Raw genomic sequence first — 115,343 nt, forward strand, 5'->3', positions numbered from 1 at the left:
AAAAGAAACTAGAAGAGCAAAAGAAACAAGAAGAAAAGAAACAAAATGAACAAAATAATGGAGGGGGCCAAGGAGATACGACACCTCCAGCAAATAACGGAGGAGGCCAAGGGAATACGACACCTCCAGCAAATAACGGTGGAGGCCAAGGGAATACGACACCTCCAGCAAATAATGGAGGAGGCCAAGGAGATACGACACCTCCAGCAAATAACGGTGGAGGTCAAGGGAATACGACACCTCCAGCAAATAATGGAGGAGGCCAAGGAAATACAACTCCACCAGCGACCACACAACCAGAAACTGGCGGTAATGCAGGAGAGGCCCCTGCTAATAATGGACAATAAGAAAATTTTATAAAAAATATTAAAAAGCACTTAAGATTTGTAAAAATTATAATCTTAAGTGCTTTTTTCTTTTGAATGCAGTAGCTATGAGACAATGTATTTTAAATATTAAAAGTACCATAGAAGTTTTGAAAATAAATTGAAGGAAAATGATAAAAAATTTGAGATTGAGGTAACGGAGGATAAGCGTGGCTTTGAAAGGGGGTACTACTTGGATGTGCACCATGATGCCAAAATGAGGGGGTAATTTGACCGGGAATTTGATAGTGTTGCCAAGTTGCGGGAAGTTCAATACCGACATCAGAACTAGCTGTATGAACGGCGGGAACGTGTATCCCAGGAGCCGAAGGAACTACGGCAGTTACTCTTGATGATACCCACATAAAAATATTCACTCCTAAGTTGCGATAATAAAGTAGTATATTCTTTTCACACATATAAAGGTACAGTTAGATAGGACTTTAGGCTAAAACATACGTATAAAGTTGTAAGACCAATTTAAATTGAAGGTAGACTATTTATTATAAAAAGATACGTCTATTTACGGAGGGAAAAGGAACAAGGAAACAGTAAAATAGAGGTGTTAATTGTAAGATTTTACGTTTTTATGGAGGAATATTTATGGAACGATTATGGACGAAATCATTTATTCAAATGACTTTCGCAATGTTATTCTTATTTACAGCATTTTATTTACTTGTTCCAACGCTCCCACTTTTTATTAAAGAGATAGGTGGCAATGAATCACAAGTCGGACTTATGATGGGAATGTTTACAATAGCGGCAGTTGTAATACGACCGATTATTGGAGGGATGTTGGATCAATATGGTAGAAGATCCTTTATTATTTTGGGACTCATCTTTTTTGGGTTAACGATGTACTCTTATCATTTAGCGACGACTATTGTCCTTTTAGCTGTTTTACGTGTTATTCACGGAGTAACATGGGCTGTTTCTACAACAGCTGTTGGAACAGCGATAACTGATATTATTCCAGATTCACGCCGTGGTGAAGGTATGGGTTGGTATGGAATGGCTATGACGATTGCAATGGCAATCGGCCCAATGATTGGATTATCGGTTGTACAAAATTATTCATTTCACGGCCTTTTCTTATTAGCAACTCTTTTATCCTTTATGGCAGTCTTACTATCGTTAATGACGAAAATGCCATTCACACCACAAAAAGAAAAAGGGAAAATACAACTGTTTGAAAAATCGGTTCTATCCATTACGATAGTTGTATTCTTTTTATCATTTGCATATGGAGGCATTACGACGTTTTTACCGCTATTTGCATCGTCAATTGATGTGAATCCTGGGACATTCTTTCTTGTATATGCAATTGCTTTAACGATTGTAAGGCCAATTTCAGGAAAACTATTAGATAAGTATGGAGAAGTATTTATCATACTTCCGGCACTATGCATTACTGTTATTGCAATAGTTGTATTAACGATTTCAAATGATTTAATAGGTGTAGTTATCGCAGCTACATTATATGGTGTTGGATTCGGTTCAGCACAGCCAGCATTGCAAGCGGCAATGCTTACAATTGTCGATCCGAGTAAAAGAGGAGTTGCGAACGCTTCATTTTTTACAGCGTTTGATTTAGGAATCGGGTTAGGTGCTATTTTACTTGGAGTTGTTTCACAAATGTTTGGTTATCGTATTTTATTTTCAGGGAGTGCAATTTCAGCATTAATAGCCTTAATTATTTTCGTCTTCTTTGTAAAACAACGATTAGGAAAAAAAGAGTTTGCATAAACTGGGGGGAATAAAGATGAGAATTTCAATTGATCGTAAAGCTCTACAATGGTTCCAGGAAGAATTACGTATAAAGCACGGTGAATCTGTACGTTTTACTGTAAGGTACGGAGGGAATAGTTCAATTCAGCCTGGATATTCTTTAGGGATTGTTGCAGAGAAACCAGATGGGGAAATCGTGTCAGTTGAGAAGGAAGGTATTATATTTTTTGTAGATGTTGATGATCTTTGGTATTTTCAAAACTATGATTTATTTGTAAGTTATCATGAGGAAATGGAAGAAATTCAATTTAATTATGCAAAATAATAACTTTATTAAAAATGAATAAGTTTTATATAAAAATTATATTTAAGACATAGTGAAATAAATATCATATAGTAACGAGCTGTATTTATGTACAGCTCGTTTTTTCTATTTCGTAAATAAAATTAGAATAATTGTATATTTGGCGGTGTTATATGGAAAATCTTTATATCTTGTTTTTAAAAATATGCAAAGAAGTCTATTCTTTCTTTATAAAATATAAGAATTATTTTCAAAAAATTGTATTGTTACAGTAAGAAAAGTATAGGAAACTTATCATTATAAAATAAATTGAAATCTTCTAAAAACTCTGATACATTGAAATAGAAATGTAGTTTCACAATATTGTAAAGGCTTACAGTTATGTGCACGAAGATCTATTAGGATTGGAGGAAATAATGATGAAAGCTGAAGAAAAATTTTCCCCGGGATTAGATGGTGTAGTGGCAGCGGAGACGAAGATTTCGTTTCTTGACACAGTGAAAGGTGAAATTGTAATTCAAGGGTATGATTTAATCGAACTCTCAAAAACAAAAGAGTACTTAGACATTGTGCACCTTTTATTGGAAGAACATCTACCGAATGCAGATGAAAAAGCAACACTTGAAAAGAAATTAAAAGAAGAATACGCGGTACCAGAAGGTGTATTCAACGTACTGAAGGCATTACCGAAAGAAACGCACCCTATGGATGGATTGCGTACAGGTGTGTCCGCATTAGCTGGTTACGATAATGATATTGAAAACCGCTCGTTAGAAGTAAACAAAAGCCGCGGATACAAATTATTGAGTAAAGTACCAAACATTGTAGCGAATAGCTATCATATTTTAAATAATGAAGAGCCAATCGAACCACTTAAGGAATTATCATATAGCGCGAATTTCTTCTATATGTTAACAGGTAAAAAACCAACTGAACTTGAGGAGAAGATCTTTGATCGTTCCCTTGTTTTATATAGTGAACATGAAATGCCAAACTCTACATTTACAGCGCGCGTTATTGCATCTACGCAATCCGACTTATATGGTGCTTTAACAGGTGCGGTTGCATCTTTAAAAGGTAGCTTACATGGCGGTGCAAACGAAGCGGTTATGTACATGCTTTTAGAAGCTGGTAATGTTGAAAAGTTTGAAGAGTTATTACAGAAGAAACTATATAACAAAGAAAAAATTATGGGCTTTGGACACCGTGTATATATGAAGAAGATGGATCCAAGAGCTTTAATGATGAAGGAAGCTTTAAAGCAGTTATGTGATGTGAAAGGTGATTATACACTATATGAAATGTGTGAAGCTGGAGAAAAGATTATGGAGAAGGAAAAAGGAATTTATCCGAACCTTGATTATTACGCAGCTCCAGTATATTGGATGCTTGGTATTCCAATTCAACTGTACACACCAATCTTCTTTAGCTCTAGAACAGTAGGACTATGTGCGCACGTTATTGAGCAACATGCCAACAATCGTTTGTTCCGTCCACGTGTAAATTATATTGGCGAGCGACATGTGCTTAGTAAATAAGAACAACTGGGGAGTTGTTAGCACCGCCCGCCAGATGGGTGTTTGACCGACACCCATCATTAATAATAACGAATTTTCGACAGAAAGGGAAGGATAGCATGATTAAAACAAATGAAATTAAACAAAAAGATGCATTATTAGAAGAGATTACGGATTATGTATTAAATAAAGAGGTAACAAGTGCAGAAGCATTCAGTACTGCTCGTTACGTATTACTTGATACACTTGGATGCGGAATTTTAGCATTACAATATCCAGAATGTACGAAATTATTAGGACCAGTTGTACCAGGAACAATCGTGCCAAATGGTACACGTGTACCAGGTACGTCATATGTACTTGATCCAGTGAAAGGTGCATTTAATATCGGATGTATGATCCGTTGGTTAGACTATAACGATACTTGGCTTGCAGCAGAGTGGGGACATCCATCTGATAACTTAGGCGGAATTTTAGCTGTGGCAGATTATATTAGCCGTGTTCGTATTTCAGAAGGAAAAGAACCGTTAAAAGTACGTGAAGTATTAGAAATGATGATTAAAGCACATGAAATTCAAGGTGTACTTGCTTTAGAAAACAGCTTAAACAGAGTTGGTCTTGACCACGTATTATATGTAAAAGTAGCAACAACTGCTGTAGTTGCGAAAATGCTTGGTGGAACACGTGAAGAAATCTTTAATGCATTATCACATGCGTGGATTGATAATTCTAGTCTTCGTACATATCGTCATGCTCCAAATACTGGATCACGTAAATCATGGGCAGCAGGTGACGCGACGAGCCGCGGTGTTCATCTTGCAATGACTGCTCTAAAAGGTGAAATGGGTTACCCTACAGCATTATCTGCACCAGGATGGGGATTCCAAGATGTATTATTCAATAAACAAGAATTAAAATTAGCAAGACCATTAGATTCTTATGTAATGGAAAATGTATTATTTAAAGTTTCATATCCAGCAGAATTCCATGCACAAACAGCTGCAGAATGTGCTGTGAAATTACATCCAGAAATTAAAGGGAAATTAGATGAGATTGACCGTATTACAATTACAACGCACGAATCAGCAATTCGTATTATTGATAAAGAAGGTCCATTAAATAACCCAGCGGATCGTGATCATTGCTTACAATACATTACGGCAATTGGTTTATTAAAAGGGGATATCGTTGCGGATGATTATGAGGATGCAGTAGCAAATGATCCACGTGTAGATGAATTACGTAATAAGATGGTTGTTGTTGAAAACAAACAGTACAGTTTAGATTACCTTGACCCGAACAAGCGCTCAATCGCCAACGCTGTTCAAGTTCATTTCAAAGATGGAACTGTAACAGAAAATGTGGAATGTGAATATCCACTTGGTCACCGTTTCCGTAGAGACGAAGCGATTCCAAAAGTTGTTCAAAAATTCACTGCGAATATGGCAGGTCATTATTCTAATAAGCAACAAGAACAAATTCATGAAGCTTGTTTAAATGAAGAGAAACTAGAAAATATGAATGTAAACGAATTTGTAGATCTATTCTTAATTTAATAATAGGGGGAATCTAGAATGGCTTGGGTTGTGGATAAACAGTCAACACAAGAAGAGCTTGCGAATCGCTTCCGAGCTTTAGTAGAAGCAAATGAAATTTTACAAATTCCAGGTGCTCATGATGCAATGGCAGCTCTTGTTGCGAAAAATACAGGTTTTTCAGCTCTTTATTTATCGGGAGCTGCTTATACTGCAAGTAAAGGGCTACCGGATTTAGGAATCGTAACGTCTACTGAAGTAGCAGAGAGAGCAAGAGATTTAGTAAGAGCTACAGATTTACCTGTTCTTGTTGACATTGATACAGGGTTTGGTGGTGTATTAAATGTAGCGAGAACTGCTGTAGAAATGGTGGAAGCGAAAGTAGCAGCTGTCCAAATTGAAGATCAGCAATTACCAAAGAAATGTGGCCATTTAAATGGTAAGAAACTTGTTACGACAGAAGAATTAGTTCAAAAAATTAAAGCGATTAAAGAAGTTGCACCGAGCTTATATATTGTAGCGCGCACAGATGCTCGTGGTGTAGAAGGATTAGATGAAGCAATTGAAAGAGCGAATGCATATGTAAAAGCAGGTGCAGACGCAATTTTCCCAGAAGCGCTACAATCAGAAGAGGAATTCCGTCTATTTAATAGCAAGGTAAATGCACCTTTATTAGCGAATATGACTGAATTCGGAAAAACACCGTATTATAGTGCAGAGGAATTTGCGAATATGGGCTTCCAAATGGTTATTTATCCTGTAACTTCACTTCGCGTAGCAGCGAAAGCGTATGAGAATGTGTTTACTTTAATTAAGGAAACTGGTTCTCAAAAAGATGCACTTTCTAATATGCAAACGAGAAGTGAGTTATATGAAACAATTTCATATCATGACTTTGAAGAACTAGATACTGGAATTGCAAAAACAGTATTATCAGAGGATCAATAGATAAAACAACTAAGGCGATGAGAATACATCTTTAGCAAGACAAACTGCTTGATGTGAAAATTCATCGCCTTCTGTTTTCAAAAATAAGATATTCCACTCATCGTAGACGAGCATATGTAGTAGCAAGTAAGGCCGAAATGATAGGGGGATTCAGATGGAGAAAACGAAGTTACCGTGGGATGAATTTTTTTCACTTAATAAAGATGTGAATCATGCTTTCTTTACGCCAGAAGATTTTTCAGGAGACGAAGATTTAATCGCAAAAACGACTGAACAATTCGTTAAACAAGAAATTGTTCCACAAATGGAGAATATTGAACAACATAACTATAAAGTTTCTCGTCAATTGTTTGAGAAAGCTGGAGAACTTGGATTATTAAGTATCGAGGTTCCAGAAGAATATGGCGGATTTGAATTAGGAAAGGCAGTTTCAGGGCTTGTAGCAGAAAAAATGGGATACGCTGGTGCATTTAGCGTTTCATTTAATATACACGCAGGTGTAGGTACATTGCCTTACATATATTACGGAACGAAAGAACAAAAAGAAAAATATTTGCCGAAAATTGCATCAGGAGAATGGATTGGGGCTTATGCTTTAACTGAACCAAATGCTGGTTCTGATGCTTTAAGTGCAAAAACGAGTGCAGTATTAAATGAAGATGGTACTGCTTGGAAGTTAAATGGTGAGAAGCAATGGATTACAAATGCTCATATGGCAGATGTATACGTTGTTTTTGCGAAGACAAATAAAGGAATGACAGCGTTTATTGTCGAAAGAACATGTGAAGGGGTATCTATTGGGCTAGAAGAAAAGAAAATGGGGATTAAAGGTTCTTCAACGGCTACCCTTATTTTAGAAGATGTTGTCATACCTGCTGAAAATGTTTTAGGGGAAGTTGGGAAAGGGCATCACGTAGCTCTTAATATTCTTAACTTTGCTAGATTAAAACTTGCCTTTGGAAATATTGGAACAGCAAAGCAAGCAATTGGATTGTCCGTTCAATACGGAAAAGAACGTAAACAGTTTCAAACGGAATTAGTAGACTTTACGATGATTCAAGAGAAAATTGCAAATATGATCATTGCTACATATGGAGCAGAAAGTGCAGCGTATCGTACAGCAGGTGTAATTGATGAAGTGATTCATGAGAGTGATGAGGACCTTATGAAGCAAATGTCGCAATTTGCTATTGAATGTGCACTTAATAAAGTAAATGCTTCTGAAACACTTGGTCATATCGTAGATGAAGCTGTACAAATTCATGGTGGTTACGGTTATATGCAAGAGTATGAAGTAGAACGATTATACCGTGATGCTAGAATTAGTCGTATTTTTGAAGGGACGAACGAAATTAATAGATTAACAGTTGCCAAAATGTTAATGAAGCAAATGGAACAAATTGAAGATACTGAAATAGAGATTGATGTAGAAAATGTCGAAAGAAACCATCGTTACATTTTATTAGCGAAAAAATTGTTGAAACAATCTTTGAAAACGCTCTCTAAAACTCCAGGTTTAAAAATTGATCAAGAGCAAGAATATTCACGTGTATTATCAAATATGTTAACGGACGTGTACGTCATGGAATCAGCATTTTTACGTACGAGTAAAGCAATTAGTAAAAATAGTGCAGAAAAAGAGCGTACGAAACAAATGATAACTGACGTTATTTGTGAAGAAGGTTATCGCAAAGTAGAAGAATCAGCGATTTCTATACTTTCCGCGGCTATTACAGAAGAACAAGATAGACACGTGATTTTAACTGAAATTCGTCAATTATTAGTGCCTTTATACACGAACGTATTTACAAAAAAGAGAGAAATTGCGAAAGCTATTATAAATCGCGGAAAGTATATTGTGTAAATAGGAGGAAAGCGATATGAAAAAGATTGGTTTTATCGGTTTAGGTAACATGGGTCTTCCAATGTCTAAAAATTTAGTTAAATCAAGTTACACAGTATATGGTGTGGATTTAAATAAAAATGCTGAAGCTTCCTTTGAAAAAGAAGGAGGAATTATTGGCTTATCAATCTCAAAATTAGCAGAAACATGCGATGTGATTTTTACAAGTTTACCTTCACCTCGTGCTGTTGAAGCGGTATATTTTGGCGAAGAAGGATTATTTGAAAATAGTCATTCGAATGTAGTTTTAATTGATACAAGTACTGTATCTCCACAGTTAAACAAACAGTTAGAGGAAGCGGCAAAAGAAAAGAAAGTAGACTTTTTAGCAGCCCCTGTAAGTGGTGGGGTAATTGGAGCCGAAAACCGTACATTAACATTTATGGTCGGTGGATCAAAAGAGGTATATGAAAAAACGGAATCTATCATGGGTGTATTAGGTGCAAACATCTTCCATGTTAGTGAGCAAATTGATAGTGGTACAACTGTTAAATTAATTAATAACCTATTAATAGGTTTTTATACAGCTGGTGTAAGTGAAGCATTAACATTAGCGAAAAAGAACAATATGGATTTGGATAAAATGTTTGATATTTTAAATGTAAGTTACGGCCAAAGTAGAATTTATGAGCGCAATTATAAAAGTTTTATTGCATCAGAAAACTACGAGCCAGGTTTTACTGTAAATTTATTAAAGAAAGATTTGGGGTTTGCAGTAGATTTAGCGAAAGAAAGTGAACTTCACTTACCAGTAAGCGAAATGCTATTAAATGTATATGAAGAAGCAAGTGAAGCTGGGTATGGTGAAAACGATATGGCTGCTTTATATAAGAAAGTTAGTGAACAATTAATTTCTAATTAAAAATAATAGATTTATAAACATCATAAAAAAGGAGAGAATATAATGATTACAACTGAAATTAAACGAGTAAAAAATCATATTAATGGTGAGTGGGTAGAATCTACTGGTACAGAAGTAGAAGCAGTTCCAAATCCGGCGACTGGAAAAATTATCGCTTACGTTCCGCTATCTCCGAAAGAAGATGTTGAAAAAGCTGTTGAAGCGGCAAAAGCAGCATACGAAACATGGTCTAAAGTACCAGTTCCGAATCGTTCAAGACAATTGTATAAATATTTACAGCTTTTACAAGAAAACAAGGAAGAACTTGCAAAAATCATTACGCTAGAAAATGGTAAAACATTAACGGATGCAACTGGTGAAGTACAACGTGGTATTGAAGCAGTAGAACTTGCAACATCTACTCCAAATTTAATGATGGGACAAGCACTTCCGAATATTGCAAGCGGCATTGATGGATCAATTTGGCGCTACCCAATTGGAGTTGTTGCTGGAATTACGCCGTTTAACTTCCCGATGATGATTCCATTATGGATGTTCCCGCTTGCAATTGCTTGTGGTAATACATTCGTATTAAAAACATCTGAAAGAACACCACTTTTAGCAGAGCGACTTGTAGAGTTATTCTATGAAGCTGGTTTTCCAAAAGGCGTATTAAATTTAGTACAAGGCGGAAAAGATGTTGTAAATAGCATTTTAGAAAATAAAGATATTCAAGCTGTTTCGTTCGTTGGTTCTGAGCCGGTAGCTCGTTACGTATATGAAACAGGTACGAAACATGGGAAACGTGTACAAGCGTTAGCTGGTGCGAAAAACCATGCGATTGTTATGCCAGATTGCAATCTTGAGAAAACGGTACAAGGTGTAATTGGATCTGCATTTGCAAGTAGTGGAGAGCGCTGCATGGCATGTTCAGTAGTAGCAGTAGTTGATGAAATTGCAGATGAGTTCATCGACGTACTAGTAGCAGAGACGAAGAAGTTAAAAGTAGGTGACGGTTTCCACGAAGATAATTATGTTGGACCATTAATTCGTGAGTCTCATAAAGAACGCGTATTGGGCTATATTAACAGCGGTGTAGCAGATGGAGCTACTTTATTAGTAGATGGCCGTAAAATTAAGGAAGAAGTTGGAGAAGGTTACTTTGTAGGTGCGACAATCTTTGACGGTGTAAATCAAGAAATGAAAATTTGGCAAGATGAGATTTTTGCTCCAGTATTAAGCATTGTACGTGTTAAAGATTTAGAAGAAGGTATTAAACTAACAAATCAATCTAAATTTGCAAATGGAGCGGTTATTTATACATCAAGCGGTAAACATGCACAAACATTCCGTGATAACATCGATGCGGGCATGATCGGTGTAAACGTAAACGTTCCAGCACCAATGGCATTCTTCGCATTCGCAGGAAATAAAGCTTCATTCTTTGGTGATTTAGGTACAAATGGTACAGATGGCGTTCAATTCTATACACGTAAAAAAGTTGTAACTGAGCGCTGGTTTTAATATAAAGTAGACAGCCAAATCAGTTGTTAAAAGAAAACCACCACTATGAATAGTGGTGGTTTTCTTCTTGTTAATTGCTTTTTTCAAAAGCGAGTTTAATACCAAAACCAATTAAGACAATTCCTGTTAACCCTTGAATATAACGTTGTGTCTTCGGTTTTTTCATAAAAGCACTAATTTTATCAATTAAAAATATATAAAAAGCGAACCAAATAACTGTTAAAACTAGGTAAGTAAGGCCCATTATAAGAAGTTGGATAAACGTATTATGATTTGGATTTAAAAATTGCGGTAAAAATGTTAAAAAGAAGACTGCGATTTTAGGGTTTAATAAATTTGTAAGAAACCCTTGGCGAAAGCAAGAAGTATTCTCGTTTGCGTTATTCAAAGATATATCGTTCGTATTGACGCCTTCTTTATTTCTTACTGCTAAAAGAGCTTTAATACCAATATAAATTAAATATAGAGCTCCAACGTACTTGAAAATAGAAAATAAAAGAGCTGACTTTACAATAAGTGCGGAAAGTCCGATTACTGCTGCTAAAGTATGAATCAATAGTGCAACACATGTACCGAACACTGTTTTCACCCCGCCTACCTTACCAGCAACTAATGTGTTTTTCGTAGCCATTGCAGTATCAGGACCAGGTAAAATAATAAGACAAATAGACATAATGATGAAAAGAAAATAATTTTCAATCATAGTCGCTCCTCCTTCTTTTATTTTTAGAATATTTAATTAAAAATAGTGTAGCACATAATTCGATTTAATAAAATTAAATTTTATTAAAATTTATTAAATAGGAAAAAGGCTATATAGGCGTGTAATTATACGACTATATAGCCTCAATTTAATCCCGTATGAAAGGGCGATTGCTTCTACTAATAATAAGAGGGAGATAAACCCTACTTATTAAATTCTCACTTTACGCATTAAGTAAGTTAAAGAACCGGTTTACATCTTCTTCTGAAACATCACTTAACTGCTTATATTTATAATTTGGATTTTGGTCTTTATCAACGACAACAGATCGTACTCCTTCAAAGAAATCTTCATGTCTCATGAAGTTTTTAGCAAGTACAAGGTCAGTAGCGAAACATTCTTCAACGGACTTATTTTGTCCATCAATAAACTGTTTTAATGTTACTTTTAGTGAAATAGGAGATTTTGATAATAACGTTTCTTTCGCTTTTAAAGAAAAGGAACTTTGATCTTTCTCTAATGAATGAATAATTTCTTCAATTGTATCGAATGCAAAATGTGAATTAATTTCTTCTAATGAAGGAGCAAGCTCGCTTTCTAATGTTGGAGCAGTTGCAAATGTACGAATGACTTCTTTTAAATGAGTATGTACATCATCTTCTTTAGACCAATTTACACTTTCCAGTTCAGTAAGGAAATTTGGTAATGAATCAGATGCAATAAAATAATCAGCAGCGTTTATAAATAATACGTCAGAAGCTTTTAAAATAGATGCTGTTAAAGCGACATAGCGGCCGGCATACCCTGGAGCTTTATTTAAGAAATAAGCAGCACCGACGTCTGGGAAGAAGCCAATATTCATCTCTGGCATTGCCCATTTCGTACGCTCAGTTACAATTCTGTATTTCGCACCATTTGTAAGACCGACACCACCACCCATTACAATTCCATCTAAACAAGCGATAATCGGTTTTTTATATTGATAAATATATGTATCAATTTCATACTCTTCTTCAAAGAAACGTTCCGCATGCTGCAATGCAGCTTCATTTGAACGTGCTTCATAAAGAGTTTTAATGTCGCCACCTGCACAAAAACCTTTTGTGCCAGCTCCTTTTAATACGATAAGCGCAATTCGCTCATCATGTTCCCACTCTTTCAGTTTTTGCCCAATTGGTTGCAACATGTCATAAGATAAAGAATTAAGTGCTTTTGGGCGGTTTAAAGTAATTGATGCAACGCCGTTTTCGCTAACAGAAAATAAAACGTGTTCAGTCATAATTCATCCTCCCTTACATATCTTCTTATTCTTAATTCTTTATACGTACTGAAATGTCCTTTATAAATTTTGTCTAAAGTTGGCGGTATATGTTAATTTATCCACTGCATATTTTGACGAGTTATATTTGCAGGATTTTGGAGGTTGAAAATGAATATTACAACATTACTGTAATTGTAATTATTTGAAGTTACCATGATAAACACGCTATTATATATGTGTAAATTGTACATAATCACTTCGAAAAGAGTATTTGAAGTGATTAAAATGAAAGAAAAATTGCTTTTCATTAGAAATAGAGAAAGGAGAAATCGGAATGCCAGTACCTTTACTATTGTCGGTGATTATTTTGTCTTCTTTAATGATAGGGATAACGCAATATTTTCATCATACAGATACGACAGAGGAAGTGAAGGATAAAGTACGACTTGTATTTCCGATTTTTATCATATCTATTTCTTTTTGCATTTTATTAAATAAAGATGGGTACATTGTTGCAGTATTTTCATTTTTTGTAGCGATTGTTTTCATTACAGTTTTATATTATGTAATGAAAGAATTTATCCAAAAATAAAGATGTCATATGAGACATTTTTATTTTTGGAAAGAATAAAATTTCACATACCGTATTATATGTGAAATTAAAAAAACATATCGCAATAGAAAAGTATGTACTTTACCGTGTATTTACTTGTCAATCTTGCATAGCCAATATACTATTAATAGTGTAGAGATTAGAAAAAGGGGTTGTATCTATTATGAAATTTGAGATGCACACAAAAATTATTTCAAATGAAAAAGAAGTAAGATTACATATAGAAGAAAACATATTTCAATTAAAATTGGATGGTTATCACTTATTTACAGTTCAAGAAATATTACCTTTATATAAATCAAATGAAGAAAGAATCGGTAGTGCAATGATACAAAAGTTAGAATGGGAGAACGGAAAAACTACAATAAACTATCAACTTGTATCACTAAATTCAGTAAATTAAAAGGAGCAGGAAACCATGAAGTTATTTCATACAGCCGATTGGCATTTAGGAAAGCTTGTTCATGGCGTGTATATGACTGAAGATCAAAAGATTGTATTAGATCAGTTTGTACAAGCTGTTGAAGAAGAAAAACCAGATGCCGTAATTATTGCAGGGGATTTATATGACCGAGCAATTCCACCTACGGAAGCAGTAGACTTATTAAATGATGTGCTGCAAAAAATAGTGATTGATTTACAAACACCAGTTATTGCAGTCGCAGGAAACCATGATAGTCCAGATCGTATTCATTTTGGAAGTAGTTTAATGAAGAAACAAGGATTATTTATTGTGGGGCAATTTCAATTTCCATATGAGCCAATTATATTAAATGATGAATATGGGGAGGTTCACTTCCATCTCATTCCTTATGCGGATCCAAGTATAGTGAGACATGTATTGAAAAACGAAGACGTACGTTCTCATGATGATGCGATGCGTATTTTTATGAATGAGCTTTCTGAAACGATGGATAAAGAAGCTAGACATGTATTTGTTGGTCATGCATTTGTAACTTCTGCGGGCGAAGCGGAAGAGAATACAAGTGATGCTGAACGACCGCTTTCAATTGGTGGTGCTGAATACGTGAATAGTCATTATTTTGATAAGTTTCATTACACAGCGCTTGGACATTTACATCAAGCGCATTTCGTACGTAATGAGACAATTCGATATTCAGGTTCTCCACTTGCATATTCTATTTCTGAAGAAAAACATAAAAAAGGATATTATATTGTGGAATTGGACGAGCAAGGTGAAGTAACAATTGAAAAAAGGTTACTTACACCACGCCGTAAAATGCGAACAGTAGAAGCGAAAATAGATGAATTGTTACAACATCCAGTAAGTGAAGATTACGTGTTTGTAAAATTATTAGATGAAAATCCTGTCTTGCAGCCAATGGAAAAAATACGCTCTGTTTATCCAAATGCAATGCATGTTGAAAGAGCCATTCAAAGACGAGAGTTCACTGAGTCAAATGAAGTAACTGTTTCAAGACATAAAATGGATGATTTATCATTATTAAAGGCTTTTTATAAAGAAATGAAAGGCTTAGATTTATCAGAAGAGAAAGAACGTCTATTTGTAGAAGTATTACAAACAGTGCAAGAACGGGAAGGTGAACGAGGATGAGACCGATTCAGCTTATTATGACGGCATTTGGCCCATATAAACAGAAAGAAGTAATTGATTTTGACGATTTGGGAGAGCATCGTATTTTCGCCATTTCTGGAAACACGGGCGCCGGAAAGACAACGATTTTTGATGCGATTTGTTATGTTTTATATGGTGAGGCAAGCGGAGAAGAACGAAGTGATACGAGCATGCTCCGCAGTCAATTTGCTGATGATAATGTGTATACAAGCGTAGAATTAACCTTTCAGTTAAAAGGGAAACGTTATGAAATAAAACGACAACTGGGACATAAAAAACAAGGGAACAAGACGATTACGGGACATGCAGTAGAATTATATGAAGTAATTGATGAAGAGAAGATTCCGGCTGTTGATCGTTTCCATGTAACGGATGTAAATAAAAAAGTAGAAGATTTAATTGGTTTAAGTAAACATCAATTTAGCCAAATTGTTATGTTACCGCAAGGGGAATTCCGAAAACTATTAACATCTGAGACAGAAAACAAAGAAGAGATTTTGCGTCGTATTTTTAAAACAGATCGTTATAAGTTAATGCGTGAGTTACTTGACCAAAAACGAAAACAATGGAAAGACGTCTTACAAGAAAAACAGAAAGAGCGAGAGTTATATTTCCGTAATGTTTTTAAATTACCAATTCGTGATGGAGCATTATTAGAGACATTAGTGGAACAAGACCATGTAAATACGCATCAAGTAGTAGAGGCATTAGAACAAGAGACAGCTGCGTATAAGGCAGAGGTGGAGCAATTACAAGTAGAACAAGATATTCAAACGAAGCAATTAAAGGATGCTGAAACACGTTTTCATGCAGCGAAGTCTGTAAATGAGAAATTTATAGATTTACAACAAAAGAATGAGAAATATAATACTTTACAAGAAAAACGTTCAGTAATTGAAATGAAAGAAATATCTTTTAAGCGTGCGGAACAAGCGAAGCGCTTATTACCATTTGAACAGTGGTACGAAGAAGCAATGCAAAATGAGCAGAAAGCTGAAAGTTTGTTAAAACAAATTATCGCTAAAAAAGAAAATATAATGAATAATTTTGAACTTGCTCAGGAGAAATATGAAGCAGTAAAGAATAAAGAACCTGAGAGAGAAAATGCAAAAAAACTTGTTCAAAGATTAGAAGAGTTACAACCGATTATTGCATCATTAGCTGAGAAACAGTTGAATTTACAAAATGCAGAAATTCAACTAGGAAAATTAAAAGAAAGTATGCAAAACTTAGATCGACAATTAGAAGAGCATACAAATCAAAAACAGCTAATGTCTGGTGAATTACAGCAATTAGAGCGAGCGCTTGAACGATATGTAGATAAAGTAGAAGAACTAACGAATATGCGAGAAGATGCAAAAGTTTTAAAGCAAGCATATGACGTATGGCAAGAAAAACAAAAATTCGAGCAAGAAAAAGAAACTGCATTTATTAAGATGCAAGAGAAAGTTCGTGCATATGAGAATATGGAACGTCGCTGGTTAAGTGAACAAGCTGGTATATTAGCTCTTCATCTACATGATGGTGAATCTTGTCCAGTATGTGGCAGCACGAACCATCCGAAAAAAGCTTCAGAGCAAAGTGATGCCATCAATGAAAAAGAGTTAAATGATTTAAGAGACAAGAAGAACATTGCTGAAAAATTACATGTGCAAGTAGAGGAGAAATGGAATTTCTATCATCTTCAATATGAACAAGTAATAGAAGAGGTTAAGAAGCGAGGTTATCGCTCAGAAGAATTAGCTGAAACATATAGTGCGCTTGTTCAAAAAGGAAAACAATTAGCAACTGAAGTGAATACGTTAAAAGCAAGTGAAGAAACGCGTAAGCAAACAGCTGTGAAAATAAAAAGCATAGAAGAAAAAGTAGATGCACTTCAGAAACAAAAACATGAGGTAGAAACAGAACAGCACCGTATAGAAATGGATTGTATGCAGCTTCGTACGTCATATGAACATGATAAGAAAAACATTCCTGAAAACTTACAAACAGTCCAAGCTTGGAAAGTCCAGTTTGACCAAGCTATGCATGAGCTCAAATTAATGGAGGACGAATGGAAGAAAGTGCAGGAGGCGTATCAACATTGGCAAAATGAAAATATACGTATTCAAGCAGAACAGGAAGGTGCTTCTAATCAATTTGAAAGTGCAAAATCGAAGAAAGAAGAGACTTTCACGCGCTTTATGAAAGAGCTTGAACAGAGTGGATTTACAGATCAAATTACGTATAAAGAAGCGAAATTAAGTGATGCCGAGATGGATATGTTACAAAAAGAAATTCAAAGCTATTATTCATCTCTTGAAGTACTTGCAAAACAAATTGAAGAGTTACAGGGTGAATTAAAAGATAAAGAGTATATGGATATTACAGCGTTAGGTGAACATATAAAAGATCTAGAAATTAACCTTGATATCATTAAAGAAAAACGTCAACGTGCGCAAAATGCGGTAACATATATTTCTGATTTACATGAAAATATTAGGCGTATTGATGAGCAAATTCATGAGGAAGAAAAAGCTTTCCAAGAACTTGTTGACTTATATGAAGTAATGAAAGGTGATAACGAAAGCCGTATATCATTTGAACGTTACATCTTAATTGAGTATTTAGAACAAATTGTTCAAATTGCAAACGAACGATTACGTAAATTATCAAATGGACAATTTTATTTAAAACGAAGTGAACGAGTTGAAAAGAGAAATCGTCAAAGTGGATTAGGTCTAGATGTATACGACGCATATACTGGCCAAACACGCGATGTAAAAACATTATCTGGCGGCGAGAAATTCAATGCCTCACTTTGCTTAGCGCTCGGCATGGCAGACGTCATTCAAGCGTATGAAGGCGGTATTTCAATCGAAACGATGTTTATCGACGAAGGATTCGGTTCATTAGATGAGGAGTCATTAACGAAAGCAGTAGATGCATTAATTGACTTACAAAAATCAGGCCGATTTATCGGTGTCATTTCACATGTTCAAGAGCTGAAAAACGCAATGCCAGCTGTATTAGAAGTAACGAAGCAGAAGGATGGGTGTAGTCAGACACGGTTTGTGGTGAAGTAAGTTCAATTGTAATTCATATTATTTGCGATTCTTTAGTATAGAACTTTTGATAAAATAAAGGGGCTGTCTCATAAGTCTCTTTCGAAGTAAGATCACATGAAATCGAAAAGGCAGAAATGTTATAAAATCAACATTTCTGCCTTTCACTTTTTATACGATTTTGGCTAAAAAGCATCTTTTGGGACAGCCTCTTTATTTGTTATTCAAAATTAGATAATTCACCTATGAGTTATCTGTAGAAGACGGCGTATTTTCCAAACGATTATAAGCTTTAAAAGCCGAAATTGCCGAGATAACACCGCCTACTAAAAATAAAGCCGATCCACCGACCAAAATGATACGACTGACATATGTTTCGCGCGCTTCTTCAACTTCTTCTTGTAACATTGTAGGCATTTGAATTCCCCCTAAATAACATTTATTTTGTAGATAGTATATACAAACGCCTAAAATATGTTAAAATCACTGGATAGTGTTAGGAGGAAATATGTAGTTAGATGTGAATTATTTGAAAAATCTTCATTACAAATTTATGCGAACTTCACATAGAGCACATATTAACATTGTATTATGTATATGTACCAAATAAATAAAGTGAATGTAAGTTCTGTTTTCAAAAATTTAAAATCCTTTTATTTCTATATGAAAGTTTTAATCGAGGGTTTTAAAAATTTTGGAAATAGATCTTATAAAAATGGAATTCATATAAAAGGGGAATGTCTTATGACAACATATACGAGTGAAATGAAAAAAACTTTAGTTTCAGAAGAAGATGTAGATATTTTAAAAATTATGGCGCATCCAATACGACTGCAAATTGTAAATGAATTAAGTACAAGAAAAACTTGTAATGTAACACAATTAACAGAGTTACTGAACATCCCGCAATCTACTGTTTCACAACATTTATCAAAAATGAAGGGTAAAGTGTTACGAGCAGAGAGAAGAGGTTTAGAAATTTATTATCATATTAACAATTTAAAAGCGAGTAAGATTGTTAATGTTTTAGGGTATATAAACTAGTGAAATATTTTTATATAAAATAGCCCCTGCTGTTTAGCAGGAGCTATTTTGTGTTGTTTTATGTATTTGCATTTAAAACTTTATAGTTTTTATGATTTACAATTGTTCGATCAAATTCAAAAGTACCACCGCTTACATTTGTAATTTCAACTAAGACCGATTCAGTATAAAGTTTTAATACAGATCCTGTAATCTTTAAATTGTTTCGTTGAAAAAGTATAGTATCCCCTACGTTTGCTTTCATAGTACCTCCTCATTAAAGACAGAAATATTTTTTATTATATATATTAAACCACGTATAAGTATATTAGTGAATATTTAGTTTTATTTATCAAAAAAATATTTGTAGTCTAATAGAAGAGTATAAAGTACTCCTATGCTAAAAGTTATATTTTATTATAAGCAAAGTAAATTGTTTTCAGCATCAGTGAAACAATATTTCTATGTAATATATACTGCAGCTAAACAAATTATTTAAAAGACAAATACTATGTAGCCCAAAACGTAAAGTAAATAAGTAAGGGTTTTTTAGGAGTACAAAAAAATATATGTTTAGGAATAAGATCCCTTTTGGTAAAATTCCAATTAAAAACATAGAAAAACTTTAATATAAAAAAAGGTAATCAATTACAAATGGAGAAGTAATATATACGAAAGGAGAGATTTATATGAATAAAGGGAAAAAACAAGTTAGTCAACTTAGTTTTCTGGTGAATTTTTTGAACGACAAGGGGAGTTGTGTAAAGATTTAATAGTATCCCCTTGTGAAAAAATGGTTGGGGGAATATATAAATGATAACAGAAATGAATATTAAAGTAGTTTGTGAAGAAGCATTTTCAAAAAGAGAAATAAAAATTTTAGAGACATTTCTTTCAACTTTAGCGGGGCATTCTAACGCTCTCGTTACAAAAGAGGGGATGTTTTTAAATCCTTTAAGTAAAGAGAAGAGTGTGATGTATTATCACAACTTTGTATTTGTAAAATCACTTACAGAAGAAATGTGTGCAGAATTAAAAGAAGTTTTGACAAGACGTATTAAAAATGCTTTCATTATGATGGAATTTGTAGAGCCAATTATTACATTTGAAGAAACAATTATAAATGTATAAAGAAAGTCAGGCTTATGAATTAATTTAATAAAACCGTCTCTTTAATGTTTATTAAAGAGACGGTTTTATTGTTTTACTATTGAAAAAAGGATTCAAAAACATATGTAAATTTAACTTATACAAAACAATATGAACAACTATTACGTATTTAAAAAACATTTTTTTGTATTTCATCCTTCGTTTTCTGTAACTGATTCCATGTTTTTGACGCCTTGTCTTGTAAGTGCTTACATAACTGAAAACATCTTATACAATGAAGGTGTTAAATCAAAAGAGATGACCAAAATGAACATAAAAAAACAAGACTTAGCGAAAAGCATTGAAATAGAAAGAGGAGGCGGAAAGGTATGAAAAAATCAAAGGTTAATCCATGGCTTGTTGTCCTTGGTACAGTAATAGTTCAAATGGGACTTGGAACGATATATACATGGAGTTTATTCAATCAGCCTTTAGTTAGTAAATACGGTTGGAGTCTTAACGCGGTTGCGATAACTTTCTCAATTACTAGTCTTTCCTTAGCATTTTCAACTTTATTTGCAAGTAAATTGCAAGAAAAATGGGGACTTCGTAAACTTATTATGATAGCTGGACTAGCATTAGGACTAGGATTAGTACTTAGTTCACAAGCTTCTTCGTTAATATTGCTTTATGTACTAGCAGGAGTTGTTGTAGGTTACGCAGATGGTACAGCTTATATTACTTCACTATCTAATTTAATTAAGTGGTTCCCTGAACGTAAAGGTTTAATCTCTGGTATATCTGTAGCTGCATATGGTACAGGTAGCTTAATTTTCAAATATATAAATGCAAAGTTAATCGATTCCGTTGGTGTATCGCAAGCGTTTATACATTGGGGTTTAATTGTTACAGCTATGATTGTCCTTGGAGCTTGTTTAATCCATCAAGCTGCTGATCAAGGTGCAGTTCAGGAAACAAACACTCATGAATATACAATGAAAGAAATGTTAGGCACAAAACAAGTATACTTATTATTCATCATGTTATTTACATCATGTATGAGTGGCTTATACTTAATTGGTATGGTAAAAGACATTGGTGTTCAACTTGTAGGGCTTAGTGCAGCGACAGCAGCTAATGCGGTGGCTATGGTTGCAATATTTAACACATTAGGTCGTATTATTCTAGGACCGTTATCAGATAAAATTGGTCGTTTAAAAATCGTTACGGGTACTTTTGTGGTTATGGCGAGTTCGGTATTAGTTCTAAGTTTCGTAGATTTGAATTACGGTATCTACTTCGTATGTGTAGCAAGTGTAGCGTTTTGTTTTGGTGGAAATATTACTATTTTCCCAGCTATTGTTGGTGATTTCTTCGGTATGAAAAACCATAGTAAGAATTACGGAATTGTGTATCAAGGATTTGGATTTGGAGCGCTTGCAGGTTCCTTTATCGGTGCACTTCTAGGTGGATTCAAACCAACCTTTATGGTGATTGGCGTACTATGTGTCGTGTCATTCATTATCGCAATTTTAATTCGAGCACCTAAACAGAAAAAAGAACAAGAAGAAGCGTATCGCAGCGTAGCATAAGTATATAAATCTTCTATAACACTATAGTTACGAAAAAGCATCCTGTTAAATAGGGTGCTTTTTTGAGTTATTTTAACAAGGTTAAATTACTTTTTATTTTTTTTGATATAAAAGTGAGTGAAATATCCGTTTGGATTATATTGGAATATAATAAATCGATACATTGTATTCGAAATATGTATTAAATCTTAAATAATAAAGAAAATATGAATTGATGTTTGCAAGATATATTTTCAGACAAATATTGAGAAAATAAATGCTCGACTTTTTGTTAAGGCTTTGTAACTGAAGAGACCTTCAGTTTATCATCTTCAATTTTTACAAAGAGGAGTAAGAATTAAAGTATTAATGTAAGTGTTTATTAATACTTTTAGATGTAATTGTATTGAAAAGCACTAAAGTTTTTATCTGAAAAATAAAAATAGGTTGACAAGTTTATTGAGAAAGATTATCATTTCGGTGTAAGAACATTAAATGAAAAACATTATCAATGAATAATATTTTAATGAAAAGTACACTTGACCAATTAGTTTAGTAAGTGTATTATTTTTTTACATCGATAATGATAATCATTATCATTATTTATTTAATTAGATTGATTTTTAAATGAAAGGATAGAGGAAATGAACTTAGGGGAATTTGATGGGAAAACTGTTTTAGTAACAGGTGCAGCTCAAGGTATAGGTAGTGTTGTTGCTAAAATGTTTTTAGAAAGAGGAGCTACAGTTATTGCGGTTGATCAAAATGAAGAGGGATTAAACGAACTCTTAAATGAAATACATTTGAAAACGTTTTGCTTAGATGTGAGTGATAGTACCGCAGTTGAACAGATGGTAAATGATATTGAAAATGAAATAGCTCCAATAGATATATTAGTAAATGTTGCAGGGGTTTTACGTATGGGAGCGATTCACTCGTTAAGTGATGAAGATTGGAATAAAACGTTTTCTGTAAATTCTACAGGAGTTTTCTATATGTCCCGAGCAGTAAGTAAACATATGATGCAAAGAAAGTCAGGGGCAATTGTTACAGTTGGTTCAAATGCAGCAAATACGCCGAGAATGGAGATGGCTGCATATGCTGCATCAAAAGCTGCTACGACGATGTTTATGAAATGTTTAGGATTAGAACTTGCAGCGTATAACATTCGCTGTAACGTAGTTTCTCCAGGTTCTACTGAAACTGAAATGCAAAGGTTACTATGGGCTGATGAGAATGGAGAAAAAAATATAATTGCTGGTTCTCAAAGTACATATAGACTCGGTATACCGTTACAAAAAATTGCACAGCCTTCAGAAATTGCTGAAGCAGTATTGTTTTTAGCTTCAGATAAAGCTAGTCATATTACAATGCATAATTTATGTGTTGATGGCGGAGCTACATTAGGCGTTTAATAAAAAATTCAGGGGGTTACTATACAATGAAGGAATTTACGGCTGTAAAGGAACTGTCAGAAAAATTACTAGAAGATTATAAGACTGAATCTTCATTCTTTTTCGCTTCACCAACTCGAACGATATTAGCAGAAGGAGAGTTTACTACAGTAAAGCATCATGAAATTGAAAGTTTTCCAGAGCTTGTACAAGCAGTGTTACGTAATGCAAAACAAGCAGGAAATCCGAATCCTATCGTCGTCGGTGCCTTGCCATTTGATCGTAGAAAAGAAGTTCAACTTATCGTACCAGAATATAGCAGAATTTCTGAGCGTTTACAATTGAATACAACAAATCAGTTTGAAACAAATGAGAACGTAACATTCGAAATGACGTCAATGCCAGCGCCTGAAGTGTATATGAATGGTGTGAAGCAAGGAATTGCAAAAATAAAGGGCGGGGATTTAAAAAAAATCGTTCTATCCAGATCGTTAGATGTTAATTCTTCCGAAAAGATTGATAAGCAAAAACTTCTTCGAGAATTAGCAGCGCATAATAAGCATGGATATACATTTGCTGTGAATGTATCGAAAGATGAAAATGAGAGTAGTAAGACGTTAATTGGAGCGAGCCCTGAATTACTCGTCTCACGTAATGGTATGCAAGTTATTTCTAATCCGTTAGCTGGTTCAAGGCCACGTAGTGAGGATTCAGCTGAAGATAAGAGAAGAGCAGAGGAATTACTTTCTTCTCCAAAAGATTTACATGAACATGCGGTAGTAGTAGAAGCAGTTGCTGCAGCGCTTCGTCCGTACTGTCATACATTACATGTTCCGGAAAAGCCATCCGTTATTCATAGTGAAGCGATGTGGCATTTATCTACTGAAGTGAAAGGTGAACTAAAGGATCCGAATACTACTTCTTTGGAATTAGCAATTGCTCTTCATCCGACGCCAGCAGTTTGCGGCACACCGATGGAAGAAGCGAGAGAGGCGATTCAAAAAATTGAGCCATTTGACCGTGAATTCTTTACAGGAATGCTAGGGTGGAGTGATTTAAATGGAGACGGTGAATGGATTGTTACAATTCGTTGTGCTGAAGTACAAGAAAATACACTCCGTTTATATGCAGGAGCGGGCGTTGTTGCTGAGTCAAAACCAGAAGATGAATTAGCAGAAACATCAGCTAAGTTCCAAACAATGTTGAAAGCATTAGGATTAAATGATAGTTCACTTAATGAAAAGTAGGGGGCAGAAAGAATGCTAACAGGTTATACAAAATGGCCAAAAGAATTTGCTGATCGTTATCGAGAGGAAGGGTGTTGGCTTGGGGAAACATTTGGCGGGATGTTAAGAGAGCGAGCTGAAAAATATGGCGATCAAATTGCAGTTGTAAGTGGTAATACGCATATTACGTATAGTGAGTTTGATAAAAAAGTAGATCGATTAGCTTCAGGGCTACTGAATTTAGGAATAAAGCAAGAGGATCGAGTTGTAATCCAGCTACCTAACGTTATTGAGTTTTTCGAAGTATGTTTTGCACTATTTCGAATTGGGGCACTTCCTGTTTTTGCATTACCTTCACATCGAAGCAGTGAAATTAGTTATTTTTGTGAGTTTGGTGAGGCGAGTGCTTACGTTATTTCAGATAAAGCTCTCGGTTTTGATTATCGAAAACTAGCAAGAGAAGTGAAAGAGAAAGTGCCAACTTTACAACATGTAATTGTAGTGGGAGAAGAAGAAGAATTTGTGAACATAAGTGATTTATATATAGATCCCGTTCCATTACCAGAAGTTCAGCCAAGTGATGTTGCGTTTCTCCAATTATCAGGGGGGACAACAGGACTTTCTAAATTAATTCCTCGAACGCATGATGATTATATTTATAGTTTACGTGTTAGCGCTGAAATTTGTAATTTAAGTGCAAAGAGTGTCTATATGGCCGTTCTTCCAGTAGCACATAATTACCCGATGAGCTCTCCTGGAACATTTGGAACTTTCTATGCGGGTGGAAAAGTAGTGCTGGCAACTGGAGGTAGTCCAGATGAGGCATTTGCACTTATTGAAAAAGAAAAAGTTACGATTACTGCTCTCGTACCACCATTAGCAATGATATGGCTTGATGCTGCATCTTCACGTAATAACGATTTATCGAGTCTAGAAGTGATTCAAGTAGGTGGCGCGAAATTTAGTGCTGAAGTTGCAAAACGTATACGCCCTACATTTGGATGTACATTACAGCAAGTATTCGGTATGGCGGAAGGATTAGTGAACTATACAAGATTAGATGATCCGGAAGAAATTATTATTTATACACAAGGTAGACCAATGTCTGTACTCGATGAAGTACGAGTTGTTGATGAAAATGACAACGATGTAAAACCTGGCGAAGTAGGTAGTTTATTAACAAGAGGGCCATATACAATTCGTGGTTATTATAAAGCAGAAGAGCATAATGCACAATCGTTTACAAAGGATGGATTTTATCGCACAGGAGATCTTGTGAAAGTAAATGAACAAGGTTACATCATTGTAGAAGGAAGAGATAAAGATCAAATTAATCGTGGTGGTGAGAAAGTTGCCGCGGAAGAAGTTGAAAATCATCTATTAGCACATGTTGCAGTACATGATGTAGCGATTGTATCTATGCCTGACGATTATTTAGGAGAACGTACTTGTGCATTTGTTATAGCTCGCGGACAAGCTCCGGCAGTAAGTGAATTAAAAAAATTTTTAAGAGAGCGTGGTATAGCAGCTTATAAGATTCCAGATCGAATTGAATTTATTGAATCATTCCCGCAAACAGGCGTTGGAAAGGTAAGCAAAAAAGAACTACGTAAAGTCATTGCTGAAAAACTTATTACAGTAAAACAATAATAAAAACCGGAAGGAAGTGATTAGATGGCTATCCCATCTATTTCAGTATATAAAATGCCAATTGAATCAGAACTACCAAAAAATAAAGTGGATTGGAAACCAGATCCGAAACGTGCGGTTCTTCTAATCCATGACATGCAAGAATATTTTCTTGATGCATATAGCGATAAAGAGTCACCGAAAGTAGAACTCATTTCAAATATTAAGGTGATAAGAGAAAAATGTAAGGAACTTGGTATACCAGTTGTTTATACAGCGCAACCGGGTGGACAAACACTAGAACAACGAGGGTTATTACAAGATTTTTGGGGGGACGGTATTCCTGCTGGACCAGATAAAAAGAAAATTGTCGATGAACTTACTCCTGATGAGGATGATATATTCTTAACAAAATGGAGATATAGTGCATTTAAAAAGACACATCTATTAGAAATTTTAAACGAACAAGGAAGAGATCAACTCATTATTTGCGGTATTTATGCGCATATTGGCTGCCTTTTAACAGCTTGTGAAGCATTTATGGATGGAATTCAGCCGTTCTTTGTAGCGGATGCAGTTGCTGATTTTTCACTAGAACATCATAAACAAGCGTTGGAGTATGCTTCAAATAGATGTGCAGTAACGACATCAACTAACAGTTTGTTAACAGAGTTACAAGGTTTAAAAGATGATGATGAAATCACTTTACAAAAAGTACATGAACTAGTTGCACAATTACTTCGTGAACCAGTAGAGAGTGTTGGGACTGATGAAGATTTATTAAATAGAGGACTTGATTCGGTCAGAATTATGAGTTTAGTAGAGAAGTGGCGTCGCGAAGGAAAGGAGATTACTTTTGCGGATTTAGCAGAGAACCCAACAGTTGTTGATTGGCATCGCTTATTATCTCTGCAAACAGAACGTGTACTTTAATATAGACTACATAATAAAGGGGTAGTGAAGAATGCCTAATAGTCAAAAGGTTCGTCATTCGTTATCATCTGCGCAGTCTGGTATGTGGTTTGCGCAAAAATTAGATCCACTTAATTCAATTTATAATACTGGGGAATATGTAGAAATAAACGGAAATATTCATCAAGACATTTTTGAATTAGCTGTACGTAAAGTTGTAATGGAAGCAGAAGCACTTCATGTTCGCTTCGAAGAGGATGAAATTGGCCCATGGCAAGTTATTGAAGAATCACAGTTTCATATGCATTTTATTGACGTTCGTAAAGAAGAAAATCCTGAAGAGGCTGCTAAAGCATGGATGAAAAATGATTTATCTATGCCAGTCGATTTGAAAAAAGATACTTTATTTACTGAAGCACTTATTCAAGTTGAAAATAATCGTTTCTTTTGGTATCAGCGCATCCATCACATTGTGATGGATGGCTATGGATTTTCACTTCTTAGCCAAAAGGTAGCGAATGAGTATACATCACTTATAGAAGAAACAAACAAGAATGAAAAGACATTTGGTTCTCTTGCAAAAGTTGTGCAAGAAGATATGGAGTATCGTGAGTCTAAACAATTTCAGGAAGATCGTGCTTTTTGGTTAGAAAAATTTGCGGATGAACCAGACGTTGTAAGTTTGGCAGAACGAGCACCGAGAACATCAAATGGATTTTTACGCGAAACAGCTTGTTTATCTAGTTCTAGTACAAAAACTTTACTAGAAGATATCAATATTTCGTTAACAAGTTGGCCGGAATTCATTGTCGCTGTAACAAGTATTTATATGCATAAATTAACAGGTGAAAATGATATTGTTTTAGGTTTACCGATGATGGGGCGTCTAGGTTCTGCATCTATTCATACACCGAGTATGGTAATGAATTTAGTACCACTTCGTCTTACTGTAACTCCAAATATAACTCTCGTAGAATTATTGCAGCAAGTTTCTAAAGAAATCCGAGATGTACGTCGCCATCATAAATACCGTCATGAGGAATTAAGAAGAGACTTAAAGTTATTAGGTGAAAATCAAAGATTATTTGGACCGTTAGTGAATGTTATGCCTTTTGATTATGGGCTTAACTTTGCTGGGAATCGTGGTATTACACATAATTTATCAGCGGGACCTGTCGATGATTTATCAATAAATGTATATAAACGTTTTGATCAAAATGAGCTAATGATTCATTTTGATGCGAATCCGGAAGTATATAATGGTGCGGAGCTAGCATTGCATAAAGAAAGATTTATGCAATTATTAGAATTAATGATAAATGCTTATCAAAAAAACGAGTCAATTGGAAAGATAAACATTACTCTTCCTGAAGAAAATCATAAAGTTTTATTGGAATGGAATGAAACGAAGGAAGCAGATAATTTAATCGCCCTACCTATACTATTTGAAAAACAAGTACAAAAAACTCCAAATAAAGTAGCAGTTACTTGTAACGGTGTAGATCTTACGTATAAAGAGTTAAATGAACGAGCGAATGAACTGGTGCACTATTTGGTAAAAGAAGGAATACGAGCAAATCAGTTTGTAGCTTTAGTATTTCCAAGATCAATAGAAATGGTAACTAGTATGCTAGCAGTTTTAAAGGCTGGTGCAGCGTATTTACCAATAGATCCAGAATACCCAGCTGAGCGAATAAATTATATAGTAAATGATGCAAAACCAGTTTGTATCATAACACATTCATCTGTTTCATCTAAGTTAGTTATAGAAAATGATATGAAAAAAATTGTATTAGATGACGAAGAAACGAAACTAGAATTACATACATATTCTCGTATGAATATAGAATGTAAGAATGATGTATCACTTTTAAACCCAGCCTATACAATATATACTTCAGGCTCAACGGGTAACCCAAAAGGTGTAATTGTTCCTATGAGAGGTTTAAGTAACTTTTTAATGGCTATGCAACAAAAGTTTTCGTTACATGAACATGATCATTTATTAGCAGTGACAACATTTGCGTTTGATATTTCTGCTCTAGAAATTTATTTACCTCTTATTAGTGGTGCAAGTTTAACAATTGCGCAAAAGGAAGACATTCAAGAGCCTTCTGCATTAACGACACTTTTACAGGAAGAAAGAGTGACCATTATGCAGGCTACACCGACGCTTTGGCAGGCGTTAGTAACTGATTATCCAGAGGAGCTACAAGGGCTAAACATACTAGTTGGTGGTGAAGCTCTTCCAGCGCATTTAGCAAATAAATTAAAAGAATTAGGTTGTTCATTAACTAATTTATATGGACCAACTGAAACGACTATTTGGTCTACTGTCATGAACATCGATGAAAGGGAAAGTGGTATACCTCCTATTGGAAAGCCAATTTGGAATACAGACGTGTATGTATTAGATGCAGGTTTACAACCAGTTCCACCTGGAGTTATTGGTGAATTGTATATTGCAGGGGAAGGACTTGCAAGCGGATATTTAGGAAAACCGGAGTTAACAGCTGAACGGTTTGTTGCAAATCCTTATGGAAAACCAGGGCAGCGCATGTACCGTACAGGTGATTTAGTAAAATGGCGCAGTGATGGTGTTTTAGAGTACATGAACCGCGCAGATCATCAAATTAAAATTCGTGGTTTCCGAATTGAATTAGCTGAAATTGAAATGGTATTACAACGCCATGAAAATATTAAGCAGGCAGTGGTTATGGTACGAGAAGATCGTCCAAATGATAAACGAATCATTGCGTATATTGTTGCCGAAGAGAAGGAAACGATTCATCTTTCAGAAATTCGTTCTTATGTTTCAGAAAGTTTAGCGAATTATATGGTGCCATCAGCATTTGTATTGCTAGAAGAATTACCATTAACGCCAAATGGAAAGATTGATAGAAAGAAATTACCTGCTCCTGATTTTAATGGCATGAACAATGAGAGAGTTGCTAGAAATCCGAAAGAAGAAATATTATGTCATTTATTTGCAGAAGTACTTGGTGTTTCTCACATTAGCATTGATGATAATTTCTTTGAAATGGGTGGACATTCGCTTCTTGCATCGCGTTTAATGGCAAGAATTCGTGAAACGTTAAGTGTCGAATTAGGAATTGGAAAACTATTTGAATCGCCAACTGTTGCTGAATTAGTGAAACAATTGGATCGAGCAAAAACTGCAAGACCAGCGATTAAGAAAGTAAGTAGGCCAAATGAAGTTCCACTTTCATTTGCACAGCGTAGACTATGGTTCTTACATTGTTTAGAAGGTCCAAGTCCTACTTATAATATTCCGTTAGTCATTCGTTTGTCTGGAAAGTTGAACGAGGGAGCATTACAAGGTGCCTTTTATGATGTAGTCGAGAAACATGAAACACTTAGAACAATTTTCCCTAACGTATTAGGTAGTTCCTACCAGGAAATTTTACATATGGAAAACTTAAATCTTGAAATGATTATAACAAATACATGTAAAAATGAATTAGAAAGTGTACTTGCGGAGGCTGTAAGATATAGCTTTAACCTCGATGTTGAACCAGCAGTTCGTTTGCAACTATTTACAGTGAATGAAAACGAACATGTATTACTAATTCTATTGCATCATATTGTAGGGGATGGCTGGTCGTTACAACCGTTAACGAGAGATTTTACAGCGGCGTATAAAGCGCGATGTCAAGGGAACAAAGTACAGCTGGAGACACTTCCAGTTCAATACGCAGATTATGCACTTTGGCAACAGCAATTGTTAGGGGATGAAACTACACAAGAAAGTCTCATTTCAACACAATTAGATTTTTGGAAGAAAGAGTTAAAGGGATTACCAGATCAATTGGAGTTACCTACAGATTATCAGCGTCCAATGGAAACGAGTTACAGAGGAGAAACAATTCATTTTCATATAGATGCAGGTATGCATAGTAGGTTAGTAGAGCTCGCACGGAAAAACGGAGTTAGTTTGTTTATGGTATTGCAAGCAGGACTAAGTGCGCTATTTACAAGATTAGGTGCAGGCACTGATATACCAATTGGAAGTCCGATTGCTGGAAGAAATGATGATGTACTTTCAGATATTGTTGGTTTATTTGTAAATACATTAGTGTTACGTACAAATACTTCAGGAGATCCAAGTTTTAAAGAATTATTAAATAGAGTGAAGCAGGCAAATCTTGCAGCTTATGAAAATCAAGATGTTCCATTTGAACGACTCGTTGAAGTGTTAAACCCGGTGCGTACTCGAAATAGTCATCCGCTATTTCAAGTTATGTTAGCTTTCCAAAATACGCCAGAAGCAATCTTTGATGTCCCGGATATAGAAACGAGCCTTGAAATTCAAAGTGTTGGCTCTGCGAAGTTTGATTTAACATTTGAAATTAGTGAGAGTCACGGGGTTGATGGTACTCCGAACGGTTTACATGGTTTACTAGAGTTTAGTACCGATTTATATAAACATGAAACGGTTCAAAAACTAATAGAACGATTCATTTTGTTATTAGATGATGCGGCGACAAATCCAGATCAATCCATTGGCAGATTAGAAATATTAACTTTAGCAGAGAAAAATACAGTGTTAGAAAAGTGGAATGGTGGTTTTCAAATTGCACCAGAAATGACATTGCCACAATTATTTGAAAAGCAGGTTCATATTAATCCAAATGCTATTGCTGTCGTCTTTGAAAATAAGAAATTAACTTATGAAGAGTTAAATAGAAAAGCAAATAAAATAGCTCGATTCCTAATAGCAAAAGGAATTGGTCCTGATCAACTCGTTGCTTTAGCGATGCCAAGATCATTAAACATGGTTGTAAGCTTATTAGCTGTTCTTAAAGCTGGTGCTGGATACCTTCCGTTAGATCCAGATTACCCAGCAGACCGTATTTCTTTTATGCTACACGATGCGAAACCATCATGTGTTTTAACGAATTCAGAAGTGGAAATTGAATGTAATGAGGCACTAAAAGTTTTAGTTGATAATGTAAAAGTAATAGAAGAAATTGAGAAACATAGTGAAGACAATATTGATGAAATGGAGCGCGTGAAGCCATTAACTCCATCACATATTGCTTACGTTATTTATACATCAGGTTCAACAGGTAGACCGAAAGGCGTTATGATACCTCATCAAAATGTAGTAAGACTTTTAGGAGCAACTGATCATTGGTTCCAGTTTGATGGAAACGATGTGTGGACGATGTTCCATTCATATGCTTTTGATTTCTCGGTTTGGGAAATTTGGGGACCTTTATTATACGGAGGGCGCTTAGTTGTAGTTCCACATACTGTAAGTCGCTCGCCGAAAGAATTTTTACAGCTTCTTGTTAAAGAAAAGGTAACTGTTTTAAACCAAACTCCATCAGCGTTCTATCAATTGATGCAAGCAGATCGTGAAAATAAAGAGATTGGCCAACAATTATCTTTACGATATGTTGTTTTTGGAGGTGAAGCACTTGAGCTAAGTCGATTAGAAGATTGGTATAGTCGACATCCTCATAACGCACCGAAGCTTATTAATATGTACGGTATTACTGAGACGACAGTACATGTTAGTTATATTGAGCTAGATGAGAGTACCGTTTCTTTACGAGCAAATAGTTTAATTGGGTGCAGTATACCTGATCTTAAAGTATACGTATTAGATCATTATTTACAACCAGTGCCACCTGGAGTAGTTGGAGAAATGTATGTTGCAGGTGCAGGGCTTGCTCGTGGATATTTAGGAAGGGCAGGTTTAACTGCAGAACGTTTTATTGCAGATCCATTTGGCAAGCCAGGTACAAGAATGTATCGTACTGGAGACTTAGCACGCTGGCGTCAAGATGGGACGCTAGATTATATAGGACGTGCAGATCATCAAATAAAAATTCGTGGATTCCGAATTGAATTAGGAGAAATAGAAGCGGTCATAATGAAACACCCTACAGTTGAGCAAGTAGCAGTTATTGTACGGGAAGATCAACCAGGGGATAAACGATTAGTTTCTTATATCGTCGCATCAAATAATGAAGCGATTGATATGAATGAAATGCGTCAGTTTGCTAGTGGTAGTTTACCAGATTATATGGTTCCATACGCTTTTGTAGTAGTAAATGAGTTCCCTTTAACTCCGAATGGTAAGTTAGATAGAAAGGCATTGCCAGCTCCAGAATTTATCATATCATCTTCTAGTCGTGGACCAAGAACACCGCAAGAAGAAATGTTATGTGACTTGTTTACAGAAGTGCTAAGTGTACCTCAAATTGGAATTGATGACGGATTCTTTGATTTAGGTGGTCATTCACTCCTTGCAGTGCAGCTTATGAGCCGTATTAAAGAAGCACTTGGGATCGAATTAAATATCGGAACTTTATTTGCAGCACCTACTGTTGCAGGCCTTGCTGAAAGACTTGAAGTGGGAAATGGACAAAGTGCACTCGATGTGTTGCTTCCGTTACGAGCAAGCGGAAACCAATTGCCACTATTTTGTGTACACCCAGCAGGTGGATTAAGTTGGTGCTATGCAGGACTTATGAAATCTTTAGGAACAGATTATCCAATCTACGGCGTGCAAGCACGTGGTATCGCTAAAAATGAAGAACTTCCAAGAAGTTTAGAGGAAATGGCAGCGGATTATTTAAAACACGTTCGTGAAGTACAGCCTCACGGACCATATCGTTTACTCGGTTGGTCGCTCGGAGGAAATGTTGTGCATGCAATGGCAGCGCAACTACAAAATGAAGGGGAAGAAGTAGAATTACTCGTTATGCTAGATTCTTATCCTGGTCACTTCCTACCGAATACGGAAGCGCCTACTGAAGAGGAAGCGTTAATCGCATTACTTGCTTTAGGCGGATATGACCCAGATAACATGGATGGTAAACCACTTACGATGGAAAGTGCAGTTGAAATCCTTCGTACAGATGGAAGTGCATTAGCAAGTCTTGAAGAAGAGACTATATTGAACTTGAAAGAAACATATGTAAATTCGGTAGGATTATTAGGGAGATACGTACCGAAAGTTTATAATGGAGATATTTTATTCTTTAGATCTACTGTTATACCAGACTGGTTTGATCCTATTTCTCCAAATACATGGCTAAATTATTTAGATGGGAAAATTGTGCAGCATGATATTGACTGTAGACATAAAGATCTATGTCAGCCAGGTCCACTTACGGAAATTGGACAAGTATTAGCGAAATATTTGCAGAATAAGAAAGGGGTAAGGAGAGTATGACGAATCCATTTGAAAATGATAATTACACATATAAAGTATTAATAAATGAGGAGGGCCAGTATTCTCTCTGGCCTGTCTTTCTTGATGTACCTATTGGGTGGAATGTCGTACATGAAGAAGCTAGCAGGCACGATTGCTTACAATATGTTGAAAATACCTGGACAGATTTGAATCCAAAAAGTAATCAAGCTGGTGAAAAAATAGTAGTAGGAAAACGATAATGAAAGCAAAAATAAATCCAAAAGTAGTTGTAAGCATCGTATATATAACAGCGATGTTTATGGCTGCCATGGACGCAACGATTGTAAATGTAGCACTGCAAACGATAAGTAAGGAACTGCAAGTGCCACCATCTGCTATGGGGACAGTTAATGTTGGATATTTAGTTAGCTTAGCTGTTTTCCTTCCGATTTCTGGTTGGTTAGGAGATCGATTCGGTACGAAAAGAGTATTTCTAGCTGCTCTTTTCGTATTTACAACCGCATCTGCGTTATGTGGGATAGCGAACGATATTACATCCTTGAATATTTTTCGTATTATTCAAGGTGCTGGTGGGGGGCTTTTAACACCAGTTGGGATGGCGATGTTATTCCGAACATTTTCACCAGAGGAAAGGCCGAAAATTTCTCGGTTTATTGTGTTGCCAATTGCTGTCGCACCGGCAGTAGGACCAATTATTGGTGGCTTTTTTGTAGATCAAATGTCTTGGCGCTGGGCATTTTATATTAATCTACCATTTGGAATTGTTGCATTGCTATTTGGACTTCTATTTTTAGCAGAGCATGTTGAAAAATCAGCTGGTCGCTTTGATTCTCTCGGCTTTATTTTATCAGCACCAGGATTTGCGATGCTCATATATGCACTCAGCCAGGGACCGTCAAAAGGGTGGATTTCTCCAGAAATTATGAGTACTGGGATAGCTGGGGTTGTATTCATTACATTGTTTATAATCGTAGAACTGAAAGTAAAGCAACCGATGTTAGATTTACGCTTATTAAAAGAACCAGTCTTTAGAAAGATGAGCCTTATTTCATTATTTTCATCAGCTGGTTTACTAGGAATGTTATTTGTTTTTCCGCTTATGTATCAAAATGTAATAGGAGCATCCGCACTGGAATCAGGTCTTACTACATTCCCAGAGGCCATTGGATTAATGATATCGTCACAGATTGTGCCATGGTCATATAAGAAATTAGGAGCTCGTAAGGTAATTTCTATAGGGGTAATTTGTACGGCGATTATCTTTATTTTATTAAGTTTTGTAAATCACGATACGAACCCTTGGCAAATACGGGTATTATTGTTTGGCATAGGTATTTTCTTAGGCCAATCAGTTGGAGCAGTTCAATTTTCTGCATTTAACAATATAACGCCGCCTTCTATGGGGAGAGCAACTACTATATTTAATGTGCAAAATCGATTAGGTTCAGCGATAGGAGTTGCTGTTTTAGCTAGTATACTAGCCGGTTTTGGAAATAGCAGTGTACAACATAATACTCATTCAGATTTATTGCCATATCAAGCAGCATTAATTGGATCAGCAATATTTTTACTCGTAGCATTACTATTTTCTTTACGTATTTCTGATAAAGAGGTAATGTCAAAAAAGAAGAAAAAACCGTTACCTGTATTACAAAAAGAGAAAGAAGTTGTAAATGAATAAGTTTGAAAATGGTCTTTTGAAATAAAATGATATTGGTATTTAGAAGGAGAGAGTTTACATGATAGAAAGTAAAGTTGTAGATTCTATACCGATTTTGAATGAGAATGATTGTCAAATATGGTGGGGAAGAATTTCGGATTTACAATCATGGCATTACAATTTACTAAATGATGTTGAACGAGAGAAAGCAAATTCATATCATCATTCGGCAGATCGTGCTCGTTTTATAATCGGTTGTGTAATTAGTAGATTAGTTCTAGGTAAAATACTTTCTATGTCACCAGTTCAAGTGCCAATTGATAGGCTGTGCCCAGTATGTAAGTTACAACATGGTAGACCACAATTACCAGAGGGGATGCCGCAGTTATCGGTTTCACATTCGGGTGAGTGGGTTGTAGTTGCATTTACAAAGTCTGCACCTGTAGGCGTTGATGTTGAACAAATGAATCCAGATGTTGATGTTATGAAAATGGTAGAAGGCGTATTAACCGACATTGAAATAGCGCAAGTTATGAAGTTGCCAAATGAACAAAAAATAGAAGGTTTTTTAACATATTGGACTAGAAAGGAAGCTGTGCTCAAAGCGACAGGTGAAGGTCTAATGATTCCACCAGTGGATATTACTATATCAGCTCCAAATGATCCTCCAAACTTGTTAGTTTTTCAGGATAGACAAGAGTTAGTAGAAAATACAGTGATGAGAGATTTAAGGCCAAGTATAGATTATATAGCTTCAATTGCAATATGTAGTAAAGAAGTCACCGAAATCATACAGCTGGATGCAGTAGCGCTTTTAAATGATAAATAAGTTTAATTAAATATTTTATAGAAGAGGTGTTCCTCATGCTAGTAGCGGAAAATAGAACAAATGAATCCACTTATAATGTACAAGCAATTAAAAATATTTTATTTTCTGGAGATACATCATCTATTCATGCTTTAGAAAAGTTATTGAATGATACAGTTCAGTTTGATGTTCTAGAACAAGAGGTGCTGGATAGACAGTATATCCCGAAAGAAGCAAAGAGTTTCTTTGATAAAAACGGAACATTTCTTTACCGTGTATCCAATATTAGTTATAAAGGGAAAGTATTATCTGAAAATCTCATTTTTGCGGATACCTCGTTTTTACCAAATACAATAAAGAGGGAGCTAGAGAGTGGAAACATTCCAGTTGAAAAACTTATAGAAAAGATGGAAGTAAGAAGGAACGTATTATATGAAGGATATCAGCCTTCTGGGAATATTATTGAATTATTTGATGGATGCTCTGTTTCGGCGCATGTGTATCCAACAAGAAAATATCAAATTGTAAGTAACTGCAGATGCATATTTTATATTTGCGAGGTGTATCATGCAGAAAATATAAAGCAATTACTAAATTAAAACAAGAAACCAGCCTATAAAATGGCTGGTTTCTTGTTTATTTCACAGCTTCTTTTAACTCTTTACCTGCTTTAAATGCAGGAACTTTACCAGCAGCGATTTGAATTTCTTCGCCGGTTTGTGGATTACGTCCTGTACGAGCAGATCTTTCACGCACTTCAAAAGTTCCAAAGCCGATTAATTGAACTTTATCGCCAGACTGTAATGCAGTAGCAATTGTGTCAAATACAGATTGTACAGCTGCAGAAGCATCCTTTTGAGAAATATCAGCTGATTGTGCGACATTTTTAATTAATTCTGTTTTGTTCATGTTTTCACCTCATAAAAAAATTTTTTGGAATGAATGATTTAGTATAATAGATAGTAAAGATAAAGCTATTTATATTGTTAGAAAGAATGCTATATAGTTATGTTAATTTCGTTGCAAGAAACTGAATCCCTGCTAATATTTAGGGATTAATTAAGAATTGATGCATAGAAAACGCTGTAATATGAGGATGAGGGGGAGTATACAGATGATTTTTCGTGAAAAGGATGAGAAAGAAAGTATATTAATTCGTCAACATGATCATGGTTTTTTAGCTGGAGAGATTGCGAAGCATATAAAAGAAGATTTTTTTGAAGATGACACATATTTAAAAGAGACAATTGATGCAATATATGAGCATGATAGAGGATGGATAGAACTTGATAAAGTACCAATTTTAAATGATGCTAAAAATATTCCATATACTTTTATGGATTGTCCAAGTTCATTACGCTTTGTCTTTTATACGATTGGTTTGAATGAAATTGAAGATGCCAATCCATACGGAGCATTACTTTGTAGTAAGCATTTTTTATCATTTCCATTAAATGAGGAAGATGAAGAAATGATGTCATTTTATACAGGGGAATTGGAACGACAAAAAAGAATATTGACGACGCTAACAAAAGAGCAATTTGTGATGTTCGATAAGCATTATAGATTATTAAAGTTTTGCGATGAACTTTCTTTATATGTCTGTATGAATAAACCGGGTGTAGAAAAGGAAGAGGAAATTGATTTGTTTAAAGATGGTTTTGAAGGAACAGAAATGTTTAATAGTAAGGAGGAGAAACCTATACAAGCTGAATGGGTGGACAAGGAAACAATTCGGATTACACCGTTTCCATTTCAAACGGAATTTCATACGTATGTAAAATATAAAACTATAAATAAACAAGAAATTGAAGAAAAAGGAATTGCAAAAGCTGATAGAGAATCAGAAATAAAGAAACAAACTATTCGTTTCATACAATAAGGAGGCGATTTCGATTGAAAGAGTACATGTTAAAACAAGTGGATTACCATGCTTGGGCTAATCTACGATTATTCAATCGACTAAAAGAATTACCAAACTATGAGACGATTTTTACTGAACAGATGCAGAGTGTATTTCCATCAATCAAGGATACGTTTGCCCATATTTATATTACAGATCAAGTGTGGTTACACATATTGCATGGTAAAAGTATGAATGAAGCAATACAAGGCCGAGAAGATTTACGAAAACAAATGGAAAACAAATCGTTACATGAATTAGAAAAAATGTTTGAAAACATGGCAGATCAATATAAAGACTTTTTAAGTACAATACAAGATGTGAATGCTGTATTTGTTATCGAGAATCCATATGTAGGAAAATTAGAAACTTCAATTTTAGAGTTAGTACAACATGTCGTAAATCATGGTACATATCATAGAGGAAATATAACAGCGATGATTCGTCAACTTGGTCATTCGTCGACAATGATGGATTTTGTTCTGTATTTACATATGGTTAAAAAGCAGGGAGAGTAATATAGTTTATAAGAAGGAGAGGCTTTAGTTGTAGAAGTCTCTCCTTCTATTTTATTCCGCATGAATGGTAGATCAACTGATTAAAGTTTTACTTTATTTCTTAAGAAGCTTTATTTTCTTGTAATTGCTTCGCATATTGTACAGCTTTATATGCATTGACTCTACCGTTTTTCCAGTACGTACCTGTACCAGTAATTTTATCAGAAGTTAACTCAATAATTTGGCGAATTTGTGTATTGCTATATCCTTGATTTGCTAAAAGAGCAGCAACTCCTGCGACATGAGGTGTTGCCATAGATGTACCACTTAATGATTGATACGTGCTTCCTTTATAAGTAGAATATATATTTGAACCTGGTGCTGCAACATCAACCCAGCTACCATAAGTAGAAAATGAAGATTTCTTATCTAATTGGTCTGTAGAAGCAACTGCAATTACTTCGCTGTAATAAGCAGGGTAATTAGCTTTTGTATTTCCAGCATTTCCAGCAGCTGCAACTATAACAGAGCCTTTATTCCATGCATATTGAACGGCCTGTTGTAATGCAGTACCACCATTTGGAGCTCCTAAACTTAAACTAATTACTTTTGCACCCGAATCAGCAGCTTCTCGAATACCTTGCGCTACAGCATCGAGAGTACCACTTCCTTGATTATCTAATACGCGAACAGCATAAATGGAAGTTTGTGGGGCAACACCAGCAATTCCGACGCTGTTATTCGTAAGTGCTCCAGTAATTCCAGCGCAATGTGTACCATGACCATTCCCATCATCAGATGTATTGTCGTTATCAACATAATCATGCCCGTAAATTACTTTCGAAGCCAAATCAGGGTGTGAGCCTTGAACTCCTGTATCAATAATGGCTACTTTTACACCAGGATCACTTCGTTGGCTATCCCAAGCTTGTGGAGCTTGAATTTTTTGTAATCCATATTGATTTTTAAAATATGGGTCGTTTGGAGTCCAAAAGGCGTGAACGTAATAATTCGGTTCTGCATATTCCACATCTGGATTATTTTTATAACTCTTTATTTTTTCTTTTACAGTACCTTTTGAAAATTGAACGACTTCAAAACCTAACTTATCATCTTTAGATAAGACATTAGCTCCGACAGATTTATGAAAAGATTGCACATTACTTAAAGATGCATTTTGCTTGAACTTAACGATTAATTGGTTAGGAACGTAATCAGTAGATGATGTTTCAGCGCTTGAAGTATTCGTGTTAAAGAAGAAACCACCAATAATAAAAGACAAAACAGATAGGAAAACAATGATTTTGTTTTTCAAAAGATTTTTCCTCCCTTTTCTTGGATGAGTTTTTCAGCGACACTTTAATGTCGCATTCCTTTTCAACTATATAGTTAGACCATACGATTTATGACATTTATGTGAAAAACTTTTGGAGGAATAAAAAGGAGTAAACATTGATATAAATATATTTTTAATGATAGTAATAAAGTAAAAGAGGGGATGAAAAAAGGAATGCTCATCATGTATGAGTCATTCCTTTTTTCATAGATTAACTTGCCTGTTTTTTATTATTTTCTTTCAATTTCTCTGCTTGTAAAAAGCGATTCGTTTCAGCAACAACAATACCACTTAACCCAATAAGACCAATTAAGTTTGGAATCGCCATAAGTCCATTTGCAATATCCGCAAATGTCCATACGATGCCTAATTTTAAATTCGCACCAATAGCAATCATGACAATAAAGATTGCTTTATAATATTTAACAGCACTTTCTCCAAATAAATAAGCCACGCATTTCTCACCGTAATACGACCAGCCTAAAATAGTAGAGTAGGCGAATAAAATAATTGCGATACCAAGAATCATACTACCAGCAGTACCGAATACAGATTGAAACGCAAGTGTTGTAGCTTCAACCCCAGTTTTACCAGACTTCCATGCACCTGTAGTAATTAATACTAGCCCTGTAATTGTACATACAATAAACGTATCTAGAAAAGTACCAGTCATTGAAACTAAAGCTTGCTTTGCAGGGGAATCAGTTTTTGCAGCCGCCGCGGCAATAGGGGCACTCCCTAAACCAGCTTCGTTCGCAAATACGCCGCGCGCCATTCCAATTTGAATAGCTGATGCAACTGTTGCACCGATAAAACCACCAGCAGCTGCAGTACCATTAAACGCACCAGAAAAAATAAGTGAAAATGCTTCAGGAATTTGATCGTAGTGATAGAAAATAATGATAAGACCAGCAATGATATAAAAGAAAGCTTTAATAGGAACAACATATCCTGTTACTTTCCCAATTTTTTTTACACCGCCTAAAATAACGATAGCGATTAAAAATGACATTACTATACCAGTTAAAGCAGGAGGGAAAGAGAAATTAATTCGCATTGCCTCTGCAACTGAATTAGATTGCACCATATTCCCGATACCGAAAGAAGCAGTTGTACCGAATATAGCAAATAAAACTGCAAGCCACTTCTTACCTAAACCACGTTCTAAATAGTACATTGGTCCACCTGAATATTCACCATTTTCATTACTAACACGGTATTTCACCGCAAGAATTGCTTCGGCATATTTTGTTGCCATACCAAACAAAGCAGTAATCCACATCCAAAAGATGGCACCAGGTCCACCGATCGTCACAGCAGTTGCAACACCAGCTATATTTCCCATACCAATCGTTGCCGCCATAGCTGTCATAAGTGCTTGGAAGTGGCTAATATCTCCAGAGGAAGATGTATCTTCTGATTTTTTAAAAGCTAGTTTGTGAGCGTATAATAGTTTACTAAACTGTAAACCTTTTAAACGCACTGTGAGAATAATACCAGTACCAACGAGTAACAACAACGTTGGTAATCCCCACACATAGTGATTGATTTGTTCTAATACTTTACTTACTGTCTCCATCTTTATTCTCCTTTTTTAGAAAAAATAAAAACCACTTCAAGTAAATGAAATGGTCTCTGGAGAAACAAGGGATAGAAAAATAAACCGATACAAATCGGCATTTTCTTTCGCTTGTCTCTGTCCTTTTACCTGAGAGATTATCCGCTATAGTAGCGGATTTGCTCCTTCGGTGCTCGTTTTCCTCCGCGCTATTTAAAGCGGGAGGGAGTCTCTCCAGAGATTCGTCCCCATGCAGTTCTACTTGTAAACAAGACCTGAGAGTTTCAAAGTCGGTTAACAACTTTTTGCCCCGTCGGTAGATCAATAGACCTTCTCCTGAATGGTTCATCCGAATTATAAAATTAATAACCTATACGAATTGAATGTGTATAGAATCAATAAAAACATTATAGATATACAATTAATGAAATGCAATCATTTTTTATTTTAAAATAGTAAAGAATTCTATTTTTTCGAAAGTCCTAATTTCTCTTCAACTTCAGTTAAAGTAGATAAAGCGATGACAATATGTTGATCTGCAAGCCCTAAAGCATGTTTCGTATTTTCAATTGTTGCACTGTTTGGAGTAGAGTTAGTGGCTCCGTCTATAATTAAATCTGCCGCGTTTTTCATAAATTTAGAAGCAGCTTTAAACTCAGTTGTGAAATAAACTAGTTGTTCTTGTATTTGTACTTCCGATATATTTTCTTTAATTTTCAAAGTGTCTATTTCATTCATAATGTTTTCATATTGTTTGGAAACAGCATTCATTGTAACTAATAGTTTATTTCGATCTACTGAATCTCCAGTCGTATTAATCTCTTCCCAGGCAGGCAACCAATCTTTTTCGATGATGTCATTATAATTAGTAGTCAATTCATCGATTTTAGGTTGTAATTTAGTTTTGAAAATTTTTGTATCCACTGTTTCTACAGTTGCTTTTTCATTGTTATTTTTCACATTAGTAACGTAGAAAATCGTACCGAAAATGATGAAAATAGAAATAATAACTGACAATTTAGTAAAAAGTAATTTCTGCAATATGTAACGCCTCCAAAATTTAAAAACTTATAATTATAATATATAACAATGATGTTGTTTAAAGTAGAGAAAATTAAGTTGGAAAGTATATAAATTATTTATTTTATATACGTAAATAATTAAAGTTGGTAAAATAATGAAAGTTATATACGAGAAAAGAGGGTTTTTAGTGAAAATGAATAGAAGAAAACTAGTTTCAAGTATTTCAATGGCTATGTTATTAGTTGGTTTAATTGCATTCATATTTATGAATAAAGAATCTAAAATTAAAGGTTTTCCAGTACCAATGTCAGCAATTCATATTAACGATGATAATGAAGAGGACTATCAATATATAAGTGTAATGCCTATTACAAAGGCAAATGGATGGGAGAACTTAGGAGAAAACGGGCATACTGTTAGTTTTAAAAAAGGTGAGCGGAAAGTAACAGTATTACATTATCCGGGAGAACTTACGTATTATTTATTTGAAAAGTAAATGGAATGCCCCATAAACAATGAGGTTCCCCTAAGTTGTTTATGGTTATTTGTATTTTTAAAAAGAGGTTCAATCTATAAATAAGAAGGTGTTTTGTTTTATAAAAGAGAATAAAAATCGTATAGGAAAATAAAAGGAGATATATTCAATGGAGAAAGAAGCAATACGTGCGGTTGAGGAATATCGTAAAGATTTAAATGCTGGTAACATTGAGAAAATAAATAGTTGGGTATCAGATGATTTTATAGGTTACTTTGGGTATTACAGTGATAGAGACTATGAAGTATACCGAGGCGCTACATATAAAGAAGATAATATTGAAACATTAAAAAGTTATGAAGGACAAAAACCTTATTGGAAATATAAAGATCTAACACATATTTTAAGAACAGAGAATGAACTGATTTTATCTGCAATTGTAGATTTTTATTTGCAAGATAAAAAAGTAGCATCAGTTTTAGCGATGGAAGTTTTTAAGAAAGAAATGGCTGGGTGGAAGTTATATAGACAGCATATGGAAAGATATGCGTTATAATTTGAAAAATAAATGATGATAAAAGTGAAAGGATGTAAACGCCCTTATAAGAGTGTTTACATCCTATTTTTTTGTTTTTAATTCTGAATTATTAGAATTATAATATGCGTATGGAATAAAATAATTTTTTGTATGGAAGTGAGTTGATTATTTGCCAACTATAAAGAAAATAGGGCGCTTTTGTTTTACTGATGATGAGGGATATATTATAAATGATGCACATACTGAAAAAGTTCAACCTATATTTATGGAGGTAATACAAGAAATAAAAAATACTTGTTGTGAATTGTTACAGGATGATTTACACAGTGTTTATATAAGAGGCTCAATTCCAAGGGGGATTGGAATTGAAGGAATTGCAGATATAGATGTAATTATAGTAGTACGAAAGGATCCCAAATTAATAGACTTAAGTTGGCGAAAGAAACTAGAAGTTCAAAGTTTGCAAAAGTTTAATTGTATAACAGGAGTGGAATTGAGTTTTTACAGTGAAAAAGAAGTGATAAATTCAAAGAGTTTTTCTTTTATAAGCTTTATGATACAGACACATGGAGTATGTATATTTGGTGAAGATGTAACATCGTCTTTACCTAAATATAAAGTAAGTCAGGAGTTAGCCCATGAACACCTTATTCAACTGGGGAAACAAATTGGACAAGCACGCAAAGAGTTAATACATAATAAAGGCGTGGAAGATATAGAAGATTGTTGTCGTTGGATTATGAAGATAATAATCAGGTCAGGTCTGGCATTGACAATTGAGAGAGAAGGGCTTTACTCCAGAGACTTATATCCTGCCTATGAATTATTTAGTAAGCATTTTCCCGAACAAGAAAAAAATATGAGAAAGGCATTACAATATGTAATTGAACCGATAAATGATATAAATGAAATTTTATTATTTTTAAGTACGTTTGGTGAATGGCTGATAGAAAGAGCGGATGCTTTTTTGAATACTATAGATAACTAGAAGGATATAATTATGTTATGTAAACAAATAGGTGATCTAAGTGTTCGTGATTTTGCAGACTATTACGGGATTCCGAAAGACGTGGCAACAGGAAGTTCAAATGGATGTTTAACAGCGTATCTTTTAAAGTATCGTTGTTTGGAACAGAAAAGATAAATATGCGTGTTGAACAAGGATACGAGATGAAATGGTCCTCTTTAATACATATAAGAGCTGAAGAAATAGAGAGTAAAAATAATGTTCGTTTAGGGGAAAAGTAGAAAGTATTGCAGATGAGAAATGGAATGTAAGATAAGGGGGAATTAGATATGCTACTAAAAACAATCTATTGTAAGGTAGAAGAAGAGAAAAAGGAATTGTTTTCAAAAGCACAAGAAAAATGGCGTGATATACAGCATCTAGATGGTTTTTATGGACAATTTGGTGGATGGAATGAAAATGAGGCATGTGTATTTACTTTATGGGAAGATAGAAATGCATATCAATCATTTATGAATGGTGCTCACGATACAATTTATTTAAATAGTAATCAAGTGGATACGTTTCTTTCATGTGAAATCGAATTATTTCAAACATTGTATGATATAGCAGAAGTGCCTTTGAAAGACGTTGTTACAGAAGGATCCTTCGTAAGGGCGGCTGTATGTGATGTAAAGGAAGAAAAAGAAAAGCAATTTTTACATAAACAAGAAACAATTTGGAATAAAGGAATGAAAAATATAAAAGGGATGCTAGGTGGGGTAGTTGGGAAGTCTTTAAAAAATGAAAATCGTTACATCGTGTTAACTTATTGGAAAGATGGAATGGCGCATCAAAATTATGTAGAAGAGATTTTCCCTGAGTTGTATAAACTAGCTAATATTCATGAAGATATAGAAGATATAAGAGGTAAAGAAGCTGTATGTAAGGAAGAATGGTTTGTATATTAAGCACGGAAAAAGTGCATAAATGAATGTATAATAAAGATATTTTCTTATAAATAAGTAATTAATAGAAGACGTTATATACCCTTTCATGTTAATATATTTAAGTTATAATAGGAGGCTTACCCTTTTGTATTGTACGGTAGAAGCAGTGTGAGCTTGAAATTTTTTTAGAAAAGGATGTGCCTAATTTGCGTATCAATAAATTTATTAGTGAAGCTGGAAAAGCGTCTCGACGCGGAGCAGATAAATTAATTAATGAGAGAAGAGTAATTATTAACGGTAAGGTTGCAAAAATTGGTGACCAAGTGAATCCAGGTGATGATGTACGCGTAAATGGAGAGCAACTTCGCATTGCTCGAGATCACGTATATATCGCTTTAAATAAACCAGTAGGTATTACATGTACAAGTGAAAAATCAGTAAAAGGTAATATTATCGATCTAGTGAATCATCCATTACGAATTAGTCACATTGGACGTCTTGATAAAGACTCAGACGGTTTAATTTTGTTAACGAATGATGGTGATATCGTTAATGAAATTTTACGTGCTGAAAACAAACATGAGAAAGAATATATCGTTTCAGTAGATAAGCCAATTACACCTGATTTCTTAGAAAAAATGGCAGCTGGTGTGAAAATTTTAGGAACGAAAACACTTCCTTGTGAGATCACACAGTTATCAAAATATGAGTTCAAAATTATTTTAACACAAGGACTAAATCGCCAAATTCGTCGTATGTGTGAAGCTTTAGGGTATCAAGTATATACGTTAAAACGTACGAGAATTATGAATATTGAATTAAATAATTTACCAGTTGGACAGTGGAGAGATTTAACGAAGAAAGAGAAACGCCGTCTATTTGCAGACTTAAATTACGAACCACAAGAGTGGTAAAATTGAGAAGGAGAAACCAAAAATTTATTTTTGGTTTCTTTTTTTATTAAATAAAAATTTATTTTTAACACTTGCAAAAATAAAATGAATAAGATATAGTAAATAACAATTAATGGATGTAATTATAAAAGCAAAGAAAAGGACACGAGTTATTTTCCCCGGTTATACAGAGAAGGAAGGAAAGCTGAGAACTTCCTAACGCAGAAAAATAACTTACCACCTTAGAGCTGCACTAGGGAAACGAAGTATCTAGTGCCGTGTAAGCGACGTTATCGCAAAAGAAGCCATTATGTTTTTTGTGATGGGAATCTGGGTGGAACCACGGATATAAGCATATTCGTCCCTATTTTAGGGATGAATATGCTTTTTTGCATTCAATTTCATAATAAGCGAAGAAAAGGACACGAGTTATTTTCCCCGGTTATACAGAGAAGGAAGGAAAGCTGAGAACTTCCTAACGCAGAAAAATAACTTACCACCTTAGAGCTGCACTGGGGAAATGAAGTATCTAGTGCCGTGTAAACGACGTTACCGTAAATGAAGCCATTATGTTTTTTATGATGGGAATCTGGGTGGAACCACGGGTATAAGCACGCTCGTCCCTATTGTAGGGATGAGTGTGCTTTTTATTATGAAATGGAGAGATGAAAAATGAAAGAACAAATGATTGAAATTAAATTTCCAGATGGTAGTGTGAAAGAATTTGTAAAAGGAATTACTTTAGAAGAAATTGCGGGATCCATTAGCAATAGTTTAAAAAAGAAAGCAGTCGCGGGGAAAGTAAATGATGGGTTATATGATTTGCGCCGTAATATTGAGGGAAATGCGGAAGTAGAAATCATTACTTTAGATTCAAATGAAGGTGTAGAAATTGCAAGGCACTCTGCGGCACATATTTTAGCACAAGCTATAAAAAGAATTTATGGTAATGTAAACCTTGGTGTAGGACCGGTTATTGAAAATGGATTTTATTATGATATGGACCTTCCAAGTAGTGTAAACGTAGAAGATTTACGGGAAATTGAAAAAGAAATGAAAAAGATCATAAATGAAAATATAAAGATAGAACGAGTTGAGGTTTCTCGAGAAGAAGCAGCTAAACTGTTTCAAGAAATGAACGATCGCTTGAAATTAGAACTTTTAGAAGCAATTCCTAGTGAGGAAAGTGTAACACTATATAAGCAAGGTGAATTTGTAGATTTATGTAGAGGACCACATTTACCATCTACAGGTTATTTGAAAGCCTTTCAATTAACTCACGTTTCCGGTGCATATTGGCGAGGAGATAGTAACAATCAAGTGCTTCAGCGCATATATGGTGTTGCATTCTCTTCCCAGAAAGAATTAGAAGAGTATTTACATTTCGTTGAAGAAGCAGCAAAAAGAAATCATCGTAAATTAGGGAGTGAGCTTGAGTTATTTATGTTTTCTGAAGAGGCTCCGGGAATGCCGTTTTATTTACCGAAAGGTCAAATTATTCGTAATGAATTAGAAGCTTTTTTAAGAGAAATTCAAAAAGAATATAATTATCAAGAAGTACGCACTCCATTCATGATGAACCAAGAAGTATGGGAAAGATCAGGGCACTGGGGACATTATAAAGATAATATGTATTTCTCAGAAGTGGATAATAAAAGTTTTGCATTAAAACCAATGAACTGCCCAGGTCATATGTTAATGTTCAAAAATAAATTGCATTCTTATCGCGAATTACCGATTCGTATGTGTGAGTTTGGTCAAGTACATCGCCATGAATTTAGTGGGGCGTTAAACGGATTATTAAGAGTACGTACTTTCTGCCAAGATGATGCACATTTATTTGTAACTCCAGAACAAATTGAAGATGAAATCAAATCTGTAATGGCGCAAATCGATTATGTATATAAAACTTTTGGATTTGAATATGAAGTAGAACTTTCTACTCGTCCAGAAGATTCAATGGGTGATGATAAGTTGTGGGAACAAGCAGAAGCGGCGTTAGCAAATGTATTACATTCATTGAATTGTAAATATAGACTAAATGAAGGTGACGGTGCATTTTACGGACCGAAAATTGACTTCCATATTAAAGATGCTTTAAATAGAAGTCATCAGTGCGGAACAATCCAGCTAGATTTCCAAATGCCCGAAAAGTTTGACTTAAATTATATAGATGAGAAGAATGAAAAGAGAAGACCAGTTGTCATTCATAGAGCAGTATTAGGATCTTTAGACCGATTTTTAGCAATATTAATTGAGCACTTTGGTGGTGCATTCCCGGCATGGGTGGCACCAGTTCAAGTGAAAGTCATTCCAGTTTCGAATGCAGTCCATGTACAATACGCAGATGAGATTGTGGATAAATTAGCACAAGCTGGTGTTCGTGTCGAACGAGATGTACGAGATGAAAAATTAGGATATAAAATTAGAGAAGCACAAATGCAAAAAATTCCTTATGTACTTGTTATTGGGGATAAGGAAATGGAGAACGGAGCTGTAAATGTACGTAAATATGGGGAAGAAAAATCAGAAGTTGTTGAACTAAATGGATTTGTGGAAAGTATGAAAGAGGAAATAAATAATCGGAAATAGAGTTTAAAGAGAAAACACACCAATTCATAATGGTGTGTTTTCTTTTTTACCTTACAAAAATGTAAGGTAAATGTAAGCGAAATCGAAGGAACGAGTTGTAGAAAGATGAGAATATGAAGTAGGAAATAGGTTCATGTTATCTGTATAACCTTTTTAGTTTGAAGAATTAAAAAATTCTTAAGAATTTACATGAGAAAAAGATAAGAAATGTGTGAGAAATTAAATTTATACAAAAGGGATGGAGTGAAAGAGATGTCAACAAATGTAGTTACTGTAGAAAGTGTAGAAAAAACGTATGGGAAAAGAAATGAGAATCAGTCAAAAGCATTAAGGGGTGTGTCATTAAGTATTAAAGAAGGGGAATTTGTAGGGATTATGGGTCCTTCTGGATCTGGAAAGACGACTTTACTGAATGTGATTAGTACATTGGATCAAGCGACAGGTGGCAGTGTGACGATAGCTGGTACAAATATTACTTCTATGAAGGGGAATGCATTATCAGATTTTCGATCTCAAAAATTAGGGTTCATCTTTCAAGATTTTAACTTACTAGAAAACTTATCAATTTATGAAAATATTGCTTTACCACTTTCTCTGCAAGGTGTACCTTCAAGTGAGATTACTGGAAAGGTAAATGAGGTGGCGAAGAAATTAGGAATTACTGAAATTTTAACAAAATATCCAACTGCTGTTTCTGGTGGACAAAAGCAAAGAACAGCGGCAGCACGAGCTTTAGTACATAATCCAGCAATCGTATTAGCAGATGAACCGACAGGAGCACTTGATAGTAAAAATGCAAAAAGCTTATTAGAAGCGATGCAAGATTTACATGAAAATCACAATGTAAGTATTTTGATGGTTACACACGATGCATTTAGTGCGAGTTATTGTGAGCGTATATTATTTATTCAAGATGGTCTTCTATATAAAGAATTAAAGCGTCAAGGAACGCGAGAAAGTTTCTATCAAGACATTTTAGGTGTGCTCGCTCATATGGGCTCAGCTGCTGAGTCTAAGTAGGGGGCGAGACTATGTTATTCAAATTATCACGTCATAGTATGAAAAAGATGTTAAAAGATTATATGGTTTTACTTATCGGTCTCGTTATTAGCATTAGTATTTTCTACATGTTCCAAACGATGGCGATGAATAGTGAATTTACGAAAGATAATAGTCTCATTAGTAGTATTAGACTCGTATTTTGGGTAGGTGCAATACTATTATCTTTCATTACTGTATTTTATATTATATATGCCAATTCTTTCTTACTCACATTAAGAAGAAAAGAACTCGGTATGTACATGATGCTCGGAGCGAAAAAGAAAAAAGTAGCACAGTTATTATTTATTGAAACATTCGGTATGGGTATTGTTAGTATTATTATCGGGATTTTAGTAGGGATGTTACTTGCAAGTGTAGCAGGAAATTTTTTAATGAATGGTATGGAAATTTCAGCAAAGGGTAGTTATTCATCTGTATATACACCAGCAATCATAGTTACAGCTATATTCTTCTTAATATTATTTTTTATTACTGGTTTAATGAATAGCATCCGTTTATTACGTAAAACAGAATTAGAATTAATACGTGAAGATGAAACACTAGATGAAGTGAAGAAAAGTAAAACTCGCATTATTATAATGACTGTACTTGGTGTATTACTAGTAAGTACAGGGTACTATTTTATGATTAACGTAAAAATATATGCTGAATTTGGTTTTATAATAGCGACAATCGTTACAACGCTTGGAACATATTTTATCTTTAGTTCATTGCTCCCATTTTTTGTGATGAAAATTAAAGGGAATAAAAAGCGAAATGAAACGGGCTTAAATAGTTTTACATATGCACAGCTACGCTTTCGAGTAAATAGCTTATCGAGAGTATTAGGTACTGTAGCAATGTTAATTGCATTAGGCGCAGGTGCGATGACTGCAGGTATGGCATTCCAAAAAAATGTAGGTATTATGACAGACTTCTCACGTGTATATGATGTCGTAATTCATGATCCAAATGAACAAGATACAGCTGCATTAAAAGAAATGGAAATTGTGGAAGAAAGCCAGTACAAGTATAAAGTAGATGGAGAAGCGGTTTATTACTTACGTAACGATTTAACTGCGAAACCGCCACTTGTTTCAGACCACTTTGATACAAAAACTTTAAAAGAGCCTGTTCGTAAACGTGTGACTGAACCTTTAACTGAACCTGTATATTCTGCTTTAGAGGCTCCTGAATCAGCAAAATTCCCTCGTATGCCGAGGGATTGGGAAGATGCAATTGTAAGAGAAATACAAATTACACATAATCAATTTAACGGAAAACCTGTAAGAATTGCAGATGAAGCACATTATAAAGGAATTCAAGGAACAGAACACACTGTAACATTAGCAAAAGTAGATGATATGAAAAAGTATAAACCGTTGTTGATCGAAATAGATAAGAGACAAAAAGAACAAATTGAAAAAACAACAGGTACAAAAGTAGACTTATTTACGAAAATGACAATTTATCAATTTATGAACAGCTTCATGAGTGGAACAATGTTTATGGGATTTTTCCTCGGAATTGCATTTTTAGCAATGATGGCAAGTTCCCTTATGTTCAAAATATTAACAGGTGCTTCTCGTGACGTACGACGTTATGAAATGTTACGAAAAATTGGTGTGAGACGTAGTATGTTAACGAAAAGTATATATAAAGAAATTTCATATTTATTTATCTTCCCAGCGATTATTGGTATTTCCCACGTGTTAGTAGGGCTTAACTTATTCAGCTTTATATTAGTTGACCCGTTTGTGAAAGTGTGGGTGCCAATAGGAATCTTCTTAGTCATTTATTTCATCTATTACTGGATAACTGTTCAACTTTATAAAGGTATGGTAATGCCGAAAGAAGAAGTAGCTAAATAGTTTATGAAAAGAGTCCTTGTTTGAAAACAAGGGCTTTTTTCTATATTTGTAATACCTGTGATTAAGTTTTTCTACGATTAATGTATTGAAAATTAAGAAAATATTAAGAGTTTATATAGCGGAATGTTAAGAAGTGTATGGGATATTATTAATGTAGTTTTATAGAATTAAATTGTTATTTTTACAAATTTATAAGAAAGGATATATCCTATGAAGAAGATAAAAAAATTAATAACATTTATTGGAGTCATAACTACACTAACATTAATCGTAGCACTAGTATTTCCTACATGGACTTCGCAAATAAAAGGAAAAAACAGTATAAGTACATTAGAACAAATAGAGATAAATGGAAGTAGTCATGAAATTATGATACGCGGCAAAGATAAGAACAATCCAGTTATTATTTTTGTACATGGTGGACCTGGTTCTTCAGAAATACCATATGCTCAAAAGTATCAAAAATTATTGGAAGAGAAATTCACCGTAGTTAATTATGATCAAAGAGGAAGTGGGAAATCGTATCATTTCTTTGAGGACTATTCAAATCTTACATCAGATCTTCTTGTAGAGGATGTATTAGCTATGACAGAGTATATTTCAAAACGTATGGGAAAAGAAAAGGTAATATTAATTGGTCATTCTTACGGTACATATATTGGAATGCAAGCTGCTAATAAAGCACCTGAAAAATACGAAGCGTATGTTGGGATAGGGCAGATGAGTGATACAGTAGAAAGTGAAATGGATAGTTTAAACTATGTAATTGAACAGGCACAAAATGCTGGGAATACAGATGAGGTTTCCTATTTAAATGGATTGACTGAAAAAATTAAAAATGGCGATACATACACTCCGCGAAATTATGTTGCGAAATATGGTGGAACATCAAGACTCATTGAAAATCCAAATGGTGATAACATCGGGATGTTACTTAGTAATGAATATAACTTGTTTGACGTAATTCGTTATAACGTTGGATTATCACACTCTCAGACTGTCTTATTAGAAAAAGATTTAAAGAATCCATTACCTACTAAGGTGAAGAAACTGAAGTTACCGTTTTATTTCCTTATGGGGAAATATGACTATAATACTTCATTTCATGCGGCAAAAACATATTTTGATACGATTGAAGCAGAGAAAAAAGAATTTATTACTTTTGAAAAATCCGCGCATTATCCGCAATTTGAAGAGAAGGAAAAGTTTTATGAGTGGATGTCCGATACATTTGTAAAATAAATAAAGTGTATCCAAACTATAGAGAATTAAAAAGTTAGCGAGATATATCATTACATGAAGCGAAGTTAAATAAAAAAGACTCTTGTATAGATAACAAGAGTTTTTTTATTGTTCTTTATATAGAAGGAAAAGATTGGATAATGGTCGAAAAATATAATATAACTTCCGAGAAATGACTAAAATAATACTATTTTGTCGAGAGAAAGGATACGAAATATGAAAGAAATGCTACAGTTATTTCGCAACAAAGTGTATGCACGATTTTTTCTAGCGAATATTTTAGAACGACTCGGTTCTATGATTGCTGGAATTTCTTTAATGTTTTACTTGTTAGATCAATACGGAAAACAACCAGTTTACGCAACAATGACGCAAATTATGATTGCGTTACCTGCATTAATCTTTTTTCTATTAGTAGGGACAGTAGTGGATCGTTTTGATAGACAACGTATTTGTACGATAAGTAATATATGTTGTTCGCTCTGTAATATTGGAATCCTAATTTCGCTTTATTACGGGATGATTATACTTGTCTTTATATTTTTGTTTTTGGAAAATGCATGTATACAATTTTTCTCTCCATCAGAACAGTCGATGATACAGGGAGTGGTTGAATCAGACCAATACGGTGCAGCAGCGGGTATGAATCAAATGGTAAATAGTTTGTATGCTTTGTTTGGTGTAGGAATTGCAACGATGGTGTACTGGACTTTTGGAATTTACGGGAGCATTTTAGTAAATACGCTCACTTTTATTATGAGTGGTATTTTGATTCAAACGATCTCCATTCCAGAAAAAGTTCGTTTACCAAATGGGAGAACAAAATGGAAAGAAGTTAATTTGAAGATGTTAATAACAGAGTTTAAAGAAGGGATCAAGTATATATACCAAAATGAAACTTTAAAAAAATTACTTTTAGGATTTATCGTGTTTGGTTTATTAAATGGTATTTTAAGCGTATCTACTACTTACATATTAAAATACAAATTGGCACCAGCAACGTATGAAAGTTTAGCAATGGTGGGCGGTGTAGTTGGAGGGATTTCATTATTAATTGGAAGTATAGTAGCAACGAGTATAGGTAAGAAATATGCTCCTAAACCTATTATTGTATTTGGTATGGCAGGTTCAGGGATCTTCTTCGGTATGTGTTACTTTGTAAATCACGTATGGTCTTTTTATGTATGTATCGCTTTTGCGACTTTCTTTTTACCGTTTATTAATGTTGCAATATCGGGCTGGATGTATGAAATTGTAGAAGAGTCATTCATGGGGCGTGTACAAAGCTTGCTTAGTCCATTAACGACAGGATTCCAGCTTTTATCTCTCGGGGCGATAGCGATGTTATTCCCAAAATGGATTCTTGCAGATACATTGTATATTATTTTATTTGGTTTATTATTGTTTGTTACATGTTTATATCAATCTATTCTACCAAGTGGGCAAAAGCAAGTACATACAGTAGCTAAAGAGATGTGATATATTTAGTTTTTTATTTCTGAATATTCTATCGTATGGTAAGGGGAAATTGTTATGTTGATGCGAATGGTTAAGTGGTGTGGGATTACTTGTTTACAACTAGTAGCTGCAATCTTATGTATACTCTGCCTAGGTGCACTACCGCGTTTATTTAAGGGGTTGCAAATTGATTTAATCGGTTTTTGGAACACGATTGTATTTCTTGGAGGAAAGTTACTTCAACCGGGTGAAATTACATATGGATTTCGGGACTCAAGAAAATTATTTCCGCAAATATGGATTCATTATATTGAAACGATGATTGTATTTCTTTCAGCTTTTTTATTCTCGTTGCTTATAGCGTATATACTTGTCGTTTGGGTATTACAGCGTTCTCATATGAAACAGAAAATGTGGAACGGGATTTTTCTTACGCTTGAGAGTATACCAGATATATTACTTATTTTATTATCGCAACTTCTTGTCGTAATTATGTTTCAAAAAACAGGATTTATGCCGATCAAACTGGCTGGATTAGGGGAAGAAAGGATACGTTTGTTACCAATTATATGTCTTACAATACCAACAACATTATTGTTTATTAAACTGTTGTTATTACGGTTTAAAGAAGAATTAGAGAAAGATTATAGTTTGTTTGCTAAAAGTAAAGGGCTTAGTTTAAGACATATTTTAACACATCATATTTCAAGAAATGTTTTGTTAACAACGATCTATTATGCAAAAACAAATATTTTATTTATGTTATCAAATCTATATATTATTGAATGGATATTTAATACGTACGGCATGTTTGTTTTTGTAAAAGAAAATTCGAAATTAGAAATATTTACAGTGAGCTTAATTATATTATACGTACCGCTTTTTATACTATTTCGTTTATTACATACGTTCTTACAAAATGTTATAAAGGAGCGTGTGTAACATGTGGCAAGTTGTAAAAAGAGATGTGAGATTTTGGATAGGTATTACTTTTTTGAGTGTACTAATGATTGTTAGTATTGGATATACGTTGTTTTTTGATGGGAATATTCGTGAACTTACGATGATGTATAACGAAAAAGGGGAACTAGAGGCAGCTCCATTTGCACCATCAAGTAAATTTTGGTTTGGAAGTGATGTGAAAGGTCGTGACCTTGTTCAATTAATAATAGAAGGTGCAAAATGGACAGTTGGTGCAAGTATAATTATAGCGATTTTACGAGTTATAGTTGGAGGGGGAATTGGTTTACTTCTTGGTATGTATGGTAAACGTTCTTTTCCAGTTATTTCATCCTTTTTTGATCCTTTTAGTATTGTACCGATGGTTATGATTTCTTATTTTATGTTAAATGAAGTATTAACGTTTGATAGTGGAGCAGAAGTTGTGCCGTTATATTTGCGTGTGGCATTTCAAATTATAGTTCTTGTATGTCTCGCTGTACCCACAGTGATGTTGTATGTAGCGCAAGAAGTAAAACGTATTAAGAAAGAAGAATTTATGTTGGCAGCCACTGTGCTCGGCGGTAGTAAGTGGCAGAGGTTGAAGCGCCATATATGGCCTCATATGTTACCACCATTTCTTTTATTAGTAGCACAACAATTTGTAAGTACGTTATTACTTCTTTTACATCTTGGTTTGTTACAATTATTTTTTGGCGGAACAATAACCTTCAGTGGAATGGATCCAGATAGTGTAACAAAAGAATGGACTGGCCTAATTGGTCAAAACTTCCGCCATTTAACTACACATACATGGATTGTACTTATACCGATTGCTTTTTATAGTATGACAATTCTCGCAGGAAATCTAGTTAGTAATAGTATGCAAGATGCGATTAAGTTAGGAAATACGAGAAGGCCAGAGCGGAAAGGTAGAGAAGTGCAAGCAGAGAAACAAGTACAACCAACTACGAATGACTTTTCTTTTTATAGAGAGATACAAAAATAAAAAGATAGCTGAAAGCAACTTGTTTTCAGCTATCTTTTTCTGTTTATAGTGGTGGTAAATCAATCTTACCTTCTTCAAATAATTCTTTTATCATATGCTTCGTATAACCAGCAGCTTGACCAAATGTGATTTTTGCTGGCATTGGTGCTTCGTTAGCATCTACAACTACATCGATAATACATGGTTTGTTTTGTTTTACTGCGTTTTCAAAAGCTGGGAGTAATTCATCTATATGTTCAACGCGGTATCCGATACCTCCACACGCCTCTGCATATTTTGCAAAATCAGGGTTCGTTAAGTCTGTTTCGAATTCGATATTACCCATGACTTCTTGCTCGAATTTAATCATCGCAATTTTATTATTGTTTAATACGACGACAACAATTGGTAGTTTATATTTAACAGCTGTTACGAAGTCGTTCATTGTCATTCCAAAACCACCGTCACCACAAACTGCAAATACTTGTTTATCCGGGAATGCAATTTTTCCAGCAAGAGCACCAGGTAAACCGCAACCAAGTGTTGCGAGCCAGCTAGAAATGATAAATTGTTGATTTGTCATACGGAAGTGCCTTGCTGTCCATACTGTTACATTTCCGACATCGACTGATAGAATTGCGTCATCATGTGCTACTTGCTGCAGAGCATGCATAACGCGTTGTGGTTTAATTGGAATGGAAGAGTCTTCTTCTTGATCGTGTAATTTTTCTTCCCACTTTTTCATCATGTCTTGGTAATGTTCTAAGAAGGAATGGTCTGTGTGTTCTTCAACATTTTCAATTAACCATTGTAAAGTTTTTTCAGCATCACCAGCTAAACCAATATCTGTCGCATAACGTTTCCCAATTTGGGCAGGATCTGTATCGATATGAATTGTCTTAGCTTTGTCAGGTAAGAAACCGGTGAACGGATAAGAAGTACCAACCATAATTAAAGTATCTGCATGCTTCATTGCTTCATAAGAAGGTTTCGTTCCGATTAATCCTAATCCACCAATACAAAGAGGGTGTTCATCCGGAATAACGCCTTTAGCTGGTAATGTAAGTACGATTGGAGCACCAATATGTTCTGCAAATGCAAGTAAAGATTCTCTCGCATGTTTTGCTCCTTTACCAGCTAAAATAACAGGTTTTGTCGCTGCATTTATTGCGAGTTTTGCTGCATCTAAATCTTCTTTTTGTGGAAACAACTCAGGCAAAGTAAAAGAAGTATTTGTAATACGAGCACCATTTTTTACTTCGAATTTCGGGACATCATCTGGAATTGTAAGAACGGATACACCTTTTTTCGTATAAGCCATTCGAATTGCTTGATTCACTACGGCAGGTAGTTGCTCTGCTGACATAATACGCTGGTTATAAACCGCGACATCATCAAACATTCTTTCTAAATTTACTTCTTGGAAAAAATCCGTTCCGAGTAAATCGGTTTCTACTTGACCTGAAATTGCTAGAACAGGGGCTTTATCGAGTTTCGCATCATATAAACCATTTAATAAATGAATAGCACCAGGTCCTGCAATTGCCATACAAACGCCAAGTTTTCCTGTTAATTTCGCATAGGCAGCCGCTGCTAATGCACCAGCTTCTTCGTGGCGAACTTGAATGAATTTAATTTTATCTTGTTTTTTTCTTAAAGCTTCAATGATAGAATTGATGGAATCTCCAGGCATACCGTATATGTGTTCTACGCCCCAGTCAATTAATAAATCAACTAATGCTTCACCGGCTGTTTTTCCAAACATAATTGTTCCTCCTTATAATCAGGTAGATACTATTATGTTTTGGAGAAAAAGGAAAAATATACAAATGATAATATTATTATCTTTAATGATGACCAGCGAATAGTGTAAATACTGTTATTAGTAAAAATCCACTAGATGCCCATGTTAAAAATGAAAGGAAAGAGAGCTGCTTCTTTGCTTTCCAAAGCATTTCATGAATTGTGACATAGCCAAGTGAACCGATAGCACTTCCCATAATGAGTCCTTGTAAATGAAGCGCTTTTCCTTCCATTAAAATGCCAAAAACTGTACCGGTACCGAGAATAAGAGATAGTAATAAAGTTGTTAATAAAAAGGAAATATATTTATGTTTTGTAAATAGAAAGGGGATAATTAATGCTAAGCCTTCAGGAATATGGTGAACGACGATTGCTATTAAAAAAGGTATGGCAGAGTCAGCATGATTAATAAAAGCAGTACCTAAAGCAAATCCACTCGGCAAATTATGAATAAATATAGCGAAAGAGAGAAAAAGGAAAGTTTGCCATGCTTGTTGATCTTTTGTATGTATCATTGGATGGTGACAATAGTTATCTAATAAGCTCATAATTAAAATACCGATAGCCATACCAAGTATAGGTCCAATCATTTCATAACTTGAAAATGTTTCAGGAATAATTTCAAGTAGTAAGAGTCCAAGTAAAATTCCGCCACATAATGCATATAAACGATGCATTTTTTCTTCAATTAGCTGGCGCGTAGCAATGCCAACAGCACCGCCTAATAATAAGCCACCAAATGAAAAAAATGTAACTATCATAGGAATCCATAATCGTTCCATCGTATCACACTCCGATTCTTCCACCTTATTTTTAGCTTACGAAAAGGAAAGTTAGATTAGTCCAAGTAATTGTGTTTGATTATAGAGAAAAAAGTAGTGATTCGTTATAATTTATATATTAAATTTAAGTGAGAAAATGAAAAGGGGAATTGGTTATGCAACAAATTAAAAAAATAGGAAACTCATTTTGGTATATGACACCAGTTTCTGAAACAGATAGACCTATATTAGGAATGGTCATTGGAAAAGAAAAAACATTAATGATCGATGCAGGGAATTCAGAGGAACATGCACAATTATTTTTAGAAATGTTAAAAGAAAAAAATGTATCGAATCCTGATTTTGTAGCACTAACGCATTGGCATTGGGATCATATTTTTGGATTATCTGTATTACAGAATGCATTAACTATTTCACACGCTGAAACGAAAAAAGAAATGCAGGCAATAGTATCTTATGAATGGACAGATGAAGCGTTGGACGCACGCGTAAAAGAGGGTACGGAAATTGCATTTTGTGCGGATTGCATCAAAAAAGAGTTTGAAGAAAAAGCGAGAAATATTAAAATTATTCTTCCAACCTTAACGTTCCAGGATCAAATTGAATTAGACCTTGGTGAGGTGACCTGCGTGTTAAAACATGTGGGCGGAGATCATGCACATGATTCAGTTGTTATGTACATAAAAGAAGAAAAGATATTGTTTTTAGGAGACTGTATATATGCAGATATTTTTTCTTCGAAGTGGAACTATACGACGAAAAGAACGTTTGCATTAATAGATGAATTAGAAAAATTTGATGCTGAGACATATATTCTCTCTCATGGGGAAGCGATAAATCGAGAGGAGTTTTTACAAGAGATTCGTATGTTAAAAACAGTAGGAACTTATACTGAAATACATAAAGGCGATGAAGGGAAGATAAAGGAAGCGTATAAACGAGACATAGATAGAGAATTAAATGAAGATGAATTAGAAACAATAACGTTTTTTGTAAATGGTTATGAAATGAATAATCAATAAGACACGACATGAATCCAATATAATTAAATTGCACAAAAAGAGTATTGAAATTTAATTCAATACTCTTTTCAATACTTAAATATGTAGTTTCAACCAAATTCTAAATGGGGAATCATTGTCTGGAGGGGTGTCATTCTATGTGTTTTTCGTATAGATAGTGGTTCAAGTAGAAGCCTTCTTTGCTAATTCAGTTATATAGTTGAAAAATCCATTGTGGTTTACATCATATACTACATTTACAGGTCGCCCACCATCAAATTCCACTGTACGCCCCTGGCTTGGTCCGTATGTATGAACGATACTATTAATCGTTTGAGTTTTTGCGAGGTTAGTGTTTCCGACAAGCGCAGTTGTTAGTACATCCCACAAGTAGTAAGTAGAGTTCGTTGAAAAGTGAACGAGGGGAGGGACCATCGCATAGCATTGGCCAAGGAAATCTACACCAATATACTTTCGTTCTTTTGCCCAACGTTCACGTATGTCTATAGTTAATGGAACTTGGTTTGTACTTTCTAGTGTCACTAAGTCAATTTCAATTTTTGATTCCCATACACGAGCTACTGCTTCAGGGTCCCAAAATGAATTCCACTCAGCTGTTCCATCATGCTCTGGTTCATGTACATTGCCTGCGGTAAGAAATGTCCCCCCCATCCAAACGAGACGTTCAATTTTATCTTCGACTATGGGAGCTTCATATAATGCACGAGTAAGGTCAGTTAGGGGTCCCGTAAATAATAAAGTTGTTTTTCCTTCCGTTTGTAGAAGCGTTTCTATTAAGTGATGATGTGCAGGCTTTGCTGCTACAGGTGTTATAACTTTTCCAGCCTCATTTAAAATTGGTAAAGCATCTACATAAAATGCATGCATCCGCCAGTCTTTTGGAAATGGATTTTTCGCACGGGAATTTGATGCGGCTACTTCAATATATTCTTTGCTGAAGCGATCAATAATTTTGCGACTTGCAGATATTGCTGGTTCCAAATAGCAATCAGCAGGGATAACTGAAACACCTGTAAGTTTGACATTATCCATCTGAAGTAATAAAAATAGTGAAATTAAATCATCTACACCACCATCATGATTGAAGTACACTTTTTTCATCATTGTAATCTCCATCCTATTTGATTTAGTTAGAAATTAAACATGCATTGAGGAAAAGTCATCAATAATTTCGACTACTTCAATTTCGCCATTAATGAGTAGCTCAGGGAGTTCGTTATTCACATTTCCTTTCCAATATTCTCTAGCTTGTTCCATTTTTTAAGAAAAAGGAATAGCATCTTCTTTCGGTAAAAGATTCCCGTCACCTTCAAAAGAACTTCCGATTACTCGTAGTTTAACAATCTGCAAAACTTCTCGATTGTAAGAATCAAATAATGCTTTCCATTTTAAAGCATCTTCATAGCTTTTAGCAGCATATAAACAAGACAATCTTGATGGATAATCAGGATATTCTTGCAGCCTAACCATTTCCACAATCGTTTCTCTAATGGCTCTAATTGTTTGATCCATGTAATTCATAACGACTGTAGCATTTTCATTCTTTATATGTAATTCTTCATTTGTATAATGTTCTTTTAAAATTTGTATAGAATCTTTACCATTAGAATTTAAATGTTTTCTTTCAAAAAAGAAGTGGAATAGCGTATTAGTTTGATTTTTATTAAATTGAATGCTTTGTCCAATCTTCATTTTTTTCCTTGTTACGATATGATATACGAAAAATCCTTGTTCATTCATGGTTCTCCTCCTAGTAGTAATGTTTCAATTTAGTAATTCAACATTGAAATATATAAAACCTTTATAAGTAAAAGTGAGAATTTGAGTTGAAAGCAAAGAAAATATATGAAAACGTTTTAAATTTGTTCACAAAATGTTCACTTACGAAGAGGTTTCCAATATCGATATAATGACAAAGACTCAAAGAGAAAGGATGATGAATTTTGCCAACAACAAGAAAGGAAAACCTCCAATTTGGTATGATGATGTGCCTTGGGATGGTTATCGTAATGACGTTTTACAATTTACTAACGAATGGATCAGGAGGGCCAATTCATATTAAGGAGATCGCATTAGAACTACTAATTGGATTTATTATTGCGCTATTAATTGAAATATGTATCGTTGGACCTTGTGCGAAAAAAATTGTATTCATGTTACCGTTTGATAAATCGAAGAAAATAAATATTATAGTTGCGATGGCGACAGCAATGGTAATCGGAATGGTGTTCTTTATGTCATTTTTCGGAATGACTATGATGCATTTACATGGTGGGCTACAAGGGGATTCATTTGTTTCAATATATTTTACAATTTTTATTAAAAATTTCATTATGGCTTATCCATTACAATTAATTATTATGGGGCCACTTGTGCGTTTCTTATTTGCAAAGTTTATTTTGAAGAATAAAGCTGTAAAAGTAGCGTAAATAAATTTGTATTATCTAATTATAAAAATTATATAATGTTAAATGTGGTCTATTGAAAGATTGTAGCATGCATAATGAAGATAATCTAAATCATACGTTTACTTAGGTGAAAACATTATGAAAATTAAGAAGGTATTATGAGTCAAAAAAATATAAGTAGAGCTATGTGTGAAAAAGAGATTTTAAAGTAAAACAGTGACATATAAAAAGAGGGGTGCAAATGCAACCCTCTTTTTACATTCTATAAGCTTTACCGTGTCAAAGAATATGGTATATGTAAGAGTCTTGATAGGTTTATTGCTTGGATTGAACCAACTTAAAAAAGGATTGTACGTTTTGTGGGCTTGAAAAATTATCAAAGACAATAAAATCGTCTCCATGGTTCATGGTTATTTTTTTGATAAAGGGAATTGCAGACATCTCTAATACAACCCCATCCGTATGACTGAAATCTTCTATTTCAGTATATTTGAATTCCCATTTTAGTCCTTTTCCAAACATAGCATCAGAACAGAACAATAATCTTTTATTTGTAGCAGCTAAAATGCCAGATCTACTGATATAACCAAAATTTATTACGCAGTAGAGTGTAGAAAGAATATCTTCTTCACTGTTTAAGTGTTCTTTTATTGTTCCTAGATTCGCCTTCATGAGCAGGCCCCCTTATTATTGTAAGTAAAGTGTTGTTAAATTTATTTTATCATATATTAACATTTCGAAATTTGTATTATTGAATTTTAGTTGAGGGATGAAAAGGGAAAGAGAATTCTTTTTAGTTTCTAGTACAATAAAGTAAGGAGAATATGAATAGAAATTAAAATATTACTAAATATACGTAACTAATGAATACAATGTCTTTTTCAGTTATTAAGTTGTAAATCATTTTATGATAAAATCTTTTACATAATTTAATAAAGGGGTAGTATTCAATGGGTTATTTCTCAAATGGTTTATTAGTTTTGTTTGTGCTAATCGTATGCAGTTGTATATTTTTTGGTTGATAATATAATGAGAGTCTTACATAAAAGAAGTTATCTCAAGTGAGATAACTTCTTTTTATTTTATGTTGAGAAGGAATTCTATCTTTCTTATTGAAGTTTGTTCTAGTTATTTTCACGTCAATCGCAATTTTCATAAGGGGAATTTTATGAAACATTAACAAACTATAGAATAGGGAGTATTTACATGAAAAATAGTATACACTACACAAGTGAACATCCTACAAAATTTAATGAATTATTAGCTTTATATGAATCTTTAGGATGGAATTCTCTTAAATTAACAGTGAATGAATTAGAACAAATGTGTAAACAAAGTTGGTATGCAATATACGCATTTAAAGAGCAACAATTAATTGGTATGGGGCGTGTTATATCAGATGGTGTAATAACAGGTGTTATTTGCGGTGTATGTGTAATGCCGGAGTATCAGTATATTGGTATTGGAAAAGACATAGTGAAACGATTAATCCATCACTGCGAACAAAACAAGGTTATTCCGCAACTTATGTGTGTGGGAAAATTGCAATCTTATTATGAATCTATAGGGTTTGAAGCATTCTCTATTGGGATGACAAAACATATTATGAGATAGCGGTGCTTTATATTTTCAGTTTACTCGTACATATTTTCAAACTTCAGTTATAAAGGAGAATTGCTGTATGGAGATTGCTAAAGGGGTAGAAATGTTACAACTTAAATTTCAAGAATTTATCATTCACCCAATTCTTTTATGGAATGATGAAATGGCAGTTTTAATAGATACTGGTTTTCCTGGACAATTCGAAGATATACAAGTAGAGATGGAGAGAGTTGGGGTATCTGTTGATAAGCTAAAAGTTGTGATTTTGACACACCAGGATATAGATCATATAGGTAGCCTTCCTGATGTATTTGAGAATGGTGTAAGCGATATTAAAGTATATGCGCACGAGTTAGATAAGCCATATATTGAGGGAGATTTACCTTTATTGAAAGATGTACATGTAGAGAATCCACCAAAAGGAAAAGTGAGTGACACTGTGATTGACGGGCAAGAACTTCCGTATTGCGGTGGAATACGAATTCTCCATACTCCAGGGCATACTCCGGGGCATATTAGTTTATATTTGAAACGAAGCAAAATTCTTGTCGCTGGAGACTCGATGTATAGTGTGAATGGAGTGTTAGGAGGAGTTCATGCTCCAACAACTTTAAATATTATGGAAGCACGGCAGTCTTTGAAGAAGTATTTAAATCTAGATATTGAATCTGTAGTTTGTTACCACGGGGGATTAAGTAAGGGGAATATAAAGATTCAACTTCAAAATTTGTAAAAGTCGAAGATAATAATTTTTTAATAATGGATGCTAAAGTGTAGTCTAATTGTTGGTATATAAATAAAACACTTAAATGATAAAAAAGCATGTTTGAAGAAATACAAACATGCTTTTTTATTAAAGGAAACCCATGTAATTTTAACGTCCTAATCCGTTCCAATAAAAAGAAACGATTTCTTGTGCTAATTCATCTATATTTGTAAGAATAGGATTGTCATTTTCATCTTTAAAATTCCCAATTGATAATAAAGATACGAATGCATGAGCGGCAAATTTAGGGTTTCCTTTTTGGATTTCTCCAAATTGCATCGCTTTAGCGAGTGCTTTTTCTAACACTTCATACATGCTATCTTCAGCTTTTTTTAATTCCTTCAATTGTTCTTCAGATAACGACAGTTTTGCATCTTTCATAAAGTTTTTCATATCGATATCCATTGTGGCATGTAAGTAAACTTTAGCAAAGTTTAATAATCTCTCTTCTAAAGTATTGTTTGTAGAGAGTATTTGCGACATATTCTCACGTATACGTACCATCATTTGAATCATAGTAGCGGTAAATAAATCTGCTTTTGTTGAATAGTAATAGTAGACGGTTGCTTTCGTAACACCACAAACTTTTGCTACTTCCTCCATAGAAACGACTTGATAATTTTGAGTAAGAAATAACCGAGTTGCAACTTCTAAAATGGTTGCTTTTGTAGATTTTGTATTTTTATTTTGACGAGGCCTTCCAAGAGGGCGTTGTTTTTGTTCCAAATCCATTCGCTCCTGACATGTATTGTTTAGATAATTATAACATAATTTTTATTCATTCTTGATTAATTAACCGACCAGTATATATAATTAATAGTGGAGGAAAAAAGGAAGGTGGGTTTTTTATGAAAAAGCACCCGTTACATATGTTAGGGAGGCTTGTAGCAGGTAAAAATACGCAATGGATCACTTTATCGGTATGGATTCTTATTACATTATTACTTTCATTTACGTTACCACAAGTAAATAGTACGAAAGAACCGAACCCGAAAAATTTACCCGAAACAGCTATGTCGCAGCAAGCGGAAGCACTTATGAAAAAAGAGTTTCCGAATAATGCGGGGAATCCGTTGTTAGTAGTATGGTATAGAGATGGTGGATTACAGTCACAAGATTATAAACTCATACAAGACGTTTATAAAGAGTTAAAAGCTAGTCCTTTAAAGGAACAATCAACGTTACCACCATTTGATACAATCCCGGAACAAGTATTATCAAAAAGTACTTCAAAAGACGGTACATCATTTGTTACACCGGTATTTTTTAACAAGTCGGCTGGAACAGATATATTAAAAGGAAATCTTGAAGATTTAAGAAACATAGTGAATAGTAAAGTCGATGAAGATCCATTCAAACGAAAAATTAGTGACGCTGGTTTACATGTTCGATTATCTGGACCTGTAGGCATTCAAACGGATGCAGTTAGCTTATTTAGTCAAGCAGATGTGAAATTGTTAGTTGCTACTGTATTACTTGTATTGGTTTTATTAATCTTATTGTACCGCTCACCAATATTAGCGATTTTACCTTTACTTGTTGTTGGCTTTGCATACGGCATTATTAGTCCTACACTCGGTTTTTTAGCTGATCACGGATGGATTAAAGTCGATGCCCAAGCGATATCAATCATGACAGTGTTATTGTTCGGTGCTGGAACGGACTATTGCTTATTTTTAATTTCGAGATATCGGGAGTACTTGTTAGAAGAAGAAAGCAAATATAAGGCGCTGCAACTTGCAATTAAAGCTTCTGGTGGTGCAATAATAATGAGTGCGTTAACAGTTGTACTTGGATTAGGAACATTATTACTTGCTCATTATGGTGCCTTCCATCGATTTGCAGTACCATTTAGTGTTGCTGTATTTATTATGGGAATCGCTGCTTTAACAATTTTACCAGCGTTATTATTAATTTTCGGTAGAGCTGCATTCTTCCCGTTTGTACCGAGAACAACTTCGATGAATGAGGAATTAGCAAGAAGGAAAAAGAAAGTAGTAAAAGTTAAAAAATCAAAAGGTGCCTTTAGTAAAAAACTTGGAGATGTTGTAGTACGTAGACCGTGGACAATCATTATGCTTACTGTATTTGTATTAGGTGGATTGGCATCATTTGTACCACGTATTCAATACACGTATGACTTATTAGAATCGTTTCCTAAAGATATGCCTTCACGCGAAGGGTTTACGTTAATTAGTGATCATTTTTCAGCTGGTGAACTAGCGCCAGCAAAAGTTGTTGTTGACACGAAAGGAAAAGAGCTTCCTATTAAACAAGAACTAGAGAAATTTTCTTTCGTAAAAACAGTGAAAGAGCCAAAAGAGGGGAAAGAAAATAAGCAAATTAAAATGTATGAGGTTTCTTTAGCTGAAAATCCATACTCAATTGAAGCATTAGATCAAATCCCTAAATTGAAAACTCGTGTAGAAAAAGTATTAAAAGATGCTGGGGTTAGTAATGCAGAAGATCGACTATGGATTGGCGGAGAAACGGCTTCATTATATGATACAAAGCAAATTACAGAACGTGATGAAGCGGTTATTATTCCAGTAATGATTAGTATTATAGCTTTATTATTACTTGTTTACTTACGATCAATTGTCGCGATGATTTATTTAATTGTAACTGTTGTTTTATCATTTTTCTCTGCATTAGGAGCCGGATGGATATTACTTCACTTCGGTATGGGGGCACCGGCTATTCAAGGTGCAATACCGTTATACGCATTTGTATTTCTAGTTGCTTTAGGTGAAGATTATAATATCTTTATGGTTTCAGAAATATGGAAAAACAGGAAGACACAAAATCATTTGGATGCAGTAAAAAATGGTGTTATACAAACAGGTAGTGTCATTACATCTGCAGGTTTAATTTTAGCCGGAACTTTTGCTGTATTAGGAACACTTCCAATTCAAGTGCTCGTTCAATTTGGTATTGTAACAGCAATTGGTGTATTACTAGATACGTTTATTGTAAGACCACTACTTGTACCGGCAATCACAGTCGTTTTAGGCCGCTTTGCTTTTTGGCCAGGAAAACTTTCAAGGAAGAGTGAAGAGATACAAAAAGTGGATGCGTAGTTGAAAAAGCCAAGGATATTTTCCTTGGCTTTTTTCAATGTAATTAATTTTTTGAAGTCAAATCATCAGATGCAGCATGATCAGCATCTTCAATATCGGTTTCTGGCATTCCATATAAGCCGTTCATTGCTTGTTCTTCGATAGTAAGATTGGCAGTATTATTATTTTGAATAGGTGTAGCGTTTTCGATAACATTTTCTTTTTTATTTATATTTTTGTTATTCATGTATGAATCCTCCAAATTTTATTTGATTTATTTATAGTATGTGGATGGATTTCCAGAAATATGTGAATTGATTCTTATAGATGTAATATAATTAAATAAACAATTAGGGTGAAATGTAAACTGTTAGGAGTGAACAATTATGGTGAAAGCAAGGAAATTAGCCTCCTAAAATGAAGTTTCATGTAATTGATAGAGAAAATTGGAATAGAGAGCAGTATTTTGAGCATTATTTAAAGTTGAAATGTACATTTAGTATGACTGTTAATGTTGATATCACGATGTTATTAGAGGAAGTATATCAAAAGGGAGTAAAATTTTATCCCGTTTTTATATATTTAATTTCTAAAGTAGTAAATAATCATAAAGAATTTCGAACATCTTTTAATGATGAAGGAGCTTTAGGCTATTGGGAGGAAATGATCCCGAGTTATACAATCTTTCATAAAGATGATAAGTCTTTTTCAAGTATATGGACGGATTATTCAAGTGATTTCCGCACTTTCTATAAAAATTATGAAGACGATATGAGATACTATGCTAGTGTCCATGGTCTTTTCACGAAAGAAAATACTCCGCCTAATGTATTTCCGATTTCTAGCATACCTTTGACTAGTTTTACTGGATTTAATCTTAATATTAGTAATGATGCTGATTATCTATTACCTATTATAACTTGTGGGAGATATTTTAATGAAAAAAATAAAGTTATGCTACCAGTTTCATTGCAAGTACATCATTCGGTTTGTGATGGATATCATGCAAGTCGATTTATAGAGGATTTACAGGAGTTAAGTAATAGTTGTAACGAGTGGCTGAAATAAAAACTAATTTTAAATTATATACAAGTGAAAATAAATAATAGAAGAGATCATGTTTATATTGCATGGTCTCTTTTTTATTCATCTAAAGAACAGTGGAAAATATAGGTTGATTTGTAGTTTAATAATAAGTAGAGTGATTAATTTTAATTTTCTTTATTTTATAACTGTATTGTTTACAAAAATATTATCTTGTAATAATAAAGGGGAAAACAAAAATGGCAATAATATCTATAGAAAAAGCTACAATTTTAGATGCTGAAAAATTAACAGAAATAATGACAAGAACATTTGATGAAGAAGCAGAACGATGGTTATGTGGTCAAGGTGATGTTATTGACTATAACATCCAACCACCAGGGTATTCTTCAGTAGAAATGATGAGATATTCAATCGAAGAATTGGATTCTTATAAAGTAATAATGGATGAAAAAATAATCGGGGGAATTATAGTTACGATCTCAGGTAAGTCATATGGCCGGATTGATCGTATTTTTGTAGAGCCTGTTTATCAAGGGAAAGGAATTGGATCAAATGTTATTAAATTAATAGAAGCGGAATATCCAAGCATAAGGATTTGGGATCTCGAAACATCGAGTAGACAAATTAATAATCACCATTTTTATAAAAAGATGGGTTACCAAACAATTTTTGAATCAGAAGATGAGTATTGTTACGTGAAAAGAATAGGGACGAGCTCAAACAAAGAAAGTGTATTTAAAAATGAAGACATGAAAAATAGCCAATACGAAAACTGCAACTTGGAAAATACAGAGTATTATCAAGTAAATTTAAAAAATAGTTCATTTGTTGGCAGCAATATAAGGAATATGAATATGAGCAATTGTAATGTAAGTCAATCCAAGTTTAGAAATATTAATTTTAGAAGTTCTTCATATGCAGATTTAAATCTTTCTGGCAGTAAATTTAGTTTGGTGATTTTAGGTGGAGTTCAATTTAAAGATACAAGTCTTGGAGAAAATAAATATCCTATTTCATTTAATAGATGTGATTTAGAAGGGAGTACGATAAGTAGTAGTAATCTAAAAAATATGGAAATAGAAAATTGTGATATAGCCGGTATGAAAGTAAATGGTATTCCAATGGAAAAGCTGCTTGCGTTATATAATAAAGTAAAAAGTTAACCGGTTAATGTAGATAAGTTTGTTCGTAAAGCTAATATTATGCCGAAATAATTATATAAAAATAACATAAAGAAATAAAGGAGAGAAGGGGTTTCATGCGGGAGGCTAGAATGAATATATGTATTGTTAAGAATATGGAGGGAAGAAAATATGACGATCAAAGTAAGAGCAGTAGAAATACAAGATGCCAGAGCGATTCACCGTATATGCATACAAGATGACGTTTTACCTTATATGATTTTCTTACCTAGCATGCGTGTAGATGCGATGGAAAATAGAATTCGAAATTTAGCACCAAATCAATTTGAATTTGTCGCAGAGTATGATGGGGAAGTTGTAGGATTTGTTGGGTTAACCCAAAGTCCTGGACGTAGATCTCATTCGGGTGATTTGTTTATCGGGGTAGATAGTGAATATCATAATAAAGGCATTGGAAAAGCTCTTCTTACAAAAATGCTTGATTTGGCTGATAATTGGTTAATGTTAGAGAGAGTAGAACTAGGTGTTTTAGAAACGAATCCTAAAGCGAAAACTCTATATGAAAAATTCGGATTTGTAGAAGAGGGAGTAAAGATAGGAAATTTGAAAGCTCACGGAAAGTTTATTAATGAAATTATGATGAGTCGTTTTAGACCTGATGGTTTAATTGTACATAATGGATAGTGAAAGCATGACAGTATAATGTCATGCTTTTTTATTAGAATTTGGTTGTAATAAAAATAATGCAAGACCAATAAAAATAACTGTAATGCCTAGTCCTTGTTGTAAAGAAATAGTCTCATTTAATATAAAGTACGCTAGTATACAAGTCCCAATTGTTTCTCCTAAAATGCTCATGGAGATTACAGTAGCACTCATCCATTTTAATAACCAATTAAAAATCGTTTGCCCTAAAATCGTAGCAATAAACGCCAAACCAATAAAGCATAGCCAAGTTTGTGTAGAGTAATGGATAAGAGATTCGTGTTTCATATAAGCAAATATACCAAGAAAACAGGCGCTACTTCCATAACTAATGAGCGAATACGGTATAAGTGACAAATCTTTACGAACATATTGGCTAATGAAAAAGTATGCGGTAATAATTCCTGCCGCAATAAATGCTAAAATATCTCCGTATAAGGCTTCCACGCTAATTTGGAAATCTTGCCAGCCAATGATGATACTTCCTGAAATAGCAATGAGACAACCGATAATCGCGCCTCTCGTAAACCTTTCCTTGAATAAAAAATAACCACCAATCATTGAGAATAAAGGTTGTAACGTTACGATAACAGTAGAGCTTGCTACAGAAGTATATTGTAACGATTCAAACCATAGTACATAATGTGCAGCTAAAAATAGCCCAGAAATGAATCCGAATCCCCATTGTCTTCTTGTTATTGTTTTTAGTTCGTTTCGATTGTTTCGATTAAAAAGTAATAATGGCAACAGAATTAATGCAGCGAAAAATAATCGATAAAAAGCAATGATAGTTGCAGGAGCATCTGCCAATTTTACAAAAATCGCTGAAGTTGATAAGGCGAATACACCGAAAAATAAGATGCAATATGAAAGAATAGGTGATTTCAAAGTTTGTCCCTCCGATAGATTGTCTATTATAATGAACTAAATACGATAAAATGTACAAAGGTAAGTATATAAGTCTCGGAGACGATAGAAAAGGATTATTTGCCTTTGTTTAGTAAGTCAACACAAAAGCGATGCAATATATATTATGATGGACGAAGGAAGGATTTACTATGATACATGATAGGCTTGGACAAACTGTATTAAGTTATCGTAAGAAAAATAAGATGACAATTCGCGAATTTGCGGATTATGCAGGAATTAGTACTTCATTAATTAGTCAAATTGAACGAGGACATGCGAATCCCTCGTTAAGTGTATTGGAATTAATAGCGAAAGCGTTAAATGTACCGCTATTTACACTATTTATTAATGAGATTGATACAGATTCACTCATTTCTAAGAAGAAAGATAGAAAGAAAGTATATCGAGAAAATAGCGATCATATCGTATACGATGTATTAACACCAGATTTTATGAAAGCGCGTATTGAAATGTTAATGATGGACCTAAATAAACAAGCAAATACAACGGAAAATCACTATTCACATGAAGATAAAGAAGAAATTGCTGTTGTTATGAAAGGAGAAGTTTATGTGGAGTTAGAAGGCAAAGAGTACTTCTTAGAAGAAGGAGATGTTGTACGTATCCCGCCAAATGTGAAACATCGTTTTTTGAATAAGAGTGATGAATCCAATCATATTTTATTTGTATTGACGCCATCTTTAGGATGAGTATAAAGTGATTTTTTTACGGGGGATAGAAAGATGGAAAATAAAACTGTTTTAAAAGGTGGCTTGTCAATTGATTGGGATTTTGGACATGTTTTTAAATTCTCATATAGTTACTTTGATCATATTAGGAGGGCTCCAAAAGATATAACTTTAGAGAAATTCCGATTTGTTATGAATACGTAATGAAGCCTAATGGTCTGTATTAAGGTACAAAAATATAAATTTATTTGTTGTTAGTATATTATTTTAAAATATGTAAGATTTTACATGAGTATTTTACTTTTACTAATTATGTAAATAGGCTATACTAAAATACATACATTTTAGTATTGGAGAGAGAAGTAAAACGACATGGAATTAGTGAAATTGGAAAAAGTAATTGAAATAAAGAAAGAAGAACTTTTATATTTAGTATCAGATTACGGAATTCAACATGAAAAAGTATTGGCATTAAGTCAAGAAATAGACAAACTGATTAATTACTTTATGTTTTTAAAATAGGAAGAACTATGACATGATGTGAAAATGTTATAGTTCTTTTTTATTTGGAAATTCAGATGTATATTCTATATACTAATAATAGATGGAATATTCTGTTTTAGAGGAGGCGGATACATGATATTACATACGTACATTTCAGGAGAAGGGGAACCAATCGTACTTTTACATTCTGGTGGTATGACAGGTTTAGTAGAATATGAAGAGCAGGTAGCATTTTTTCGAGAACAAAATTATCAAGTCATTCGCCCTGATTTAAGAGGGCATGGAAAATCAGGGGGGACATTGGAGAATTATTTCCTACGTTCTGCAAAGGATTTATATGATACGTTAGAGCATTTACAAATTGATAGATGTCATATAGCGGGTGTTTCACTAGGGGGATTAATCGCTTTATTATTTGCAAAAAAGTATCCAGAGAAAGTGAGAACATTAACTTTTTCAGGAATCTTTCCGGTTAAGAGGGATAATTGGGAAGAGTCTCTGGAGTATGAAGCGAAGTGTCACGAGCAATTGATGAAAAATGAAGAAGTTATAACGTATATGAATCAAATTCATGAAAAAAGTGATTGGAAAGCATTGCTTGAATCGTGGCAAGTTAAAGATTGGTATCCTTTCGATGAAACTGGTGATGTAGCGAATCTTCAAATACCTACACTCTGTATTGCTGGGGGAGATTCAGAAGATGAAGTTACAGCTGTTACAACGTTCAAACAATTAAACGGAAATATTCATATTGCCGTTATTCCGTTTGCCGGTCATTTAGTACATAATGATCAACCAAAAATTTATTCGGATATATTGTCTAATTTCTTACAGAATGCGCAAGTTGCTAGTCGAATATAAGGACTTTTGGGTATAATAATAAAGGAATTATTAATTGTATCGGTTAGGAGCGCAATACATATGAAAACAGTTGTTGTCATCGGTGGAGGTATAACGGGACTTTCTACTATGTTTTATTTAGAAAAATTAAAAAAGGATTATAATATAGATTTAAATTTAATCCTTGTAGAAAAAGAAGAGTACTTAGGTGGGAAAATCCATAGTGTAGAAGAAAAGGATTTTATTATGGAATCCGGAGCAGATTCTATCGTTGCTCGTAATGAACATGTCATGCCGCTTATAAAAGATTTAAATTTAGAAGAAGAAATGGTATATAATGAAACGGGTATTTCTTACATATATTCTGATAATATTTTACATCCAATTCCTTCTGACACTATATTTGGGATACCGATGAGTGCCCGATCGTTGTTTAGCAGTACGCTAGTATCAACGAAGGGGAAAATTGTTGCTTTAAAAGATTTCATAACGAAAAATAAAGAGTTTACAAAAGATACTTCTCTTGCTGTATTTTTAGAAAGCTTTTTAGGAAAAGAGTTAGTAGAAAGACAAATTGCTCCGGTGCTTTCAGGTGTATATTCTGGTAAATTGAATGAGCTTACTATGGCGTCTACACTACCGTATTTACTGGATTATAAAAATAAATATGGAAGTATTATTAAAGGTTTTGAAGAGAATAAAAAGCAGTTTCAATCAGCAGGAAACAAAAAGTTCGTATCATTTAAAGGTGGATTATCTACGATTATTGATCGTTTAGAAGAAGTGCTGACTGAGACGGTTGTTAAGAAGGGTGTTGTAACGACAGCTGTAAGTAAACAAGGTAATCGCTATGAAGTCTCCTTTGCAAATCACGAATCAATCCAAGCTGATTATGTTGTTTTAGCAACTCCGCATGATATCGCAGAAAGTTTATTACAGTCTAATGAGTTAAACGAGCAGTTTCATACATTTAAAAATTCATCACTTATAAGTATTTACTTAGGATTTGACATACTAGATGAACAATTACCAGCGGACGGCACAGGATTTATCGTAACAGAAAACAGTGATTTACATTGTGATGCTTGTACATGGACAAGCCGGAAGTGGAAACATACATCTGGAAACCAAAAGCTATTAGTGAGAATGTTTTATAAGAGTACGAATCCGGTATATGAAACGATTAAAAATTATAATGAAGAAGAACTAGTACGAGTCGCTTTATATGATATTGAAAAGAGTCTCGGAATTAAAGGTGAACCAGAAGTAGTTGAAGTGACAAAATGGAAAGATTTAATGCCGAAATATCATTTAGAACATAATCAAGCAGTTCAAACATTACAAGAAAAAATGACGGATCTATATCCTAATGTATACTTAGCAGGTGCCTCATATTACGGTGTCGGTATTGGTGCGTGTATTGGAAATGGAAAGAACACTGCAAATAAGATAATTGCAACATTAAATGAACCGACAAATTAATATAGCATACATATATAAATAAAATGTCCCTCCAATATAACGGAGGGACATTTTATTTATTTTACTTGAATTGAGATCTTTTTATTCGTTGTATGATTCTCAGTAATCGTTAATGTTATATTACCGGATTCTTTAAATGAATATGATGAGAGTTGATAAAGCTCTTTTATACCATGTTTCTCTTTTAATTTATTGGCAGGAAGTAATGTTATGTTCGGTTTCCATGTTTCCTGTTTACCTGAAGGATAGTTTACTATTATTTCTGGATTATTTAATTGCATTGGTTTCCAAGAGGCAAAATGTAGCTTAACTTCTGTATCTTTTTTTAATAATTCTTCTGAGAAATATCCAAGCTCTCCAACGTTACCGAAAACAGTAAAGTTTTGATTTTGTAATGTGATATCTAAATGTTTAGGTTGATATGTTGCTGCGTGATAGATTCCATATGAAAGAGAAAGAGTAGCGGCGATTAAAATGCTGATTGAAAATGTCTTAAAGCTATTGCCTTTAAAACTAGTCATCATGAATGAGTTTGGAGTGAACTTTTTTGCGAATAAAAATATGAGTAATATGAGTAAGAGGGATAAGCTGATGAATATATACAAAGGAAATTTACACCTCCACAATAAAATAATGTATTGACTATATTTTACCATAAATGTATGGGGTAGGGTGTTGTTTTAGAAGGGAAAAGTGAGTATGGAATAAAGAGATGATCAATGTACTATGATCATCTCTTTATTTTTCGCATCATGTAAATGCAAGAAGGGTTACTCTTAGTTCGTATTGAATTAAGAGGGGAGGCTACTCTTGAAATATTTGATTAATGGGACATTGAGGACTTTCCTAATTATAAATATGTTTTCTGCTATAATGAATAAGTAGAAAGAAAGGAGTGATCCTATGGCATTTCCTATATTAGAAACAGAACGTTTGCGTTTAGTTGAAATAGAACAATCTTATTGTCAAAAAATATATGAAATCTTTTCATTGGATGAGGTAACGTGTTATTACGGTATGAATTCTTTTACAGAATTTGGACAAGCTTCACGTATGATTGAATCTTTTTCAAAAAATTACTTTGAGAAAAAGGCAATACGATGGGGGATTGTATTAAAAGAAACAAATACTTTAATAGGTACAATTGGATTAAATAATTTACAATTATGGAGTAAACGATCTGAAATTGGATATGACTTACATCCTCGTTATTGGGGGAATGGTTATGCGTCAGAAGCAGCCAGGGAAATTATTCGTTATGGATTTCAAGATTTAGGCTTATTTAGAATTGGTGCTATTACATACCCTGAAAATGTTACTTCTTGTAAAATGTTATGTAAAATAGGTTTTCATAAAGAAGGATTATTACGTGGATATATTCATCAAGGAAATAAGCAACATGATGCATTATTGTATTCTATAGTTCGAACGGATGTTGAAGATTTAAATTTATAATAAAAAACCCCTCTTAAATAAGAGGGGTTAAGTAAAAATTAACCTAACTTAGGTAATAAACGTTCTCCGCTTTTCATGCTACTTTTACATAAAGGGCATTTAGGCTCTTCTTCAAATGAAAAGTTCTTTCTCATCCATCCTAAACAATCCTCTGCTTCACATTCCCAGACAGGGGTTTGTTCTGGTGGTACTTCTGCTACATCGTTCTTTCGATTGCGATACATGTAACCACTCCTTTTATGTAAAAAATTTTAGTTATATATTAAAAAGGTTGTTAACCGTGCTGGTAACAACCTTTTTATTGTTTGAATTATAGCTTTACAACGTTTTTAGCTTGAGGTCCACGGTTACCGTCTTCAACTTCGAAGCTAACTTCTTGACCTTCGTCAAGAGATTTGAAGCCGTCGCCAGTGATAGCTGAGAAGTGAACGAATACGTCGTTGCCACCTTCAACTTCGATGAAACCGAAACCTTTTTCGCTGTTAAACCATTTTACTTTACCTGTTAATGTCATGGTAATGCCTCCTAAAAATTAAAAAGATTACAATATGTTCGGCCTTATTTGAATGAAAAATAAAATTTCACATATTATCAAAAACCCATAAGGAATATAAAATGTTCCTGATTGATACTTGATAATATGCAAAGAAAATATACTGTTAAATTGACCTTAATTACTATCTTACAACAAATGGTGGGAAATAGCAAGTGCTGGTAATACCAGTGTGAAATCGGATGGTAAAAGACACAAAAACATCTCTTTTATTTATATATTATTCCTAATTTTGGTTTATGCAAAATCATGTAAAAATGGAGTGAAATATTATTAATAGGTCACTTGTGGTAAAATATGGTTGTTAACTGGTGGGAATTAAATATTAATAAAGGAAAAGGAGGAAAGAGAGTGAAAAATAATTCATTTAAAATAATTGAAGCAGCAAAAACAGGGAGAAAAAAAGTCCATCCAATCTTTGCTGTAATATTAGCCATTATATTTTTGACTTTAGGTGAACTATTTATGTTGTTTATGTTATTTTTACCGAAAGTTGAAACAACATTCATGAAAGGGATTTATGATAATATTAGAATGCTGTTAACATTTGGAGGAGCTATACTCATTTTATTTATATGGATTCGTTTTGTAGAAAAAAGGCCATTTTCATCCATTGGTTTTTGGAAAGAGAAATGGATGAGAAAGTATTTAAAAGGTGCATTAATAGGATTTGTATTTATTTCAATACCAGTTATTTTGCTGTTACTAATGGGAAGTGTAAAATTACAAGTACAACATATTACCTCAACAGTAATAGTAGGTATATTAGGATCCTTAGTTGCATTTTTAATACAAGGGGCAACTGAAGAAATTATTGTACGAGGTTGGTTATTCCCGGTTCTTTCTACTAGAGGTCGTATATGGGTTGGAATAATTGTTACTTCTTTTTTATTTGGATTTCTTCATCTCCTTAATCCGGGAATTACAATATTATCTATATCGAATATAATATTAGTTGGAGTATACGCAGCTTTATACGTATTGAAAGAAGATGGTCTATGGGGAATATGTGCATGGCACTCAATTTGGAATTGGGCGCAATATAATGTATATGGTTTCGCCGTTAGTGGTACAAATGTGTATTCCACTCCGATTTTTAAGTCTATAACAAATGGACCAGAAATATTGCATGGAGGCACATTTGGTATTGAAGGCAGTATCATTACAACAATAATGCTCTCCATCGCTTCAATTGTTTTATGGAAACAGTTATGGGGGAGAAAAGCGAAACAAAGAGATTTTAGTTAATGAAAGAGGGAGAAACTATGGGGATTATAGCGTTTGAGGGAGCAAGTGCGGTTGGTAAGAGCACAACGTGTCGTGAGTTAGAAAAGAATTATGGTGCTTATATTATACCTGAAGTGAATTTATTATTTGAAAGACCAAAAAATGAACATAGAACATGGTATTTTGAAAAACAAGTAGAGCGCTGGAAAATAGCAATGCAGAAGTCAGAGCAATATGAAATAGTAATACTTGATGGCGACATTTATCAGCCGCTTAGCTATAATTGGTGTTTCCATTTTGAAATATTTGATCAGCCATTATCTTTAATAGAAAACTTTTATAAAGAAAAGCTGATTAATAGGGAAATTGGTTTTCCTGATCAATATTTTTATTTATATACGAATGATGAAGAACTTAGAAAACGGAAAGAATCTGATGAGACAAAAAGAAGAAGAAATTTTGAAAAACATTTACATATATCAAAATCGTTTCAACGTTATTATGAAAATTTAAATACTGTTACAGACGGTTACTGCAAAATAATTGAAGCGAAAAGTGTAAAAACGAATGAACTAGAAATTGTAAATAACTTAAACAGTTTACATGTGTGTGAAGAGAATCGTTTTGATGTTTCGAGGTTAGATGCGATTACGAAGTGGTTAAAAGAAAAGCGTGCATAAAAAGAACGAGTACCTTATAAGGTACTCGTTCTTTTTATGCATATTGAATATGTAAGTTCGTTTCATAAATTGTTTTTAAAATTTGTAAGTTTGCTTGTTCATTTTTCTGAATAGCATTTTTATATTTAGGTAAGAAGAGTTGAGAAGGATAAACTGGGAGTTCACCGCAAATATCAATACCATAGATAGATTTATTCATAATTAGAGAATGAATAAATTGTAAAAGTCTAGATAATTTCATGTGCCCTTGATCCCAATTGGTAATAGTAACTTTTGGATCTAAAACATCCTTATCAATGCTTACATATATTGTTTCTGTATGAATATGTGAAAGTATTGTATGTATGGATACTTCATGTGATATATCAATCGGAAAAACTTCTACGGCTGAATAATCATTAGAATGAATTGTTAGAGAAGAAGGTCCAATAATGATTACCTTCTTTAAATTATCATTATTTCGAAGAGAAAATGATACCCAAGATCCACAGGAAATAAGAGTTTGTTCATTTGCTCCCTGTAAGTTCATATCAGTATGATGATCAAATAGTATAAGGGTAAAAGGCTTGTTTATTTCTTCTAATAATAAATAAGATACATAATGATAATTTCCAGAACCTATAAAAGTAATTCCTTTATTCTTTCTACGATTTAATGCTCTTTTTATATGCATTAAAGAAGTGTTTTCGCAATATAGATTTGCGTGTTCTAAATGAGTAAAATCAATATCTTCATGTGAATAAGAATGTAGTTTATTTTGTAATAAATACGTATCATCAAAGTTTAAAAAAGTTAAACCGTTATGCAATAAACTCATATTTATTCATCTCCTTTAAATATAAGGCTATCATTTATTTTTATAAAATTAAAATGAAATGCTTTGAGTGGAATTAGTATTTAGAAAAGATAGTGTTTTTGACAGAATAATCTTTCAATTTTTAAAGAAAAGAAATACAATATAAGGAAATATGTATGTACTTCAGGAAATAAAAAATATATAACAAATGGAAATGATATTTGGAATTAAATTGAGAAAAAAAGAAAGTTGAGATTAACTATCCGCAGCAGCTCTGGTGATCCAAAAAATAACCAATATTTCGAATTATTATTTGTGAAAGGAGAATAAAGATAAGTATGAAAAAGATTATTATTTCAGACCTTGATGGGACTTTATTAAGAAGTGATAAAACAATTTCAGAGAAATCTATTAATATTCTAAGGGAATGTAAAAATAATGGAGACGAATTGATTTTTGCTACAGCAAGGCCGCCAAGAGCTATAAAACAGTATATTCCCGACGTGTTAAAGAGTGAGATTATCATTTGTTATAACGGGGCTCTAGTTCTTAAAGGGAATGATATTTTATATGAAATGAAGATTTCTAAAAATAACATTTTAGAAATCATAGAAATAGCAAACAAGTATAATCTTCATGAGATTTGCCTTGAAATAGGTGATAAGTTGTATTCAAATTTTGATGTTACTTATTATTTTGGTAATATACCATGTGAAATTATGGATGTAAGAGGTTTAGAATTTGAAAAAGCTTCTAAAGCGATTATTTGTACTAAAGGCTCAATAAACCAGAAATTTATTAAAGAATTGCCTGATGAATGCAAGGCAGTCATTACAGATGACGGGACATTGTGTCAAATTATGCATGCAGAAGTTTCAAAATGGAATAGTATTCAATATGTTCTACAACACTTAAATCGAGACGTATCTGAAGTTATTGCCTTTGGAGATGACTACAATGATATGGAAATGATAGAGAAGTGTGGGGTTGGTGTAGCGATGAGTAACGCTGTTGAGGAATTAAAAGCAGTCGCTAAATTTATTGCTAAAAGTAACGATGAGGATGGAGTTGCTACATTTCTAGAAAGTAAAAGTTATGTTTATGTTAACTAGTATGAAAAAAATGTAGTAAGCAGCGAAAAAAGAGATACTGCATCTGTTTTTGATAAATAGATATTATGAATGGGATATGCGGGAGGAAATAAGCAAAATGAAAACATTCTTTAAAATAATTGGAGTTATAGCTAGCATGGCGGTAATCGGAGTAGGTTTAACATATGGTATGCTGTATTATTTGAATAATAGTAAACCAGCCGCGAAAAAGGCATCACCAGCTGCTCCGGCAGCAGAAGTGCTGGCTGATAGTAATGTAAAAGCTGAAGATGCAAAGGTTTTAGAAAATGGCAATCATTCATTACCAAATAGCGGCTTTAATAAAAATTTTAAATGGACAGATGAGAAAATACAGACAGCGTTACATGAAATGGCACATCAAAAAACGAAAGCTGATCAAAAGTGGGGCTATATTTTTATTACACAAGAACGTATTGAAAGTTTACTTGATATTGTAAAGAACAATGATCTAGTACAAGGAAAAATATATGCAGATATTTTAGAGAGATGGAAACAAGGAAAATATGAAAAAATGGATGCGGATCACAATCAGATTTGGAAATTACAAAGCGGGAATTTAGGCGAAGGAACAGGAGTAATGTCAGAAGCGGAACAAAAAGAGTTGATTAATCAGGTGTTTATGCAAAAAGGTACATATTCAGGTAGTAAATTAATTGCAGGTGGGGGACAGACTAATAAATAAGAGATATGTTGAAACACCTTTGTCATCATAATTACAAAGGTGTTTTTGTTGACACAAGAAATAAATGGGAATATGATTCATATATGAAATAAAATAGAGGGGCTTACATATGAATAACAGAGAGCTTTACGGTAATATTCGTGATGTTTATCATTTACTCCAAAAAAATCTAGATAAGGCAATTGAACAATATGATATAAGTTATGTACAATTTGGAGTGATTCAAGTACTCGCAAAATCTGGGAAAGTATCTATGTCAAAGTTAATTGAAAACATGGGATGTGTTCCAAGTAATATGACAACAATGATTCAACGGATGAAGCGAGATGGTTACGTAATGACAGAGAAGAACCCGAATGACCAACGTGAAACGCTCGTTTATTTAACTAAAAAAGGTGAAGAGACGAAAAAGCAAGTAGATGTGCAATATAGTGATTTTTTAAAAGAGAATTGTGGTTGTTTTACGAAAGAAGAAGAAGGACTTTTAGAGGCTTTATTATTAAAGTGGAAGAAGCACTTGAATTAAATATAGTAAAAATGTAACATTCTGTTACATTTTTATTTATATAAATACTTCATATGTGAAATAAAAACTAGTACAGTGAAAATTAAAGAAGGGATAATAATAAATAATTATTTCATATGTGAAATAAAGGGGAGTTATATATGGAGTTAAAGTCAATGATACGTATTTTGGCAATTGTAGCTTTTTTTGTTGGATTAGATTCATTATTAGTGGCACCTTTATTACCAGTAATTACAGAAACAATTAGTATCCCTGATGGGAGTGGAGGGTTATTAATTACTATTTATGCACTTTGTTATGGAATAACTGCACCCGTATTTGGAATGATGTCTGATAGAGTTGGAAGGAAACGTATGATCATAATAGGGTTTATTATTTTTTCTATTTCTACATTTTGTACGGGATTAGCGAAGAATTTTGAAATTCTTTTATTATTTCGCGGTCTAACAGGTTTATCTGGTGCAATGATTATGCCAAGTATTTTTGCATTAGTAGGAGATAAAGTTACATATGAGTCAAGAGGAAAAGCGATGGGAACAATTATGGGAGCAATGATAGGTTCAACAGTCATTGGAGTACCTATAGGCGCATTTTTATCTGAAATAGGAAATTGGCAATGGACATTTTATAGTATAGGACTTTTAACTTTATTTCTGACATTACTAATTAATCACATATTAAGAAATGAAAAAGAGAGAGAGGATGTACATGTTTCTTTAACGGAAACGGTGGATGCACCATTGAAAATGACTGTAGTAAATATATCAGTTTTATTTGCATTATTAGCAACGTTTCTATGGACAATTGGATTACATGGCATGTTTTCATACATAGGTGTTTATTATGAGAATAATTTTGGAATTTCTGTTGGTAAAATAGGTATAGTAATTTTTTTGGCAGGAGTTGGTAGTGTAGCTGGTAATATTTTAGGTGGAAAATTAGCTGATAAAATAGGAAAGAAGAGTGTTATAGTCATTGCGAGCATTGTATCCTCAATTAGTGTAATGTCATTCTCGCTTTCCACAGAAAATCTAGTAATTGCAATTATTGTACATATTATTTGGAGTTTATTTATTGGATTTGGACAAGCATCATTAACGGCACTAATTTCAGAATTAAAACCAGCTGTGCGAGGGACTGTAATGGCATTAAATAGCTCTGCCATGTATATTGGGATGACTATTGCTTCTGGCGTAGCGTCACTTGCCATAAGTAATGGATTTCCGTTTTTTTCTTTAGGAACAATCTGTGCAATTGCTAGTTTACTTGTCCTTCCAATCATATTTGTTCTAGTTAAAGAAAAAACATCACCTAATAAAAAGAAGATGACTATATAAGTGGTAGTAAAGAAAACGTGGGTTGATATTCTTTAAAGGATTTCAACTCATGTTTTCTTTCATATTATTTTATACTTTCATAACCTTTAATAGTGAAAGAAACGACTGTACTACAGGGGAAATCCATCTAGATTTATGATAGATTACATGGCTTTGAATAACTGTTGGAGTTTCAATAGGCTGAAAACAGAGTTGCTCTTTTTGACAACTTTCTTGTACAACGATGTAAGGAAGAATTGAAATTCCTAATTCACACATGACGGATTGTTTAATGACTTCAACGTTGGAAGTTTCAAATGTTTTAGCTGGAATATTCCCGCTTTGACGTAAAAAACGATCTACCATCGGTCTATAGCCGCAGCTTTGTTCCGTAAAGATAAACTGGGTATCGTTTAGTAAATAAAATGGATTAGAGTGTGTACAGTAATGGGGTGGTAAAATCCATCCAAATGTTTCATTACTAAAAGTACACGTAATAAAATCATTATGTTCTATACTTTCTCCAATTATGAAGACAACGTCTGTTTCTCCTTCATGTAATTTTTGTAATGCTTGTTCATTTGTGTTTGTTTCAAGTACGATATTTACTTTCGGATTTTTCTGTTTGTAAGTACGTAATAATTGTGGTAAACGATATACTGCTAATGATTCGTTTGATGTAATACTCAATGTACCTTCTAATTGATCGGTATTTTGAGGGATTTCTTGCGCTTTTTCATAAATTGCAAGTAATTCTAAAGCATAAGGATGAAATTGATGACCTGCTTTTGTAAGAAGTACTTTTTTTCCTAACCGATCGAAAAGAGGAATATGTAAATCGTTCTCTAATGCTTTCATATGCGCTGTAACTGTAGATTGCACATAACCTAATGCATGAGCAGCTTTAGAAAAACCACCATACTTAACAATCGCACAAAATGTTTTAACGTGTCTCATTTCCATAAACAATCCCTCTTTTATTATCATGATTTGTGAATGATTATATCACGTATTTCAATTTTCCAAATGATTAAATTCCTTATAAAATGAAATTGTAGAAATATTTATTCATTTAACATTGGAGGAGAAAAGATGAGTGAAAAGGGCTATCATGTAGCTGTTGTTGGGGCTACGGGTGCAGTAGGTCAGAAAATTATTGAACTGTTAGAAAAAGAAACAAAGTTTAATATAACTGAAGTTACGTTACTTTCGTCAAAAAGATCGGCTGGTAAGACAGTACAATTTAAAGGGCGAGAGATCATTATACAAGAAGCAAAAATAAATAGCTTTGAAGGGGTAGATATTGCCTTTTTTAGCGCTGGAGGAGAAGTTTCTAGACAATTTGTAAATCAAGCTGTCTCTAGCGGTGCCATCGTAATTGACAACACAAGTGAATATCGAATGGCACGTGATGTACCTCTTGTTGTTCCGGAAGTAAATGCGCACACTTTAAAGGAACATAAAGGGATAATAGCAGTTCCGAATTGTTCAGCATTACAGATGGTAACAGCTCTTCAGCCAATACGAAAAGTATTCGGATTAGAACGAATTATCGTTTCCACTTATCAGGCTGTATCGGGTTCTGGTATTCATGCAATTCAAGAATTAAAAGAACAGGCTAAGTCAATACTTGCAGGTGAAGAAGTGGAGAGTACTATATTACCAGCGAAAAAAGATAAAAAACATTATCCAATTGCATTTAATGTACTTCCTCAAGTAGATATATTCACGGATAATGATTTCACCTTTGAAGAAGTAAAGATGATACAAGAAACGAAGAAAATTTTAGAAGACCCAAACTTGAAAATGGCAGCTACTTGTGTGCGTGTTCCAGTTATATCAGGTCACTCAGAATCGGTTTATATAGAGCTTGAAAAAGAAGCAACTGTTGCAGAAATTAAAGAAGTATTGTTTGATGCACCAGGTGTTATTTTGCAGGATAACCCTAGTGAACAGCTGTATCCAATGCCATTATACGCAGAAGGGAAAATAGATACATTTGTCGGTAGAATTAGAAAAGATCCTGATACACCAAACGGATTCCATCTTTGGATCGTTTCCGATAATTTATTAAAAGGTGCGGCGTGGAACTCGGTGCAAATTGCAGAAACGATGGTGGAAGAGGGAATCATTTAGTATGAAGGAAACTAGGGAACTGTTAAAGATTACAGTTTCCTAGTTTTTATTTTATAACTGTTCGCTTTATTCCAGCCGTATTTGATTTGAAAGACAGTAAAAAACATCAAGAATGAATACAATTTATTTGGTACGATATGGATAAATTCAATAAGGGGGAATTAGATGTATCAAGTAAAGGGGTATTTTTCATCGCTAAAAGGAAGTCATTATGAAATCGGTAAGCAACAAGGGGAATTTGTAAAACAACATCCTTACCTTATTCCGCAATTTATACAGAAAGAAAATTTAATATCGCATCAGCATTGGACAGAATCTAGGAACATATTACATAATTATTGTCCAGGAATTAATGAAGAGATTGAAGGGTTTTGTGAAGTATTAAAAATTTCATCTGAAAATATGATGTATTATTATCAAACACTATTAAAAGCAGGTTGTAGCCATTGTGCTGTTTTACCTAAAAAGACAGATTTAAAGCATACTTATGTATTAAGAAACTATGATTTGTCACCAGTAATAGATGATATGCGTTTTTGTTCGACTCATGTTGAAGGTGCATATGCACATAGTGGCTTTTCTACTCAATATTTTGGCCGAACGGAAGGAGTTAACGAGCATGGATTATCTGTTACATTTTCAGCATGTGGTCAACCGGTTGGAAATATTGCGGGTTTAAGAAAGCCAGCGGTAAGTGGTTTACAATGTTTTGCGGTCATTAGAGTATTATTGGAGAAATGCAAAAATGTGCAGGAGGCTAAGTCACTAATAGAAGAAATACCAATTGCTAGTAATATGAATCTAATAGTAGCCGACCCTGTAGATGCAGTATGTATTGAAATATTTGATGGATATAAATCAATAATCACAATTGTTGAGGAAAGCCAAGATTTTATCGTATCAACAAACCACGCAATTAGTTTACCTATTCAAAAACTGAATAGTAGAAGATTAGAACAATCTACAAACCGATATCACACATTGTATGAACATTTAAATCGAAATGAACAAGTGAGTATAGAGTCTTTAAAAGGATTAGTACAAAAAGAATATCCTGCCGGGCTGACGGTGCATAATTATGAAGAATGGTTTGGAACTTTACATTCCGTATTATTTGATTTGCATGAATGCACAATGAATATTTGTTTCGGGTCTCCACTTTTAAATGACTGGTACTCGTTGGAGGTTGGAGGGAGTCTTCCTTTTTCTGAGGTGAATGTGAACTTTGAAAATAAAACTTATACTGATTTTTGGAGAGAAGAGAATAATAAATTGATTCCAAAAGGGTAAATGGGGTAATATGGTAGCACCGAAGGAGGTTATTTATACTGGAGGGATTACCGATGCTAAACATTTTATTAATGTTTGTTTTTATCATTTTTTTAGCCGTTTCCATGTATATTGCGTATCAAAAAAGAAAAAAAGCAGAAATAAAAGGATTGAAGAGTGCATTAACTTCAATTTGTTTCTTTTCACTTGCAATTTTTAATTTGTTCGCATATTGGTTTCAGTTCGGCGGTATGTTGACAGTGCTATTTTCAATCGTATTATTGTTAGTTGGGGCTTATTTTACAAAATATATTCCAATTTCCAAAAAGGTACACTAAAATTTATAGTTAATACTTTATTTCATTATGAAAAGAGATTATTCTACTAGGTCGTTATGAAATGACTTCATAGGATAATCTCTTTTGTTCGTTTAATTTTGTAAAGAATGTACGGTTAGTTTCAATTGTTTAATAAATTCTCGAGTTGCAGCACACATATATTTATCTTTTCTATAAATAAGCCCTATTTCTATTATTGGAGTAGGATTTTCTATTTTAATAGCTTGAATGTTTTTATTTTGTAAAAAGTCTATATACGGTTTTGGTAAAACTGTAATCCCCATGCCTTTTGAAACCATTTGGATTAAAGATTCCATTGTACTAATTTCTAAAATTGGTTTTGGTTTAAAGTTGAATTTTTGACAATGGGATGTAATTAATTCGGTTAAAAAGAAATTTTTAGGTAAAAGAATTAAAGGGTAATTCTGCAATTCAGCAATAGATACATGATTATGTTCAGCTAATTGATGACCAGTTGGTACGACTATTATAAGTTCACTTTTGTAGAGAGGGATAGAAATAATTTCTTTATCGTGCACTGGTAGAAATGTAATGCCAATATTTAGTTCGTTTTGTAATAATTTTTCACGAATATCTCCTGTGCGAAGTCCTAATACAGAAAGTTCTATATTGGGATATAAATTATTAAAATTTAAAATAGCTGGTGGTAGTAAGTAATTTACGACGGTTAATAATGATCCAATTGTTAAGGAACCTTGTTGTAATCCGTTTAAATCTTGAATAGCAGAACGGGCTTGTTCAACTTCATGAAAAATTGTTTTACTATGTAATAATAAAATCCTCCCAGCTTCGGTTAAAGATATTTTTTTACCAATTCGATCGAAAAGGGGCATTCCAACTTCATGCTCTAATGCACGTATTTGTTGACTTAGTGAAGGCTGTGAAATATTTAATTTCTCAGCTGCTTTTGTGAAATGTAATTCTTTTGAAACAGCTAAAAAGTATTCAAGTTGTCGTAATTCGATTGGAATCACCTCAAGTATAATAATAGGATATACCTATCATTATTATATAAATAATTGAATTGAACAATGATTTTAGAGGTTTTATAATCATCTTTATAAAACAGAGAGGGTTATAAAAATTAACCGAGAGAAAATACATGTAACACCTTTAAAGGAGGCAATAGAATGGCTAATGAATATCAATTATTATCTTTAAATATAGGATTACCAAAAGAGGTTACATACGGCGGAAAAGTAATTCATACAGGCATAAATAAGAAACAAGTAAAGGAACCGGTATATTTATCTTTTGTAAAATTTAATGGGGATGGACAAGCTGACTTAGTTCATCATGGAGGAGTAGATAAAGCAGTTTGTGTTTATACTGGTGATCACTATCCATACTGGGAAAAAGAGTTGAATCAAGATCTTGTATATGGGGCTTTCGGAGAAAATATAACAGTTAGTGATATGCGCGAAGAGGATGTTTGTATTGGTGATACATTTCAAATTGGAGAAGCAGTTGTACAAGTAACGCAGCCAAGGCAACCTTGTTTTAAATTAGCTAAGAAATACAATATCCCGAAGTTACCACTATATTTTCAAGAAACAGGATATACAGGGTTTTATTTTCGCGTATTAAAAGAAGGATGGGTATCATCAGTCGATACTTTAAAAAGACTACAGTCTGATCCAAAGGGTGTTTCAGTAGCGTTTGCTAACCGTATCATGCACAAGGAAAAGCAAAATATTGAAGGGATAAAAAGGATATTAGAAGTAAATGCACTTTCAAGTAGTTGGAGAAAGTCTTTTGAAAAGCGTATAAGTGGAGAAGAAATTAATACGAAGGAAAGACTTGAAGGGATAAAAGAATAAAAATCTTTTATTATAAATAGTGTATTTCTATTAGTAAAAACGAATTAGAAAGCGCTATTTTTATATAATAAACTCATTAATATCCAAAAATCCTAATATTGTTTTATTCGACTTGTTTTCGAATAGTCGAAACATAAAATTAATTAGACTTTTTTTTTATATTTTATGATAGTATATTGATTGGTAAGACCTATTACTTTAAGAGCAGGTTCTACAACTATATCTAATTTGATGGAATTAACATATGGAGGGACAACATGGGGAATGTTGAAAGTTTTGAAAAACTTCTTTTAGAAGAACCGAAAAGAGAGCAGTTATTTCCTTTATTTGAAGAAGTGTTTGGGATTCCAAGTCAAACATTGCATGATTTTTCAGAGAGAGGTTATTGGGATGATACATATAAAGCTTTATCATTTTTACAAGAAGATAAAGCGATTGCAAACGTTGCGGTATTCTCGTTACCATTGCTAGTGAATGGTGAAAGAATAAATGCAGCAGGCATTCAATCGGTAATGACACACCCTAATTTTCGAAGACAAGGACTCATGACGCAATTAATGAGTAAAATGATAGAAGAAATCGATAAGAAATGTGAATGCACATTATTGTTTACGGAAAAACCTGAACTATATACATCATATGGTTTTAAAGTTGTGCAGGAGTATTTGATGACTATTCCATATGATAAAAAGAATAATAATGATTCCTTACTTAGAGAGCTAGATTATTATATGGAAGAGGATAGAAAATTAATACATGAAACTATAGATAGTAGCCAAAGACTTTCAAATAATTTTTCAACATTAAACTTCCATCCTTCGTTTTATTTGAATATGTACAATTCGGAATGGAATGAGAAATTGTATTATTCAGAGAAACTAGATGCTCTAATTGTGTATGAAGTAGATAATGAAAAGTTGAAATTATATGGAGTGTTTGCACCAGTAATTCCAGTTTTAGATGAAATATGTGGGGAGATCGCTGAAAGATTTACAGAAATCGAATTTTACTTCTCTCCAGATCAATTAGGGGTTGAGGATGTACAGTTTACAGAATTACAATCAAGTAAGTATTTAATGGTTCGAAGTAATAGAGAGTTGGATTTGAAAGGTTATAAATTCCCAGTATTAGTAGAATTTTAAATGTGTATATAGATGCTTTATTAGGGAGGAACTATGAAAATATCACATATACCAGAACATATTGAGCAACTTACTATAATGAATGTACCTGAATATTATAAGCTTAATAACAATCATGCGCTTATTGTCCGCTCGAAAGCCGAAACAGATTTTTGGCTTAAAACACATTATGGATTCGAAGTAATGAATGGTCATGTATTTTATACAGAGACGATGACAGACTTTCAAGCTGAAGTTCAATTGCGTATGAATCCAAATTCAAAATTCGATCAAGCTGGTCTTTTTGTTATGGTTTCGGAAAAGTGTTGGCTGAAAACTTCATTAGAATATATTCCAGATGGTCCATCTCATTTAGGAGCTGTCGTAACGAATAATGGATATTCCGATTGGTCCACGCAAGACTTTCCGACAGAATTAGCTAACGAGCAACTGCGTTTTCGAATTGTTCGTAAACGTGGTGATTATACAATATATGTGAAGAAGATCCACCAATGGGAACAAATAAGAATCGCTCATTTGATGGAGGATATAGGAAATAAGCCTATTAAAATAGGTTTTTACACGTGTAGTCCGTCTAAAAATAATGGATTTGAGACTGAGTTTTTAGAGTTTACAACTGAAAAAATATAGATGAAAAACCGTATTCTTTTCATTAGGAATGCGGTTTTTATATGTATATAATAAAAAGCACATTTATTGACCGTAAAGTCATTAATGCTTATCATTTAATAATGTTAAATATTAATTTACATAATATAATAGGAATAAGAAAGAAATTACAAACTACAGCGCTTAAATAAGGAGGGATATGAGTTATTCGGGGGTAATTTCATGGGAAAAGGAGATTATGTATGAAATCATTTCGTAAATTATTACAGTATTTAAAACCATACATGTTCTTCGCTATTATTGGACCACTATTTATGGTACTTGAGGTTGCGATGGACTTAATTCAACCGACTATTATGCAACATATTATTGATGTTGGGATAGCAAATCGGGATATGAATTATGTAATAAAAATGGGACTTCTTATGATAGGAGCTGCAGCACTCGGTTTAGTTGGAGGGCTTGGGTGTATGATGTATTCTACAAAAGCAGCTGTTAATTTCGCTACTGACATACGAAAAAATGTGTTTACGAAAATAGAAACATTTTCTAGTGAAAATCGTGATTCGTTTGGAACTGGAAAGTTATTAACGATAGTGACAAATGATATTACATCTATTCAATCGGCGATGACGATGACATTACGTGTTCTCGTTCGTGGTCCTTTGTTATTTATCGGAAGTATCATAATTGTTTTTGTGACAGCACGCGAGTTATTTCCTATATTACTCGTAGTCGTTCCAATTTTATTACTTGCCATTATATTCATTGCGAGTAAAGCGAGCGGGACGTTCAAAAAGGTGCAAGAAGCATTAGATAAAGTGAATACAAAGTTACAAGAAAATTTATCTGGAGTACGTGTTATTAAAGCGTATGTAAGACAAAAATATGAAATTAATCAGTTTGGAAATGTTAATACAAATTTAACGAAGATAAATATTCGAGCGGTGCAGCTTATTTCCTTAATGATGCCAATCATAATGTTAGTTGTAAGCGGAGGGATTGTCGCAACATTATGGATTGGTGGAGAAAAAGTATTTAACGGGACTCTTCAAGTAGGAGCTATATTAGCGTTTATAAATTATTTGAATATCATTTTAATGTCACTTATGTCTATCAGTATGGTATTTATGCAAATCGCGCGAGCATTTCCGTCTGCGGATCGAGTACAGCAAGTTTTAAATACTGAGGTTGATATTACGAGCGAAACAAATGCGCTTGTACCTAAGGAAATTGAGGGGAATATTGATTTTAAAAATGTTAGTTATAGTTATACGAAAAATAATGAATATGTTTTAAAAGATATTTCATTTCGCATATGTAAAGGTGAAAAAGTAGGGGTTATCGGTTCTACAGGAAGTGGTAAATCTACTTTAGCAAAATTGTTACCACGCTTATACGATGTTGATCAAGGTGAAATATGTATTGATGGAATAAATGTTAAGGCATACGATTTACAAAAACTTCGTGGTTCAATCGGGTTTGTACCTCAAAAGGCATTGTTGTTTTCAGGTAGTATAGAAGAGAACTTACGTTATGGAAAAGAAGATGCAACGAAGGAAGAGCTGGAAGTGGCGGCTTCATCAGCTTGTGCGACTGAGTTTATTAACAAACTGGAAGATTCTTATCAATATCATGTAACACAAGGTGCGACGAATTTATCAGGTGGACAAAAACAACGTGTATCCATTGCAAGGGCGCTTGTGAGAAAGCCATCTATTCTTGTATTAGATGATTCTACATCAGCAGTTGATGCTAAATCAGAATCTAACATTCAATCAGCATTAAGGAGAGAATATAAAGGAACAACAACATTATTAATTGCTTCTAAAATCTCATCAATAATAGATGCTGATAAAATTCTCGTGTTAGATAATGGTGAATTAGTTGGTGATGGTACACATAAAGAACTGCTAGAACAATGCGAGGTTTATCAAGAAATCTATCTTTCCCAAGGTGGCAATTTGTATAAGGAAGGTGGGAAAGAACATGCGTAATTTTCAAGGGCAATTTGCTAATAAAGGTGGGCGTAACGCAACAAAGATGGGGAAGGCTAAAAATACGAAAGGAACTGTGATGAGAGTATGGAACTATATGGGCTATCAAAAGGCTGCTCTTACGTTCGTTATATTTTTAGTATTTGCTACAACGTTACTTGGATTATTAGGTCCTTATTTAATGGGAGTAATTATAGATCAATATATTGTACCGAAAGATTTAAATGGCACAGCAAGAATGTGCATGTTACTTATCGCAATTTATGGTATTACAGTGTTTTTAACTTGGTTACAAACATTTGTCATGGTTAACGTTGCATTAAAAACGATACAAAAAATAAGACAAGATATTTTTGAGAAAATCCAAACGCTTTCTTTACGGTTCTTTGATGTACGTTCTCAAGGGGATTTAATGAGTCGTGTAACAAATGATATAGATAATTTGAATCAAGCGTTGACACAAAGTGTTGTACAAATTATTTCATCAGCGCTAACTTTTATAGGTGTGACGATTGCGATGTTCGCATTAGATTGGATTTTAGCGATTGTTACTTTAATTACAGTACCTATTATGTTTTTCGTTACAAAAAAACTAGTTGCTTATAGTGGTAAAAACTTTGCAAAGCGTCAAAAAGATTTAGGAGAATTAAATGGATTTATTGAGGAAGCTATAACAGGTGCGGATGTTACAACGTTATATGGGAAAGAAAAAGAAACCGTACAAAATTTCAATAAAATTAATGAACAGCTAAGAGTTTCTGCAACGAAGGCGGATACATTTTCAGCTTTTATTTTTCCGAGTATGAACTTTATTAACAACTTAGGTATGGGACTTGTAATTGGGACTGGGTCAGTAATGGCTTTAAATGGAATGACAACAGTAGGTGTCATTGCAGCTTTTATTAATTATTCTCGTCAATTCTCAAGACCACTCAGTCAATTCGCAACTTTAATGAATACGATTCAAGCGGCAGTGGCTGGTGGGGAACGTGTCTTTGAAATTATGGATGAAGTACCGGAAATCAAAAATAAAAAAGATGCATTCGTTGTACAAAATTTACAAGGACATGTTGCACTCGAGAATGTTTCATTTGGGTATGAGGAAAATAAAACGATTTTAAAAGAAGTGAGTCTTAAAGCGCGGCCAGGGGAGACAATTGCTTTAGTAGGTCCAACTGGATCGGGCAAAACAACAATCATTAATTTGCTAACGCGCTTTTACGATATACAGCAAGGACAAATTCATATTGATGGAAAAAACATAAAAGAATATGATATGAATTCGTTGCGAAGTAAAATAGGAGTAGTTTTACAAGATACGTATTTATTTGCTGGGACGATTATGGATAATATACGTTATGGTCGATTAGATGCTAGTGATGAAGAGGTAATCAATGCAGCTAAGGCAGCATCTGCACATTCTTTTATAAAACATTTACCGAATCAATATGAAACGAAAATTGCTTCAGAAGGATCGAATTTAAGTCAAGGACAGAAACAACTTCTTGCGATTGCACGGGCAATTTTAGCAGATGCAGATATATTAATTCTCGACGAAGCAACATCTAATATTGATACGAGAACAGAATTACAAATACAAGAAGGACTAAACAATTTAATGAGAGGTCGAACAAGTTTCGTAATCGCTCATCGACTGAAAACGATTGAAAAAGCAGATCAAATCCTTGTTATAAAAGATGGAAGTATTTTGGGAAAAGGGAACCATGAATCTCTCATGGAAGATAGAGGATTTTACTTTGATCTGTATACGAGTCAGTTTAAAATTTAAGAAGAATTTTTGATAGGGTGCGGTTTCTCTAGAAAGGAGAAACCGCATTTTTATATTTATAAAGATAATTAGAAATATAGACTTGAATTTTTTTAGATACACGAATTGTTAGCAATTACTAGCAATTTCAGTGCCAGACGGGAACAATAATTTACGAGGTATTGTAATAATCTCAAGAGCCATCTGGGCTGAATGGAGAAGTATTGGAGTTAACTCTAAAGCGTGTGTTAATAATAATATAAAGCTTGTTAGGATTGCAAAGCTTCCCCAAAAGAAACTTTTTGAAGTGTTACGGAAATCTTTTATTAAGGAAAAGAAAGAAAAAAATGCTGTAACAACAAGAATTAAAAATTTATACTTATCAGTCATTAAACCCCTCCTAAAGAACAATAACTTATATTATAGCGTATTTTTCTGTATTATTATAAAGAGATTTTAAAATGAATAATAAAAAGTAGAGGCCGCAACTTAAAGGAATGACGGATTACCTTGAGCGTAGAGGCTGGTGGTATGGAAAGTTAAGTAAAGATTTTATTTTAGTGAAACAGAAAAATCACTCGGCCTCAAAAAGAGGATACTTTTATTGAGTAATCCTCTTTTTTTTAATAAAGGAAATTTAATTGATTATAATGGAAAGCGCACTGAAAACTAATAAAACGGCCATAAGGATGTTAAATGATTTAGTATGCTTCAACAAAAGTTTTTGAAACATGAAACCGAATAATGTCCAACTAAATGTGCTCATTAATCCAACTACACCTAGAAATAATGAAAAAAGTAGATAACTTGAATATGAATTGTAGTAAGGAAGAATAAAAGTTGATACTACAGTTAGTCCGAATAGTATTCCTTTAGGGTTAATAAACTGAAGGAAAATCCCAACTGTAAATAAATTTTTATTATATTTTTCATCGGGATTTATGCTAGTTTTACTTGTGAGTATTTTAAGGGCTAAATATAGCATGTATGCTACACCTAAAATTTTTAAAGGGAATTCAATTATAGGTAGGATATTAATTAGTACAATATTAAAGAAGCTACATAAGGAAGTGAGGATGAAAAAACCGAAAGCTACTCCAAAGCAAAATTGCATACTCTTTTTTAAACCATGTTGATTGGCGTATGTCATAGCTAAGAAATTGTTAGGACCGGGTGTGAAGCTACTTATAATAACAAATAACAAAAAAGAGAATATAGGCATTTCAAAACCCCCTAATTATTTGGTGTATGTTATAATGACCGAAAATAACAATATAAAGTGTGCTTTTTATTATACATAACGGTCGTTATATTGTATATAGTTTAGGAGTGTTTCTTATGGAAGAAATTCAACTTATTCTGGCAAAAAATTTAAAAACAATACGAGAGAAAGAAAAATTAAGTTTAGAAAAAGTTGCCCAATTAACAGGTGTGAGTAAAACAATGATTGGACAAATTGAACGTGGAGAGTCAAGTCCAACATTAACAACGATATGGAAAATAGCTAATGGGTTGAAAGTGTCTTTTACTTCTTTAATTAATAATCCGCAACCGGATACGAAAGTCGTTTTACGAAGTGATGTTCAAGCATTATTAGAAGACAATGGGAGATATAAAGTGTATCCATCTTTTCCTTTTCAAGATAATAGGAACTTTGAAATCTATACAGTTGAAATTGAAACTGAAGGAAAATTAAGTTCGGAAGGTCATAAAGAAGGGACCGAAGAATTTATAACGGTATTTGAAGGGGAATTGACAATTGAAATAAATGATTGTCAATATAAATTAAATAGTGGGGATTCAATTCGCTTTAAGGCGGATAGACCACACTCTTATCATAATTTCGGAAGAACGCTAACTAGGTTAAGTATGACCATACATTATCCGGTTATATAAATTTACTATTATACGAAGAATATAAAGAAAAGTGCGTTGATAAACCATCTATAAAAGATGGTTTTATTTTTGAAATTCATAAAAAAGGACACTCGTTTGAGTGTCAACATAGTATTGCTCTCGCGTATAGGATTGGAGTTTGTTTCTCATATACGTATTGAGATGGTTCGCATTTGAGAAACTACCTTCACCTTTAATGTAACATTGGCAGAGAGCAGTGTAAATTGATAATGTATATACGGAAAATTTAGTATAGATACTTTGTACTATGAATATAGTACAAAGTGTTTCTTATTGCAAAATCACTGTCGTGAAGTTATTAATATATAAGCTTAAGGAATGATGTAATAGTTACTATTTTAGCATTTAAGAATGGTTATTATAAAAAAGAACGAATCATTTTTTAATCGATTCGTATAATTGTTAAAGAGGCACCTGTTGAACCACCCCCAACTAAATTAACTATGGATAATACGCCGAATAGTTGAAGTGAAATTGTATTACCAGCAATTAAATTAATTATTAAATTATTATTATAATTTGAAGTTGATAATGCGGGTGAAAAGATAGATCCGGAAAGTGGAGTCGAAGAGTTTAATAGTAGCGATTTAGTATTTTGGAATGGAACTATCATTTTATTATATTAATACTACTAGTTATAGTAACGGTAAAAAGTTTACTTTATGTAAAATCATTTGAGTATGAAAAAGTAGTTATGGAATTTTTCTAAAATGATAGAGGTTTTATTTTGTTAATTAGTAAACAAAATGTGAAATGAGGTAGAAAATTGAACAGCGATGAAAAATTATCTTTGAATAAAGGTATGGTAAGACCAGAAAATATTGGACCTACTTTTCCGGTTCTTCCGCCAATTTATATTCCAACGGGAGCAACGGGAGCAACGGGAGCAACAGGAGCAACAGGGTCAACGGGAGCAACAGGAGCAACAGGGTCAACGGGAGCGACAGGAGCAACAGGGTCAACGGGAGCAACAGGAGTAACGGGAGCAACAGGGTCAACGGGAGCAACGGGAGCAACAGGAGCAACAGGGTCAACAGGAGCAACAGGGTCAACGGGAGCAACAGGGGCAACGGGAGCAACAGGAGTAACGGGAGCAACAGGGTCAACGGGAGCAACGGGAGCAACAGGAGCAACAGGGTCAACGGGAGCAACAGGATCAGCGGGAACAACGGGAGCAACAGGAGCAACAGGAGTAACGGGAGCAACAGGAGTAACGGGAGCAACAGGGACAACAGGAGCAACGGGAGCAACAGGGGCAACAGGAGTAACAGGGACAACAGGAGCAACGGGAGCAACAGGGGCAACAGGAGTAACAGGGACAACAGGAGCAACGGGAGCAACAGGAGCAACGGGAGTAACAGGAACAACAGGAACAACAGGTCCAACTGGAGTTATTGGCCCCATAACAACAACTAATTTATTATTTTACACTTTTTCAGATGGAGAAAAACTTACATATATAGATTCAGATGGGCTAGCTCAATATGGTACAACTCACATATTATCTCCTGATGAGGTTTCTTACATTAATTTGTTTATTAATGGAATACTTCAACCACAGCCATTATATCAGGTTAGTACTGGCCAGCTAACTTTATTAGATAATCAACCACCATCACAAGGTTCTTCAATTATTTTACAATTTATCATTATTAATTAAAAAAGACAGATTCTTAAATAAGAAGGATCTGTCTTTTTGCTCTACATTAAAATAGTTAAAACTAAGTGACGATAAATTCGATTGTAATTGGAATTCCACCGTCTAATGCATCTCCGCCAGGAATTGTAATAGCACCAGTAGGTCCAGTAGTAACACTGGAGTTCACACTAGGTTGAAGAATGCCGTTTACATATAAGTTGTAATACGTAAAAGTCGGAAAAGCAGTTGCAGTAGTGCCAGCATCGTTTAAACAAGCTGTAGCAGCAATTGCAAAAGCTGCACCTGTTCCTGTACCAGCTCCTAATGTAGATGTAAATCTTCTAGATGCCATAAATGGTTGAATAATTGGCAATTAATTCTCACTCCCTATATTGTTTTTTGGAACGAAGTATACAATAACTTGTCCACTATATTGTATGAGAGTTTTTGATAATAGAAACGGCTTTATGATAATAGAAGGAACATAATTTAAGTAAAGATATTATTGTTATTTATTTGAAAAGGTGGTGTTATTACTTATTATTTGTAAGTTATTGGTTATATGCTAATGCTTAGTTTTAATATTTAAATTAAAATGTGCTTTTAAACCTAAGAGATAAACGTGGAAAAATAAAATAAACTTCTAAGTTTAGGTGTTTAATCTAAGCAGTCAATTATTAAAAACATATAATTAATATGTGAGTCATGAACATAATTAAATAACGTTTTAAAGTTTAATTATTATTCATGTTTCCTATTTTAAGTGAATTAAATCTATGCACAATTTTATAGTTCTTATAATAGGAAAATACTCAAATAAAAGAAAGGTAAGGAGGAAATAAATGAAACATAATGATTGTTTTGGTCATAACAACTGCAATAATCCGATTGTTTTCACACCAGATTGTTGTAACAATCCACAAACAGTTCCAATTACTAGCGAACAATTAGGAAGATTAATAACTTTACTAAACTCTTTAATTGCGGCTATTGCAGCGTTTTTTGCAAATCCAAGTGATGCAAACAGATTAGCTTTACTCAATTTGTTTACTCAGCTATTGAACTTGCTAAATGAATTAGCACCTTCTCCAGAAGGAAATTTCTTAAAACAATTAATTCAAAGTATTATTAACTTACTTCAATCCCCTAATCCAAATCTAAGTCAATTACTTTCTTTATTACAACAATTCTTCAGTGCTCTTGCACCATTCTTCTTCTCTTTAATTCTTGATCCTGCAAGCTTACAACTTCTATTAAACTTATTAGTTCAACTAATTGGTGCTACTCCAGGAGGAGGAGCAACAGGTCCAACAGGTCCAACAGGTCCAGGAGGAGGAGCAACAGGTCCAACAGGTCCAACAGGTCCAGGAGGAGGAGCAACAGGTCCAACAGGAGCGACAGGTCCAACAGGTCCAACAGGAGCGACGGGTCCAGTAGGTACTGGTGGTGCAACAGGTTTAACAGGAGCAACAGGCCCAACGGGAGCAACAGGTCTAGCAGGAGCAACAGGCCCGACAGGAGCAACAGGTCTAACAGGAGCAACAGGCCCGACAGGAGCAACAGGTCTAGCAGGAGCAACAGGCCCGACAGGAGCAACAGGCCTAACGGGAGCAACGGGAGCAACTGGAGCAACTGGTGGCGGAGCTATTATTCCATTCGCTTCGGGTACAACACCAGCTGCGTTAGTTAACGCGTTAATAGCTAATACAGGAACTCTCCTTGGGTTTGGTTTTAGTCAGCCTGGTATAGCTTTAACGGGTGGAACAAGTATCACGTTAGCGTTAGGTGTAGGTGATTATGCATTTGTAGCACCACGCGCAGGTGTTATTACGTCATTAGCAGGTTTCTTTAGTGCAACAGCTGCATTATCTCCATTATCACCTGTTCAAGTGCAGATACAAATATTAACTGCACCAGCTGCAAGTAATACGTTTACAGTACAAGGCGCACCTCTATTATTAACACCAGCATTTGCTGCAATCGCAATTGGTTCTACAGCATCAGGGATCATACCTGAAGCTATTCCAGTAGCAGCTGGGGATAAAGTATTATTATATGTTTCCTTAACAGCAGCAAGTCCAATAGCTGCAGTAGCTGGATTTGTAAGTGCAGGTATTAATATCGTCTAGTTTGCTGTAATGTCTGTTAGAAATTTGAACTGGCATTTGTATATAGCCCTTCCTAATTGTATTAGGAAGGGCTATATTTTATGGAAAGATAGGCGATAAATCAATTGAGAAAGTACTCTTTGTTAAAAAATCAAAATTTATGATTTATAATCTATTGTTTATGGAATAAGTTATAGGATATGAAAAATTATCTATAAATAAAAAAGATGAATTCTATTAGAAATAGAATTCATCTTTTAAATAAAAGGGAAGTAATTTATTTATCGTGAGTGTTAAAATGTTATTGTACAAATTAGTAATCAACTATTTGTTTTTATTACAGTTACATCCTTTTTTCTTTACATAGCCTTGATTGGCTAAGTCTCGTTGTGATTGGGAATTGGAAGATTGAGAATTCGAAGACTGAGAGGATGTTGATGAACTACTATTTTTATTATGAGAGTAGTTTTTTCGATAGTTATAATTACTCATAGTACTATCACCTCCAATTAAATATATAACTATTATATGTAGCTATTCTATTAATTGTTACGATAATAAATAGGAATGGGTATATAATAAAAAAATCTCCTACGTATTTTCCGAGGAGATAAATAATTGTCCTTTCATAATATAAATTAATATCCCCAGTAAAGAGGAAAATAATATGAATCTTGGTAATATAAATTTTGTTGTGGATTAGGAGGATGAGTTGCAGGGGGTATCGTTCCGCGGTTCTGATTACAATTTGCTGGAGGACCAATTACTGTAGTGGATTGAATAGGGGATACCGCTTGTTTCCATTGTTGCTCATCGAGACAGTAAGTATGGGCCATTATATTAGTGGGAGTTAATCTTAACATGTCAGAACCAAAAATAACTTCTGGTGTTGGTGCGTCGAAGATTGCTAATAAATGAGTGTTATCTGCTGTAGCAATTTCATAATGCCACCAAGCTTGTGGAATGTTGGCAACTTGCCCCGGTTTTATTGGTAAGTTTAATATTTGATTTGTAAAAGGATTAAGTAAAGAAACAACTGCAGAGCCTGAAATGCAGTAAACAAGTTCAGCTGCATTTTGATGTATGTGCGGCTCTACAACATTTCCTGTACTTAAATAGATATCTAATAAAGAAGTGTTTTCTAACGTATTTAATTGTTTCTCGCCAAGTACGTTTATATAGTTTTGAGCATCTTTTTGAAAAAAATTACTTTTATTTAAATCATAAGTGAAATTAATTGAGGGGGAAGTGTAGTCGATATTGGAACTCAATTGTATTACCTGCCTTTCTATTAGTAAGTAAGGTTACAAAATTAGGATATGTGTCTATTGTTGGTTGTGTGCAGTTGTTGGTATCTTATTAAATTTGCTTATTTCATAAAGAATATGGGGTGTATTTCGTATCATAAAAAACAGACCAATACTTTTTATAAGAAGCATTGGTCTATTTTTTATGATAGTTTTTGCTGAATAATTAATTGTGCTTTAGCGGTATTGGCATAATTGAGCCAATCTAATACCAAGTTTTGTTTTAAATCAAAGTAGATTTCTATGACGTCAAAATGGGATACCTTTGTTTTAAGTGGAACAGGTATACCGTTTACTTTTGCATTTTTCATGTTATGTGCAATTTTTGGAAATGCAGAGAAAGTAAAATCAATAATTGTAGCACCATCTGGTAAATAAATAGGTTGTAAATCTGAAGTATAAGCCGTTATGGTATTTTCAAATAGTTCGTACGATACTAGATTGTGGAACGCAATTGGATCTGTAGTTAATAAATTGTTATGCACAATTGTATCATTCATTATTTTATAAGATATGGATTGAATATCCATAGTTTCATTATTCAATAAAGAAAAAATACCATTATTTTTTAATCTTTTTGCAAGTTTTGTTTGAATGATAATTGTTTGTTCAGTATCATTCATATTGATTTTAGTTTTTAAATTGCTATTAAAATGGCTGTTTTCAAGTGCCATATTGTCTTCGAAATAGTTTATAGTTGGATTGTATAATTGATGTATCATTCCAAGAATTTTATAGCAATCTAGTACACTTGTAGTTGTAATACAAATTTGTGAAACCTCTGATACGTTTTGTATTTCTTGTAATTGTGAGTAAGTAGTATAAATCGGAGGGAACTCATAGTTTATTTCAAATGAAAGGTTAGTATCATAAAAAGAATGAATTGCTCTTCTTAAATCAGTTATATTTTTTTGAAGATGTGGAACATATCCCGTTAAGAATTTAAGTACCTTGCTATATCTTTCTTTATGTAAATATTGAAAAGCAAGATTTTCTAATTCATACTGGATTGTATATAATCCAAGTCGCTTTGCAAGTGGCGCAAAAAGTGTTAATGTTTCATTCGCATATGCTACTTGTTTCGCGGGTTTTTTAACATTCAAAGTTTTTATATTATGAAGGCGATCTATAACTTTAATAATGCCAACACGTATATCATGTTGAGAGGATAATAGTAATTTTTTAAAATTAATTGCTTCGTATAATACTTTGTTTTGATCTTGTTGTTTTTTCCCTTTTGTTAATCCATTTACAATATATCGAATAGTCGCACCGAAATGTGATTCGATTTCTTCTAGAGAATATTCGGTATCTTCTACAACATCGTGTAATAAAGCAGCAATCAATGTTGTAATGTCAGCTTTATAATTTAGCAGTATTTCTGTAATTGCGAAAGGATGAATAATATATGGTTCCCCAGTTTGACGGTATTGTCCATCATGTGCTTGCTCTGCAAAATATATAGCTTTTTTCAAGAGTTTTAATTCATTAAATTGTAGATAATTTGCCTTTTGTAATAATACCTCGCTCATATAAATCCGTCCCTTAAAATTATTTTTAATAGTAATTCTATATAATAGAATAAATCCCCTTTGAAATTATTTTAATTATGTAAAAAATAAAGGTGTTGAGATGAAACTATATTCGTATATCCATTCATACTTTGGATTGATGGAAAAAAGTAAAGAACGTGTTAATTTAATATTACATCAATCATTAATAAGGGGTGAAGGTTCATGTCATTTAGTGAAATGATTAGAAATGAAGTGCTCAGCTGGGCGGGTGTTTCTGAAAAACCGCATCGATTTGGCGGCATTGAAATAAATTACGGTAAGAAAGAACTTGGTCATCTGCATGGAGATAAGTTAGTCGATTTACCATTTCCAAAGTTAAAGCGGGATGAATTAGTAAACCAAGGATTGGTCAAACCACATCACGTATTACCTGAATCAGGATGGATCAGTTATTATATAAAGAGTGAAGAGGATATACCATTTGCAATTGAGTTATTTCGTATGCAATATGACCGAATAAAAAAATAATGTAATAAAATAGATGAGTAAAAATATATTTTCATGTCACATCCCTCCTTAATCGTTCGTCTTGTATGTAGAACGATAAGGAGGGATTTTATTATGAAGAAATTTGATGTAGCAATTGTTGGTGGTGGCCTTGCTGGATTAACAGCGTCTATATATTTAGCGAAAGCTGGAAGAAAAGTGATTGTTTTAGAAAAGTCCAATCGCTTTGGTGGTCGAGGGATGACTATTAATAAAAATGGGATCTGTATGAATCTTGGTGCACACGCCTTATATAGAGGAGGAGCCGCATTTTTAACTTTTAATGAGCTCGGTATGAATCTACCGGGTGGAATTCCATCTACAAAAGCACATGGAATATGGAAAGGGGATATTTTCACCATACCAACAGATTTCCGTTCAATTTTATCAACACCACTACTTTCGTGGTCTGCAAAAGTACAATTCTCACGTCTTATGATTCGTTTAGGGAATTTAGATGTAAGAAAAGTTCAAAAAGTGAGCCTAACTACATGGGCAGAAAATGAAATAAAAGATCCAATGGTTCGCAATATATTTTATGCGCTATGCCGAACAACAACATATACGTTTGCTCCTACAATACAATTAGCATCATCTGTACTAAAGCAAATACAGCTTTCGATAAAAGATGGGGTATTTTATGTAGATGGTGGCTGGGAGACGATAATAACAAAATTAAGAGACATTGCGAATCATGCCGGGGTGCAATTTTTGGATAAAAAGCATGTTTTGGAAATAGAGCATTACGAAGATAAACAAAGAATATATTGTTTTGATGATGAGGTATTTGAAGTAGGTACAGTCATTGTGACGACTCCACCGAAAGAAGCTTGTAACATAATTAAAGGTGTGGAAGGAACAAGTTTGTATAGATGGAGTGAACAATCGGTACCGGTTACTGTTGCTGCATTAGATATTGGTTTGAGACGATTACCTAATCCGACACATCAATTTGCGTTAGGGTTAGATCAGCCTATATTTTTCACGAATCAATCAAGAGCAGCTAAATTAAGTGATGATGGATCAATTGCAGTGAGTTTAATTAAGTACCATAATCCTGTACTAGAGATGAAACATACTCATGAAGATAAAGAACAGTTAGAAAGTACAATGGATTTGCTACATCCAAATTGGAAAAGAGAAGTTGTTGCGCAACAATATTTACCGAAAATAACAGTAGTATATGATTTTCCTCATATAAACCGAGTTGAAAAATCAGGTCCTAATATCCCTGAAATGCCAGGTGTTTACGTTGCAGGTGATTGGACTGGGCATGATGAAATATTAGCTGATGCTGCAGTAGCAAGTGGAAAACGTGCAGCGTTACACATTTTAAAGCAATTAGAAAGTGGGGGAGTTCATCATGGAAACGGAGCAATTATATGAAGCGTATCAACCATTATTATTTTCGTTAGCATATAGAATCCTTGGGAGTGTTATGGATGCTGAGGATATCGTTCAGGATGTATTTATCTCGTTAAATAATATAGAGGATCTTCAGTCTATAGAAAATATGAAAGCATATTTGTGTAAGATGGCGACAAATCGTTCAATTGATAAATTACGTTCGGCAGCGCATAAACGTAACGTGTACGTAGGGATGTGGTTACCAGAGCCACTTGTAGAAGAAAGTAATGAGCCATCAGAGTCATTTGTTATGAAAGAATCCCTTTCCACAGCATATTTATTACTTTTACAACAACTGTCTGAGGTAGAAAGGATTGTTTTCATATTAAGAGAGGTTTTCAGTTATGAATACGAAGAAATAGCTTCAATTGTTGATAAGAGTAGTGTGAACTGTAGAAAGATCTTTCAACGGGCACGAAATAGTATATTGGATAAGCCGAAGCAATCAACATTAAGTACGAAGAAAATGGCTGATTATGTTGAAAAGTTTGTATCATCACTACAATGTGGTGATGCGCAAGGTATGTTAGAAGTATTAAAAACAGATGCGATATTGAAAGCAGATGGTGGTGGTAAAGTTACAACTGCGATTCATCCAATCTATTCTGCAGATAGAATTATTCGTTTATTCTCTGGAATTAGAAGTAAGTTCCCATCAGCGTACAATGTTGATTATAAGATAGTAAATGGTGCCCCAGGTGTTATTGTTAAAGTGAAAAACAAAGTGACTTATGTACTTTCATTCACATTTGAGAATGAGAAAATCTCAAATATTTATATGATGGTTAATCCTGAAAAACTTATGCACTTAAATAGAATAGTATAAAAAAGACGCATTTCTTTAGAAGTGCGTCTTTTTATTATTTTTCTAACATTTCAAGAGGTACATCTTTTTCGCCAGCTACCTCAAATTTAATTTCCCCGTCTTCTTCATAAATACGTGTAATAATCGGTATAGTAATCATTAATTTTTTGTGCTGCTTTCGTTTTCGAGCAGCATCTAAGCTAATCACGTTCATTTGTAAGCATCCTTTCTTCTAGAAATATATAAACAAAGAAAATGCGTCCGGAAAGGGCGCTTAATTGAATTTGAAATACCGATTCATTTAAATGGGGTTTATATGATTTAACAACTGCAATTGAATTAAAAATAGTATGAATGGAATAATTGCACGTAGAAATTAACTTTACCAAAAAACGAAACAATATGCTATAAAAAATTATAAATCTTTGTCATATAACGAGAAAAAGGTTTTTGTTTCGCATATAATGAAAGTAGACGAGCAACAAGAGCTTTTTCATCATATTGCTTTAGAAAGGCGATGAAAAAAATGGATACATTAAATTCATTATTATTTCAACTTGAACAATATGGAGAAGAGCATGATCGAAATAAAAAAACACGGGAAGAAAAATTACGGAATATTTCTCGTGAGATGGGGCAATTTTTATCAATTTTAGTAAAAGGGTGTAGCGCAATAAACATTTTAGAAATTGGAACTTCTAATGGTTATTCTACATTGTGGTTAGCTAATGCGGTAGAAGAAACAAATGGAAATGTAACAACTGTGGAGCTTTCTTCAGAACGAGTTGGAGAGGCACTTGTCAATTTTGAAAAGGCAAACTTGTTGCAAAGGATTGATGTTCACAATCAAGAAGCAGGGGCATTTTTAGATTCACAACTAGATCATTCATTTGATTTTATTTTCCTAGATTCAGAGCGTACGCAATACATGTGGTGGCTTGAACATATAAAACGCATTTTACAACCACAAGGTCTTCTTGTTGTCGATAATGCTACTTCTCATGCGAGTGAATTAGCTGAGTTTATAAAAATGATTGAAGAAGATAAAATGTTTGAAACAGTGTTATTGGCATTTCAAAATGGTGCATTTGTAGCGCGTAAGAAGCAATAGGATTGAACGCAATATAATTATCACATTGAAAAAGGGTGTATGTCAAAAGATTGAGTACAGTAGGATGGGAAGGTCGTAATTTATATACGTAACATACGAAGAATCCGCCTTCAGCATGTCGGTCTCTAGGTCTTAAGTCTGAGGAAAATTATGTTGTTTACAGGTATACTTATAGTAAGAAACAGGGAATGACTGCATAAGCAGGTATTTCTTGAAAATTGATTTCATATAGGCTGTTTGCACATGAAATACAATATATTAGATGAAATATAGTGCACATAAATTCGCACATATAAATAAAGGAGCGATTTTGTTGACTGAACTCGAGAAAAAAGAACCCGTATCAATTGTGAAAGATAATAATGTAGAAGTAGTAGTTGATACAGTTATAAAAGATGAAGAACTTGATGAATTAAATAAAGAAGCCGATCTTTATGTACAAAAATTAAATAGCGAGCAAAATACAGATTTATCGAAAGTATTGTCTCAGCTAGGAGATTTAGGGGATAAAGAACAACAAGCAGCAGGACAAACGTTATCAGCATTAAAACGTCCTGTCACAGCGATGATGAACGGGAAAAATGAAGAAATCCCGAATACATTGTTAGAATTACGTAAAGTAGTATCAGAGCTTGATCCGAACTCATTAAAAGCAAGTGGCATGAAGAAAATTATGTTTAAAGTATTCAAGAAAAATCCACTTGAAACATACGTGCATAAATACCAATCTATAGATAAGCAAATTGAGGAGATTATAAGATCGCTTCTAATTGGCCGTGACAACTTACAAGAAGATACTGTTGGCCTAGAGATGCTTAAGGAACAATCACACGATAAAATTCACGCGCTTGATAAGCAAGTATACTTAGGGAAAAAACTTGCTGGCATGCTGGAAGCTGAGAAACAAAATCCAGAACGTCAAAGGGATATTCCATTAATTAATGATGCATTAGAAAAGATACTCGTACGTACGCGCAATATGCAACAAGCGAAAAGTGTGTTATTACAATCTATCGCATCAGTAGACATTATTAAGAAAAATAATGAAAAGTTAACAGAGGCAATTCGTAATGCAATTACGATGACGCAAAACGTTGTAACAGTTTCTGCTGCTATCCAGTTAGCATTAACAAATCAGCGTAAAACAATTGATGCAGTGAATGCAACAAATGAAGCAATTGAGTCTATGGTATTAAGTAATTCTCAGGCATTAAAACAAAATACAGAAGAAACAACAAAACTTCTTGAAAATCCTGCAATTAGCATGGATAAATTACGCGAATCATTCCAAAATGTATTTGCTGCGATTGAAGCTTCTGAGAAATCATCAGAACGTATTATCGAGTCAAGTAAGAAGTTTGTTATTGAACTAGACACATTTAATGATGAAATGAAACAAAAGCTCATTCAGCGCCCAAGAAAATAGCAGACTTTTAGAGGAGGTGAAAAAATGAGTTTCATTCAAACCGTACTATTATTACTCGGTACATTGCTTTTAATCGCATTTACGGTCGTTGTTTTAGTCGTATATTTCGGACGAAAACTGTATTTTTCATGGACGAAGCCATATAAAAGAGCACACGATTCTTTAGAAAAGTTATCGAATAAATCATTACCGTTTCTACAAGAATTTACACAACATCCACTCTTTTATCGCTGGATTCGCACGGAAGGAAAAAAAGAGCAACATACATTAAACACTCTTTTCTGTGCATCGAGCCAACGTACGAGAGAGCAAGTATTCTCAATGTTACCGAAAGAAAAACAGAAAAAAGTACATGTAATGGCAAAAACAACGAAAAAACTTACAAATGAAGATATTGATGTAGCTGCGATAAAAGTGAAAGATTTTTTAAGACAAGAAACGCAGCAAACAGTAAAACCGACAGATTTATCGTTTTATAAATTGTATTTTTATGATCGATATCCAGATGCATTAAATACAATTCAAGCGTATAAGCGTTCAATAAATCCTTCATTACAAAAAACAGTTGATGATATTACAATTTCAGTATTAAATGCACTGCCGTACTATCAAGAGCAACGTATGTTTGAACAACAACATAAACTTGAAACGTTCTTAATGAAAGATTTAATAGCGATGTTATCTTTAGTGGTGCAATTACCACCATCACAACGTCCTGAAAAAGAAGAAGAATTGAAAGTCTACTTACAAAATTTCCAAAAAGAAATGGAAGTAGTAGAGAGGGACATTCGCGACTCGATTGATCACGATTTGAATGTGAAGATGAGAGCAGCGACTGAGAAGTTTAAGAATAAATAAAAAAGACGCCTTAAAGCTATAATACTTAGCTTTAAGGCGTTTTTTTTATTAGTTGTTATTTTGCTTTAACGGTAGTATGACTAGAAGCAACACTTTCATTATGCAATCGATCAACTGCAGTTACTACATACGTATATGTTTCTCCAGAATTAACGGTTTTATCTAAATAAACTTCTCCAGGCTTTGTCTTTCTTACAGTAGTAAGTAAATTTTTCGGATTTTGTATATCCACTTCATTTTTTCCATTCGCGCGGTAAATGGCGTAATAAGCAGAATCATTCTCTCTATTATCAATGATACCTACAGCAATACCTTCATCTCTTGGAATAGCACCTTTTAAAGTCGGTTGTTTTGGTGGATCATGATCAAGCCAAGGCATAGAGGGGATTAATGCAGGATATTTATATATGTCTTTTGAGAGTCTATCTTTAATTCCTAGTGGATTGTTATTAATATCTTTTAAGCTAAAATGCATACTACCTTTTATTTCAGGATATAACCGATTTAATTCAATTTGTCTTGGGTATTCTTCTGGATCAGACCAAGCTGGGACAGAATTATTATTAATTTTATAGGCCGCCTGACCGATATATAGGTGGATCGGTTTATTATTTGTTTCTTTTACCCACCAATCTACTAATATGTCATACGCAGCAGGAGTGAAACCTATATTCCAATATATTTGCGGTGTGATGTAGTCAATGTAACCTTTTTGTATCCACTCACGTGTATCAGCATAAAGATCATCAAAGTTTCTTTGGCCGGCAGTTGTGTTAGAGCCAGTTGGATCATCAGCTATATTTCGCCATACGCCAAATGGGCTAATGCCAAATTTTACATATGACTTTTCTTGTTTAATAGCAGTATTTAAATCTCTTACAAGTTCATTTACATTGTTACGTCGCCAATCTTCTATATTTGTAAATCTACCGTTATTATATAATTCGTACGTTTTTTGATCGGGGAATTGTTCACCCGCCACTTTATATGGATAAAAATAATCATCCATATGTAATGCATCAACATCGTAATTTTGTACGATTTCTAAAGCACCTTCAGTTATAAACTTTTTTACTTCTGGAATACCGGGGTTGTAATATAATTTTCCGCCATAAGGTACAACCCAATCCGGGTGCTGTCTTGCAGGGTGATTATTTGATAATCGATTTATATCAGTATGATTCATCGTTATTCGGTATGGATTAATCCATGCGTGAAATTCTATATTTCTTTTATGTGCTTCTTCAATCATAAATGCTAGTGGGTCGTATCCGGGATCTTTTCCTTGTGTACCGGTAATATATTCAGACCAAGGGCCGTAATTGGAAGGATAAAAGGCATCAGCAGTTGGTTTTATTTGTACAATGACTGCATTCATATCAGTGTTTTTTACATCGTCTAATAATTTAATAAATTCTTGTTTTTGATTTTCAATTGGTAAGCTAGTTTTTGAGGGCCAATCAATATTAAGAACAGATGCGATCCATACAGCACGTAATTCGTGTTTTTTGTACGTAGTAGTTACTTCAGCATAAGTAAAGTGAGGGGAAATGAAAGAGAAAGGGATGAACAAGATGACGATGCAACATATCATAAATAAACGTTTAACGATCATGTATACGCCTCCTTATCATATGATTATCTAAGATAATATACGAGGCAAGGTTGGCCTTGCAATAGAGAAAATTGTATATTGAAACATTAATTTAATAGGAAAAATATTTTTAATGAAATTTACTTTCAGTATAACTAAATTCATTTACTACTTCATATGCTTGTTAGTAAAGTGAAACTTCCTTTCATTTGAAGGGGAATAAATTATAAGTATAGGAGGATTCATAAATGAAGGTTTTGTTCGTTTGTTCTGGAGGAATGTCCAGCGCAATTGTTGTAAACGCTTTAAAAAAGGAGGCGGAGAAAAAGGGTATGAACATGGAAGTGCATGCGATTGGAACAAATGAGGTAGAGGAAGAAGTAAAGAATGGCTGGGACGTTGTAATGGTTGCACCTCAAGTTAGACATCGATTTGATTCTGTTAAAAAATTCGCAGAAGAGGAATCTATCCCGTGCGGTATTATACCGCCGCAAGCATATACACCTCTTGGTGGACCGACTTTATTAAAGACTGTAAATGATTTAATTCGTTAGGGGGAACCGTTATGAATAAGTTTGTCACGTTTCTTGATAAAAACTTATCTGGACCGATGGCAAGACTTTCTGAACAGAGACATTTACAAGCAATCCGTGATGGAGTGATTTCAGCATTACCATTTATCATCGTAGGAAGTTTCTTTTTAATCGTAGCATTTCCACCATTACCGAAAGATAGTTTCATATCTGTTTGGGCATTAAAAAATCAAACAAGTATATTAATACCATATCGCCTAACGATGTTTATTATGTCTTTATATATAGCATTTGGAATAGGATATAATTTGGCGAAAAGTTATAAACTAGATGCTTTATCAGGAGCACAGCTTGCAGTATGTTCACTGCTATTAACATTAACTCCTGAATTAATTGATAAAAAAGGATTTATGCTTCCGATGACAAATCTTGGAGGTCATGGATTATTCGTGACGATGATTGTTTCTATTTTATCCGTAGAGATTTTAAGGTTTTGTAAGAAGAAAAATGTAATGATTAAAATGCCAGAACAAGTACCGCCATCTGTGTCGCGTTCGTTTGAAGCACTTATACCTGCTGCATTCGTTATTATTATTATGAGTCTAGTAACTGTCGTTTTTAGCATTGATTTACACCATGTTGTTGATAAACTAGCAGCACCATTAGTAAAAGCTGGCGATAGTTACTTCGGTGTAATGATTCCAGTGTTTTTAATTACGTTTTTTTGGTCATTCGGAATCCATGGTGTGTCGGTTGTTGGAACTGTTGCTCGGCCATTATGGGAAGTATATCTAGGGAAAAATGGAGAAGCAGTTGCTAGTGGAGCAGATCAGTTGCCATTTATTTCACCAGAGCCGTTATATCAATGGTTTATATGGATTGGCGGTTCTGGTGCGACATTAGGGCTTGTATTAGCTATGATTGTATTTGGTCGATCAAAATATTCGAAAGCATTATCAAGAACTTGTATTGTTCCGGGTATTTTTAATATAAATGAGCCAGTCATATTCGGCTTGCCGATTGTACTAAATCCAATTTTAATTATCCCATTTATCATTACACCACTTGTAACGGCAACTGTTGCATATTCTGCAACTGCAATGGGATTTGTAACACCAACGCATATTATGCCGCCATGGACATTACCTGCTCCAATTGGTGCTTATTTAGCAACAGGTGGGGATTGGCGTGCGATTGTATTAGTTTTTATAAATATAGCAATATCGTTCCTTATATATTTACCATTCTTTAAAATGTACGACAAAAATATGCTTGAAATTGAGAAGAGTGGTGAAGGCGAATCTGTTAATCCATAATCTTTATGCTTTAATTTATGAGTGATAGGTATTTTGCCTATCACTTCTTTCACATGAAGTCCAGAGAGGATGAAATGGAATGAATATAAAATTTAGTTATAAAGGTGTATTTTTATTATTATTTGGAGTGATATGTGCGAATTTACTTTTTGTGCCTTTATTAAGAATGCTACATCTATCACAAATGCATAGTATATGGCTTGTTACAAGCATTGCGGCAAGCATTTTGCTTACAGTAGTTGTTTCTTTCATTGATGGATCGTTTGCATCGAAAGCTCAGTTGTTTTTTAGATTTATATTGTTTTCGATCGGTTGTACATTTGTAACTTACATGATTGTTTTTTAGTAAATAGGAGGTCATGCATGTTATGTATATTGCAGGGGTAATGTCCGGTACTTCATTAGATGGAATAGATGTAGCGCTCGTTCGTATAGAAGGGAGTGGTGTAGATTCTAAGGTTAAACTCATCCATTTTACTACAGTTCCATTTCGTAATGATATAAAAAGTGAAATACAACAAGCATTATCAATAGAAAATTCAAATGTCCAACTCATATGTAGTTTGAATTTTAAGCTCGGTTTATGTTTTGCCAATGCTGTAAAGGAAGTTTGTAAAGAGGCCAATTTTTCTTTGGAACAATTAGATTTGATAGGTTCTCACGGACAAACGATTTATCATCAGCCGGAGCAAGATGGTAATAGGATACCTTCCACATTGCAAATTGGGGAACCTGCAGTAATAGCATATGACACGAACACGACGGTTATCTCAAATTTCCGAACGATGGACATGGCAGCAGGAGGACAAGGTGCACCACTTGTACCATATTCAGAGATTATTTTATATCGTCATCCAACTAAAAATAGACTACTACAAAATATCGGCGGGATTGGTAATGTTACCGTAATACCAAGTCAAAAAAGTGATCAGAACGTTATAGCTTTTGATACTGGTCCAGGGAATATGATAATTGATGAAGTATGTCAAAGGTTATTTCAGTTGCCATATGATCAAAATGGTGAAATTGCAAAACAGGGTAGAGTTGTAGATGAAATTTTGACATATTGTATCAGTCATCCATTTTTGAAAATGAATCCGCCGAAATCAACAGGTAGAGAACAGTTTGGAGAAAAATTTGCAAGTGAATTATTGAAGCGGTTTGAAAAGCATAGTAAAGAAAATATATTGACGACTGTCACGATGTTTACTGCAAATTCAATTGTTCATCATTATAAGAAGTTTATCTTGCCGTATTATGAAATCGATGAGGTGATATTAGGCGGTGGTGGCAGCTATAATAGCACACTTGTTGAAATGTTGCAAAATGGATTGAAGGATGAAAACTGCGCAATATTCATTCAGGAAGATATAGGCTATTCTTCAGAGGCGAAAGAAGCTATCGCCTTTGCCATTTTAGCAAACGAAACGTATCATCGTAATCCGAGTAATGTGCCGAGTGCAACAGGTGCAAAGAAATCTGTAGTTTTAGGGAATGTAACGTACCCTTCAATATGAAGAAAATGAGGAGAACGTATATGAAGTATATGATTGGAGTAGATGGTGGGGGAACGAAGACAGAAGCAATTGCCTTTGATCAAGACGGAAAGGAAATTATAAGTGGTAAGAGTGGTTTTGGAAATATATTAATAGATTTTGAAGAAGCTCTTGTGCATATTATGGAAGCGATTGATCAATGCCAGAAAAATGTAGTGAAAGGACATTGCGTTTGTATTTGTTTAGGATTAGCAGGTATAAGTGGCGCAAATATAAATGAATTAACATTACGTCTAAAACAGAAGTACGGAATACAAATTGAAGTTTTTAATGACGCAATGATAGCACATGCAGCTGCTTTAAAAGGGAAGGATGGAATATTAACGATTGGTGGTACAGGTGCAATTTGTATTGGAAAGAAAGGAAAAGTTTACGAGTATAGTGGGGGATGGGGACATATTTTAGGTGATGAAGGAAGTGGATATTGGATTGCATTACAAGCTTTAAAGAGAATGGTAAATCAATTGGATCAAGGAGTTAGACTTTGTCCATTAAGCTTAAGAATTCAAGATGAGTTTCAACTTTTGACATCGTCTCATATAAAAAGTCTAGTTTATAGTTCTGCAAAAGATAAAGTTGCAGCAATCACACCATTCGTTATTCGGGAAGCTAGAAATGGGAATGATGCTGCACATGAAATTATGATGCAAGCTGGAAAGGAATTAGCAAGGATTACAATAGATGTTTATAACAAGATGCAGTTTGATTTATCAGCTTCCATTGCAGTAAGTGGCAGCATATTGCGTTTCGTTCCTGAAATATATGATGAATTTAAGAAATGCTGTGAGAAAAGCATAGGAAAAGTTACATTTATATCACAATCACAATCTGCAGTGAA

At 33.9% G+C, this 115,343-nt stretch carries 111 protein-coding genes, 2 pseudogenes, 1 riboswitch and 2 other annotated features (2 of these 116 running past the window's edge); of the genes and pseudogenes, 82 read left to right on the forward strand and 31 right to left on the reverse strand.

Annotated features, from left to right (window positions below; all coding sequences use genetic code 11):
* Nucleotides 1–347: the end of a PBP1A family penicillin-binding protein gene (locus PQF83_RS06005; protein WP_048519959.1), read on the forward strand. Its footprint begins 2,164 nt before the window's first position; only the last 347 of its 2,511 coding nucleotides appear in the window; the start codon falls outside the window, past its left edge; the stop codon is at nucleotides 345–347.
* 101 nt (nucleotides 348–448) lie between these two features.
* On the opposite strand, the gene PQF83_RS06010 is transcribed toward PQF83_RS06005, so the two are convergent.
* A complete protein-coding gene (locus PQF83_RS06010; RefSeq protein ID WP_000270175.1) occupies nucleotides 449–730 on the reverse strand; it encodes a hypothetical protein in 282 nt (93 codons plus the stop codon).
* 238 nt (nucleotides 731–968) lie between these two features.
* Between PQF83_RS06010 and PQF83_RS06015 the strand changes: the two genes are divergently transcribed.
* The 8 genes from PQF83_RS06015 to PQF83_RS06050 all read left to right on the forward strand — a co-directional run bounded on the left by PQF83_RS06015 (nucleotide 969) and on the right by PQF83_RS06050 (nucleotide 10,668).
* Nucleotides 969–2,114: an MFS transporter gene (locus PQF83_RS06015; RefSeq protein ID WP_000440648.1), complete on the forward strand. Its 1,146-nt coding sequence runs from the start codon at nucleotides 969–971 to the stop codon at nucleotides 2,112–2,114.
* A gap of 16 nt (nucleotides 2,115–2,130) precedes the next feature.
* Nucleotides 2,131–2,421 (forward strand): HesB/YadR/YfhF family protein, encoded by a 291-nt coding sequence (locus tag PQF83_RS06020; RefSeq protein ID WP_001222845.1) that lies wholly within the window; start codon nucleotides 2,131–2,133, stop codon nucleotides 2,419–2,421.
* A 395-nt stretch (nucleotides 2,422–2,816) separates the two neighbouring features.
* On the forward strand, nucleotides 2,817–3,938 hold the full coding sequence (gene mmgD / locus PQF83_RS06025) for a citrate synthase (RefSeq protein ID WP_001997427.1): 1,122 nt from the start codon (nucleotides 2,817–2,819) through the stop codon (nucleotides 3,936–3,938).
* Nucleotides 3,939–4,036: 98 nt separating this feature from the next.
* Nucleotides 4,037–5,473 carry a 2-methylcitrate dehydratase gene (gene prpD, locus PQF83_RS06030; RefSeq protein ID WP_000598130.1) on the forward strand — a complete coding sequence of 479 codons (1,437 nt, stop codon included), beginning with the start codon at nucleotides 4,037–4,039 and terminating at the stop codon, nucleotides 5,471–5,473.
* 18 nt (nucleotides 5,474–5,491) lie between these two features.
* The gene (gene prpB, locus PQF83_RS06035; RefSeq protein WP_000312630.1) at nucleotides 5,492–6,400 is read left to right on the forward strand and encodes a methylisocitrate lyase; all 909 of its coding nucleotides are present in this window, start codon (nucleotides 5,492–5,494) and stop codon (nucleotides 6,398–6,400) included.
* Nucleotides 6,401–6,554: 154 nt separating this feature from the next.
* Nucleotides 6,555–8,264 (forward strand): acyl-CoA dehydrogenase family protein, encoded by a 1,710-nt coding sequence (locus PQF83_RS06040; protein ID WP_000416028.1) that lies wholly within the window; start codon nucleotides 6,555–6,557, stop codon nucleotides 8,262–8,264.
* A 16-nt stretch (nucleotides 8,265–8,280) separates the two neighbouring features.
* Nucleotides 8,281–9,165 (forward strand): NAD(P)-dependent oxidoreductase, encoded by an 885-nt coding sequence (locus PQF83_RS06045; protein ID WP_000719435.1) that lies wholly within the window; start codon nucleotides 8,281–8,283, stop codon nucleotides 9,163–9,165.
* A 42-nt stretch (nucleotides 9,166–9,207) separates the two neighbouring features.
* Nucleotides 9,208–10,668, forward strand: coding sequence for a CoA-acylating methylmalonate-semialdehyde dehydrogenase (locus PQF83_RS06050; RefSeq protein ID WP_000633358.1), 1,461 nt, complete (start codon nucleotides 9,208–9,210; stop codon nucleotides 10,666–10,668).
* 70 nt (nucleotides 10,669–10,738) lie between these two features.
* On the opposite strand, the gene PQF83_RS06055 is transcribed toward PQF83_RS06050, so the two are convergent.
* Both PQF83_RS06055 and PQF83_RS06060 read right to left on the reverse strand, forming a co-directional pair.
* Nucleotides 10,739–11,371 (reverse strand): LysE family translocator, encoded by a 633-nt coding sequence (locus PQF83_RS06055; RefSeq protein ID WP_000572339.1) that lies wholly within the window; start codon nucleotides 11,369–11,371, stop codon nucleotides 10,739–10,741.
* 223 nt (nucleotides 11,372–11,594) lie between these two features.
* The gene (locus PQF83_RS06060) at nucleotides 11,595–12,650 is read right to left on the reverse strand and encodes an enoyl-CoA hydratase/isomerase family protein (RefSeq protein ID WP_000134902.1); all 1,056 of its coding nucleotides are present in this window, start codon (nucleotides 12,648–12,650) and stop codon (nucleotides 11,595–11,597) included.
* 316 nt (nucleotides 12,651–12,966) lie between these two features.
* Here PQF83_RS06060 and PQF83_RS06065 point away from each other — a divergent pair, with 316 nt between their 5' ends.
* The 4 genes from PQF83_RS06065 to PQF83_RS06080 all read left to right on the forward strand — a co-directional run bounded on the left by PQF83_RS06065 (nucleotide 12,967) and on the right by PQF83_RS06080 (nucleotide 17,907).
* A complete protein-coding gene (locus PQF83_RS06065; RefSeq protein WP_001145041.1) occupies nucleotides 12,967–13,224 on the forward strand; it encodes a hypothetical protein in 258 nt (85 codons plus the stop codon).
* Between the two features lie 184 nt (nucleotides 13,225–13,408).
* A complete protein-coding gene (locus tag PQF83_RS06070) occupies nucleotides 13,409–13,648 on the forward strand; it encodes a DUF2584 domain-containing protein (protein WP_000667348.1) in 240 nt (79 codons plus the stop codon).
* Between the two features lie 15 nt (nucleotides 13,649–13,663).
* Nucleotides 13,664–14,821 (forward strand): exonuclease SbcCD subunit D, encoded by a 1,158-nt coding sequence (locus PQF83_RS06075; protein WP_000765138.1) that lies wholly within the window; start codon nucleotides 13,664–13,666, stop codon nucleotides 14,819–14,821.
* Complete coding sequence (locus PQF83_RS06080) at nucleotides 14,818–17,907, forward strand: AAA family ATPase (protein ID WP_001247428.1); 3,090 nt, start codon at nucleotides 14,818–14,820, stop codon at nucleotides 17,905–17,907. Before PQF83_RS06075 ends, PQF83_RS06080 begins: the two co-directional genes overlap by 4 nt.
* Before the next feature lie 222 nt (nucleotides 17,908–18,129).
* Here the strand turns inward: PQF83_RS06080 and PQF83_RS06085 are convergent, their stop codons facing one another.
* Complete coding sequence (locus PQF83_RS06085) at nucleotides 18,130–18,303, reverse strand: hypothetical protein (RefSeq protein ID WP_001142747.1); 174 nt, start codon at nucleotides 18,301–18,303, stop codon at nucleotides 18,130–18,132.
* A 327-nt stretch (nucleotides 18,304–18,630) separates the two neighbouring features.
* Between PQF83_RS06085 and PQF83_RS06090 the strand changes: the two genes are divergently transcribed.
* The gene (locus tag PQF83_RS06090; RefSeq protein WP_000214794.1) at nucleotides 18,631–18,930 is read left to right on the forward strand and encodes an ArsR/SmtB family transcription factor; all 300 of its coding nucleotides are present in this window, start codon (nucleotides 18,631–18,633) and stop codon (nucleotides 18,928–18,930) included.
* Nucleotides 18,931–18,988: 58 nt separating this feature from the next.
* Here PQF83_RS06090 and PQF83_RS06095 read toward each other — a convergent pair whose 3' ends face one another.
* Nucleotides 18,989–19,174, reverse strand: coding sequence for a YkvS family protein (locus tag PQF83_RS06095; protein ID WP_000646792.1), 186 nt, complete (start codon nucleotides 19,172–19,174; stop codon nucleotides 18,989–18,991).
* A gap of 548 nt (nucleotides 19,175–19,722) precedes the next feature.
* Here PQF83_RS06095 and PQF83_RS06100 point away from each other — a divergent pair.
* The 11 genes from PQF83_RS06100 (at nucleotide 19,723) to PQF83_RS06150 (ending at nucleotide 36,989) form a co-directional block, all read left to right on the forward strand.
* A complete protein-coding gene (locus PQF83_RS06100) occupies nucleotides 19,723–20,040 on the forward strand; it encodes a hypothetical protein (RefSeq protein ID WP_000627294.1) in 318 nt (105 codons plus the stop codon).
* Nucleotides 20,041–20,387: 347 nt separating this feature from the next.
* The gene (locus tag PQF83_RS06105; protein ID WP_000748919.1) at nucleotides 20,388–21,590 is read left to right on the forward strand and encodes an L-lactate MFS transporter; all 1,203 of its coding nucleotides are present in this window, start codon (nucleotides 20,388–20,390) and stop codon (nucleotides 21,588–21,590) included.
* A gap of 623 nt (nucleotides 21,591–22,213) precedes the next feature.
* The gene (dhbA, locus tag PQF83_RS06110) at nucleotides 22,214–22,984 is read left to right on the forward strand and encodes a 2,3-dihydro-2,3-dihydroxybenzoate dehydrogenase (protein WP_001048422.1); all 771 of its coding nucleotides are present in this window, start codon (nucleotides 22,214–22,216) and stop codon (nucleotides 22,982–22,984) included.
* Nucleotides 22,985–23,010: 26 nt separating this feature from the next.
* Nucleotides 23,011–24,210, forward strand: a complete 1,200-nt coding sequence (gene dhbC / locus PQF83_RS06115; RefSeq protein ID WP_000657802.1) for an isochorismate synthase DhbC — start codon at nucleotides 23,011–23,013, stop codon at nucleotides 24,208–24,210.
* A 12-nt stretch (nucleotides 24,211–24,222) separates the two neighbouring features.
* Complete coding sequence (locus PQF83_RS06120; protein ID WP_000955344.1) at nucleotides 24,223–25,839, forward strand: (2,3-dihydroxybenzoyl)adenylate synthase; 1,617 nt, start codon at nucleotides 24,223–24,225, stop codon at nucleotides 25,837–25,839.
* 24 nt (nucleotides 25,840–25,863) lie between these two features.
* Nucleotides 25,864–26,751, forward strand: coding sequence for an isochorismatase (gene dhbB / locus PQF83_RS06125; RefSeq protein ID WP_001007244.1), 888 nt, complete (start codon nucleotides 25,864–25,866; stop codon nucleotides 26,749–26,751).
* Between the two features lie 31 nt (nucleotides 26,752–26,782).
* Complete coding sequence (locus PQF83_RS06130) at nucleotides 26,783–33,940, forward strand: amino acid adenylation domain-containing protein (protein WP_001133937.1); 7,158 nt, start codon at nucleotides 26,783–26,785, stop codon at nucleotides 33,938–33,940.
* On the forward strand, nucleotides 33,937–34,161 hold the full coding sequence (locus PQF83_RS06135) for an MbtH family protein (RefSeq protein WP_000184064.1): 225 nt from the start codon (nucleotides 33,937–33,939) through the stop codon (nucleotides 34,159–34,161). The genes PQF83_RS06130 and PQF83_RS06135 overlap by 4 nt, the downstream gene beginning before the upstream one ends.
* On the forward strand, nucleotides 34,161–35,603 hold the full coding sequence (locus PQF83_RS06140) for an MDR family MFS transporter (protein ID WP_000644783.1): 1,443 nt from the start codon (nucleotides 34,161–34,163) through the stop codon (nucleotides 35,601–35,603). The genes PQF83_RS06135 and PQF83_RS06140 overlap by 1 nt, the downstream gene beginning before the upstream one ends.
* 58 nt (nucleotides 35,604–35,661) lie before the next feature.
* The gene (gene sfp, locus PQF83_RS06145) at nucleotides 35,662–36,411 is read left to right on the forward strand and encodes a 4'-phosphopantetheinyl transferase Sfp (RefSeq protein ID WP_000572990.1); all 750 of its coding nucleotides are present in this window, start codon (nucleotides 35,662–35,664) and stop codon (nucleotides 36,409–36,411) included.
* 35 nt (nucleotides 36,412–36,446) lie between these two features.
* The gene (locus tag PQF83_RS06150; RefSeq protein WP_000959145.1) at nucleotides 36,447–36,989 is read left to right on the forward strand and encodes a hypothetical protein; all 543 of its coding nucleotides are present in this window, start codon (nucleotides 36,447–36,449) and stop codon (nucleotides 36,987–36,989) included.
* Nucleotides 36,990–37,026: 37 nt separating this feature from the next.
* Here the strand turns inward: PQF83_RS06150 and PQF83_RS06155 are convergent, their stop codons facing one another.
* Nucleotides 37,027–37,299 (reverse strand): HU family DNA-binding protein, encoded by a 273-nt coding sequence (locus PQF83_RS06155; protein WP_001043907.1) that lies wholly within the window; start codon nucleotides 37,297–37,299, stop codon nucleotides 37,027–37,029.
* Between the two features lie 205 nt (nucleotides 37,300–37,504).
* Here PQF83_RS06155 and PQF83_RS06160 point away from each other — a divergent pair, with 205 nt between their 5' ends.
* Together PQF83_RS06160 and PQF83_RS06165 are read left to right on the forward strand one after the other, a co-directional pair.
* Entirely contained in the window at nucleotides 37,505–38,272 is a 768-nt protein-coding gene (locus PQF83_RS06160) for a DUF3891 family protein (RefSeq protein ID WP_000577261.1), read from the forward strand.
* Nucleotides 38,273–38,286: 14 nt separating this feature from the next.
* Nucleotides 38,287–38,811 carry a DinB family protein gene (locus PQF83_RS06165; protein WP_000666447.1) on the forward strand — a complete coding sequence of 175 codons (525 nt, stop codon included), beginning with the start codon at nucleotides 38,287–38,289 and terminating at the stop codon, nucleotides 38,809–38,811.
* A 100-nt stretch (nucleotides 38,812–38,911) separates the two neighbouring features.
* On the opposite strand, the gene PQF83_RS06170 is transcribed toward PQF83_RS06165, so the two are convergent.
* From PQF83_RS06170 to PQF83_RS06180, 3 genes are all read right to left on the reverse strand, one after another.
* Complete coding sequence (locus PQF83_RS06170; RefSeq protein WP_000790930.1) at nucleotides 38,912–40,105, reverse strand: S8 family peptidase; 1,194 nt, start codon at nucleotides 40,103–40,105, stop codon at nucleotides 38,912–38,914.
* 232 nt (nucleotides 40,106–40,337) lie between these two features.
* The gene (locus PQF83_RS06175) at nucleotides 40,338–41,705 is read right to left on the reverse strand and encodes an alanine/glycine:cation symporter family protein (protein ID WP_000451019.1); all 1,368 of its coding nucleotides are present in this window, start codon (nucleotides 41,703–41,705) and stop codon (nucleotides 40,338–40,340) included.
* Nucleotides 41,706–41,812: 107 nt separating this feature from the next.
* A riboswitch (glycine riboswitch) is annotated at nucleotides 41,813–41,932 on the reverse strand.
* A gap of 217 nt (nucleotides 41,933–42,149) precedes the next feature.
* Entirely contained in the window at nucleotides 42,150–42,725 is a 576-nt protein-coding gene (locus PQF83_RS06180; protein WP_001170861.1) for a hypothetical protein, read from the reverse strand.
* 133 nt (nucleotides 42,726–42,858) lie between these two features.
* Between PQF83_RS06180 and PQF83_RS06185 the strand changes: the two genes are divergently transcribed.
* The 13 genes from PQF83_RS06185 to PQF83_RS06245 all read left to right on the forward strand — a co-directional run bounded on the left by PQF83_RS06185 (nucleotide 42,859) and on the right by PQF83_RS06245 (nucleotide 56,661).
* Nucleotides 42,859–43,203 carry a hypothetical protein gene (locus tag PQF83_RS06185; protein ID WP_140158722.1) on the forward strand — a complete coding sequence of 115 codons (345 nt, stop codon included), beginning with the start codon at nucleotides 42,859–42,861 and terminating at the stop codon, nucleotides 43,201–43,203.
* Nucleotides 43,204–43,351: 148 nt separating this feature from the next.
* On the forward strand, nucleotides 43,352–43,738 hold the full coding sequence (locus PQF83_RS06190; protein WP_000409891.1) for a DUF4440 domain-containing protein: 387 nt from the start codon (nucleotides 43,352–43,354) through the stop codon (nucleotides 43,736–43,738).
* A gap of 151 nt (nucleotides 43,739–43,889) precedes the next feature.
* Nucleotides 43,890–44,708, forward strand: coding sequence for a hypothetical protein (locus tag PQF83_RS06195; protein WP_001142118.1), 819 nt, complete (start codon nucleotides 43,890–43,892; stop codon nucleotides 44,706–44,708).
* Between the two features lie 12 nt (nucleotides 44,709–44,720).
* Complete coding sequence (locus PQF83_RS06200) at nucleotides 44,721–44,864, forward strand: PhzF family phenazine biosynthesis protein (protein WP_002080500.1); 144 nt, start codon at nucleotides 44,721–44,723, stop codon at nucleotides 44,862–44,864.
* Nucleotides 44,865–45,016: 152 nt separating this feature from the next.
* Nucleotides 45,017–45,637 carry a YdbC family protein gene (locus PQF83_RS06205; protein WP_000925148.1) on the forward strand — a complete coding sequence of 207 codons (621 nt, stop codon included), beginning with the start codon at nucleotides 45,017–45,019 and terminating at the stop codon, nucleotides 45,635–45,637.
* Between the two features lie 185 nt (nucleotides 45,638–45,822).
* The gene (gene rluF / locus PQF83_RS06210) at nucleotides 45,823–46,530 is read left to right on the forward strand and encodes a 23S rRNA pseudouridine(2604) synthase RluF (protein WP_001222168.1); all 708 of its coding nucleotides are present in this window, start codon (nucleotides 45,823–45,825) and stop codon (nucleotides 46,528–46,530) included.
* Between the two features lie 124 nt (nucleotides 46,531–46,654).
* Nucleotides 46,655–46,878, forward strand: a binding site (T-box leader).
* Between the two features lie 35 nt (nucleotides 46,879–46,913).
* Nucleotides 46,914–47,137: a binding site (T-box leader), on the forward strand.
* A gap of 44 nt (nucleotides 47,138–47,181) precedes the next feature.
* Nucleotides 47,182–49,101: a threonine--tRNA ligase gene (gene thrS / locus PQF83_RS06215; RefSeq protein WP_000663052.1), complete on the forward strand. Its 1,920-nt coding sequence runs from the start codon at nucleotides 47,182–47,184 to the stop codon at nucleotides 49,099–49,101.
* Between the two features lie 252 nt (nucleotides 49,102–49,353).
* Entirely contained in the window at nucleotides 49,354–50,121 is a 768-nt protein-coding gene (locus tag PQF83_RS06220; RefSeq protein ID WP_000106430.1) for an ABC transporter ATP-binding protein, read from the forward strand.
* 11 nt (nucleotides 50,122–50,132) lie between these two features.
* Nucleotides 50,133–52,013, forward strand: a complete 1,881-nt coding sequence (locus tag PQF83_RS06225) for an FtsX-like permease family protein (RefSeq protein WP_000897876.1) — start codon at nucleotides 50,133–50,135, stop codon at nucleotides 52,011–52,013.
* A gap of 210 nt (nucleotides 52,014–52,223) precedes the next feature.
* Entirely contained in the window at nucleotides 52,224–53,255 is a 1,032-nt protein-coding gene (locus PQF83_RS06230) for an alpha/beta hydrolase (protein ID WP_000721363.1), read from the forward strand.
* A 207-nt stretch (nucleotides 53,256–53,462) separates the two neighbouring features.
* Nucleotides 53,463–54,734 (forward strand): MFS transporter, encoded by a 1,272-nt coding sequence (locus tag PQF83_RS06235; RefSeq protein WP_255256082.1) that lies wholly within the window; start codon nucleotides 53,463–53,465, stop codon nucleotides 54,732–54,734.
* A 54-nt stretch (nucleotides 54,735–54,788) separates the two neighbouring features.
* A complete protein-coding gene (locus PQF83_RS06240; RefSeq protein WP_000929044.1) occupies nucleotides 54,789–55,655 on the forward strand; it encodes an ABC transporter permease subunit in 867 nt (288 codons plus the stop codon).
* Nucleotide 55,656: 1 nt separating this feature from the next.
* Complete coding sequence (locus PQF83_RS06245) at nucleotides 55,657–56,661, forward strand: ABC transporter permease subunit (RefSeq protein ID WP_000267884.1); 1,005 nt, start codon at nucleotides 55,657–55,659, stop codon at nucleotides 56,659–56,661.
* 43 nt (nucleotides 56,662–56,704) lie between these two features.
* Here the strand turns inward: PQF83_RS06245 and PQF83_RS06250 are convergent, their stop codons facing one another.
* Together PQF83_RS06250 and PQF83_RS06255 are read right to left on the reverse strand one after the other, a co-directional pair.
* Nucleotides 56,705–58,405 carry a pyruvate oxidase gene (locus PQF83_RS06250; RefSeq protein ID WP_000467230.1) on the reverse strand — a complete coding sequence of 567 codons (1,701 nt, stop codon included), beginning with the start codon at nucleotides 58,403–58,405 and terminating at the stop codon, nucleotides 56,705–56,707.
* 82 nt (nucleotides 58,406–58,487) lie between these two features.
* On the reverse strand, nucleotides 58,488–59,225 hold the full coding sequence (locus PQF83_RS06255) for a ZIP family metal transporter (protein WP_000440593.1): 738 nt from the start codon (nucleotides 59,223–59,225) through the stop codon (nucleotides 58,488–58,490).
* 155 nt (nucleotides 59,226–59,380) lie between these two features.
* Between PQF83_RS06255 and PQF83_RS06260 the strand changes: the two genes are divergently transcribed.
* Nucleotides 59,381–60,247 (forward strand): MBL fold metallo-hydrolase, encoded by an 867-nt coding sequence (locus PQF83_RS06260; RefSeq protein WP_001184077.1) that lies wholly within the window; start codon nucleotides 59,381–59,383, stop codon nucleotides 60,245–60,247.
* Nucleotides 60,248–60,409: 162 nt separating this feature from the next.
* Here the strand turns inward: PQF83_RS06260 and PQF83_RS06265 are convergent, their stop codons facing one another.
* A complete protein-coding gene (locus PQF83_RS06265; RefSeq protein WP_033671930.1) occupies nucleotides 60,410–61,351 on the reverse strand; it encodes a nucleoside hydrolase in 942 nt (313 codons plus the stop codon).
* Between the two features lie 33 nt (nucleotides 61,352–61,384).
* Nucleotides 61,385–61,987 (reverse strand): annotated as a pseudogene (locus PQF83_RS06270) (DUF2441 domain-containing protein).
* Nucleotides 61,988–62,190: 203 nt separating this feature from the next.
* Here PQF83_RS06270 and PQF83_RS06275 point away from each other — a divergent pair.
* Entirely contained in the window at nucleotides 62,191–62,676 is a 486-nt protein-coding gene (locus PQF83_RS06275) for a hypothetical protein (protein WP_001143424.1), read from the forward strand.
* Between the two features lie 294 nt (nucleotides 62,677–62,970).
* Here PQF83_RS06275 and PQF83_RS06280 read toward each other — a convergent pair whose 3' ends face one another.
* Nucleotides 62,971–63,327: a PH domain-containing protein gene (locus PQF83_RS06280; protein WP_000646618.1), complete on the reverse strand. Its 357-nt coding sequence runs from the start codon at nucleotides 63,325–63,327 to the stop codon at nucleotides 62,971–62,973.
* Nucleotides 63,328–63,861: 534 nt separating this feature from the next.
* Here PQF83_RS06280 and PQF83_RS06285 point away from each other — a divergent pair.
* Together PQF83_RS06285 and PQF83_RS06290 are read left to right on the forward strand one after the other, a co-directional pair.
* Entirely contained in the window at nucleotides 63,862–64,269 is a 408-nt protein-coding gene (locus PQF83_RS06285) for a GNAT family N-acetyltransferase (RefSeq protein WP_000797951.1), read from the forward strand.
* Between the two features lie 67 nt (nucleotides 64,270–64,336).
* Nucleotides 64,337–64,990 (forward strand): MBL fold metallo-hydrolase, encoded by a 654-nt coding sequence (locus PQF83_RS06290; RefSeq protein ID WP_000401513.1) that lies wholly within the window; start codon nucleotides 64,337–64,339, stop codon nucleotides 64,988–64,990.
* A gap of 141 nt (nucleotides 64,991–65,131) precedes the next feature.
* Here PQF83_RS06290 and PQF83_RS06295 read toward each other — a convergent pair whose 3' ends face one another.
* Nucleotides 65,132–65,749 carry a TetR/AcrR family transcriptional regulator gene (locus PQF83_RS06295; RefSeq protein WP_000435998.1) on the reverse strand — a complete coding sequence of 206 codons (618 nt, stop codon included), beginning with the start codon at nucleotides 65,747–65,749 and terminating at the stop codon, nucleotides 65,132–65,134.
* Nucleotides 65,750–65,871: 122 nt separating this feature from the next.
* Between PQF83_RS06295 and PQF83_RS06300 the strand changes: the two genes are divergently transcribed.
* Nucleotides 65,872–68,103, forward strand: a complete 2,232-nt coding sequence (locus PQF83_RS06300; protein WP_000716562.1) for an MMPL family transporter — start codon at nucleotides 65,872–65,874, stop codon at nucleotides 68,101–68,103.
* A 43-nt stretch (nucleotides 68,104–68,146) separates the two neighbouring features.
* On the opposite strand, the gene PQF83_RS06305 is transcribed toward PQF83_RS06300, so the two are convergent.
* The gene (locus tag PQF83_RS06305; protein ID WP_001060594.1) at nucleotides 68,147–68,329 is read right to left on the reverse strand and encodes a DUF4021 family protein; all 183 of its coding nucleotides are present in this window, start codon (nucleotides 68,327–68,329) and stop codon (nucleotides 68,147–68,149) included.
* 170 nt (nucleotides 68,330–68,499) lie between these two features.
* Here PQF83_RS06305 and catA point away from each other — a divergent pair, with 170 nt between their 5' ends.
* The 3 genes from catA to PQF83_RS06320 all read left to right on the forward strand — a co-directional run bounded on the left by catA (nucleotide 68,500) and on the right by PQF83_RS06320 (nucleotide 70,955).
* The gene (catA, locus tag PQF83_RS06310; RefSeq protein ID WP_000668565.1) at nucleotides 68,500–69,150 is read left to right on the forward strand and encodes a type A chloramphenicol O-acetyltransferase; all 651 of its coding nucleotides are present in this window, start codon (nucleotides 68,500–68,502) and stop codon (nucleotides 69,148–69,150) included.
* A 215-nt stretch (nucleotides 69,151–69,365) separates the two neighbouring features.
* Entirely contained in the window at nucleotides 69,366–70,292 is a 927-nt protein-coding gene (locus PQF83_RS06315) for a GNAT family N-acetyltransferase (RefSeq protein WP_000974857.1), read from the forward strand.
* 150 nt (nucleotides 70,293–70,442) lie between these two features.
* Entirely contained in the window at nucleotides 70,443–70,955 is a 513-nt protein-coding gene (locus PQF83_RS06320; RefSeq protein ID WP_000153560.1) for a GNAT family N-acetyltransferase, read from the forward strand.
* A gap of 21 nt (nucleotides 70,956–70,976) precedes the next feature.
* Here the strand turns inward: PQF83_RS06320 and PQF83_RS06325 are convergent, their stop codons facing one another.
* Nucleotides 70,977–71,864, reverse strand: coding sequence for a DMT family transporter (locus tag PQF83_RS06325; protein WP_000841792.1), 888 nt, complete (start codon nucleotides 71,862–71,864; stop codon nucleotides 70,977–70,979).
* A 170-nt stretch (nucleotides 71,865–72,034) separates the two neighbouring features.
* Between PQF83_RS06325 and PQF83_RS06330 the strand changes: the two genes are divergently transcribed.
* The 5 genes from PQF83_RS06330 (at nucleotide 72,035) to PQF83_RS06350 (ending at nucleotide 75,400) form a co-directional block, all read left to right on the forward strand.
* On the forward strand, nucleotides 72,035–72,595 hold the full coding sequence (locus PQF83_RS06330) for a helix-turn-helix domain-containing protein (protein ID WP_000581024.1): 561 nt from the start codon (nucleotides 72,035–72,037) through the stop codon (nucleotides 72,593–72,595).
* 33 nt (nucleotides 72,596–72,628) lie between these two features.
* Nucleotides 72,629–72,778: a hypothetical protein gene (locus PQF83_RS06335; RefSeq protein ID WP_000428944.1), complete on the forward strand. Its 150-nt coding sequence runs from the start codon at nucleotides 72,629–72,631 to the stop codon at nucleotides 72,776–72,778.
* A gap of 168 nt (nucleotides 72,779–72,946) precedes the next feature.
* Entirely contained in the window at nucleotides 72,947–73,096 is a 150-nt protein-coding gene (locus PQF83_RS06340) for an aspartyl-phosphate phosphatase Spo0E family protein (protein ID WP_000424361.1), read from the forward strand.
* A gap of 114 nt (nucleotides 73,097–73,210) precedes the next feature.
* Nucleotides 73,211–73,939 (forward strand): alpha/beta fold hydrolase, encoded by a 729-nt coding sequence (locus PQF83_RS06345; protein WP_000600658.1) that lies wholly within the window; start codon nucleotides 73,211–73,213, stop codon nucleotides 73,937–73,939.
* Nucleotides 73,940–73,999: 60 nt separating this feature from the next.
* On the forward strand, nucleotides 74,000–75,400 hold the full coding sequence (locus tag PQF83_RS06350; protein WP_000860368.1) for a protoporphyrinogen oxidase: 1,401 nt from the start codon (nucleotides 74,000–74,002) through the stop codon (nucleotides 75,398–75,400).
* 56 nt (nucleotides 75,401–75,456) lie between these two features.
* On the opposite strand, the gene PQF83_RS06355 is transcribed toward PQF83_RS06350, so the two are convergent.
* Nucleotides 75,457–76,005, reverse strand: a complete 549-nt coding sequence (locus PQF83_RS06355) for a hypothetical protein (RefSeq protein WP_000275268.1) — start codon at nucleotides 76,003–76,005, stop codon at nucleotides 75,457–75,459.
* 298 nt (nucleotides 76,006–76,303) lie between these two features.
* Here PQF83_RS06355 and PQF83_RS06360 point away from each other — a divergent pair, with 298 nt between their 5' ends.
* Nucleotides 76,304–76,855, forward strand: a complete 552-nt coding sequence (locus PQF83_RS06360) for a GNAT family N-acetyltransferase (protein WP_000885380.1) — start codon at nucleotides 76,304–76,306, stop codon at nucleotides 76,853–76,855.
* Nucleotides 76,856–76,893: 38 nt separating this feature from the next.
* On the opposite strand, the gene PQF83_RS06365 is transcribed toward PQF83_RS06360, so the two are convergent.
* Together PQF83_RS06365 and cspD are read right to left on the reverse strand one after the other, a co-directional pair.
* Nucleotides 76,894–77,079 (reverse strand): cold-shock protein, encoded by a 186-nt coding sequence (locus tag PQF83_RS06365; protein ID WP_000286198.1) that lies wholly within the window; start codon nucleotides 77,077–77,079, stop codon nucleotides 76,894–76,896.
* Nucleotides 77,080–77,165: 86 nt separating this feature from the next.
* The gene (cspD, locus tag PQF83_RS06370; protein WP_000176368.1) at nucleotides 77,166–77,369 is read right to left on the reverse strand and encodes a cold-shock protein CspD; all 204 of its coding nucleotides are present in this window, start codon (nucleotides 77,367–77,369) and stop codon (nucleotides 77,166–77,168) included.
* Nucleotides 77,370–77,759: 390 nt separating this feature from the next.
* On the opposite strand from cspD, the gene PQF83_RS06375 reads away from it, so the two are divergent.
* Together PQF83_RS06375 and PQF83_RS06380 are read left to right on the forward strand one after the other, a co-directional pair.
* A complete protein-coding gene (locus PQF83_RS06375; protein ID WP_000794828.1) occupies nucleotides 77,760–78,656 on the forward strand; it encodes a CPBP family intramembrane glutamic endopeptidase in 897 nt (298 codons plus the stop codon).
* The gene (locus PQF83_RS06380) at nucleotides 78,656–79,315 is read left to right on the forward strand and encodes an AAA family ATPase (protein ID WP_000657882.1); all 660 of its coding nucleotides are present in this window, start codon (nucleotides 78,656–78,658) and stop codon (nucleotides 79,313–79,315) included. Before PQF83_RS06375 ends, PQF83_RS06380 begins: the two co-directional genes overlap by 1 nt.
* Before the next feature lie 34 nt (nucleotides 79,316–79,349).
* Here PQF83_RS06380 and PQF83_RS06385 read toward each other — a convergent pair whose 3' ends face one another.
* Nucleotides 79,350–80,132 (reverse strand): arginase family protein, encoded by a 783-nt coding sequence (locus tag PQF83_RS06385; RefSeq protein WP_000054636.1) that lies wholly within the window; start codon nucleotides 80,130–80,132, stop codon nucleotides 79,350–79,352.
* A gap of 317 nt (nucleotides 80,133–80,449) precedes the next feature.
* On the opposite strand from PQF83_RS06385, the gene PQF83_RS06390 reads away from it, so the two are divergent.
* From PQF83_RS06390 to PQF83_RS06405, 4 genes are all read left to right on the forward strand, one after another.
* The gene (locus PQF83_RS06390) at nucleotides 80,450–81,223 is read left to right on the forward strand and encodes a Cof-type HAD-IIB family hydrolase (protein ID WP_000720250.1); all 774 of its coding nucleotides are present in this window, start codon (nucleotides 80,450–80,452) and stop codon (nucleotides 81,221–81,223) included.
* Between the two features lie 97 nt (nucleotides 81,224–81,320).
* Nucleotides 81,321–81,926 (forward strand): PRK06770 family protein, encoded by a 606-nt coding sequence (locus PQF83_RS06395; protein ID WP_000846592.1) that lies wholly within the window; start codon nucleotides 81,321–81,323, stop codon nucleotides 81,924–81,926.
* A gap of 109 nt (nucleotides 81,927–82,035) precedes the next feature.
* Nucleotides 82,036–82,452: a MarR family winged helix-turn-helix transcriptional regulator gene (locus tag PQF83_RS06400; protein ID WP_001065034.1), complete on the forward strand. Its 417-nt coding sequence runs from the start codon at nucleotides 82,036–82,038 to the stop codon at nucleotides 82,450–82,452.
* A 140-nt stretch (nucleotides 82,453–82,592) separates the two neighbouring features.
* Nucleotides 82,593–83,789 carry an MFS transporter gene (locus PQF83_RS06405; protein ID WP_000421209.1) on the forward strand — a complete coding sequence of 399 codons (1,197 nt, stop codon included), beginning with the start codon at nucleotides 82,593–82,595 and terminating at the stop codon, nucleotides 83,787–83,789.
* Nucleotides 83,790–83,858: 69 nt separating this feature from the next.
* On the opposite strand, the gene PQF83_RS06410 is transcribed toward PQF83_RS06405, so the two are convergent.
* The gene (locus PQF83_RS06410) at nucleotides 83,859–84,731 is read right to left on the reverse strand and encodes a LysR family transcriptional regulator (protein WP_000425885.1); all 873 of its coding nucleotides are present in this window, start codon (nucleotides 84,729–84,731) and stop codon (nucleotides 83,859–83,861) included.
* 129 nt (nucleotides 84,732–84,860) lie between these two features.
* On the opposite strand from PQF83_RS06410, the gene PQF83_RS06415 reads away from it, so the two are divergent.
* The 3 genes from PQF83_RS06415 to PQF83_RS06425 all read left to right on the forward strand — a co-directional run bounded on the left by PQF83_RS06415 (nucleotide 84,861) and on the right by PQF83_RS06425 (nucleotide 87,511).
* Entirely contained in the window at nucleotides 84,861–85,904 is a 1,044-nt protein-coding gene (locus PQF83_RS06415; protein ID WP_001290626.1) for an aspartate-semialdehyde dehydrogenase, read from the forward strand.
* Between the two features lie 165 nt (nucleotides 85,905–86,069).
* The gene (locus PQF83_RS06420; RefSeq protein WP_000285217.1) at nucleotides 86,070–87,194 is read left to right on the forward strand and encodes a C45 family autoproteolytic acyltransferase/hydolase; all 1,125 of its coding nucleotides are present in this window, start codon (nucleotides 86,070–86,072) and stop codon (nucleotides 87,192–87,194) included.
* 53 nt (nucleotides 87,195–87,247) lie between these two features.
* Nucleotides 87,248–87,511, forward strand: coding sequence for a hypothetical protein (locus PQF83_RS06425; protein WP_000932117.1), 264 nt, complete (start codon nucleotides 87,248–87,250; stop codon nucleotides 87,509–87,511).
* A gap of 92 nt (nucleotides 87,512–87,603) precedes the next feature.
* On the opposite strand, the gene PQF83_RS06430 is transcribed toward PQF83_RS06425, so the two are convergent.
* Entirely contained in the window at nucleotides 87,604–88,506 is a 903-nt protein-coding gene (locus PQF83_RS06430) for a LysR family transcriptional regulator (RefSeq protein WP_000612252.1), read from the reverse strand.
* Nucleotides 88,507–88,662: 156 nt separating this feature from the next.
* On the opposite strand from PQF83_RS06430, the gene PQF83_RS06435 reads away from it, so the two are divergent.
* The 5 genes from PQF83_RS06435 (at nucleotide 88,663) to PQF83_RS06455 (ending at nucleotide 94,889) form a co-directional block, all read left to right on the forward strand.
* Nucleotides 88,663–89,352: an MOSC domain-containing protein gene (locus tag PQF83_RS06435; protein ID WP_001262994.1), complete on the forward strand. Its 690-nt coding sequence runs from the start codon at nucleotides 88,663–88,665 to the stop codon at nucleotides 89,350–89,352.
* A 257-nt stretch (nucleotides 89,353–89,609) separates the two neighbouring features.
* Nucleotides 89,610–90,494 (forward strand): GNAT family N-acetyltransferase, encoded by an 885-nt coding sequence (locus tag PQF83_RS06440; RefSeq protein WP_000528697.1) that lies wholly within the window; start codon nucleotides 89,610–89,612, stop codon nucleotides 90,492–90,494.
* Between the two features lie 33 nt (nucleotides 90,495–90,527).
* Nucleotides 90,528–91,124 (forward strand): DUF1349 domain-containing protein, encoded by a 597-nt coding sequence (locus tag PQF83_RS06445; RefSeq protein ID WP_000703153.1) that lies wholly within the window; start codon nucleotides 90,528–90,530, stop codon nucleotides 91,122–91,124.
* 221 nt (nucleotides 91,125–91,345) lie between these two features.
* Nucleotides 91,346–93,100: an ABC transporter ATP-binding protein gene (locus PQF83_RS06450; RefSeq protein ID WP_000834810.1), complete on the forward strand. Its 1,755-nt coding sequence runs from the start codon at nucleotides 91,346–91,348 to the stop codon at nucleotides 93,098–93,100.
* The gene (locus PQF83_RS06455) at nucleotides 93,093–94,889 is read left to right on the forward strand and encodes an ABC transporter ATP-binding protein (RefSeq protein ID WP_272792289.1); all 1,797 of its coding nucleotides are present in this window, start codon (nucleotides 93,093–93,095) and stop codon (nucleotides 94,887–94,889) included. The genes PQF83_RS06450 and PQF83_RS06455 overlap by 8 nt, the downstream gene beginning before the upstream one ends.
* A 108-nt stretch (nucleotides 94,890–94,997) precedes the next feature.
* Here the strand turns inward: PQF83_RS06455 and PQF83_RS06460 are convergent, their stop codons facing one another.
* Nucleotides 94,998–95,258 (reverse strand): hypothetical protein, encoded by a 261-nt coding sequence (locus tag PQF83_RS06460; RefSeq protein ID WP_000130520.1) that lies wholly within the window; start codon nucleotides 95,256–95,258, stop codon nucleotides 94,998–95,000.
* 247 nt (nucleotides 95,259–95,505) lie between these two features.
* Complete coding sequence (locus tag PQF83_RS06465; protein ID WP_001121306.1) at nucleotides 95,506–96,090, reverse strand: LysE family transporter; 585 nt, start codon at nucleotides 96,088–96,090, stop codon at nucleotides 95,506–95,508.
* 59 nt (nucleotides 96,091–96,149) lie between these two features.
* Between PQF83_RS06465 and PQF83_RS06470 the strand changes: the two genes are divergently transcribed.
* Nucleotides 96,150–96,764, forward strand: a complete 615-nt coding sequence (locus PQF83_RS06470) for a helix-turn-helix domain-containing protein (RefSeq protein WP_117611404.1) — start codon at nucleotides 96,150–96,152, stop codon at nucleotides 96,762–96,764.
* Nucleotides 96,765–97,167: 403 nt separating this feature from the next.
* On the opposite strand, the pseudogene PQF83_RS06475 reads toward PQF83_RS06470, so the two are convergent.
* Nucleotides 97,168–97,368, reverse strand: a pseudogene (locus PQF83_RS06475) (BclA C-terminal domain-containing protein); the annotation flags it as partial.
* 183 nt (nucleotides 97,369–97,551) lie between these two features.
* Between PQF83_RS06475 and PQF83_RS06480 the strand changes: the two are divergent.
* Nucleotides 97,552–98,445, forward strand: coding sequence for a DUF4183 domain-containing protein (locus PQF83_RS06480; RefSeq protein WP_196240857.1), 894 nt, complete (start codon nucleotides 97,552–97,554; stop codon nucleotides 98,443–98,445).
* Nucleotides 98,446–98,506: 61 nt separating this feature from the next.
* Here PQF83_RS06480 and PQF83_RS06485 read toward each other — a convergent pair whose 3' ends face one another.
* Nucleotides 98,507–98,797 carry a DUF4183 domain-containing protein gene (locus tag PQF83_RS06485; RefSeq protein ID WP_001121647.1) on the reverse strand — a complete coding sequence of 97 codons (291 nt, stop codon included), beginning with the start codon at nucleotides 98,795–98,797 and terminating at the stop codon, nucleotides 98,507–98,509.
* 469 nt (nucleotides 98,798–99,266) lie between these two features.
* Between PQF83_RS06485 and PQF83_RS06490 the strand changes: the two genes are divergently transcribed.
* On the forward strand, nucleotides 99,267–100,553 hold the full coding sequence (locus PQF83_RS06490) for an exosporium glycoprotein BclB-related protein (RefSeq protein WP_061184308.1): 1,287 nt from the start codon (nucleotides 99,267–99,269) through the stop codon (nucleotides 100,551–100,553).
* Nucleotides 100,554–101,170: 617 nt separating this feature from the next.
* On the opposite strand, the gene PQF83_RS06495 is transcribed toward PQF83_RS06490, so the two are convergent.
* Nucleotides 101,171–101,803, reverse strand: coding sequence for a cupin domain-containing protein (locus PQF83_RS06495; RefSeq protein ID WP_000097590.1), 633 nt, complete (start codon nucleotides 101,801–101,803; stop codon nucleotides 101,171–101,173).
* Between the two features lie 179 nt (nucleotides 101,804–101,982).
* A complete protein-coding gene (locus PQF83_RS06500) occupies nucleotides 101,983–103,371 on the reverse strand; it encodes an HD domain-containing protein (protein ID WP_000005699.1) in 1,389 nt (462 codons plus the stop codon).
* 204 nt (nucleotides 103,372–103,575) lie between these two features.
* Here PQF83_RS06500 and PQF83_RS06505 point away from each other — a divergent pair, with 204 nt between their 5' ends.
* The 3 genes from PQF83_RS06505 (at nucleotide 103,576) to PQF83_RS06515 (ending at nucleotide 106,132) form a co-directional block, all read left to right on the forward strand.
* Nucleotides 103,576–103,881: a luciferase domain-containing protein gene (locus PQF83_RS06505; protein WP_000010324.1), complete on the forward strand. Its 306-nt coding sequence runs from the start codon at nucleotides 103,576–103,578 to the stop codon at nucleotides 103,879–103,881.
* A 93-nt stretch (nucleotides 103,882–103,974) separates the two neighbouring features.
* The gene (locus PQF83_RS06510; RefSeq protein WP_000712991.1) at nucleotides 103,975–105,285 is read left to right on the forward strand and encodes a phytoene desaturase family protein; all 1,311 of its coding nucleotides are present in this window, start codon (nucleotides 103,975–103,977) and stop codon (nucleotides 105,283–105,285) included.
* Complete coding sequence (locus PQF83_RS06515) at nucleotides 105,263–106,132, forward strand: RNA polymerase sigma-70 factor (RefSeq protein ID WP_000447135.1); 870 nt, start codon at nucleotides 105,263–105,265, stop codon at nucleotides 106,130–106,132. The genes PQF83_RS06510 and PQF83_RS06515 overlap by 23 nt, the downstream gene beginning before the upstream one ends.
* Before the next feature lie 34 nt (nucleotides 106,133–106,166).
* Here PQF83_RS06515 and PQF83_RS06520 read toward each other — a convergent pair whose 3' ends face one another.
* Nucleotides 106,167–106,325, reverse strand: coding sequence for a hypothetical protein (locus PQF83_RS06520; RefSeq protein ID WP_001100984.1), 159 nt, complete (start codon nucleotides 106,323–106,325; stop codon nucleotides 106,167–106,169).
* Nucleotides 106,326–106,628: 303 nt separating this feature from the next.
* Here PQF83_RS06520 and PQF83_RS06525 point away from each other — a divergent pair, with 303 nt between their 5' ends.
* The 3 genes from PQF83_RS06525 to PQF83_RS06535 all read left to right on the forward strand — a co-directional run bounded on the left by PQF83_RS06525 (nucleotide 106,629) and on the right by PQF83_RS06535 (nucleotide 109,506).
* Nucleotides 106,629–107,222 carry an O-methyltransferase gene (locus PQF83_RS06525; protein WP_001997477.1) on the forward strand — a complete coding sequence of 198 codons (594 nt, stop codon included), beginning with the start codon at nucleotides 106,629–106,631 and terminating at the stop codon, nucleotides 107,220–107,222.
* A gap of 313 nt (nucleotides 107,223–107,535) precedes the next feature.
* A complete protein-coding gene (locus PQF83_RS06530) occupies nucleotides 107,536–108,648 on the forward strand; it encodes a toxic anion resistance protein (protein ID WP_000137402.1) in 1,113 nt (370 codons plus the stop codon).
* A gap of 24 nt (nucleotides 108,649–108,672) precedes the next feature.
* Nucleotides 108,673–109,506, forward strand: coding sequence for a DUF3974 domain-containing protein (locus PQF83_RS06535; protein ID WP_000008365.1), 834 nt, complete (start codon nucleotides 108,673–108,675; stop codon nucleotides 109,504–109,506).
* 55 nt (nucleotides 109,507–109,561) lie between these two features.
* Here PQF83_RS06535 and PQF83_RS06540 read toward each other — a convergent pair whose 3' ends face one another.
* On the reverse strand, nucleotides 109,562–111,121 hold the full coding sequence (locus PQF83_RS06540; protein ID WP_000635975.1) for a glycoside hydrolase family 10 protein: 1,560 nt from the start codon (nucleotides 111,119–111,121) through the stop codon (nucleotides 109,562–109,564).
* A 227-nt stretch (nucleotides 111,122–111,348) separates the two neighbouring features.
* Between PQF83_RS06540 and PQF83_RS06545 the strand changes: the two genes are divergently transcribed.
* From PQF83_RS06545 to PQF83_RS06565, 5 genes are all read left to right on the forward strand, one after another.
* Nucleotides 111,349–111,654, forward strand: coding sequence for a PTS sugar transporter subunit IIB (locus tag PQF83_RS06545; protein WP_000865887.1), 306 nt, complete (start codon nucleotides 111,349–111,351; stop codon nucleotides 111,652–111,654).
* An 11-nt stretch (nucleotides 111,655–111,665) separates the two neighbouring features.
* The gene (locus PQF83_RS06550; protein ID WP_001032282.1) at nucleotides 111,666–112,949 is read left to right on the forward strand and encodes a PTS sugar transporter subunit IIC; all 1,284 of its coding nucleotides are present in this window, start codon (nucleotides 111,666–111,668) and stop codon (nucleotides 112,947–112,949) included.
* A gap of 79 nt (nucleotides 112,950–113,028) precedes the next feature.
* Complete coding sequence (locus tag PQF83_RS06555; protein WP_001021973.1) at nucleotides 113,029–113,295, forward strand: hypothetical protein; 267 nt, start codon at nucleotides 113,029–113,031, stop codon at nucleotides 113,293–113,295.
* Between the two features lie 22 nt (nucleotides 113,296–113,317).
* On the forward strand, nucleotides 113,318–114,466 hold the full coding sequence (gene anmK / locus PQF83_RS06560) for an anhydro-N-acetylmuramic acid kinase AnmK (RefSeq protein ID WP_000274985.1): 1,149 nt from the start codon (nucleotides 113,318–113,320) through the stop codon (nucleotides 114,464–114,466).
* 20 nt (nucleotides 114,467–114,486) lie between these two features.
* Nucleotides 114,487–115,343: the 5' portion of a BadF/BadG/BcrA/BcrD ATPase family protein gene (locus PQF83_RS06565; RefSeq protein ID WP_000876597.1), read on the forward strand. The gene runs 43 nt beyond the window's last position; 857 of the gene's 900 nt are visible here — the first part of the coding sequence; its start codon is at nucleotides 114,487–114,489; its stop codon lies off the right edge, out of view.

This window comes from Bacillus sp. FF-1, assembly GCF_028548245.1.
In the GTDB taxonomy this organism is placed as follows: Bacteria; Bacillota; Bacilli; order Bacillales; family Bacillaceae_G; genus Bacillus_A; species Bacillus_A paranthracis.

Bases quoted from the DNA above. Each gene is read 5' to 3' on its own strand.
- PQF83_RS06250 (WP_000467230.1), bottom strand. From the start codon at position 58,405: ATGTTTGGAAAAACAGCCGGTGAAGCATTAGTTGATTTATTAATTGAC.
- PQF83_RS06285 (WP_000797951.1), top strand. From the start codon at position 63,862: ATGAAAAATAGTATACACTACACAAGTGAACATCCTACAAAATTTAAT.
- PQF83_RS06390 (WP_000720250.1), top strand. From the start codon at position 80,450: ATGAAAAAGATTATTATTTCAGACCTTGATGGGACTTTATTAAGAAGT.
- PQF83_RS06220 (WP_000106430.1), top strand. From the start codon at position 49,354: ATGTCAACAAATGTAGTTACTGTAGAAAGTGTAGAAAAAACGTATGGG.
- PQF83_RS06440 (WP_000528697.1), top strand. From the start codon at position 89,610: ATGGGGAATGTTGAAAGTTTTGAAAAACTTCTTTTAGAAGAACCGAAA.
- PQF83_RS06525 (WP_001997477.1), top strand. From the start codon at position 106,629: ATGAAAAAAATGGATACATTAAATTCATTATTATTTCAACTTGAACAA.
- PQF83_RS06015 (WP_000440648.1), top strand. From the start codon at position 969: ATGGAACGATTATGGACGAAATCATTTATTCAAATGACTTTCGCAATG.
- PQF83_RS06075 (WP_000765138.1), top strand. From the start codon at position 13,664: ATGAAGTTATTTCATACAGCCGATTGGCATTTAGGAAAGCTTGTTCAT.
- PQF83_RS06150 (WP_000959145.1), top strand. From the start codon at position 36,447: ATGCTAGTAGCGGAAAATAGAACAAATGAATCCACTTATAATGTACAA.
- PQF83_RS06545 (WP_000865887.1), top strand. From the start codon at position 111,349: ATGAAGGTTTTGTTCGTTTGTTCTGGAGGAATGTCCAGCGCAATTGTT.
- PQF83_RS06010 (WP_000270175.1), bottom strand. From the start codon at position 730: ATGTGGGTATCATCAAGAGTAACTGCCGTAGTTCCTTCGGCTCCTGGG.
- PQF83_RS06520 (WP_001100984.1), bottom strand. From the start codon at position 106,325: ATGAACGTGATTAGCTTAGATGCTGCTCGAAAACGAAAGCAGCACAAA.
- PQF83_RS06255 (WP_000440593.1), bottom strand. From the start codon at position 59,225: ATGGAACGATTATGGATTCCTATGATAGTTACATTTTTTTCATTTGGT.
- PQF83_RS06045 (WP_000719435.1), top strand. From the start codon at position 8,281: ATGAAAAAGATTGGTTTTATCGGTTTAGGTAACATGGGTCTTCCAATG.
- PQF83_RS06290 (WP_000401513.1), top strand. From the start codon at position 64,337: ATGGAGATTGCTAAAGGGGTAGAAATGTTACAACTTAAATTTCAAGAA.
- PQF83_RS06365 (WP_000286198.1), bottom strand. From the start codon at position 77,079: ATGTATCGCAATCGAAAGAACGATGTAGCAGAAGTACCACCAGAACAA.
- PQF83_RS06380 (WP_000657882.1), top strand. From the start codon at position 78,656: ATGAAAGAGGGAGAAACTATGGGGATTATAGCGTTTGAGGGAGCAAGT.
- PQF83_RS06160 (WP_000577261.1), top strand. From the start codon at position 37,505: ATGATTTTTCGTGAAAAGGATGAGAAAGAAAGTATATTAATTCGTCAA.
- dhbA (WP_001048422.1), top strand. From the start codon at position 22,214: ATGAACTTAGGGGAATTTGATGGGAAAACTGTTTTAGTAACAGGTGCA.
- PQF83_RS06080 (WP_001247428.1), top strand. From the start codon at position 14,818: ATGAGACCGATTCAGCTTATTATGACGGCATTTGGCCCATATAAACAG.
- PQF83_RS06200 (WP_002080500.1), top strand. From the start codon at position 44,721: ATGTTATGTAAACAAATAGGTGATCTAAGTGTTCGTGATTTTGCAGAC.
- PQF83_RS06230 (WP_000721363.1), top strand. From the start codon at position 52,224: ATGAAGAAGATAAAAAAATTAATAACATTTATTGGAGTCATAACTACA.
- sfp (WP_000572990.1), top strand. From the start codon at position 35,662: ATGATAGAAAGTAAAGTTGTAGATTCTATACCGATTTTGAATGAGAAT.
- PQF83_RS06315 (WP_000974857.1), top strand. From the start codon at position 69,366: ATGGCAATAATATCTATAGAAAAAGCTACAATTTTAGATGCTGAAAAA.
- PQF83_RS06550 (WP_001032282.1), top strand. From the start codon at position 111,666: ATGAATAAGTTTGTCACGTTTCTTGATAAAAACTTATCTGGACCGATG.
- PQF83_RS06400 (WP_001065034.1), top strand. From the start codon at position 82,036: ATGAATAACAGAGAGCTTTACGGTAATATTCGTGATGTTTATCATTTA.
- PQF83_RS06050 (WP_000633358.1), top strand. From the start codon at position 9,208: ATGATTACAACTGAAATTAAACGAGTAAAAAATCATATTAATGGTGAG.
- PQF83_RS06500 (WP_000005699.1), bottom strand. From the start codon at position 103,371: ATGAGCGAGGTATTATTACAAAAGGCAAATTATCTACAATTTAATGAA.
- PQF83_RS06140 (WP_000644783.1), top strand. From the start codon at position 34,161: ATGAAAGCAAAAATAAATCCAAAAGTAGTTGTAAGCATCGTATATATA.
- PQF83_RS06335 (WP_000428944.1), top strand. From the start codon at position 72,629: ATGGAAAATAAAACTGTTTTAAAAGGTGGCTTGTCAATTGATTGGGAT.
- PQF83_RS06300 (WP_000716562.1), top strand. From the start codon at position 65,872: ATGAAAAAGCACCCGTTACATATGTTAGGGAGGCTTGTAGCAGGTAAA.
- PQF83_RS06410 (WP_000425885.1), bottom strand. From the start codon at position 84,731: ATGGAAATGAGACACGTTAAAACATTTTGTGCGATTGTTAAGTATGGT.
- PQF83_RS06385 (WP_000054636.1), bottom strand. From the start codon at position 80,132: ATGAGTTTATTGCATAACGGTTTAACTTTTTTAAACTTTGATGATACG.
- PQF83_RS06340 (WP_000424361.1), top strand. From the start codon at position 72,947: ATGGAATTAGTGAAATTGGAAAAAGTAATTGAAATAAAGAAAGAAGAA.
- PQF83_RS06350 (WP_000860368.1), top strand. From the start codon at position 74,000: ATGAAAACAGTTGTTGTCATCGGTGGAGGTATAACGGGACTTTCTACT.
- PQF83_RS06130 (WP_001133937.1), top strand. From the start codon at position 26,783: ATGCCTAATAGTCAAAAGGTTCGTCATTCGTTATCATCTGCGCAGTCT.
- anmK (WP_000274985.1), top strand. From the start codon at position 113,318: ATGTATATTGCAGGGGTAATGTCCGGTACTTCATTAGATGGAATAGAT.
- PQF83_RS06445 (WP_000703153.1), top strand. From the start codon at position 90,528: ATGAAAATATCACATATACCAGAACATATTGAGCAACTTACTATAATG.
- PQF83_RS06245 (WP_000267884.1), top strand. From the start codon at position 55,657: ATGTGGCAAGTTGTAAAAAGAGATGTGAGATTTTGGATAGGTATTACT.
- PQF83_RS06105 (WP_000748919.1), top strand. From the start codon at position 20,388: ATGAAAAAATCAAAGGTTAATCCATGGCTTGTTGTCCTTGGTACAGTA.
- PQF83_RS06205 (WP_000925148.1), top strand. From the start codon at position 45,017: ATGCTACTAAAAACAATCTATTGTAAGGTAGAAGAAGAGAAAAAGGAA.
- PQF83_RS06040 (WP_000416028.1), top strand. From the start codon at position 6,555: ATGGAGAAAACGAAGTTACCGTGGGATGAATTTTTTTCACTTAATAAA.
- PQF83_RS06415 (WP_001290626.1), top strand. From the start codon at position 84,861: ATGAGTGAAAAGGGCTATCATGTAGCTGTTGTTGGGGCTACGGGTGCA.
- PQF83_RS06085 (WP_001142747.1), bottom strand. From the start codon at position 18,303: ATGCCTACAATGTTACAAGAAGAAGTTGAAGAAGCGCGCGAAACATAT.
- PQF83_RS06225 (WP_000897876.1), top strand. From the start codon at position 50,133: ATGTTATTCAAATTATCACGTCATAGTATGAAAAAGATGTTAAAAGAT.
- PQF83_RS06425 (WP_000932117.1), top strand. From the start codon at position 87,248: ATGCTAAACATTTTATTAATGTTTGTTTTTATCATTTTTTTAGCCGTT.
- PQF83_RS06395 (WP_000846592.1), top strand. From the start codon at position 81,321: ATGAAAACATTCTTTAAAATAATTGGAGTTATAGCTAGCATGGCGGTA.
- PQF83_RS06240 (WP_000929044.1), top strand. From the start codon at position 54,789: ATGTTGATGCGAATGGTTAAGTGGTGTGGGATTACTTGTTTACAACTA.
- PQF83_RS06505 (WP_000010324.1), top strand. From the start codon at position 103,576: ATGTCATTTAGTGAAATGATTAGAAATGAAGTGCTCAGCTGGGCGGGT.
- PQF83_RS06405 (WP_000421209.1), top strand. From the start codon at position 82,593: ATGGAGTTAAAGTCAATGATACGTATTTTGGCAATTGTAGCTTTTTTT.
- PQF83_RS06535 (WP_000008365.1), top strand. From the start codon at position 108,673: ATGAGTTTCATTCAAACCGTACTATTATTACTCGGTACATTGCTTTTA.
- prpD (WP_000598130.1), top strand. From the start codon at position 4,037: ATGATTAAAACAAATGAAATTAAACAAAAAGATGCATTATTAGAAGAG.
- PQF83_RS06460 (WP_000130520.1), bottom strand. From the start codon at position 95,258: ATGACTGATAAGTATAAATTTTTAATTCTTGTTGTTACAGCATTTTTT.
- PQF83_RS06465 (WP_001121306.1), bottom strand. From the start codon at position 96,090: ATGCCTATATTCTCTTTTTTGTTATTTGTTATTATAAGTAGCTTCACA.
- PQF83_RS06360 (WP_000885380.1), top strand. From the start codon at position 76,304: ATGGCATTTCCTATATTAGAAACAGAACGTTTGCGTTTAGTTGAAATA.
- cspD (WP_000176368.1), bottom strand. From the start codon at position 77,369: ATGACATTAACAGGTAAAGTAAAATGGTTTAACAGCGAAAAAGGTTTC.
- thrS (WP_000663052.1), top strand. From the start codon at position 47,182: ATGAAAGAACAAATGATTGAAATTAAATTTCCAGATGGTAGTGTGAAA.
- PQF83_RS06435 (WP_001262994.1), top strand. From the start codon at position 88,663: ATGGCTAATGAATATCAATTATTATCTTTAAATATAGGATTACCAAAA.
- PQF83_RS06265 (WP_033671930.1), bottom strand. From the start codon at position 61,351: ATGATGAAAAAAGTGTACTTCAATCATGATGGTGGTGTAGATGATTTA.
- PQF83_RS06175 (WP_000451019.1), bottom strand. From the start codon at position 41,705: ATGGAGACAGTAAGTAAAGTATTAGAACAAATCAATCACTATGTGTGG.
- PQF83_RS06020 (WP_001222845.1), top strand. From the start codon at position 2,131: ATGAGAATTTCAATTGATCGTAAAGCTCTACAATGGTTCCAGGAAGAA.
- dhbB (WP_001007244.1), top strand. From the start codon at position 25,864: ATGGCTATCCCATCTATTTCAGTATATAAAATGCCAATTGAATCAGAA.
- PQF83_RS06070 (WP_000667348.1), top strand. From the start codon at position 13,409: ATGAAATTTGAGATGCACACAAAAATTATTTCAAATGAAAAAGAAGTA.
- prpB (WP_000312630.1), top strand. From the start codon at position 5,492: ATGGCTTGGGTTGTGGATAAACAGTCAACACAAGAAGAGCTTGCGAAT.
- PQF83_RS06260 (WP_001184077.1), top strand. From the start codon at position 59,381: ATGCAACAAATTAAAAAAATAGGAAACTCATTTTGGTATATGACACCA.
- PQF83_RS06345 (WP_000600658.1), top strand. From the start codon at position 73,211: ATGATATTACATACGTACATTTCAGGAGAAGGGGAACCAATCGTACTT.
- PQF83_RS06120 (WP_000955344.1), top strand. From the start codon at position 24,223: ATGCTAACAGGTTATACAAAATGGCCAAAAGAATTTGCTGATCGTTAT.
- PQF83_RS06095 (WP_000646792.1), bottom strand. From the start codon at position 19,174: ATGAAAGCAAACGTAGGGGATACTATACTTTTTCAACGAAACAATTTA.
- PQF83_RS06510 (WP_000712991.1), top strand. From the start codon at position 103,975: ATGAAGAAATTTGATGTAGCAATTGTTGGTGGTGGCCTTGCTGGATTA.
- PQF83_RS06420 (WP_000285217.1), top strand. From the start codon at position 86,070: ATGTATCAAGTAAAGGGGTATTTTTCATCGCTAAAAGGAAGTCATTAT.
- PQF83_RS06060 (WP_000134902.1), bottom strand. From the start codon at position 12,650: ATGACTGAACACGTTTTATTTTCTGTTAGCGAAAACGGCGTTGCATCA.
- catA (WP_000668565.1), top strand. From the start codon at position 68,500: ATGAAGTTTCATGTAATTGATAGAGAAAATTGGAATAGAGAGCAGTAT.
- PQF83_RS06190 (WP_000409891.1), top strand. From the start codon at position 43,352: ATGGAGAAAGAAGCAATACGTGCGGTTGAGGAATATCGTAAAGATTTA.
- PQF83_RS06100 (WP_000627294.1), top strand. From the start codon at position 19,723: ATGATAACAGAAATGAATATTAAAGTAGTTTGTGAAGAAGCATTTTCA.
- PQF83_RS06065 (WP_001145041.1), top strand. From the start codon at position 12,967: ATGCCAGTACCTTTACTATTGTCGGTGATTATTTTGTCTTCTTTAATG.
- PQF83_RS06540 (WP_000635975.1), bottom strand. From the start codon at position 111,121: ATGATCGTTAAACGTTTATTTATGATATGTTGCATCGTCATCTTGTTC.
- PQF83_RS06305 (WP_001060594.1), bottom strand. From the start codon at position 68,329: ATGAATAACAAAAATATAAATAAAAAAGAAAATGTTATCGAAAACGCT.
- PQF83_RS06135 (WP_000184064.1), top strand. From the start codon at position 33,937: ATGACGAATCCATTTGAAAATGATAATTACACATATAAAGTATTAATA.
- PQF83_RS06055 (WP_000572339.1), bottom strand. From the start codon at position 11,371: ATGATTGAAAATTATTTTCTTTTCATCATTATGTCTATTTGTCTTATT.
- PQF83_RS06515 (WP_000447135.1), top strand. From the start codon at position 105,263: ATGGAAACGGAGCAATTATATGAAGCGTATCAACCATTATTATTTTCG.
- PQF83_RS06555 (WP_001021973.1), top strand. From the start codon at position 113,029: ATGAATATAAAATTTAGTTATAAAGGTGTATTTTTATTATTATTTGGA.
- PQF83_RS06490 (WP_061184308.1), top strand. From the start codon at position 99,267: ATGAAACATAATGATTGTTTTGGTCATAACAACTGCAATAATCCGATT.
- PQF83_RS06320 (WP_000153560.1), top strand. From the start codon at position 70,443: ATGACGATCAAAGTAAGAGCAGTAGAAATACAAGATGCCAGAGCGATT.
- mmgD (WP_001997427.1), top strand. From the start codon at position 2,817: ATGATGAAAGCTGAAGAAAAATTTTCCCCGGGATTAGATGGTGTAGTG.
- PQF83_RS06280 (WP_000646618.1), bottom strand. From the start codon at position 63,327: ATGAAGGCGAATCTAGGAACAATAAAAGAACACTTAAACAGTGAAGAA.
- PQF83_RS06455 (WP_272792289.1), top strand. From the start codon at position 93,093: ATGCGTAATTTTCAAGGGCAATTTGCTAATAAAGGTGGGCGTAACGCA.
- PQF83_RS06330 (WP_000581024.1), top strand. From the start codon at position 72,035: ATGATACATGATAGGCTTGGACAAACTGTATTAAGTTATCGTAAGAAA.
- PQF83_RS06450 (WP_000834810.1), top strand. From the start codon at position 91,346: ATGAAATCATTTCGTAAATTATTACAGTATTTAAAACCATACATGTTC.
- PQF83_RS06155 (WP_001043907.1), bottom strand. From the start codon at position 37,299: ATGAACAAAACAGAATTAATTAAAAATGTCGCACAATCAGCTGATATT.
- PQF83_RS06090 (WP_000214794.1), top strand. From the start codon at position 18,631: ATGACAACATATACGAGTGAAATGAAAAAAACTTTAGTTTCAGAAGAA.
- dhbC (WP_000657802.1), top strand. From the start codon at position 23,011: ATGAAGGAATTTACGGCTGTAAAGGAACTGTCAGAAAAATTACTAGAA.